This is a genomic window from Paenibacillus kobensis NBRC 15729 (assembly GCF_004000825.1).
GTDB lineage: Bacteria > Bacillota > Bacilli > Paenibacillales > Paenibacillaceae > Paenibacillus_T > Paenibacillus_T kobensis.
This window is the reverse complement of record NZ_BILZ01000019.1, coordinates 1-93,870: the sequence shown is the minus strand read 5'-3', so window position 1 is coordinate 93,870 and position 93,870 is coordinate 1. Positions and strand designations below refer to the sequence as shown.

Below are 93,870 nucleotides of genomic sequence, written 5' to 3'. Positions count from 1 at the left end.
CCGCTTCGGCTGCCGGCGGGATGCGATCCCGCCGCAGCTGAGCGGCCTGTTGTTCTACCGGGTCATTACTTGAACGGAATCGTCACAGCCGACTGCTGGCCGTTCGCACTGCTTGCATTGACGCGCAGTGTCGAGCTTCCGTTGCCGATCGCGCTCCATACTTTAATCGTAACCTTGCCGTTGTTCATATTGGCGAAGGAGCCGGCCGATGATTTCAAGCCGCTGCCTTGCGAATAATCTTCCCAGCCGGTAACGTCGTTCGTTGCAAAATAATTGTACGTTTCGGTTCTTGTCGCGCTGCCGTTGCCATTGAAATCATAAATAATTTGCATTTGCAAACCATTGCCGACGTTGGCGGCCGAGTCCAAGAACAGGTGGAATGCTGTGGATTTGGTCGCATCATAAGTGGCGGTAATGCCGCTTATTGTATAGGTCGCCTCGCTGTGCGGCGTACCGTCGTAGTTGGCGCCGCCTGCCGCGGCCACCGTATCGCCCGCAGCGGATGTTCCCGCTGTAAAGTTAAGCGCTCCGCCGGAGCGTACGTACAGGATATTGCTGCCGAGCGATGCTCCCGTTACGGTGAACGCTGCGCTTCCGCTTGTGCCTGCCGAAGTCGTCACAGTTACATTCACGCTGCCTGCCGGCAAGCTGCTTGGCACAACAGCCGTGATCGACGTGTTCGACCAGCTTGTGACGGTCGCTGTTGTGGAGCCGAACTTCACAGTAGACGTTCCTTGCGCAGCGCCGAAATTGCTGCCGGACACGGTTACGCTCGTGCCGACGGCGCCTGAAGCCGGGCTGAGGCTGGAAATCGATGGACCGGTTGGCGGCGTCACCGTTCCCAGTGTGGAAGCAACCGATTTCGCTGGAACGCTCAGCGTTGTGCCGTCCGAGAATACGGCTGTAATCGCTGTCGAGCCTGCGTTATAAGCGACGTAGTTGCGAGTGGAGCCTTTCTTGAATACGCCGTAAGTCGGTACGTTAGCCGTAACGGTCGTATCGACTTGCCCGAGTGCTTGCATATTGTACAGGAAGCTGTACGTGTGGGCTTTCGACTCGCCGTCCTCCGGTGTATAGTTCGGATTCGCGTTGAATAGGCTAATCGCGCCGCTCGCGTCGTAAAGCGCTTGATATTCCCAGAAGATGTCCGGCCACATCGACCAGGCATTGCTTCCCCGTTCGGCTGCTGCTTGGGAGATGAAGGACGCGGAGTAGGACGGCTTGTAGCCCAGGTAAGCAGATGCAGCGGTTACCGGCAGGATGTTAATGCCCCGGATGGCTTGCACGTCGGCAGAGAACCAGGTTGCATAAACCGATTTGCCCCCCCAAATCATCGAGGAATAGTTATGGTTGTAGCCCGGTTTGAAGTTCGCGCCGTCTGTGTTGAACCAATACTCGTTGATCGCATTGACCTCGGTCGTGTACATATAGATACCGGCATCGCGAATCGCCGTATTGCCGGTCGCCTGACCCCACAGAATCATCGCAGCCCAAGCATTAATGGATTCGGAAGACGATTCCTGGTTGTTCCCGTCGGCAAACTCGGAGTTGCCCGATGCCCACGAATGGCCGGCGTAAGGGTCGAAGTTGCGCAAATACGGGAATCTTGTGTCAGTCCGTTCCCAGTTCGCGAAATCTTTGATCAATAGGTTGACCATGTCTCCGTATTGGCCGTTCGATGCCCAGCTTGGATTGTTGAGGGCAACCTCTGCAGCCGCTCGAACCCAGTAGCCGTAATGAAAATGATGATCATTCAGTTGATCGTTCGAGCCGTAGCTCGCCGGATAACCGATCAGCGTACCCCAGTTGCCATCGTAATAAAATAAGTTGTTCGTCTTGCTGCCAGCCGTCAGGTTGTTGCTTAGCGTCGACTCCAAGTAGGACTGGAAGTTGGATACTGCGGCGGTGTTGCCGACCTGCTGGGCGATCGGAAGCAGATTGGCGATGCGGCCAAGGTATTTGCCCAGCCAGTACGTGTCGGTTGAGCCGACCGTATGGTTAGGCTCGGTGCGAACGGTTTCAACATAGCTGTTCAACGTTGAAGCGTTATAGCTGCCCACGGCGGGAAGATAAGGGAGGATGCCCTGATACGTCATATTCGTCGTGAAAGAGCTGCCGGACAGCGTTTTCATCGTTCCCCTAACGCTGTCGTATGTATACGGCAGCAGCGACTGGCTCGTATTCTTCCATTGATGCGGATAGAGCGCCATGATCGTACCGGATTGTGTACCTTCCATGGCTTGCGTCGTGACCGCGTAGGTCGTCGAGACTTGGCTCGACGCAGCCTGATAGGAGTAGCTCGTCGTCGTATTCGTCACGAACGAATAAGCATATTGCTTATAGGCGGCCAAGGTTGCTGCCGTATTGTCGGGAAGCACGGCAACAGAGAAGTACGATTTGCCGTTCAAGGAGTTCGTCAGTGTAGACGAACCGATACCCGTCCACGTGGACCCGGTCGGGCCGAATAAGCCGTAATGATGGCCATTCACCGTTACGCCGAGTACGCTGCTTGACGCATTGCCGGACCATACGGTCGGAACAGCGCTGAAAGACAGTTTCGGCAGACCGCCCGAATAGGTGCTATAGATGAAAGGGAGGCCGTGGCCGGTCGTTACGCGCATCGTACCGCCGTTGTTCCATAGCATGGATACGGTCCAATCGCTATAAGCGTCGACCCGTGTATCCGGGAAGCTCGATTGCGCTGAATGACCGAGCGTAAAGTCGTTCGCATAGGCGCCGAATATGGCGTCTGCACTAGCCGATTGAACGGGATAGCCGATGCCGAGTCCGTCGGTTTTCGCTTGAACCGCCAGCGGGTGCGGAAACATGACGTCAGAATAAGCCTTCCACGCGAGCGAGCTCCACCAGTCGTTCGTCGGCATGGCTCCTGTTATATTTGATGTTTTATAGATGGCACCTTGCGGTCCCGTCTGCCCTGCCGGCAGTGTTGTTGTATAGCTTCCTGCCCCGACCGCCACGGTTGCCGCCGATGCCTGGCCTGCGAGTGAGCCGAGTATGACTGATGTGAGCATTGCGGTTAGAGTCATGAATTTCGTCCACTTCCGTTTTTTAAACAACATGATTCTCCTCCTCTGAACTGTTCAAATCTAGTCCTGCATGCAGACGTGACTTGCGGATCGTAGCTGCTCGACCGCTTGCGCCCGGTCTCAATCGCCTCCTTTCACAGCAAAGTTGGTGTTTATTCAATTGGAATGGTCATTGGCGAAAATCATGCCGTAGCAAAATAGTGGTGGAAGTCGGGTCTGAAGTACGCTGTCATGAAGAAAAAGTTTGAGTTGAGGATGCTCTAGTTGAAGGTGCATGGGATGTGGGGAAATCGAAGTAAAATGAAAGTTTTACGAAAATTTCGTAAGTCATCGAGGAATCGCTTTCTGATTATCTCCGAAAATTTCCTAAATGTAAAGCGCGAAATAACGATTTCTGTTCAAAACCAACGATAAAAAAACCAGATGGGCGAAAATTGACGAAAGTTTTCGTAAAATAACAACGTTTCGATTTCGCTTTCTGACGAAGTTTAAGCGAAAATTTTCGCTGTGAGTACGAGGTTTTATATGGTAAAATAAAGAAAGTTATGGATGACGGAAGAGAGTGGAGAACGGCATGAAGATTACGATTAAGACGATAGCTGAGCTAGCCGGTGTGTCGGTATCGACTGTCTCTAAAATTTTGAACAACTACGAGGATGTCGGGGCGGAAACGAAGGACCGGGTTCTCAAAATTATCGAAGAGCACGGCTACTCGACGACTTATTCGAATAAGGCAGCAGCGCCGCGCAAGTCGATGCTGATCGGCGTCGTATATGCCGGCAAAATAAATGCCGAATTCAATCATCTCTTCTTTGTGGATGTAATCAGTGCGTTCAAGAAGCGGATCGGGCTGCTGGGGTACGATCTGATTTTCTTCTCGAACGAGCGGCTGAGCGACGACGAGGGCGATTACTATTCCAGATGCCGCCAGCATCAGGTTGACGGCTGCATCATTATTTCGGGGGACGAGATCGAGCCGGGCATTGCGGAGCTGGATCAGAGCGATATTCCGTGCATCGGAATCGATCTGGAGCTTACCGGTACGCGGTCGGGCTACGCGATGTCGGATAACGGCAGCATTTCGAACAACGCGGTTGAACATTTTTATCTGCAGGGGTACAAAGAGTTCGGCTTCATCGGCTGCTCGGACACGAGCCGGATATCTCAACTGCGGGAGAATTCGTATCGGGAGGCACTGCAACGTTATGGTCTGCCGGTCACGGAATCGTGGTTTGTGAACGGCAGTGATTTTTTCGAGCAGTCGGGATATCTGGCCATGCTGCGAATGATCGAGTCGGGGACGGTCCCCCGCGCGGTATTCGCTGTCTCCGACTTGCTGGCGCTAGGCGCCGTACGGGCGCTGAAGGAGAAAGGGTACCGGGTGCCGGAGGATGTCGCCGTCATCGGTTGCGATGATATTGAGGCATGCAAATATGTGACTCCGCCGCTGACGACCGTTCGTCAGGACAAGGAGAAGATCGGCTTGCTCGCGGCGCTAATGCTCTATGACCTAATCAATGGACAATTGCAATCAAGCTCGGTCATGGTTGCGCCGCAGCTTGTCATTCGTCAGAGCTGCGGCGCTCTGTCGCGGATATAAGAGGAGGAGATTAGGCATGAAAGTGAAATTAGAAGGCATTACGATACTTGCCAATGACGTGGCTGCGCTGGCCGGCTTCTATCGGGACGTCATCGGATTCAAGGCTGCAGTCGAAGAGGAGCATTACGTTGAACTCGTGAACCAAGGTGTTCGGCTTGCGATATGCTCCAGACCTTTGATGGCGGAGAATACGAGTGATCATCATACTTTTATCGAGCAGCGCAGCGGACAAGCCTTCGAGCTCAACTTCGAATGCGATTCCCCGGCGATGGTCTATGAACTGTTCGAGCAATTCGTATCGAAAGGCGCCGTTGCGATTACCGAGCCGACGATCAAAGAATGGGGACATACGACCGGGTTTTTCGCCGATCCAGAAGGCAATATTCATTCTTTGTTTGCTGTTAACCCGACAGAGTAGAGCTTGCCCCAGAACATACACTGCCGCGTGGCTGAATGCCCCGGCGGTTTTTTTTATACCCAAAATAGAGCACCGGAGATCAGACTCCGGTGCTCTGTGTCGTGTCCTAATATTACTTCAGTGAAATTTCAAACTTCGTTCCGGCTTCGCCTGCGAACATGACCGTTCCGTTCTTAGGAAGAACGGTTGTATGGTCTGGACTGACGACGCCAGAATCGACAATCGTTCCATTCTCATCATATACGGAATAGGAGCCCTTGGAAGAAGGCTTGACTTTCATCGTCTTGCCGGCGGTCTTGTCCGAGATCGAGAACCACTTTGCATAACCGCTTGCCGGAATGGTCACCGAGGAATGCTTACCAGAATAGATCGGCTTAACGGCATCCTCGCTGATGAGCAAGCTGCCTCCATAACGAAGATACTCCACACCGTCCTGCTGGTAGAAGTCAAGCGGAGTGAAATCCCGGCTGCCTGTAGCCGGAATCTGATGGTCAGCGGCTGCCGTGTTCGGATCGATGATCTTCTGATCGATTACATAGCCTGGGGCTTCCTTGAACAATTGAACCTGCATAGAGCCGACAAGCAATAATGTGACGGAATCGAATTTCTCATTCACGACATAATATCGTTTGCCGTCTCGCTTCGTCCAAGCATCCAGCGTTTCCTTCGAGACCTCATTCGGTGCCAGCTTCTCGGCGGCATACTCCGACAAGGCCAATTGCCCGAGCCCCGGGAGGGACATGTATTGCCGGATCCACAGGTAAGTGCGGCCGTTGGTCTCCTGGACAACATTAATCTTCACAGACCCGTCTGCATTCAAGAATGAGCCGTCTGCCGAGTACGTATACTTATCAGCAGGATAATCCGGGAACTTAGGCGATAGAATGGACAAGTCTCCGGCCTTGGAGATATCCACTTTGAACAATTGGCCGGTTGCGCCGTAGATCCCTGCACCCTCCAGCAATTCCTTCGGCATTTCGGCTTTCACCGGTTTGCCATAGGACTTCTCGGGCTTTATTTTATCAATTTCACCTTTCTCCTTCAGAGCGCTCAGCAGAATTTGGTTCGCCAGCAGCTCATTCGTCGAGCTGGAGCCTCCCGAAGACAGAACGGCTGCCGCCATATTTTTCTCAGGAAGGACGACCAGCGACGCGTGATATAGAATCGTATCCCCGCCTTTGGTCAGCGCTTGTATGCCGTAGTCGCCGAACGGAAACAGGTCAACGCTGTCCCAGCCTAAGCCAAAGCCGACGGCATTGTCCGCATCCTCCGGCCAGAGGCCGTTCTTATATTCCGCCTGCGCCGTAGCCTTCACCGAATCGGCGGATAGAATATTTGGAACTTGTCCCGTGAAAATCTGAGAGAACCGGACAAGATCCTCCGCTGTGGAGTAGACGCCTCCCGTTCCGATCGCATTGACCGATTCATTCGGAAGCTGATTCTGGAATGGAGGGAAGTAGAGTGCCGCGAATTGCGATTGGTTAAGATGGTCCAGAGGCGTTCTTGTATTCGTCATGCCCAGCGGCTGGGTAAAATATTGATGGATATAGGACGTGAAGTCAGTGCCGCTGACTCTCTCAACCAAAATCTCCGAGAGTGAGAAACAGTCGTTGCAATAGACCGAATAGGCGCCTGGATCGGCTTTAAGTTCCTGGTCCGCTAACTGCTCGAGAAGGGCGTCATGCGCGAAAGTATCGTTATCGGAAAATAGGAATGCATTAGTCAGCGAGGATCCTTCGAAGCCGGCGGAATGGTTCAACAGCATCCGTGGCGTAATTTGCTTGTAGCGTTCGTCCTTCATTGTAAAATCCGGAATGTAGTCCACTACGGGGCGGTCGAGATCGATCTTGCCGGCGTCTACCAGCCTCATGATGGCCGCCGTCGTGAACATTTTGCTGGTCGACCCGATGCCGTACATCGTATTCGCGGTCAACGGCAGCTTCCCGGCTTTATCGTTCAATCCGGATTGTCCGGATACGACGATTGTGCCTTGATCGATCAGCGCGTACTGAACGCTTGTCGTACCGTATTGTCCCGTCAGAAGCGCGGCTTTCTCGGATGCAGCCTTCGCCGTCTCCTTATAATCGAGAGGTTCCTTGCTAGAAGCCGCGGCCATAATGCCCGCCGGCATGAGCATCGACAACATGACGACCGTAATCCCCAACATTCGCAACAATCTACTGGTTTTCATAATTCCTCCTTGAGAACATAGAATAGAGTATGAAGTTTAATATACCAGATATTATAATAGTTTCAAATATGAGGAATGTTTAAGGTTTGTTTAAAAATGAAAGTAAGAAGCAAAGGATCACCGATGGCGATTTCGACGCGAAGCCGCCTGGCAAGGGGCATACATATTCATTTGCGGTGAATAGTGGAGGCGAGGAGTTAGGGATGCTATGAAGCAATGTCGTGGCGCAGGGGATATTGTCTATTACCCGGATTAGGATACATTCTAACTGCGGGAACACAAAAAGGCCGCGACGGCTTGCCGATAGGCGGGCCGTCACCGTCAGGCAATAAGCTGCAGGCTCATTGGTGATAGCGGCTGAAAAACGAGATCAATGCCCTACAGAAATGATGAAAAGCATCGCCGGGCTACGCGCCCGCGATGCTTTTCGCTATCCTTAACTTTAATAGGTGACCGTGAGTCTTTTTGGTATAATCACCAGCGTGGTTTCAACGATGGGAATTGTTCCAGTGCCATACTTCCTTGCTTGAAGTACTTAGACGCTCGCGGAATCGAGCAGCTTCTGGGAGATGCCGGAGATGTGGTCGAACGCCGAGTTGAGCTCCTGCATGCTCGCTGAGAAACCATGCGAAATACCCGAGATTTCGGATATCGTCTTGTTCACCTCATTGATGTTGGCTTCCATTAAGCGGAACTGATTGGTAATTTCCATAACGGCATTCTTGCTGTAGTCCGCCATCTTGCGGATCTCGGTCGCAACGACGTTGAAGCCAAGACCGTGCTCGCCTGCCCTAGCTGCCTCGATAGCGGCATTCAGACCGAGAAGCTGGCTCCGTTCGGCTAGCTCTTTCACCATGGTAAGGACGGAGGAGGCTTTGGCGAGTCGTTCAACCAGAGTGTTGGATTCACCCGCCTGATCGGCAAGCTGCTCAGAGATGAGCGTTGCGGAGGATGTCATTTGCTGCGTCGCTGCGGCCATTTGCTCGATGACGCTGGACAGATCCGTCGCGCCTTGACGGAGCAAGTCGATCCGGGTATTAGGCGTGATGATGGAAAGAACGCCGACAACTTCCCCGTTCTCAACGATGGGGGTAGCTACGGAAATATAAGAGACACCGAAGTGGGAGGCATCCCTCTCTTCGATGATTCGTTTACCGGTCTTTAAGACCTGTACGGTAACGGTATTGGCGAGGGCGGATATGGGCATTCCCTTAGAGAATGAATTCGGAAGAAACGGAGCAGGTTCGAAATAGACGACCTGTTCCCGGTCAATGATCAAAACCCCAGGCTGTTCGGCATAGCATTGTTTGTAAACGTGGATCGAAGCAAGGATATGATCGATAACAGAGGACATACTCACGGTTCCTTTCGAATCTTATGTGTTTATTAATTTAATCGACCGATGCAGCCTTAAAGTGAAGAGACGACCATCTTGAACCGAAGAAGTTCTCACCAGATCGGCGGAAGAGGAGTGCCTTGCTGAAATAGCGATACCAATGCAGAATTGGTTTATACATAAAATGGTTGAACTGTAATCGGGTATGGATTATGATGGTCGGTATTTTGGTGACAGCAAGAAGCTCCGCTCAAGGGCGGGGCTTTATTTTTTAGGGGGGTGATGTCCATGGAAGACGGCTGGTGGTGGCGTCCATATACTGGCGCTATAACGAGTAATGGCTATAGTCGACTAGACCCAATACATGGAGGTATTCAATATGCTTACCCTAAACGAGCTGCAAGCTTATTTGCAAGAGAACAATAGCGACTTTGAACTGATTGCGCATGAAACGCCGATTCAATCTACACAGGATGCCGCAAAGTATTTTGATATCGAGAAGGCGGCTCCAACCCTTGTGATCCAGACGGAAAATGGCTTGCTTGCTCTTATTGTGAGTTCCAACAGAGGGCGGGTCGATCTGAAGACGTTGGCAGAGCAGCTAGGCTTCGCCAAAGTGAAGATGGCAGACAGAACGAAAGTACAGGAATTAACCGGATACCAAGCGGGGGCGATTCCGTTCATCGGTCATCAATTGCCCTGCGTAGTGGACGAGCGGCTGCTTGGTTATGACTATATATTCGGAGGGTCTGGTGACGAATGCACGACGCTGAAGATCGCTCCGTCGGATGTCGTTCGGCTGAATCGCGTGGTTCATTATATCGGCGAGTAGCCGAGTAGAAGGCAGGATCGAGGGCTGTAACGGGCAGGAGCATATGCCCCGTTGCGGCCCTTTTTTGATAATTTTGAACATAGTGGGCGTTATTCCATTTGCTATAATGAGAATCAAGAATACAGCGAATGCGGGGTGACGGGAATGAGTTACATGGAGTCCGTACAGAGGGCGATCGACTATATTGAAGCGCATCTAGACGAGGAACTGGAGCTCTCCGCTCTCGCAGAGGAGTCGTATACGTCGGTGGCACAATTGTACCGGATGTTCTACGCCCTTACCGGGCATCCCGTCAAAGACTACATTCGCAAGCGGCGGATGAGCGTTGCGGCGCACCACTTAAGAAACTCGAAGCGTACGGTCGAGGATCTAGCGTGGGACAGCGGGTTCGAGTCGTATCATTCCTTCGCGAAAGTATTCAAGAAGATCGTCGGCGTAACGCCGGCGGCCTACCGCAAAGCCGATATTTATTTCAGCTTCGAGCCGATTCGGCTGCATGAGCATGTGAATTACATGGAGGACAGGGAACAGTCCGAACGGTTCCCTGATGTGAAAGTGATTCGGTTCATGCCCGAGAAGGCTAATATGTATATGCATGTCTCCGGGTCGGAGCAGGGGATCGAGGATGAGGCCATTCGTATCGTCACGGAGAGGCCTGCCGCCAACGGGGCTAATAATTCCGCCAAGGTGAGGGTTTTCGGCCACAATGTCGACCTTCCCGAGGAGAATGGCGTGTGCCGCTGCGGGTACAAGGTGCTTCTAGTGAATGAGCATGAACCGGCGGTGAACGATCCTTTTTTTACGGAAGAGGCATTCGACGGAGGTCTATATGCTTTAAGAAAAACAGCTGTGAAATCCCCGGATACCATTCAGCGCGGCTGGGATCAGCTTATGTCCGAGTGGCTGCCGAAGAGCACGTTCGACCTTGGCAAGCACCAGTATATTGAGGAGTTTATCCTGTACGACGGCAGAGTAACGAGAATGAATCTGTTCCTGCCTGTTCAGCGGAAGACGCATCATGAGCCAATCGAGGTCGTGCATCTAGCGGAATCGCAAGCATACTATTGCCGGGGATACGGGAACGGGGCTAAGCGGACGGCAGAGCAACGGTTAATCGACTGGTATGAAGACGGAACGGACACGGCACGAAGGGCAGAGCAAGGCCGATTCTACATGTCCTACTATTATGGAGCGGCGGATGCGGATGAATACTGGTGGGAAAATGGGTTGGTGCTGCATGCGACGGAGCCGCCATTAGAGGGACTGGACTCCAAGAGTCTCGGTGCTGGCAGTTACGCCTGCTGTACATCGAGGGCTTACGGGCAGCTTACCGGCGTTCTGGATAATGTGCACCGTTGGATTGCCGTGAACGGATGCTGGCATCTGAATGAGGAACGGCAGTGGTTCGCGGAATATGATGCAAGCCAGGGCATGAATGCCGAACAATACGCTGTGGTGAAAATCTATATCCCTATCCTGCCTATGGAGAGTGACAGGAATTGAACAACCCCGTGAAGAAGACGGAATCACCAGGAAGTTACCGGCCTTTTATGATACCGAAAGCATTAACGATAATAAGCGGAGGGAATGCGATGAGCAAACAGCAGCAAGGAGAAGCGGGTTCGGTGGCGGCCAGTCCGATTAAGAACAAGGTAGGGAGTATCTTCATTCCGGTGCGGGATATCGAACGTTCGCGCAGCTGGTATTGCCGGATACTCGGACTGAACGAGTCCGGCTGCGAGATTGTGGGCGGCCATCTCTGTTCGCTTCCGATGGAAGGCACGGGCCTCATTCTCGATACGATGCCGAAGTGGGGAGGCCAGGAGCCGGGAGGCGCGCCTGCGATCGAGACGCCGGCTTTCATGCTGATGACAGGTGATCTGCAGGGATCGCTGGACTATATGAAAGAGCTCGGCGCCGAGTTGGTGACGGAGATCGAGCATGACCACTGGTTCGTGGTGAAGGATCCGGACGGCAACAAGCTGATGATTTGCCGCGAATAGGCTCTTACGAGTGTAAAGCCTGCACATTGTGCAGGCTTTTTTGGTGCTGCCCGTACGGTTCCGCAGGGACTAAGCCCCGAGCTTAAGCAGCTCGGAGCTTTCGAGGAATGTCGCTGTGTTGAACAGGAACAGCACGTTGTGAATGTCATTCTCTTTCATATATTCGCTAATATTGCCGTTGTAATAGCGCATGTCAATAACGTGAAGCTCCCGCACGTGCGATGTCAGGAATGGAAGCATGCTGTGCGCATACGAATCCTTGATGACAAGCAGCTTGTCCGTCTGATTCGTGGAAAGCGGAAGCTCGGTCTTGATCGTCATGAGCGCGTGAACGCCTCCGAGGAAGTACGAGTACTTGTCCTTTTTGGATAGGAAGCTGTCGTTGTATAGCTCTTCATGCGTTGTACCATCGTCGGCGATGTACATAGTAGAATGCAAAGGCTTCTTAGGCAAGTAGACCTCGATCGAGTCTGGCTTCACTCCGCTGAATTGGCTTCGCGTGTGGTAGCTGCCGAGAAACGCGTCTGTCACCGTCTGAATGTTGAAATCGGATTCCGGCATCGGAGACCAGCCCATCTGCCGGGCATAGGCGGTGTAAGCCAAGTAAGCGCCATATGTCGTCCAGTGGTGATCGGTACGGTAATACACAGGCCGCTCGTTATGAGCCGCAGAGCCTAGAAAGTCGAACCCGTCAAGAAACGCCAGGCTCCCCTGCAATTGATCCTTAACGAACGCATTTACCTTACTCTGCGGATAGGCAGACGCTAGCCAAGGCAAGCGCTCCGGATAGATGCCGATCGACGTCGGCGCAAGCATGAACGTCATGTTTGCCTCGGCATGCATCTGCGCGAATTGCCGGACAGCCTCTGCATATGCCGCTGCCTTCGCATAGTCGGGCTGCTCGAACTTCTCGAACAAGTGGCCGTCCTTGCCTTTGTAAATACCGTTGTTCTCCCGCTGAAGCCGAAGCTGCTCCAGCTCCGACTTCAGCCGCACCCACCCCGCCCGCATTGGAAAGTGATCCGTTACGAACGCTTCGGACTCCTGTGAAAATTGCTTATTCCAAATATGGCTCCAGCTCAGCTCGGGCAAGCCTTGTAAAACACGGTTCTCCGCTTCGGAGAAGGTCGTCTTCGGCAGCGCGAGGAACAACACGGCCATGATGAGCAGGGAGGTGACGAAGCCGCCTGCGAGCAAGCGGTCCGATAGAGGGCTATTCTTCATGGATTTCAGCTGTCAGCACCTCCCCGGGATTAGAACCTAAAGTACAGAAACGGATTGAACGTGGCATCGACCAGATAAGCGACCGACAGCACGAAAAGAACAAAACAGCAGGCGAGTTGCGCCGCGCCGCGCTTCGGCAGCTTTATCAGAGACGTCGAGGCTGCGGCAAGCGCCGCAAGCAGGGCGGCGTTCGTGTAGAGCAAATACCCGGTATTCGAATCCCATATCGGGCCGCCGCTTGCGCCGAACATGGCGAGGAGGTAGCCCCCCAGATCGGTCAGCTGGTCGAAAGCGAACAGCACCCAGCCGATCAGTATAAGAAGCAGCGCATAGAAATGCCGAACCCAGCGCGGGCAGCGCTTAAGAAGCCGAAGCAGCCATAGTTTCTCGAGGATGAGTACGATCCCGAAGTATAGTCCCCACAGCATGAAGTTCCAGTTGGCGCCATGCCAGAAGCCCGTCAGCAGCCAGACGACAACAATATTACGAAGCTGAAGCCCCGTGCCTCTTCGATTGCCCCCTAGCGGGATATAGACGTAATCGCGGAACCAATTGCCGAGCGAGATATGCCATCTCCGCCAGAAGTCCGTGATGCTCTGCGCAGTATACGGCTTATCGAAGTTTTCGTTGAATCGGAAGCCGAACATGTGCCCCAGTCCGATCGCCATGTCCGAATACCCGCTGAAGTCGAAGTAGATCTGGAATGCGAATGCGATAATGCCGATCCACGCAGTCGCGGCGGGCATTCCGTCCGTACCCTGGCCGGACACCGAATTCCACAGCAATCCGATATTGTTCGCGAGCAGCACTTTCTTGGCGAGACCGACAGTGAACCGGCGAACACCTTCCGCGAACAGCTCTACGGTAATCGTACGCTGTTTGAGCTGCTCGGCGACGACGGAGTATTGAACGATCGGCCCGGCAACCAACTGCGGGAACAAAGCGACGAACGTCCCGAAGTCAATCCAGTTGCGCTGTGCCTGCACCTTTCCTCGATATACATCGATGATGTAGGACATCGATTGAAACGTATAGAACGAGATCCCGATCGGCAGCGCCAAGTCGGTTAACGGAATGCTTGTACCGAGCGCTGAGTTGACGTTCGAGATCAGGAAGTCCGCGTATTTGAAATAAGAGAGCAGGGCAAGGTTGACGGCGACGGAAGCGGCAACGATCCCCTTGCGCTGCTTCGGAGACAGCTTCGGCCTGCTGAGAAGCAGGCCGAAGCTGTAATCCGTCACGGTGGACAGCAGCATGATGACAATATAGACCGGCTCACCCCATGCGTAGAAGACGAGACTGGCCAGGAAGAGGATCAGGTTCTTAAGCCGCCGAGGAGAAGCAAAGTACAGCAAGAGAACGGCAGGCAGAAACAAGAACAAGAAGAGCAGGCTGCTGAACACCATAGGCGGTTACTCCGCTTTGAAGTAGGTGTCGAACTGCTTCGTCAGCTTATCGGCCGTATCGGCTTCCGAGATGGCGAACAGTACGTAGTTGCCCTTGGTTACGAGTTTATAATTTTTCGCATTCTCGTATTGATCAGGCAGGTACGTCTCGAACGTCTTCTGAACGTCGGCGGCACGCTGTTTAATCGCGCTCTCGACAGTCTTCACGTCCTTCGCGTCCTTGACCTTCACAACGGCGAGCTCGTTCGTCTTCACGTTCATAAGAGGGATCTTGATGGAGAACTCTTCGAGCAACGATGGATCGAAGTGATAGAGAGTCTTCACGTCGGATTCTGTCAGATCGACAAGCATCGGCTGTTCGGCCTGCTTGAGCAAGTCCTCCGACATTTGGGCGACAGTCAGTTGGCTCTCGACAGCGGGTGCATCCTTGCCTGCATCCGCATTGACGCCAGCTTCAGCGGAAGTGCCCGGGCTCGACGTATCGGTAGTGCTGGAATTGGAATTGGAATTGGACGAGCATGCGGACAGCATCAACCCGAGAAGGGCGACGCTAAGGATGGTGAGGCAGCGTTTTTTCATGATGTCGTATCTCCTTTGAATGTGTAGTCTAGAGTTGTGCGGTTGCAGCTGCTGTGTATAGAAACGCAGGGATGGACAAGAATGTTGCACCCAATATGTGTAAGGCCCAGTCGAGAACATGGCTGATCGGCTCATAAATTCCCCTTATTCTGGAAATATTACATCCAGCTATAATAAGCCGAATAGGGGGTGGCCGTCCTATGAAGTTCGTTCAGATAGCGGTTGAGCTTCTTGTTGGATTTGTCCTGCTGTTCGTTATCGTCAAGGTTGTCGGCAGAAAAATTATTACGCAGGTTACGCCTTTTACTTTTATTACGGCGGTCGTTATTGGAGAAATACTCGGCAATGCACTTTATGACCGGCATGTCGGCGTTCTCGATATCGTCTTTGCGATGAGCTTCTGGGGGTTATTGCTGCTTATCGTCGAATACTTGGCGCAGAAGCTGCTATGGTTTCGAGGGATCGTTGAAGGCAAGCCAGCCGCCCTTATTCGAGATGGCGTGGTCGACCGGCAAGAGTTGAAGAAGAACCGGATGAATCTGAATCAGCTCCAGAGTCTGCTGAGGCAGAGCGAGACTTTCTCCATTCGCGAGGTTGCCTATTGCTACTTGGAGTTTAACGGTTCAATCAGTATCCTGAAGAAGGCGCAATATCAGAAGACGACGCAGGAGGATTTGAAGCTTCCCGGCAAGCCCGTCCATGTGCCCGTTACGCTTATTCGCGACGGCAAAGTATTGTGGGATGAAGTGAAAGACTTAGGCTACGACGAGTCATGGCTTCTGAAACAGCTTCGGCCGCATAACGTGACGGATTACACTAGAGTATTTATTGCCGAGTGGTTAGAAGGGGACGGAATCTTCGTTCAAACGAGGTAGCGGAGCGGCAGCCGGCTGGGGTCCATTGCGACTCAAGCCGGCTAGGCTGCTGCGGTGCGAAGCAGGTGATCTTTGTCTTTGCAGGATCTTAAGCGGAGCGCAGAAGGCGCAGTTGGTTCTCGCGGAACCCTTTCACAATTAACCAGACGGCCAAGGTCATTTCGTTCGCTGCGACAGGCAGCGCCAGAATTGCGCCCCAGGTGGACATTTGATCGAACACGCCGAACATTTCGAATAGGGAGGCTGCGAATACAAGAACGGATCCGGTCATGCCTAAGATAGGAATGAACCGCGGGATGAGCCTCGTCCGGTAGAAAATGTAGCTGTACAGCATCGTATTAATGCCCAGCATGAAGTTAGGGCCGAGCATGAACGTCCATTTATGAATGGCTTTTAATACCGTTCCTGAAGCTTCATATGCGGCGGCATCTGTGGCTCCATCAGCAACAAACTGCTGGCTTAACGTCAACAGCGCCAGCACGCTTAGAATGCCGACGGTAATAATGACAGCCTCCAGAAACCGGAAGCACACGTGTCCCAGAGCGAGACTTTCGTTATACCGTCTTAATACCGGGAACATCGTTATCGAAGTGCCGACCGCAGACACGACGAGTATGAGCTCCATCAACGCCCCAAGTATGATCTGATTAGCGTGCTCGGAGCCTTGCGTCAAATAATCGGCACCATTCAGAATCGGATCGTATAAAGCAAGACCGACGATCGATGCGACCGCGGCGAGTATAAAGAAGATACCAACTACCTTTGCAGCCATTCGAGTTGAACTCATGGTTTGCCTCCCTTTTCTCCCACATATCATTTAATGAACTACTGGTCCATATCTTCCCCGTAAAAGAATACCTCTTCAAGCGGTAACCCAAAAGCGCGGGCAATACGAAAAGCGAGCTCCAGAGACGGAGAGTAATTGCCCTTCTCCAGCGCCACAATCGTCTGTCTTGTCACGCCCACCTTGTCTGCCAACTGCTGCTGTGTCATTTCGTTGTCATTGAACCTTAATTTGCGGATATGGTTGCCGACAAGATCTTTGCCCATCTTAAACTCCTTGGCGATAGTGATATAGTCTCGTAATGGAACCGGTGACGTCGGACAGGAAGCCAGCCGCGATCAGAATGATGAACATCGCTTGCGACGGCTGGTCGAAGGCCTGCGATCCCATGGCGAGCAGGAATCCAAGGATGAACACGCCGAACGAATTCCGGAACGCTTTCAAGTCGATGAGTTTATCCAATTCATCGGAGAATCCCGGCACCTTCTCTCCGGTCGAGACCTGGAAGTAAATTCTGAAAAAACTGCTGATGACGATATGCGCGCCAATGGAACCCAGAGTCAAACTGAGGACGAACGTGCCCCAATAATGAAAGGTCTCGGCTTGTGTCAACCCTTCCTCGGGATACTGCTGGTATTTGTACGCACAAAAAGCAGCAAAAATGAGCACGGTGCTAAGGATCGACAAGATGCTCTTCCGCTCTTGATAGGTCATTCCTACCTTACCTCCTGTTGGATACTTTATACAAAAAGTCAAGTTTTATGTACTTAATGTAATCTACAGCATACACAATGTCAAGTTTATTTTACATTGTCGATGCGCGGATTTTTAAGATGAACACAAAGAAGCCGGTAAATCGCTCTAATGAGCGGTTACCGGCCTTGTTGAAGTATGATTCCATAATCGCTGGCTTAGAAACGAATGCCAATCTTGCCGAAGTAAGAGCCCTTCGCGAGATGGGTGAGCGCCTTGATTGAATCCGAGAATGGATACTCCGCATCAACAACCGGACGAAGGCGGTGATGTTCAATCGCGGAGATCATGTTCTCGAACATGGACCGGCTGCCGACATTAATCGCTTGCAACCTTGCGCTTTTAAGGAGGGCAGGAACGAGCGCCAGCCCCTCGACGCTGACTCCGGACAATAAACCGACGACGCTGATTTGTCCGCCTACCTTAAGCGCAGAGATCGAATGGTTCAGCGTTGCGGCGCCCCCGAGATCGACAATGTGGTCGGCGCCTTTCCCTTGCGTACGGGCTAATACGGCTTGGTCCCATTCCGGATTGTCCTTGTAATTGATCCCGTAATCAGCACCGAGTTCATACGCGCGGGCAAGCTTGCTGTCGCTGCTGGAGGTGACGATGACTTGGGCGCCTTGCAGCTTAGCGAACTGAAGGGCGAACAAGGAGACGCCGCCTGTGCCTTGGACGACGACCGTGTCTCCAGCTTTCACTCGGCCTTCTTCCACAATGGCATGCCAAGCCGTTACTCCGGCGCAAGGAAGCGCCGCCGCTTCAGTATCGGTCAAGAAAGAGGGAACGCGAACCAACCCGTCCTCCGGCAATACAACGTACTCCGCAAGCAGTCCATGAAGCGGGTATCCTAGCGTAGATGCCCAGTGCTCCTTCGTCGGCTCGCCCGACTTCCAGCCTTGAGTAAATGTTGGGCTTACCCGTTCGCCTATCTTGAATTTGCCGGCCCCTTCGCCTAAGGCGACGATCTCGCCCACCCCGTCGGATACAGGGATGAGCGGCTCTTTCAGATTAGGGTCGTAGTACCCGTTAATGATCGTAATATCACGGGCATTCAGCGACACGGCTTTCATTCGGAGCAGTACTTCACCTCGGGCCGGAACCGGGATGGGGCGGTCGACTTCCTTAACATTTTCGATTCCGAAACCGTCTTGCAGCGCATATGCTTTCATGGTACATCTCTCCTTGTTTATGGGTATAGACACACAATAATCCAAGGGCTAAGATGTAGCTAGACGGCACTTTAAAGTCGGTTACGAACCTTGAAGTGCGTAAGGAGGCGGCAGATGTGAGAACGCCGGATATATCTATAGAGGAATGCACTTACAGCCATGTATTGGAGATCGTATCGAACAAGTGGACGGCTTTGGTCATCTACTCCTTAGAGAATGGCACCGTCCGGTATGGAGAAATGATGGGTCGCATCAAGGGCATATCGCAGAAAATGCTGACGCAAACGCTGAGACAGCTGGAGCGGGACGGCTTGGTTGGCCGGAAAGTAACGCCAGTGGTGCCGCCAATCGTGGAATATACGCTGACCCCCCTCGGGGAAACGCTCATTCCTTGTATGAGAATGCTTAATGTTTGGGCCACGGATCATTTTCCTCACGTGAAGAAGGCTAGAGAAGAGTATGATATTGGCGAGACTAGCGGGACTATTGCTTGATCATTGGCAGTGGAACCAGAATATAATTGCTCCGTTCGCGGAAGCGCTGGCCGAACGGTTCTTAGGCGCCGTGACCGTGCAATAGAGGTTGAAGCTGCTTCAACCTGCACTATTATATAGATAAAACCTATAATATAAATAACTATTATATATTTAAACAATATACCGTTCTTCTCTATAATGATTAAAAATGGCAGCAAGAGAGAAGGCGGTTTTCATGAGACAGTATGTTGAAATTTTCGGTTCGGTAACAATTCCTATTCTGCTCGCATGCTTTTTAGGATATCTCTATCAGAAATACAAATCCCCTGATTCCAAAGTATTGGCGGATGTCAGCTTGTTCGTGCTCGCCCCTTGCCTCATCATAGGCGCGCTTTCGGACAGCAGCTTGAGCGGTTCATCATTCGGGCATATCGCATTATTCACACTCGTGCAGACTGCTTTATGTTGGGCGGCTGCCTACGGCACGGGCAAGCTGTTCCGCTTTGACGGCCCCTCGCTAAGGGCGATGGAAATGACGACGATTTTCGCCAACTCCAACAACTATGGCTTGCCGCTGCTGCTGCTGGCATACGGTGCGGCGGGTTTTGCGATTGGCGTGACGAACGTTGTGCTGCATATTGTGCTCGTTAACTCCCTCGGGTTGTTCATTGCATCCAGAAGCTCATTCAGCCCGGCGCAAGCGGTTGGGAAAATGGTGCGAAGCCCGCTTATTTATGCCGCTGCGGCGGGCTTAATCCTGTATTTCTTCCGCATTCCGCTGCCTGCGAGCTTGAAGGACGGGTTTCAGTTAATAGGCGGCGCATACGCGGCAATCGTCCTGTTGATGTTAGGGATGCAATTGCGCAAATCGAGCTGGCGCAGCAGCATGAGACGGGAATTATGGATTGCTGTCCTGCTGCGAATCTTCGGCGTGCCTTTCTTGTCCTGGGTGACGATCTCTCTATTAGGGATACACGGTCTGGAAGCATCCGTTCTCTTCGTTCAGTCTTCGATGCCTTCGGCTATCAACTCGCTCGTCATGATGGAGAAGTACGGCGGCGACAAGGAGTTGGTCGCCATGAACGTGGCGTTAACGACCATCGCGAGCTTTCTCTATCTGCCGCTCCTCATTGCCTGGTCCCATGGCATGTAGCCCGTCCTCATCCGTCCATGCCGATATCCGGTTCTGGCGAAGCCGCGCGAAGTCGAATAATACGGTTCTTATTGACATGTAGTCACTCTCCGCGTTATAGGGTTTATAAGACATGCTTTTTATTACCGGCAGCTGCTAATGATGAAACAGAAACTGATGTCACTGTCTTTCGTACTTACTGTTAATTACTGACTTTGTGCAGACTCGATGACTTCCTCAACCTTGAAGATGGAGGATGCAACGATGGCCATTAAAGAGCAGACGATTATTCAAGCGACGGGGAATAAGATCGTAACGTCAGACCGTAAGATCTCTATTGTCGGGAAAATGGATGAACCGCTCATTCTCATTCTCGACAATGTTCTGAGCAGCGAAGAATGCGATACGTTAATTGCGTTAGCGAAGGACAGAATGCAGCGGTCTAAGATTGGCCAGTCACATGCCGTAAGCGAGATTCGAACGAGCAGCAGCATGTTCTTCGAGGAAGGCGAGAACGGGCTGGTCCGGACCATCGAGGCGAGGGCGGCGGAACTGATGAACGTGCCGCTGGAGCATGCGGAGCCGCTGCAAATTCTTCATTACCAGCCCGGCGAACAGTATCAGCCTCACTATGATTATTTTACGGCGGATAACGCGGGTGATAACCGAATTAGCACGCTTGTGATGTATTTGAACGACGTGGAAGAAGGCGGCGATACCTGCTTCCCTTCCCTTGGGTTGACCGTAACACCGCGCAAAGGCAGTGCCGTCTATTTCGAATATTTCTACAACGACCACCGTCTGAACGAACTGACGCTGCATGCAGGCAGTCCCGTTGCTGCCGGGGAGAAGTGGGTTGCGACCCAATGGATCAGAAGGCAGAAGCACCGTTATTAGTAGGACACCGCATAATAGTATTATCCCCTCGCCATTAGGTGCAGGGGATTTTGGCATAAAATCGAATGCGAACCATGGAGGCGAACGACCCCCATTCTAGGATAAGGGATGCATATAGGTAAGGCGCCAACAGATGAATCCAGCCTATTTTGATATGGGAAAATACTACAGCTAAACTTTATACATATTTACAATTATGGGCGAGGTTTAATCGAACGATAGATAAATCATGCGACTCGGGTCCCGTTCCGTTCATACCGGTTGCAAGAAGCAACCTGAACGGCGGCAAGCATTCATAGAAAATTCCCCCAGTGACTTTGGAATCTGGCTGTCTTTTCGACAGTCCGGTATGCTCGGAAAGCACTGCTATTTTCCAATACGTGAGGGGAATCAACATGATGATGACAGAGCAACCGCTCGGGGGCGGGCTGAAGGCGGGCCTTCGCCCGTTTAAGCCGGCCGTAATGTTTGGGTTCATTGTATTCGGCTTAGCCTGCTTGTTCGCTTTCTCGGGCGAAGCGTCGGCCCATGGCTACATCGACTCGCCAGCCAGCCGGACCGTGCTGTGCCAGCAAGGAATCAATAAAGATTGCGGAGCGATTCAATACGAACCGCAAAGCGTGGAAGGCAAAGGCGGTTTCCCGGCAACCGGACCGGCTGACGGACAGATCGCCGGCGCAGGCAAATATCCGGAACTGGATGTGCAGAAGTCTGACCGGTGGAAGAAGGTTGACATGAAGGGCGGCGAGAACAGCTTTACTTGGAAGTTCACGGCTAACCACGCAACGGAGAGCTGGAAGTATTATATGACGAAGATCGGTTGGGATCCGAATAAGCCGCTTAGCCGCGATCAGTTGGAGTCCAAGCCGTTCTGTACGGTGGACGGCGGCAACAAGCAGCCTGCAATGACGGTGACGCACAAGTGCAGCGTGCCGACGGACCGGACGGGTTACTATATTATTCTAAGCGTGTGGGAAATCGGCGACACCGACAATGCGTTCTATCAGGTTCTTGATGTGAATCTGACGCAAGGCGGCGGTACGACGACTCCACCGACGGAACCGGATCGGATCGTACTGCCGCCGTCTATTCCGGCAGGCGTCCTGTGCTCCGGCCATACGGAGAGCAGCATTACGCTGGCTTGGACGGCTTCAACCGCTTCGGCCGGCATTAAGAGCTATGAAGTGAGCCGGGACGGCAAAGTAATCGGCACGACGTCGCAAGCTTCGTATACGGATAGCGGCTTGCCGGCTGACACGGCCTATCTCTATACCGTGGCGGCAGTCGATAATGCGGGCAACCGCTCGGCATCGAGCATACCGTTATCGGCAAGCACACTGCCTAAAGCGGTGACTCCGCCGCCGTCGGGAACGGCTGCCGTTTGGGATGGCAGCAAGATCTACCTGGCTGGAGATAAGATAACTTATAACGGGATCGAATATACGGCAGGCTGGTGGACGAAGGGCGAACAGCCTGACGTATCGGACGTCTGGAAGGCGGCTTCCACCGGCACAGCTCAGACTTGGAACTCCATTAAGGCCTACAACGGTGGGGACAAAGTCGTCTATAACGGCCATACGTATCAAGCAAAATGGTGGACCCAGGGTGAAACGCCGGGTAAAGCCAGTGTATGGACGCTGCTTAACTAGAACGATGCCCGGAATACACGCAAGTTACGAAGAACTGCCTTTCTTAGGCGGTTCTTTGTCCATTTTATTACAGGCGAAGAGAGGTGGTATAATAGATTTGCTGCTGTGAGAGTGGATCCAGAGCTGATCATCGGGATACAGGGAATCAACGCGAGGTGTGATGGAATGAAGATTAAGAAGCTGAACGTGAGCGGAGAAGGGTTGAACCGGTTCTTCGGACCGCTGGAAGCAAAGATTATGGACTTGCTGTGGTCCTCCGAAGGCATGACCGTCAAGGAAGTGCAGACGATTCTGAATCAAGATAACCCGATCTCCGTGAATGCGGTGACGACCGTTATGAACCGGCTGTTCGACAAGGGCCACCTGACGAAAGCGCTCTTCGGCTCCGGCAGAACGCAAGCGGCACGGTTCAGCACCGTGCAGACGAAGGAGCAGTTTCTCTCGGAGCAGACGAAGGCCGTATCGCAGGGGTTGATCCAGGAATACGGGAGCTTGGTCGTAAGCCACATGATTGATGCGCTTGAAGAAGTGGACCATGAGCTGATTGCCAAGCTGGAAAGCAAATTGACCGAACTGAAGAAGAAGAGGGGTCAGCCATGAACGCCTCCGCCAAGCTGAGGTGGGTGTATGTGCTGATGGCCGGCTTCATTGTGTTGTTCGGCGTACAAGCATGGATGTTCGTAGCAAGCTCCGTCAGCAGTGACGGGGGGCAGTGCGTCATCGTGACCGGTATCGAGGCAGGGCTCATCTTCGGGTTTACGCTTGCAAGAGTGTTGTGGCGACTCGGCTCGCAAGCCTATTGGACGAAGAAATGGCGGAACCATTTTCGCTCTCGCGAGCATGTGAAATTAACGAAACGTCTCGCTTACAAGTACCGGGACCTTGGAGTCGGTATTAGGGTTGTACGGGACGATGCTTTCGTCGCGATGGCGCTTGGAATACGCAGACCAACGATTATCATCTCCGACACGGTGCTGAATATGTTCAGCGAAGACGAGGTCGAAGCCATCGTGTTGCATGAATGGCATCATTGCCGCAACCGTGATAATGCGAAGTTATTTATAATGAGGCTGGCGACAGAAGGGTTTTCTTATATGCCGATTATGCGGTCGCTGCTGCGTTACTATCAGACGTGGATGGAGCTGCTCGCCGACCGGTTCGCGATTCGCCGTATGGGAACGGAGCTGCCGCTGGCAAGCGTGCTGCTTAAGCTGGCGAAGCTGGGGAACCAACGGCAGCATGCGGCAGCGATACATTTCGCCGCGGCGACGCTGGATTACCGGATCGCACAAGTTCTCGAGCCGGAACAAGAAATTACGGTCAAGGTGCCTTTAGTCAGACCGTTGTTTTTTACGTTGTCGCTTCTGTTGCTATTGATGATCGGCGGGGATGCCTAAAAAGGGAGTGTACAGGATGAGAAAGAGCTCTTCAAGAGACGGAGCATGGCCGATTCTATAGCCCGGATGCGAATGAGGACCATAGAGCAACAGTTTAACCGCTCTTTATTCAAGTTGCTTTGGTTTCTTCCAGAGGAAGGTGCGCTTTCTCTCATCCAGCAACAATTATTGTTGATTTTGTCACGTCAATATTATGGGTATTTAATTTTGGTTATGGGGGAAAGAAATTGAGGAGAATTTTGTTGTCTCTAATGTTTCTGTTGACGATAATAGGTGTTATTTTCGGGTATTCATTCTTAAATTCAGACAATTCTAACACAGCAAAATTTATAAGTGAACTCAAAGGTCATGACCTAAAAGTAAAAGATATTACAAAGGAAGTAAGAAAAGAAATGCCACAACTAGATTTAAAAACCGCCGTTTTAATGGTTGAAGAAAATGAGCGAGTTTATATCGAAAACCCTGTATCAGCAGAAGAATCCATAAAAGAATTGATTCCTGTGCTTACAAATCCCTCAGTCGATTTCACTGGAATTCCGCACTTATATCAACAAGACGAACTTGTTATCAGTTATTTTGGACAAAATAAAAAATTGTTGAGCGCATTGGAAGAAATATTAGGCAAATCTCTTGTGGAATAAACGTAGTTCTTCAAAAAAGGATTCAAAAATTCAATAGAGCAATAATATTTTCAAAAACAGCGTTTATATAAAATAGTTGCAATAGCATCCTATTTGGCATACACTGTAATCACCAATTAGTTGCAATAGCATTCTATATAGAAGGTGATATGGTGCAGAATCTTGAGGAACATGGCGGAGCGGCGGCTTCGGAATCGCACGGCCAGTATATTTCGGCCATCTACCGGCACATGCAGGTCATGATATCCGCCGAGCTGGCGCCTTACCGGATCGGCAGCGGCCAGTACATTTTTCTTATGGCCATAGCAGGCAGAGAGGCAATCACGCAGAAGGGGCTGAGCGAGAAGCTGCTCATCGATAAAACGACGACTGCCAAAGCGATCGCCAAGCTGGAAGCAGAAGGGTATGTGAGAAGAGAAGCCGACCCTTCCGACAACCGGTACCAACTGCTCTATCTGACCGAAGAGGGCAGACAGGTGGTGCCGATGGTGCAGGAAGCGCTGAACCGTGTGAAGTCCCGGACTCGGAAGGGCATGACAGACGAGGAATATGGACTTATGCTGAAGCTGCTGAAGAAGGTGCTTCGCAATCTAAGCGACCGGGAACAGAATTAAGCGATTATTTACTCACGAGGGGGATGTAACGATGATTACGGCACTTCCGTTTATCGTAGTAGACAACTGCAAGGATGAGATCGGCTTCTATCAGAGCGTACTCGGCGGGGAAATCATCATCTTGCGCCAGCAAGGGGAGACGGTGATGAACGCGGACTTGAAGCTGGAAGGAGCGACGTTGAAATTCGCAGATGTTCAAGCTGCGAAGCCGCTCCTTCAGGGCGACTACGTCAGAGTGTTCTTAAAGCTTGAGACGGAGGAGCAATTCCGGAGCGTCTACGGGCAGTTCGCAGACGAGGGCCAAGTGGTTACGGAAGTTTATGAAGCTCCATTCAATGGGCTGCTGGCTGTTGTGAAAGACCGGAACGGCGTATGTTGGGTCATGTCTTATTACCGGGCTTGATTGACGGTTCGGCCTGGGAAATAGCGATGCCCCGGTATGCGACAAGCGCATGCCGGGGCATCTTCGAGCCTTAAGATTGATGAACAAGAGGGAAGCGGACCACGGCTTCGGTTCCTTGTCCCTTCTCGCTGCGGAATTCCAGCGTTCCTTGCATCACTTCGATGATCCGGAAGGTCACCATTAGACCGAGTCCGGTTCCTGTCTCCTTCGTCGAGTAATAAGGTTCTCCGAGTCTGGCGATTTGTTCCCCGCTCATCCCTTCTCCGTTATCCGTGATCCGAATGACGGCCATGCCGTTCTCCTCACATGCACATATGCTGACCAGCCCGTCTTCTTTCTTGTGAATCGATTCGATGCTGTTCTTCACCACATTCATGAAGGCTTGCTTAAATTTCGAAGGGTTGCCGAGAACGTAGAGCCCGCCTGATGACTGAACTTGCAACACTGTGCCATGCATGGCGGCCAGCGGACTCATAATGGTCTCGATGACAGCCATCTCTTGTTGGATATCGAGCTCCGTGATGCTCGTATCCAGCTCTGGTTTAGCGAAAGTGAGGAAGTCGGTAATAATCATGGATGCCCGGTCCAATTCATCGATTGCGATGGAGAAGTGCGACTGGGACCTTTCGTCCGACTTGCCGGAGATGAACTGCAGGAATCCTCTTGTTACCTGCAGCGGGTTCCGCACCTCGTGGGCAATCGAAGCGGCGATCTCGCTAATAAACTTCAGCTTCTCCGTGCGCTGCAGCTGGCGGTTGAACTGCTCTAATTCTTGCGCGTACGCGATGATCCGCCGGTGATCCGCCGAAATTCGCCGGGCGAGCGCGATGACGAACGCGACGAGGAGCAATACGATGCCGAATTTCCACAAGTACGGAAGCGGTTGAGATTCGTCGGTATAGATGATGCAGATGTCGGCCGCAAACATGATCGTGAAGCCGAGAAACCCCAGTGCCAGAATCAAGCTGTTCTTGTTGCCACGGATAGACTGGGCGACCGAATGCCCCAATACAAGAGCCAAGTGCACCAGCAACAAAGGAGCAAGAAGCGTGAATGTAAACAGCTTGTAGTACACGAAGAAGGATGCCCCGGCCAGATTGTATGTCAACAGGATAAAGAAGCAGAATACGCAATAAACGATAAACCAATGCCCGAATTTCCGGTATACGGTTAATTTGCCCTCGAATATGGTGGCCGCGTATGAGTGAAGCGCAGGAAATACAACTAGCATGGACAGGTCAAAAAGAAATTGCAGAAGCTTGCCGTACGCCTTGAAGTACATGAACGGGAATGTGGAGAACGTAACGATCATAATGCTCGCCGCAAGCGCCAGCAGACTAAGCGATATCCAAGCTTTGCGCTGTTGGATGTTCAAATAGCCGGAGATTAACAGCATGATGAGCGCCATGAAAGCAATCGAGCAGCCAAGCAGAAGACTGGGCAGCTCTTGGATGATGTTGGCGCGCGACAGCTCATCGAAATTGCCGATTCGTACGGAGCTGTTCAGCCCTGCGCGGTCCAAAGACGTAATTCGAATATACAGATCGGTTGGTTCGGATCGAAGCGTCAGCGGCAATAGCAGCATATAGCGGTCAAAGCTGAAATCGCGGTCCGACCGGTAAAGGAGATCGCCTTCATGATAGACCGAGATACCGGTTCCGTATAGACGGTTAATGAGCATACCAGGCGATTGCAAGCCTAGTATAGGCGGAATGGCGACATGGATCCATACCCCGTTGTAACCGTCCGGAATGCGGTTGGATGGCTTGCGAAGATTCGCTTTCAGCCAAGGTTCGGATAGGGACGGCGTTTCGAAGCGTTCCGGCTGCGTTTTATCATTAAACCATTGGATCTCCCACTCTTGGATGGCTATTTCAGCTGGCGCTGCTTTCTCTGCAACAGTGATGTGCGGAAAAGCCAGTAGAAACATAACGACTGCACATAGAAAAAGAATGGGCGACCTGATATGAGACAAGCTCATGAAGTCACCTCAGGGAGCAAACTCGTTTTGGATCCCTAATGATTCGACGCCGCCCCCCTTATTCCTGTGCTTGAAGAGAAGGATTTAATATAAAATTAGGTTGGCTTATGCACAAGAGGGTACCGGACTAACGCTTCGGTGCCTTGTCCTTGCTCGCTTCGGAACTCCAGTGTCCCCTTCATCATTTCGATAATCCGGAAGGTGACCATCAGACCGAGTCCGGTTCCTGCTGCTTTGGTCGAGTAGTAGGGCTCGCCTAGCCGGGCGATCTGTTCTTTGCTCATCCCTTCCCCGTTGTCGCGGATTCGAATGACAGCCATGCCGTTCTCCTCGTATGCGCTTATCGTCACCATTCCGTCTTCCTTCGTATGAATCGCCTCGATGCTGTTCTTAATCATGTTCATGAAAGCTTGTTTGAATTTCGAAGTGTTGCCGAGTACATAAAGCTTATCCGCAGCATGCAGCTGCAGCACCGTTCCATTCATGACGGCCAACGGGTTCATAATGGTCTTGATGGCGGCCATTTCCTGCTGAATATCCAGTTCCGCGATACTCGAATCCAATTCGGGCTTGGCAAAGGTAAGGAAGTCCGTGATGATCACGGATGCCCGGTCCAATTCTTCGATTGCGATGGAGAAATGGGATTTCGAAGCCTCATCCGATTTGCCCGAGATGAACTGGAGAAAGCCTCTCGTCACTTGCAGCGGATTCCGCACCTCATGGACGATCGAAGCGGCAATTTCGCTAATAAATTTCAGCTTCTCCGTGCGCTGCAGTTGACGGTTGAACTGCTCCAATTCCTGCGAGTATGTTACCAACTGCTTATGGTCCGCGGAAATTCGCCGGGCTAGTACAATGACGAGCGAGATCACGAGCAGGACGACGCCAATCTGCCATAAGAAGGGCATGGGTTGGGATTCGTCCGTATAGAACCTGTACAGATCTGCTGCGAACATGACGGTAAAAGCAAGAAATCCCGAGGCGAGAATGATGCTGTTCTTATGGCCCCGAACAGATTGGATAACCGAATGACTGAAGACCAAGCCCAGATGAATGAGCAGCAAGGGAAGCAGCAGCGTTAGCGTAAACAGCTTGTAATAGACAAAGAGCGGGTCTCCGGCCAGATTGTATGCGACAAGAACAAGGAGGCCGAACAGGCAATAAGCCGTGAACCATCGGCCGAACGTCCGGTAGAAGGTCAGCTTCCCCTCGAAAATAGTCGCTGCGTACATATGAAAGGCAGGAAATACCGTAAGCATAGACAGATCATATAGAAACAGCAGTAATCTGCCATAAGCTGTGGAGTAAACATACGGCAGCGTATAGTTGGTTAAGATCAGGAAGCTTGCAGATAGTGCGAACAGGCCGAGCAGTACCCACGGCTTGCGCTGCCGAACATTCAGATAGCCGGAAATAAGCAGCATGATCAGAGCCATGAAGGCGATCGAGCAGCCGAGCACAAGGTTAGGTATGGCCTGCGCAACCCTCGAGTGCGACAAATGCTCGTAGCCCCCAATGCGAACGGAGCTGTTCAGTCCAGCGCGTTCCATGGAATTGATACGAATATATAGATCCGAAGCCGTGGACTTCGGTTGGAGTTCCAAGAGCAGGGTACCCCGTTCAAAGCTGAACTCCCGGGTTGACCGGTACAACAGATTGCCATCGTTGTAAACGGTGATGTCGGCTCCATATAGACGGCCGATAAGCAAACCAGGTAACGGCCAGCCTGCGGTGGGCGGGACGGCAATGTGGATCCACGCTCCGGTATAGCCTTTCGGAATCTGGTTGGCGGGCGCATGAGTATTGGCCTCCAGCCAAGGCTCGGTGATGGAGGGCGAAGTAAGACGCTCCGGCTGCATTTGTTCATTAAACCATTGAATTTCCCATTCTTGAATTACGGTTTCGGGTGGTTGTATATCTTCTGCAGAGCCGGTTGCCGGACAGGCAGCAAGAAGAATAACAATTGCGCATAAGAGCAGAACGGGCGTCTTGATGCAAGACAAGCTCATGGAGTCACCTCAGAGTACGTACACATTTTTGTATGAATAAAATTCGACACTATTTATAAGATTCCTGTATGCGTACAAGCGGTAATAAGTTTCTATTATTCCGCAACAATTTACCAGTGGTTCCGTCTGTTCCTATAACGATATGAACAAAGGGGAGAATGGAAGAATGGCGAACAATCGGGTTGCTTCGAACCGAGTTTTTGCTCTGCTGCTTGCAGCTATGCTAACCGTTATTTTGGCAGCATGCAGCCAGGAGGATAAGCCTGCACCGGTGCCCGGAACCGCTATTGTATCGCCGGAACCAGAGCCGGAGCCGGAGCAGACACTAGATGATCCGCAGGAACAGGTCTTTCCCCCAGAGGAAGAAGCAGTATCATCGCCGGGAGAAACGACTGACGATGCGGCGCTGTCTCTTGAGCATATTTCCGCACAGGATGCCGGTAAATTTGTTGAGGCGCTGAAGAAGGAAGATGCCGAGAGGCTGTCTGTGCTGACAGCACATGCGGAGAATGAGAATACGCCGGAGACGATGCGTGTCGTCCTTGCGGGATTTCGGTTGCATTTTGACCAGTTGACCGAACTGTCGCTTTCCTTTGATTCGAACCAACAGGACGAACAATATTATATCGAGCATTACCGAATTACAGGCATGCAGGACGGGAAGGAACGCTTCGTTCCATTGCAGGTGAAGTATAATAAAGAACAGGGAATGGAAGCGATTCGGGACGATGCCCGCCGCGAGCCGCTATTCGACTCTCCTATGCTGAATCAATACCCGTACATGGCCGATGATGTGAAGCGGTATTTGCGGGCAATAACGGAAGAAGATAAGGAGAGTTTGATGCTGCATCTGGGTCTGCACGATGAGACAGAAGAGAATAAGGCGGCGGTTGACCGTTTGCTTGGGAAGTATCAGGAAGAGTTGGACTTGAACACGGCGAATGTGGTCCCTGTCGGATATGACGAGGACGAAGGGTTGTTCATATTTGACCTGCAGGATGACCGGGGACATTCCCACCGCGTTCAGGCGGGAGGCGGCACGTGGTTCATGCAAGACGAATGGACTCGGGCAGAGTAACGTGAGGATAAAGGATTGGGAGGGGCAGGCATGGTGGTTACACCCAAAAGTTTAAGAACTTGCAGTGAAGGACACCAGTATTACAAAAGCAGCGATTGTCCGACCTGCCCGGTCTGCGAGCAGGAGCGGAAGCCTGATAACGGATTCCTGGCTCTGCTCTCCGCGCCGGCACGGCGGGCTTTGGAGCAGCACGGCATTACTTCCTTGCAGCTGCTGTCTGAATATAGCGAACGGGAAATATTACAATTCCACGGGATGGGACCGGCCTCGATGCCGAAGCTGCGCAGCGCGCTGCAGGAGCAGGGGTTATCATTCAAGTCGTAGGCTACTGTCCGAGGCTTATTCACCTCAATTTGGATGATGTGGAATTGCAACCTAAGCGGTGCTTGCTCTCGTCTGTCCTGTTGAACACGATCAATCAATGGGAGTGAGCATCATGAATTTCAAGACCGTGATAACGGTTGCGATAAGCGCATTAGTGATAACAGCTTGTTCGAATACGAATACGAATACGAATATGGATGGGAATCCCCCGGTTTCGATCCCAAAAATTGTGAATGAACAGCAAGCGGCGCCAGCGGTGCAACCGGCAGAGGATGCCGGCTTTATCGGGTACGTTGTCCGTACCGACGGGAACCGCATGCTCGTTGTGTCTCCTGAACCGCGGGACTTCAGCGCGAATGGCGGCATGAACCATTTCTATGAAGCGATCTGGTTCGGGAACATGCCGGCCGACATTAAACTGGGGATGAAAGTGAAAGTGTGGTCGGATGGCATGATTAATGAATCGTATCCAGCACAAGGGAGAGCGGAACGGGCCGAAGTCATCGCCTCGGTGAAGCCGGAAGGAGCGGCATTGCCAGAGTCCGAGGCGATCCAGAAGGCGATCTCTTCCTATGCAGGTGAGGGCAGCTTTCCGGTTGTAACAGGAGCAAAGTATGATCCTAGCGACGCTGTCTGGACCGTATCCGTGGCGGTCACAGGCAGTGATGCGACAGCTTCCATCCGAGTATTCGACCGTGAGCACAATCCCGATATGGGGGGGCTATATAGTCTCGCCCTCGATGCATTTATGCCTATTGATGAGGGATTGAATTCTGGTATGGAGTACATTGCCGTAGATATGAGCAACTTTGAGCATATCGACGATACGGACAAGCAGCAGATTCTGAATACCTTGAGCAAGTATGAGGTTCCTGTGAGGGAAGCCACCTATGAGCAGCTGCGGGCAGAGGAGCAGAGCAGTTTGATGAAGTGGTTTGCACTGAAAGGCATCTTGTTGCGGGTCGACAAGGTGGAGCTGTCCGAGAAACAAATGGTGCTTGAAGGCTCCAAGTTCAAATCGGGTAAAGGCGCCATGGGAACGAAGGTCATCGTGGAGTTCGTCAACGGCAAGTGGCAAGTCGCACAAGCGAACGGAACGTGGATTAGCTAAGCCCAGTCTCCGCTGAGCATCGAAGTAGCTCTGGATGAATATTCCGATTGTTGGCTAGGCTGATACAGGGGTGATCATGCCATGAAATTTGAGCTGGGCCGATGCTTGCTGCAAGAACAGCTAACGGCACATGGAATGTCCGTCGAGGAGCTGGCCCGGGCCTTACGGTACAAACCGGAGCGAATCGCAGATTATATCGGGAGTATAAGGATTATGCCTTTAAAGGTCGCGATTTCGATTGCGGACACGATCGGATGCCAAGCCCAAGACCTATATGAATTAATCGCGGAACAATCGGGTTCTGAAGGTACGGACAGGGCGGAGTAAGGCTGTGCAGGCTTTCCCAACTTGAAGCGGCATGTTACAGTTACGAGAGATGTGATGAATCCGATACACTTCCGATGCAAAGGATGGGATAAAGCATGTGCCGCAATATTAAAACGTTATTCAATTTCGACCCTCCGGCCACTGACTATGAAATTACGGCAGCAGCCGTGCAATTCGTCCGCAAGCTGTCCGGTTTCAACTCGCCATCCAAAGCGAACGAAGAAGCGTTCCAACGGGCAGTAGAGGAAGTCGCCGCCGCAGCCGGCAAGCTGCTCGATTCCCTTGTGACGAATGCCGAGCCCCGCAACCGGGAAGTCGAGATCGAGCGCGCCCGTGAGAGAGCGAAGAAGCGGTTCGGAGTCAGCTAGCAGGTATATATCGAGTAGTCTGCCTAACCGGCAGGAGGGTCTTATACCATTGAAAGGGGCTGCCATACGGCAGCCCCTTTCGGTCACTATACGAGTGCTTTGGCCGCGATCTGCGACCACGACTCTAACCGGGAATAGACATCCTCTTGCAGCAGTCCTTGAGCGGAAATCCACTCGCCCTGAAGCTGGTCGGTCTCGCGAACCTCGACTGTGCCGCCGGCTTCGATATCGAGTATGACCAGCAGACCGATATGTACTTTGCCGACTTCATTGCCGTCATCGTTGATGAAGCCAACGGTTGTAAATTCGCGGGATTGGGAGTGAATGATCAATTCCTCTTCCAGCTCGCGCTCCAGATTGATCCGCAGCACTTCACGGAACGATTCGGCCCGGTCGTTATCGTTCATATGGCCGCCGGCGCCGATGGAGAGCTTATCGTGAAGACGCGCCTCTCCGCCGCCGCTCAGACGCCGGTACATATAGATTTCGCTGCCGCGGCGAATGACGCAGTACGGAATCGGCTGCTTATACGTCTCATTCTCTTCCGCATCTCCGCGTCGCAACGTGGTGTAGTTCTCCGCAATGATACGGTTAATGGTCTCTACAGCCGCAGTGTCCCGCTGTACGCCTTGAAAAGCAAGCTCCTCGTCCTGAAACAGCTGCTCTCTTGGCACTACGATAATGATTTCATCCATTTTGCCCATTCTCATTCTCCTTGCTTATGCGCTTCGCCCGTATAATGACGATTCGTGGCCGGTTTGTTTTTCATTCCCCATTATTATACAGCATTCTGCCTCATAATCGAATGAACCGCTGCTGCGCGGGTGATCCAAAAGTAATCTATCATGTATAATCAATTTGTTTTACAATAAATTAACAATAGAAGCAGCTTTTATCTGCTACACTAGCGACACGACCGCCTCCTGTACGGCTGGACCCTAGGCAGGCGGATATGAGGTGACAAGGATGAAAGAAATTACGTTCAAGGCATTCGCAATTACCAACGAAATCGATTTGAACAAAATTGCTATCCACTGCGGTATTCCGAAAAAATTTACATGGGAAGAGCCTTTGACGCTCAAAGGTGACATTCTGCAGTCGATCCTGCACAAGACGATGGATAAGTCGCAGCAGGTGCTCGTCTTCTCTTTCGGGAGCGTCGTATTCGTGAATCATTCGAGTGCGGATGAGATTCACCAGTTTTTCCGTTTTATCCAGACGTTCGAACCGGATATCGATATTCAGAGCGCGTATCATTATACCGATGATTACCGTCTTCAGAACGATAAGAAGGGGAGTCTTGAGCTAACCGACGAGTACGTCGTGGTGTCTGAGGTCGAGCCGTTCCACCCGGAGCTCATTTCGACTGTTCTGGCCAAGTCGGTGGCGCTGGAGAAGATCGAGGAGCAGCTTGGCAAAATCCATGATAAACTCGAGCATATGATCGACCGGCTGGAGAAAGGCAATTTGTCCATCGGCAACAAGGAGCTGGCCCGGACAACAGCGATCATTATGCGCCACGAATACAATACGATTTCATACATCATGATTCTCGATAAGCCCGACATAACATGGTCGAGCAGCAATGCGGGCGAATTTTACGACCGGATGCTCGAATTCTTCGAGTTGAGCGACCGGTTCACCATATTAAAGAGCAAGACGGAAGTGCTGTACCGCATTATGGAGGGCTTCTCCACGATCAGCCACTCGATTCGGGGGTTGTTCGTCGAATGGGTCATCGTCATTCTGATCGTCGTCGAGGTCATACTGACGGTGCTTCAGATTATCGGTTGGCTCCCGTGATACGGAAGACAACTGTCAGCGCCCGGTAACCAAGGGAGCCGCATCGGATCGAATCCGATGCGGCTTTTTTGGCATGCGATAAAGATAAAGCCGCATCATTCCGGTGCGGGCAGTAAATTAATGCGCGGATAACGAAACCATGCACCGCCCTTTACAGTTCCCTCTTACAATTAGTGGATTGCCCGATCTAAGGGGAAGGAACGAAGGAGTCGGGACGATGCTGCACAGATGGCGGCCGGCTGTTCTTAAGACGCTGCTAGCGGCAATTCGTTTATTTCGTTGCGCGCAGCTTGCCTTTCAAGGCTGCGGAGTTGCTCGACTATTTGGTGCGTGCGGATTATCGGTTCTACCTGTCGATGGCGTTGTTCGCCGTGTTCCTGATGCTGCAAGCAAGCATATGGGTACTCATCGTCAATGCGGTGGGAATGGGCAACGGCAAGGTGTTTGGGCGTATGCGCACCGGCTTAAGCGGGAGGCTCGGGCTGCTGCAGGGCTTGCGGATTTTTATCGATTCGCAATTCGCCAAGTACATCCCCGGCGGCTTCTGGAACTATGCGGGCCGCATCGTGCTGGCGATGAGAGAAGGCGTGCCGCTTGCCGCGCTGCTGTCTTCGATCGTCTACGAGAACGTGCTGCTAGTCGCCGCCGCGCTTTCTTTCGCGCTCGTGTTGGCCGTTAACCTGAACGTAGAGCCCATGCTTCTTCTTCTCTTCACGGCTTTTGTCGTCGTTATGGCTTATGTGTACTATGACCGGATTACGAGAGGGGTCGGCCGGATATTCGAAGGGGTATCCCGTTGGAAGCCGGTGAGGCGGCTGCTCGGCTGAAGAGCGGAGTCCGCAGCAGCAGCAGATCCGTTAACTTTCCTAGCGGCTGCTTGCTCTGGAATAATTCCGCATACGCAAGCAACCGTTCTTATCCCGTTCCGCTCCTGTGCTGTACTCCATCAGCCACTACTCCAGCCGCTTGAGCGCGGCCTTTATCCGGTCGTCCGTCGTGTCGCCCTTCTGGTGTCCTCCGGTGAATACGATGAATACGTTGTTGACCTCGTGCGTATGGTGAGCTTCGAAGTCGAGCGGCCGGTCATAAAAATGCTCGTAGCCTTGAATCCGCTTATCATTCGTCTCGAACAGATAGATATAGACGATGCCGTCCGCCAGACGATAGAAGCGGGGCTTCACGCCATCAATTCCTTGTTGAAAAATACTATCCGGATTAACCGGTGCGTCATCCTCCAACAGCAGCCCTTCCGCTTGCAGCGCATCGGTCACCTGCTGCAAGGTCAGCGGTTCCTTCGCGCTCGTACCGGCGCCGCAGCCCGTCAATAAAGCCAGCATGAATACAATAGCAATGATCATTCGCATGGAAATCCCTCCTCAATTCAGACGGGGTTATTTTACCAAAGGTTACGGTGCTTAATCCAATCCGAACAGCAAGGATGGTTCATTGATAAGGAAAAACCTGTGATACAATCGGCCTCATAGGAGGGGCAGAGAATGTATACGGGATCAAGAGTGATGCGTTCGGTGTTGAACGCGGAGTATTTGAAATTTTATTTCGGCTGTGTCTATGAGATTGGAGAATGGGAAGAATGCGTGTTCTGGCTGAGAGGGCTGAACGATACTTATCGGGTCCGTACGTCGGAAGGAATGTTTATTCTTCGTGTTTATAGAGTCGGAATCGGCGAGAACGGTGTCGTTTATGAAACGGCATTGCTGAACCAGCTGAAAGAGGAACTGCGCGGCGTTGCAACGAAAGTGGCGGAGCCTGTTCCAACGGTGAGAGGCACATACTTCACGACAGTAGACGCTCCGGAAGGGCGGCGGATGGCTGTGATGTTCCGTTACATAGAAGGCGAGGAGAGCGGGCTGCAGGACGAGCCGTCCTGCTATGCGTTCGGCCAGTCGGCCGCCGAACTCCATGCCGCGATGGACCGGATCAGCGTGGTTAGGCCCCGTTATAAGCTCGACACGGACTTTTTGATTAATGAGCCGCTTGAGTGCATTGTAGAATACATCGGCAGGAATCATGAGCAGGCATCCTTCCTGACGGCATTCGCGAATGGCCTGAAAGCGCGTATCGAAGCAGCATGCGGGCAAGGGTTGGATTATGGCATTTGCCACGGCGATATGCATGGGAACAATAACGCGATTGTCGAGAACGGCCGGTTCGTTCATTTCGACTTTGAGTGGGCGGCTGCAGGCTGGCGGGCTTACGACTTGGCGCAGGTGAAAGGCCGCAAGCGCCAGCAGCCGGACAATCGGGAGAAGCTGTGGGCAGCGCTGCTGGAAGGGTACCGGTCCGTACGTCCGTTCTCGGAGCGGGATGAACAGGCGATCGACTTGTTCTTTATGGCGCGACGGCTGTGGGTCATGAGCTTGGATGTCGCTTTCATCCCAGGAGACATGGGCGCGATCGATTATGGCGAGGACTGGCTGAACGGCTTTGTCGAAGAGTTTAAGGCAGCGGCATTATTATAGTCAGGATATAAGATTGAGAAGACAAGCCCCCTTATGATACAATTTGTATCATAAGGGGGCTTGTCTATGCTCGTTCGATTGAGGTTGAAGCTATTCATGGACAGCGTGCGATTAGGCACTATTATGCTTATGGGGCTGACGTTGTTATCGCTCTTCGATGCCATAGCAACCGATGCGGGCATTCGGATGCAAGCGGTAAGCGAGGCGAACCCGTTTGCTGCTGCGCTGTATGAGATGCATCCCGTTGTCTTCTATGGATATAAAACGGTTATGCCCCTTATGCTCCTCGTCCTGAACCGGTATATTCGCCGGCCCTCCTATATTACGAAATTAATTATGATCGTTACGCTCGTCTATGCACTGCTTGCCGTTTATCATATGGCTTGGCTGTACAAGTTTTTATAGTGGCAGCCTGCGTGTTGGTTTGAGCGTCGTTCCCCCTTGCAGGCGTACATAGAGCGCAGGAAATCGCAGGAAAGGGTATAATAAGCTCAAACTCTACACGGAAGCAGGAGATCCGATGACTGAACCAACTGCAAACCGAACGCCCGGCTGGCGTTTTGACAATAGCTACGCTCGGCTGCCGGAAACTTTCTATGCGAGACAAGAGCCGGTGCCTGCTGATGCGCCGCAGCCCGTTATTGTGAATGAAGCCTTGGCTGAATCGCTTGGTCTGGATGCCAAGGCGCTGAAGAGCGGGGAGGGAACGGCAGTCTTCGCCGGCAACCGGATTCCTGAAGGCGCGGCGCCGCTTGCGCAAGCTTATGCGGGCCATCAATTCGGCCATTTCAATATGCTGGGCGATGGACGCGCTATGTTGCTTGGCGAGCATATGACACCTCATGGCGAACGGGTCGATATTCAGTTGAAAGGCTCGGGCAGAACGCCGTACTCCCGCGGAGGCGACGGCCGTGCGGCGCTCGGACCTATGCTGCGCGAATATATCATTAGCGAAGCGATGCATGCGCTGGGCATCCCGACGACGCGCAGCTTGGCGGTCGTAACGACTGGCGAGCCGGTCTATCGGGAGACGGAACTGCCAGGCGCTGTGCTGACACGCGTAGCGGCCAGCCATATTCGCGTCGGCACGTTCCAATACGCCGCCCAGTGGCGGACGACGGAAGAACTCCGAGATTTGGCGGATTATACGCTGGAAAGGCATTATCCTGAGGCTGAGGCAGGAGCCGAAGCCGGAGAGAACCGTTATTTAACGCTGCTGATGGAAGTGATTAAGCGTCAAGCCGCGCTCATTGCGCAATGGCAGCTTGTCGGGTTCATTCATGGCGTCATGAATACCGATAACATGGCGATTAGCGGCGAAACGATCGACTACGGTCCATGCGCGTTCATGGATGCGTTCGATCCTGCGACCGTATTCAGCTCGATCGATACGCAGGGCCGTTATGCGTATGGCAACCAGCCGCAGATCGGCGCATGGAATCTGGCCAGATTCGCAGAGACGCTGCTGCCGCTGCTGCATGACGATATGGAGCAGGCGATCGAGCTGGCGCAGGATGCGATCTCGGGCTTCGCCGAGCAATATTACGCCCATTGGCTGGCTGGAATGAAAGCGAAGCTGGGGCTGTTCCAGCATGAAGAGGATGAAGCCGACGAAGAACTGGTCAAAGAGCTTCTGGGACTCATGCAGCGTCACCGTGCAGATTATACGAACACGTTCCGTGCTCTCACGCTCGGTGAACATGAGGCGGTACGGTCTGCGCTCGGAGAGTCGGAGGAGTATGCGCAGTGGCATGCGCGCTGGCAGGCCCGGCTCGGCAGGCAGCCGGAGTCGGTTGATGCCGCACGCGATCTGATGCGCCGCAGCAATCCGGCCGTCATTCCCCGCAATCATCGGGTGGAAGAGGCGCTGGATGCGGCGGTGGAACAGGGCGACTACAGCGTGATGGAGCGACTGTTGGCAGCTTTGTCGAAGCCATATGCATATTCGCCGGAACAGGATGTGTACTGTGAGCTTCCTTCATCCACGGGACTTCCCTATCGGACCTTCTGCGGAACATAAATTAAATCAGCCTTCTTATCGTAAAAAAGGGCCGTCCCAGCCGTCATTTCTTTTAATGACAGCAGGGGCGGCCCTTCTGCTACAGACAGACTTCCAACGATGAGCACAGCGTGTAAGAATCTATACTCGCGAGGCTCTATTTGTTTGAATCAAGCTGGCCAAAGCAACGGCGGGAGATCAGAGACCACAGACTGGCCGGCTGCGCTTCTGGTCTTAATGCCGGATTCTGCTAAACAGAATCCAATAATAAAACGGCACAATGGGACATAGTTCATAGGCCGCAGGCAATGGTATGATGGGGGCGCTGAGCAGGATTCACCGGGGAAGTTCGAGAGGAGCAATGACACAGATGACTCGGCTTATAATATTAGCATGTGTTGCCTTCGTTGTAGTCGGATTAGGGCAATTGGTCGTCGGTGCGGTAATGGAGCCGATGGTGCAAGCATATGGGATTCAATATGGAGATGGCGGACAGCTCGTCATGCACCAGTTCCTTGGCGGGATGTTGGGTGTCATGCTCGCGCCATGGTTGATTGGAAAGATCGGCAAGAAGAAGCTGCTGCTATCGGCGCTTGCGATTATGACGTTGGCAGAAGCAGTCTATGTGAGCCAGCCGTCTTGGGCGGTCATGCTGACGGCTGCGCCGTTCGCGGGGCTAGGCTTCGGTACGACGGAGGCGGTCGTCGCCTCGTTCATCATTAGCGCGGCTGGCCGCAATGCCAACGTGGCGATGAGCCGGGTAGAGGTATCGTTCGGCGTAGGCGCGCTGTTGATGCCGCTCGTCGGTGCCGCTTTTATTAATGCGGGTTATTGGGTGACGGCGTTCGGAGTCGTGAGCGTACTCTCGGCAATGACGCTGCTGTTGTGGATTATATGGTGGCCGTCCATTCTGGACCGCCCTGTGAGCCAAGGGGAAGCAGAGTCCGATGCCCAGAAGCGGAATAGGATGAGCCGTTCCCGTATGGCGATGGTATGGCTGGGATGCGGCTGCTTCTTCGCGGTGTATGTCGGGTTCGAGATCAGCTTCGTGAACTATTTCCCGTCGCTGCTCGTGCAGAATAACGGAATGGCCGATTCTGCGGCATCGCTATCGCTCGGCGTGTACTGGGGAGCGATGGTGCTTGGGCGGCTAGTATCGGGCCATGTGGCTGACCGCTGGGGCAGCGGAACGTATATGATGTTTACGTGTATATCCTCGGCTGTTATTTTCGTCATTATGGGCGGAGTAGACAGTGCGAACGGTTTGTTTGTTCTGACTTTCTTCGCGGGACTTGTCATGTCTGGGATGTATTCGATTGCGCTCGTATTCGTGAACCGGGCGGTGCCCGGACTGTCGGAGAAGACGACGAGTCTGATGATGGTGTTCGGCGGCATCGGCGGCGCGCTCATGCCGAAGCTGACGGGCTGGTTCCTGGATGAGCACGGAGCGGATGCGACGCGGTGGTTATTCGCCGTTATTGCGGCCGTGATGCTGGCCGTGATCATATGGGCGCTGCTCGTCGCAATGCCGGGCCGCCGCAAGCAGCGGGCACAGGCGCAGGCGCAGAATTCCGTCTAATTAGGTATAAAGCCTCTTATCACTAGAGCGAAGGCACTGTGACATATGTCACAGTGCCTTCTTCGTCTTGGCGTCATAATGGAACAAGAAGGACTTGTTCATTATGGACCCGCATTGGAGGAGGCAGACGAATGAGGTTTTCAACGAGCTTGGTTACGAAGATTGTGGTAGGGATTTCGGTAGTGGCTGCAACCACGTACGGTACGAGTGCGTTTTGTATTTTTGTGCTGAAAAATTATTTGGCTCCGAATATGGATTCATGGATATTCTCAAGCTTTACGTTCGGTCTCGGCGTATTCTGGACGGGGCTGTTAGGCTGGCTGACCGCGCGTTGGCTGGTGAAGCCGTTGAATGATCTGCACCGGGCGGCCGGGGCCGCGGCGGAAGGCGATCTGCAAGCTGTTGTCGCTATTCCGCGCACCCGGGACGAATTGATGCTGCTGGCTTCGTCGTTCAACCGGATGATTGCTAGTCTAAGAGGCATCGTAGCCGATATTGACCGGCATTCTACAGCTACCGGTTCCGAAGTGGAGCAACTGCGGCTTGCGATGGAGCAGGCGGCGGCACTGTTGACGGGCGTATCGGAACGGGTAGAGGAAATATCGCGCAACACGGATACGCAGGCTCAGCTATCGCGGCTGATGTATGACTCCATTGAAGAAATTGCGGATTTGTCCGCAGATGCCGCGGCTTGTACGGGAGATGCCCAGCAGGAGGCGAAGCAAATGACGTCGGCGATGGACCGCAGCAGCGATGCCATCGATTCCTTGTCGGGGGCGATGAAGCGTCTGGCAGCAGAGGGGCATGAAACGACCGGCTTGGTCAAAAAGCTGAATCAACACGCCGAGCAGATCGGCGAAATTATTCATGTGGTCGAAGAGATTTCGGCCCGTACGCATTTGCTCGCGTTGAATGCCTCGATCGAGGCGGCTCACGCCGGGGAGCATGGACAAGGCTTTCAGATCGTTGCTGTCGAAATAAGGAAGCTGGCCAACCATACGACGACCGAGGTCAAGCATATCGGCGGTCTGGTCGAGGCGATTCAGTCCGATCTGAACGTCGCGGTCAGCCGAATGGAGCTGCAGGCGCAGCATACCTACGAGGAATCGTCCAAAACGAACGAAACCATCGGACATTTGCAGCAAATATCGCAATCCGTCCATCGCACGGTGGATGCGATCAACCGGATCGCAGAGCTGATGGATGCCCAATCGGAGAGAATGAATGCGATGCGCACCGATGCAGAGCGGGTAGCCGATGCGGCTGGACATAATGCCGACAGCCTAAGTGCGATCGCATCGTCGGTGCAGGAGCAGAATGCGATGGTGCAGGAGGCGGCGGCCGCTTCGAACCAATTGCGGTCGATGACGGACGCGCTGCAAGGCGGCATCGGCAAATTCCGGTTTTAATTTCGTTTTTTTGTTCAAATTCATGCTGCGGCCGGCATCATACGTATTTGTTGGAACCTATTACGCTGCAAGAAGGGGAGCAAGGGATGAAGAAGACAATACGGCTCATGACCGAAATCAGCTACAATATGAGGGAGCTGCAAGCCGCGAAAGCGTCGTTCGAACAGGCCAATCCCGGCGTGCACATCGAGATCGAGCAGGCGAACGATTATTTTGAGATCATGCGCGCCTTGCAGTCTGATCAAGCGCCGGATCTCATCGAGACAGGCGGCCTTCAGGCAGGCAATCCGGACGGCGTATTCATCGATTTGAACCCGTATGTGAACGAATCGGCAGGGCTAAGGGACGATCTGTATGCCGGTCTGTTGCGGGTTGCAGGACATGGGGGTGTGCTGACTAGCCTGCCGACCGAGGTAAGCCCTCCGTTAATGATGTATGACAAAGAGAAGTTCGACCGGGCAGGGCTCGCTTATCCGACGGATGAATGGACATGGGAGGACATGATGGCGCTGGCCGAACGGCTGACGATTCGAGATGAGCAAGGAATCGCTTCCCAGTTCGGGTTGGGTCTTGGCATCGACATCGAGTGGTTCGAGTCTTTCGTTATGCGGGGCGGAGGCCGTTATATTTCGCCGGACGGCTCAACATCAAGGGGGTATATCGACAGCGCCCTTACGATTGAGGCGTTCGAGTTGATCGTCGATGTATTCCGCAAGCATCGCGTCGCACGGTTGCCGGACGAGCCTTGCACAGCTGGTTCATGGCGCGAAGAGAACGCGATGATGTTCTCTTTTATATGGAACGCTAATGACTTATTGAGGGATCAGCCGGAGGAGAGGTACGGCGTGGTCGGGCTGCCGAATATACCGGGCGGGCAGCAGGCGAATATGGTTTATATGGGCGGCGCTGGGATTACGTCAGCCTCGGCAGAGCCGGACTTGGCATGGCGTTTCCTTCGTCACTACATTCTGGAGTGCCATTCGTGGACGCCTCCGGTTAGCCGCTCGCAGGCAGAGCAGCGCGGCCTGATGAGCCATCCGATATATTCCCGGTATATGCAGGAGCTCGATCATGTGCAAATAAGCGGATTTTTCATGAATAAGAAGTGGAACGCTTCGCGCCAATTGATCAACGAGGATATTCGCCGCATGATCGTGGAGGGTGCCGATGTCGCCCGCACGCTGCAATCGTGGACGAGATACGCGTAGGATGTAATTGGCAGATGCAGCTTCGCAACATAATCCGGCAGCGCCCCGTCTAATTAGGCAGAAAGGAAAACGGAGGTGCAAAGATGTTGTTTGTGGCTGTATGTACATTTATTGTAATGGGATCGGTTTATGCGCTCAGAAGAGCCGGAGTCACCCATCCGTACTCGAAAGGTGTTGTTCTAGCCATCTTTCTGTCTACTGCCGCCCTCGTCTGCTTGGCCCAAAATTATACGCAGAACTTGATCTCCGTATCGAATGATGGAGTTGGCATCACGAACTGGGTTGCGAACTGGATCATCGGAGAAGACGGCAGGTCGATCGACAAGTTCCGCGGTGTCTTCGAGAAGTCCATCTTCTTCACCCTCGTTGTGATTCTGTTATATCCGCTCGTTCTTGCCGCCGAGTTGCGGTTCGCGAAGAAAGCACAGCCGCCGTTTCAGCCGGTTGAATAAAATAGATGATCGTTAGAAGCTGCCGGTACGTTGCGGGCAGCTTCTATTTTTTGTCTATCCGGGTGCAGGGGAATATAGTACGATACATTCATATCATCGATAGGCAGATGCTTGACTAGTAGTCTATGGTTATTCAGCGGGGAGGCGGGTGTCAGGATGAACGCGGATGCAAAGCTTGATCAACTCGTTCGGCATTATGTCGACGAAGACATTCCTTACTCGATTGAACCGGTTCCTTTTGGACTGACGAATGTAACCCGGATCGTCCGCATCCAAGAGAGCCGATACATTATACGGATTTATAATGAATATACGAAAGACGTGCCAGGCATCGAACTCGAATCGCAAGTGACGTCATATCTGAATCGTTGCGGGCTTTCTTTTCAAGTACCGGAACTGATACATACCCGAACAGGAGAGAACTATGTACAGTTTCCCGACGGAACATTAGGCGCGATGGTTTCTTTCCTGAACGGAAGTGCTCCGCAGCTTGCAGATGCGAGCCAGGTTCGCGGGTTCGGGCGCGTCGTTGGCGAGATTGCTGCGACACTTGGCCGATTCGATGCAGGAGAGCTGTCTTATTATGGCTGTTCTTTTACTCAGGTATATGGGCTTCATTCACTGGCCGGCAAGGATGCCGTTCAGGCTTTCATGCAGAAACCGCCGTTCCCCGTAGCGGAGGATGCGATCGCATTTTATTATGAAATGTTGAAAAATATTGAGCGGTCGTCGGAACGGATAACGTCCCTGCCGAAGCAGTTGGTGCATCATGATCTGCTCGTGTTCAATCTGCTCGCCGAAGATCATGGAATTAGCGGTGTGCTCGACTTCGACTTTATTTCGCTTGATGCCGGCATTATGGAGCTGGCGATAGCTTTGAATCATGTGCTGCAAATGTCCGATGGTTCGCTGGATATGGCCGAGGCTTTCCTGCAAGGGTATGCTGAGCACCGGAGCGCCACAGCAAGCGAAATCGATTGTTTGCAGTTGATGACGCAAATTTATCATGTGGCCGTGCTGCACATTTACATCGGACAGCATTACACAGGCAGCAAGGTTGAGCCTCAGTTCAGCTATATCATGCAGCAATTCCGAAGCCGGAACGATTGGTTGGAGCGGCATGACACGGCTTTGCGCAGCTTGCTGGAAGTACACCTACTATAGATCAAACTTACTTTAAACCGAACAACAAGGAGGATGTCGCCATGACGACGATTTTAGCGCTTCAGCCTTTCAACGAGGAACAGCGGGAGGCCATTCGAAGCGCCGCTGCGGATTGCAAAGTCATCTTCGGCCGGATGGCTGATCTGCAGGATGACGATTACCGCGAGGCGGATATTATTTTCGGCTGGGACGCTAAGGTGAAAGAGATCGCGCTGCAAAAGGGGACCAAGCTTCGTTGGCTGCAAACGTGGTCGTCAGGCATCGATACGCTTCCGCTTTCTCTGCTCGAAGAGCGGGGTGTCTTGTTGACCGACGCCAGCGGCGTACACGCAAGATCGGTATCCGAGACAGCTGTTGCGATGATGCTGGGGTTGTCGCGCGGCATCGCAACCGCCGTACGCAATCAGCAGACGGCAACGTGGGATAGTCCGGCCTCCTTGTCGGAAGTGAATGGAGGTACCGTCACCATTGTCGGAGCAGGCGAAATTGGCCGGGAAGTTGCCCGCATTGCACGGGCGTTCGATATGCGCGTCATCGCCGTCCGCCGTGCTGTTGTGCCCATGCCGGAGGCCGATGTTGTCTACGACACGTCCCGCCTGGATGATGCGCTGCGGGAAGCGGACTACGTCGTGAATATACTGCCGCTGACGATTGAGACGCAGCATCTGTTCAACGCGGAACGATTCGCCGTCATGAAGAACAGCGCCTGCTTCATCAACGTGGGGCGCGGTGCGACAGTACGGACGGAAGATTTGGTCGATGCACTGACGAGCGGCGTTATTGCGGGCGCTGGACTCGACGTGTTCGAGCAGGAACCGCTGCCGGCGGAGCATCCGCTCTGGTCGCTGCCGAACGTCATTCTAACCCCGCATAATGCCGGCGGCATGACCGTCCGTAATACGGAGCGGGTCGTCCGGCTGTTCGCCTCGAACCTCGCGATCTATCTAGCGGGCGGGACGGACAAGCTTCGCAACGTAGTCGATTACGGGAAGAGCTATTAAGCTGACCGTCGAATAGCTCGAACCATTCCAACTGAAGGAGTGAACGAGTTGAGTACTGTATTTGAGGTCTACCCTGGAACATCGGTCATCCCGAGCATGACGGAGCTGCTTCAGCTGGCTAACCGGAAGCTGCATCATTTTCTAGAGCCCCACGGGCTGCAAGTAATGCCAATGATCCATGTCCGGTTGGGCGAGCGGTTCGTGTCGCCAGACGACACGAGCGCGGAAACCGTTGCCTGGAGCGACGAGTATGCTTGGTTCTATGCAGAGCCGAGCGAAAAAGGCGGCGGGACCGATGCTTATTACGAGCAAGTCGATGAAACGACATTAGAGATATGGGACTCTTACAGCGAATACGGGGATACATATGTCGATGTGCGGCGTTCGCTGGTTAATGGCCACTACTGGACGTTCCGAAGATCGGCGGGGCAGCCTGCGATCATCAATTTGGCATACGGCTTGCTTGCCTCTGCTCTTGCCGAGTTGACGGAAGGGTATCTGTACTCGGACGATGGCGCCTGGTATGGTGCACCGATCAGACCGGTAGATTTTGATCCGCTATATTTTTATCCAGATAAGGCTTACTCAATGGGAAAAGCATCATGGTTTGAGGGTTGTTTGATTAGCATTTTGGAGGAATACGGGGGTACAGTGTATGAGCCTCGGTATGATCAACTTGAGTATAATGAGCTGACACCTGCAGAATGTCTTGTGTTTCATCCTTCCGGCCGGCTGCTTAGGGAAGGTCCGGCAACCGATGACCGTGTTTTTATCATGTTAAGTCCTTACGGCAGTGTGCCCTATCTATATATGGACCGTACGTTGTTGAAGGCATCCGAAGAGACGTTAACCCTCGAGATGAAGCTACTGCGGGTTAGATCAAGCTCAGATATTATCACGAGTCCCGTAGACAAGGTTCTCGATATGTTGCGGGAGATTGATTACGACCGCCCCGACCTTACCTTTTGGACCAACCCGTTGTGCATTAAAGATGGGGAAGACCTCAAGCCGAAGCTGATGGGTTGAGTTGAGTAGATGATCGTTTTAAATCGATTTTTCTTCAAAAAGAATGCGAACCACTAAATAAAAATAAAAGTGCCGAGAAGTCAATTAGACTTTCTCGACAGTCTAATAAGGGTCCTCTCAGGACCCTTATTTGCGTCTCTCAGCGGGATTGCAGCAATTAAGAGACGTCTAAGGTCGCTTATTCGCCCATTTGGTGGTGCAGGAGCGGCGTTGGGTGGATTTAAGTGTCTTTGGCGGACTCTTAATTAGTTAGAGGTGCGAATGCAAATAAAATAAGGGTCTTCTCAGGATCCTTACGCCTTATAGGGCGTCCTGTTTCGTGTTTCCTTCAACCGCTTTTTTAAGCCTTCTTTTGTTCAGCCTGTAGTATATGACGACCACCAAGACGACAACGGCAGTCAGCAGGACATAGAAATGATTATGGTCGGCTGCCGACAGCATACCGAAGGAAACGGAAGAAAGGGCCAGACCATAGATCAAGTTGCCGATCGTTGTCGCGATTATGAATTGCGTCGTTCGGATCGAGCTTAACCCTGACGTGATGTTGATCAAGTTAGTAGGCATAAGCGGAAGGATGCGTCCGAATAGAACGAAAGCAAAGCCGTTCTTCTCGATTCTCTCTTTGAACTGCTGTATTTTCGCCGAATTGGCGAATACATCATGGAATAAATAACGGATCGACAGGAAGACCAGTGTGCTGCCGATGACGCTGCAACAGCAGCCGTAAAGATAACCTTTCCAGAAACCAAATAACGTAATATTCGCCGTAATGACGAGGATAAGCGGAATGAACGTGAAAATGTTCTGCAGCGTCATAATGACGAGCATGATAAGCATGAGCAAAATAATGTCATCGTGAGCGATATCCCGGATAGTCTCCGGTGTTAAGTCCGCAACGGTTAAGCCGCTGCTGTGCAATAATAGAAACACACAAAGCAGAAAGGCGATATAGCCGGCCGCGCGAATGATTAGTTTGCGTTTATTCATGATGCACACTAACTCCTCCACAATGCTTAAGTTACTAAACTAACTATATTATATAGAAAATTGACGACAATTCTAGACCATCATGATCTCACGCCAATCATTTCCTTAGAGAGACCTCAGACTGTGCAGACATTGCTAATGCTAGGCAACCCTAAATCGAGCGGACTTGGTGCATACCAGGTCCGTTTTTGTTAGCAAAATGTTAGTTGTTTACAATTACTAAAGTTCAATTTACAATACAGTTGTTAGCTTGTTCATAACCCCAAAATTGTTGCTCCCTTTTCAGTTGATAAGCTAGCATCTCCCTAGAGTGAACAGGAAAACCAAAGGAGGTGAAAAGACGAACGTTAATTTGTAAGTGCTTACAACGATGGGGTGGATAAAGAGATCGGATTGTAATATTAGCCTAACAAACCTAACTTTGCGGAGGTGTACTGATGTATTTATCCAAACGTATGAACCGAATATTGGCGGTTATGCTGTCGCTTCTTCTATGCCTGAGCTTTGCGGCGCTGCCGGGCAGGGGGGACGGCGGAACTGCGCACGCGGCGGGAACCGGCTTCTATGTGAACGGTACGACCTTGTATGAGGCGAGCGGCAAGCCGTTCGTTATGAGAGGGGTCAACCATGCGCATACGTGGTACAAGAACGATCTGGCGTCGGCGATCCCGGCGATAGCGGCAACGGGCGCCAACACGGTAAGAATCGTTCTGTCGGACGGCGGGCAATGGACGAAGGACGATCAAGCCTCTGTTCAAAATATTCTGGCCCTGTGCGAGCAATACAAGCTCGTCGCGGTACTGGAGGTGCATGACGCCACGGGCTCGGACTCGACGTCCACGCTGCAAGCGGCCGTCGATTACTGGATCAGCATTAAGAACGCTCTCATCGGCAAGGAAGACCAGGTCATCATCAACATTGCGAACGAATGGTACGGCACATGGGACGGACCGGCATGGGCGAGCGGCTACCAAACGATGATTCCGAAGCTTCGCGCGGCAGGCCTCAACCATACGCTGATCGTAGACGCTGCGGGATGGGGTCAATACCCAGCGTCCATTCATAACTATGGAGCGGACGTTCTGGCATCGGACCCGCAGAAGAACGTCGTATTCTCTATTCATATGTACGAGTATGCCGGAGGCAATGCGGCGACGATTCAGTCGAATATCGACGGCGTGCTGAATAAAGGGCTGGCGTGCCTGATCGGAGAATTCGGACCGAAGCATACGAACGGAGACGTGGATGAAGCGGCGATTATGAATTATACGCAGCAGAAGGGTGTCGGCTGGCTGGCGTGGTCCTGGTACGGCAACAATTCGGATTTGAACTATCTGGATCTTGCGAGCGGTCCAGCGGGAAGTCTGACTTCGTGGGGAAGCACGGTCGTGAACGGGACGAATGGCATTAAGACGACCAGCGTGCCTGCTTCCGTATTCGGAGGAGGCGGCACCACGAACCCGCAACCGCCGGCTGCGCCAGCCGGATTGACGGCAACGGCAGGCAATGCACAGGCGGCGCTGAGTTGGTCGGCATCGAGCGGCGCGACGAGCTATACGGTGAAACGCGCGACGACGAGCGGCGGCCCTTACACGAATGTGGCCACAGGCATTACCTCGACGAGTTACACGAATACGGGGCTGACGAACGGTACGACGTATTATTATGTGGTTAGCGCGACGAACGCCGCCGGAACAAGCGCGAACTCATCGCAAGCAAGCGCATCGCCTAGCGCAGGCAGCACGGGCGGCGGAACGGGTACGGGCAATCTCGCCGTCCAATACCGGGCGATGAATACGAACGCGACTGATAATACGATTTCCCCTCATTTCAATATTAAAAATAACGGCACTTCCGCCGTCAGCCTCAGCACGCTGAAAATCCGCTACTACTTCACGAAGGATGGCGCGCAAGCGCTGAATGCGTTCATTGATTGGGCGCAGGTCGGCAACTCGAATATTACGACCGTCTTCGGAAGCACGACGGGCAGCGGCGCGGACACGTACTTGGAAATTTCGTTCACGGCGGGAGCCGGATCGATCGCAGCGGGCGGACAGTCGGGCGACATTCAAGCGCGCATCGCGAAAGCGGATTGGTCGAACTTCAACGAGACGGGCGATTACTCGTTCGATCCGACGAAGACGGCGTATGCGAACTGGAGCAAAGTGACGTTGTACCAGAACGGTACGCTCATCTGGGGAACGCAGCCGTAACGAGTAGAAGGGCTGGAACACCGCCGTATGCGGGTTCCGGTCCTTTTTTCCGCCTTGTAAGTATCTATGTGGGAGGAGGTGAATAAAGGGTTCTGATAGAGTTAATCTTACATGAGGAAAAAGAAGACAACTGGGGGTAGCGCATGGATAACGATCTGTCGGTCCTTCATGAAATTCCGGAGCCGGAGGAGTATGTTTCACTAAGGGCGGCAGCGGGCTTGAGTCCGAAGCCGGTCTCCGTCGCGCGTGATGCGCTTCGCCGATCCATCTTCGCGGTTGTATTGAGGCGTTCGGATCAGCAGTTGATCGGAATGGGGAGGCTGATCGGCGACGGCGGATGCTTCTTCCAGATTGTCGACATCGCGGTCGATCCTTCTTGTCAGGGGAAAGGATACGGCAAGTTGATCATGAGCGAGATTACGAACTATTTGGACGGGAATATGCCGCAAGGAGCGTTCGTCAGCCTTATTGCCGACGTTCCGGCCGACCAGCTGTACCAGCAATATGGGTTCGAATATACGCATCCGAAGTCAGTTGGTATGTACCGCAAGTTCTGATGAAGCGGCATCGCATCAAGAATTATTCCGCTGCGGTATAGTTCCTAAGGGGCTGGAACACACTACTGGGGTATATTTCCATGATTCCTGCAATGTACGTAGAAATGGAGGAAGCAGCACATGGCTGAAAAATCGATTTTCGCCTATTTCCATACGCCGAACGAGGCTGAACGGGCGGTCGAGCGGTTGAAGTCGCTTCGGCTGATCGATTATGGCATCGAGCGGATCGACGGCCAAGCCGGTCCCGGCTACGAGAGCTTGGACAAGCTTGGTTCTACGGTGACGGCCGATTTCGTCGGGCTCGGACGGCTGACGCTCGGCGGCGACTTCGACGATCCCGATGCGGGCATATTGAACGCTGCCAGCGTCAGTGCGAGCGGCTACAGCTCGGGAGGACCGGACAACCGGGTAACCGGCCGGGACATTATGCTGGTGGCCATCGTGGCGGAGGAAGATTACGAGCGAGGCGAGCAGATCGTCCGGGAGGAAGGTGCGTTGTAGAAGGAAGAAGGCCGTTGGCTGCCTGGTTGGCGGCTAACGGCCTCTTTTATGTAGAAACTCGACTCTATATGGGTTCGCGAAAGGAGACTATAACTAGTAGTTGAACAATTAAAGCAACATGAAGAATTTCTTCTGTACTTCCCTAAGTGAAGTAATGCAATTTATGCAATGAAACGGGCGTGTAGGGAGAGCTGTGGTGCCGTGATTGTATTTGGTACAACGGAAAAACACTGATAGGGACTCGATGAGCAGCTTTTCGGGTAAATGAGGCATTAGCGATTGTATGAAGTACAATGAAGTGCGCCGGACTGTGAAAATGTTCCCCGCTCATTGTACATAATGCAACGAAGGAGAATGGCAGCTGGATAAGCGGAACGTATTTTTCTAGACCCTTAAGGCATCGAACAACGGCTGCGTGTGTTGAACATGCAGCGGAAGCAGAAACAGAAGCAGAAGCAGAAGTGATGAAAACTGGGATTGATACGCGGTTTTTCCCAGTATTTATAGGCGTTGCGGACTATTTATTGACCAATTAGTCAATTGTGAGGAAATAGGTTTGACAGGTCATTTGTTTTTCACTAAATTGTCATTAGCACTCCATTAAATCGAGGGAGGATTACCTTTGAAACGAGGCAACAATAAGGCATTAATTATGACGGGATTGATCATCGGCATCGTCTTCGCGCAGCTTGACGAGACGATCGTCTCGACATCGATGCCGACCATTATCCGCGAGCTGAACGGCTTGTCGCTGTACGGCTGGGTACCGGGCTTGTACATGCTGACGATGACGTCATTCATGCCGATCCTGGGCAAGCTTGCCGATCTGTATGGACGCAAGAAGATTTATATTTTGAGCATGAGCTTGTTTATTATTGGCTCGATCATTTGCGGCTTCGCAACCTCCATGCCGATTCTGCTCGCAGGGCGCGGGATACAGGGGATCGGGGCCGGGGGCTTAATGCCGCTGGCGATGGTCATATTCGGCGATACGTTCACGGTCGAACAACGCGCCAAGATGCAGGGAGTATTCGGCGCGATTATGTTCGTTCCGCAGCTGCTCGGTCCGCTGGTCGGCGGTTATTTGACCGAGCATATTTCGTGGCATTGGATTTTCTGGGTGAACATCCCGGTCGGCGTTATAGCGGCAGTCGTCCTGTCAGCAGGATTGCAAGAGTCGAAGGGCAACCAGAATGCGAGCATCGACTGGGCGGGTGCTATCCTGCTCGTTGGCGCGATCGTGTCGTTGCTGCTCACGCCCGTATTGCATGAGACGGAGGGGTATGCTTGGAGCTCTCCGACGCTTATCAGCCTGTGGGTTCTAGGCGCGCTGCTGCTGACGGTGTTCGTCTTCGTCGAACGCAAGGCGAAGGAACCGATTCTGCCGATGCACCTGTTCCGCAATCGTACGTTCGTCGTTCTGTCGCTTATCGTGTTCACGCTCGTTATCGGCGTCATGGGCGCATTCGCTTCGTTCCCGTTCTTCTCGCAGAACGTGCTCGGATTGTCGCCGATCGCATCGGGTTACCTGACGCTGCCGCTTATGGTCGGCGCCGTTATCGTCAGCGTCTTCACTGGCCGTATGATGACGAAGGTGCCTTACCGGAACGTGTTCATCGTCGGGATGATCATGCCGGCATTGGCTTTCTTCCTGATGACGGGCATCGATATGAATACGCCAATCTTCGAGATCTGTATCTATTTCTTCGTTCTCGGTCTGGGCTTTGGCGTACTGTTCAACAATAACCTGATCGTTCAGGAATCGGTTGGGGATGCCGACAAAGGCGTCTCGCTGACTTCGATCGCGCTGTTCCAATCGTTCGGCTTAACGATTGGCGTCAGCATCTTCGGCAGCCTGCTGGCGTCCAACATTAAGTCCGGACTCGGCAAGCTCGTCTCTGGCGAATTGCCTGCGGGCAGCGAAGAAGCGATCGGACAAGCGGCGCAAGGCGGCATTCCGAAGGACTTGGATCCTGGTCTGGCTGACCAGATCAAAGCGGTCTTCTCCGACGCCTTCCAGCACTTGTATTGGGTGTCCTTCGTATTCGCGCTTCTGGTCATCGTGATCTGCTTCTTCTTGAAGAAAGAAGTGCTGACCACGATCAAGCCTGCAGAGCCCTCAGAGCCTGAGAAGGCGATTCAAGGGGTATAGAATCTCAATCCGAACAGAGCACGGCGAGTTTGGCGCCGCTGCTCTGTTTTTTTATGCAGAATCCCAATTTAGCCAGCGGGAGCTTGAAAAAAATGTTTATTTATCATACAATCGAAAATGAGATTCATTATCATTAACAAAAACCACCAGTAAACAGGGTGATTCCATATGGACAGTCGCGCATTAGAGATCGCATTTTCTCCTGAAGAACAGGACCTTCTCGTTAATCAATACCGGTTGACGTTCGAGCCGCTGGCTGACCGGACGCTGTCGATTTCGTCGGCCGAGCTGCTGGATGCGGACCGGTGCCGTGAATATTTGGGCCGGATGGCTGAGCTGTACGAGACATCGTCGGATATAGCCGCCGCATCGATGTTCGCGAAGCGGTACAGCTATCTTACGATTGCTTCAAGCTTGTATGCGATGACGATGCTGAACAAGGGGATGGACTATTCGGTCACGAACAGCCATGTCGAATCCTACAGGCAAGGCCAGGCTTGGCTTCCGAAGATACGCTTAACGGACTCGCGGATCACCCAGCCCGAGCACGGCGAGCGGAGCACATGGCGCAACCAGGTGATTCGGACGATTTTCGCAGGCAATCTAGCCCCTGTATGGCAGTCGATCTCGGCATCGGCTAAAGTGTCGAGGGCGGTGCTGTGGGAGAATACGGCCATCTATGTTTATCACTTATATGAGAACGTCTTCGGTGAAGGCGCCACCTGCGAGCAGCAGGCCCGGCTGGAGCAGGACTACCGTTATTTGTTGACGGAAGCGCCGGCTGCATTGTTCGGGGAGAATAACAACCCGATGACCCGGTTCAACAGTCCCAAGCAGGTGACAGCAGCCTCCGACAATCCGATCCGGATTCGCAAGACATGCTGCTATTATTATCTCGCGGCCGATGATCCGGAAGATTATTGCCCGACTTGTCCCAAGCTGAAGCATGAAGTAGCTGCCGCTGAGTAGAAACCGAGCATTTTATAGGCAAATGACGCTATCAAGCACTTCGTTTCCGTATGAAACAAGTGCTTATTTGCGCATGCCATTAAACAAAATTTTAAAGAAAAACATATTATTGACAACCGATGAAGGCGTCTCTTATGATTAGTTTAATTATTGATATTGAATATCATTATCAATATAATCAACGACGACTGCATGCCTGAAAATTGGTTAGGGGGAGGACCGGCGAAAGGCATTGCCGCGTTAAATACAACATTTGTTAAACAAAGGAGGATTCGTTCTGAAGCAGCACATCGTGCGAAATGTGCATAATCGGCTCATTATCGATAAAGCAAGTCAGCTTGGCATGGAATGCGGGCTGTTAATTCCGGGTTGCGAGGACTTTCTGGAACTGACGTATAAGGGCAAGACGATCATTATTAACAAGACAAGATCGCATCGGATGACCTTAATGGCGGGACTGCTCGCGAAGGACAAGCAGGCATCCAATCTGCTGCTGAGAAGAAGCGGACTGCCTGTGCCGGACGATATCGTCGTATCGGAACTGAGCGGTGAGGCGTTCTCGTTCCTGCATACGCACCGGCAGGTGACGGTGAAGCCGCTCGACTCGAGCCGCAGCGCCGGTGTAACGGTAGGCGTCTCGTCGGAGACGGAGCTTACTCAGGCGTTCCGGACCGCGGGCGAGCATAGCGACAGAGTCATGATACAGCGGAATGTGGAGGGGCTCGATTATCGGGTGCTCGTGATCGCGGGACAGGCAATCGGCGCATTAGAGTACCAGCCCGCGTATCTGACAGGCGACGGCCGGTCGACAGTCGAGCAGCTTATTCGCCGGTTGAATGAGGAACAGCGAAGACGCAATCCGATTACGGATTTTGATTCATTCAAGCCCGTTCGGACCGAGTCGGACGAGCTGTTGGCTTGTCTTAAGCAGCAGGGCAAGGCGTTAGAGGATGTACTGGACCGGGGAGAACAGGTTCAGCTGTTCGCAACGGCCAATGCTTTAGCGGGGGAAATCAGTGAAGTGGTGACGGACAAGACCGCACATATTCACCCTCTCAGCTTGCAAATGGCGGTTGAGGCGGCGGCGGCGTTGCAGATCGATGTCGCAGGCATCGACATTCGCTGCCGGAATATTAGCGAGCCGCTTGGCGGCGATAACGGGGGCATTCTGGAAGTGAACGCTCTGCCGGATATGATCGACCCCCATCTTTATTTGCAGAATGCGTCCGCGGATGCAATTGCTGCCTACTTGCATTATCTATTCGAAGATTAAGCGTTTATTCGCCAGCGATAACCGAATAAGGAGTGTTCGATCATGATGTCCGTAACGACGGCCCAGAACAAATATTTGAAGCTGCAAGGCGAGAAAGAGTCGAATGCGCAGTCTTACCCGCGGCATTTTCCGCTCGTGATTCAGAAGGCGAAAGGGATTTTTATTACGGATACAGAGGGCCAATCGTATTACGACTGCTTGGCTGGCGCGGGGACGCTGGCGCTGGGGCATAACCACGACGTCGTGGTCGAAGCAATAGGAGACGTGCTTGCGAAGCAAATACCGCTTCACACGCTTGACCTGGCGACACCGCTGAAGCTGGAGTTTATGCAGGAAATTTTCTCGATGCTGCCTGAGCCGCTCCGGAATACGACGAAGATTCAATTCTGCGGTCCGACCGGCGCGGACGGGGTAGAGGCTGCGATCAAGCTGGTCAAAAATGCGACGAAAGGCAAGTCGATATTGGCTTTCCAAGGCGGCTATCACGGTTCGACACAAGCGACGATGGCGATGAGCGGCAACCTGAGCAAGAAGCAGCATCTGCAAAGCTTGCTGCCGGACGTTCATTTTCTGCCGTTCCCGTATGAATACCGCTGTCCGTTCGGTGTCGGCGGCGGCATGACGGCGAAGCTGAGCGCACAGTATATCGAGAACTTGCTCGACGATTGCGAGAGCGGGATCGCTGCACCGTGCGGGCTTATTGTCGAGACCGTACAAGGAGAAGGAGGCGCCGTGCCAGCCGCGATCGAATGGCTGCAAGAAATTCGCCGCATAACGGCGGAACGGGGCATTCCGCTTATTATCGATGAGGTGCAGGCAGGAATTGGCCGGACGGGCATGATGTTCTCCTTCGAACACGCCGGCATTATCCCGGATGTAATCGTCTGCTCGAAGGCGATCGGCGGCAGCTTGCCGATGTCGGTCGTGATTTACAAGGAAGAGCTCGACCAATGGAAGCCGGGCGCGCACACGGGGACATTCCGCGGCAATCAGTTAGGAATGGCGACCGGACTGGCAACCTTGAAATATATCAAGCAGCATAACGTGCTGGACAATGTGAAGCTGCGCAGCGGGCAGTTCTTCGAGCGGCTTGGCCGGTTGAAAGAGAAGTTCGCGGAGGTAGGCGATGTGCGGGGCAGAGGGCTGATGATCGGCGTCGAGATGGTCAATCCGAACGGACGCAAGGACAAGCTGGGCCATTATGAGGCGAGCGGCGAACTGGCGGCATTCGTTCAGGAACGGTGCTTCAAGAACGGATTAATTATCGAGGTCGGAGGCAGGCGCTCGGCAGTAATGCGGTTTCTGCCGCCGCTTACGATCACGGAGCAGGAAACGGGAGAAGTATGCCGCATCTTCGAGCAGTCGGTAGCCGAAGCGGTCGAAATGATGCGAGGCAAATGAGGAACGGTGTGGAAGGGAAACAACACAGCGTGCTGCTTGCCATTCTCGTTGGCGCGTTCTCCCTTGTCCTGACGAACAGCGGACTCAATCTGCTGCTGCCGAGCTTCGTTGAGTTGTACGGCATTTCGACTTCGCTTGGCGGATGGATTATCAGTCTCTATATATTGGCGATGACGGTTACGATGCCGCTCACCTCGATCGTAGTCGACCGGCTCGGCCGGAAACGGACATACATGATTGGGCTTGCGCTATATGGACTGTTCTCGGTCGTTGGCGGCATCGGCTGGCAGTCCATCGAGGTCATTCTGCTCGTACGTTTAATGCACGGCATTGCCGCGGGCTTAATGATCCCGTTGTCGCTCGTGCTGCTGTTCGATTATTACGGGCAGGAGGTGCGGGGACGGGTCGTCGGCATCTGGGGAATGCTCCTTACGATTGCGCCGGCGATAGGGCCCACGTTAAGCGGATTCGTGATTCAATACGGCGAGCTTCAGCATCTGTTCTGGATTAATGTTCCGTTCGCGCTTCTCTCGCTGTTATTGTGCGGCAAGCACATTAAAGCGTATGAGCCCGCGAACCGCAAGACCATTGACGGGCAGGGCATCACGCTCATGCTCGTCAGCGTGGCTGCACTCAGTCTTGGCATTCAGCTGATTGCGAATCCGGCTGTTCCGGGTTGGCTGCCTGGGATTCTTCTGCCTGCCGGGGCGGCGGCTTTGATCCGGTTCATTCAGAAGGAGAACAAGAAGAAGGAGCCGCTTATCCGCTATGGGCTGCTGAGACGGAATCCGGTGTTCTCGATGTCGCTCGTCATCTCGACCGTACAGGATGCGGTGATGTTCGGCGTTATTTTCGTGCTGCCGCTCCTCTTCCAAGAGGTGCTTCACTTATCGCCTTCCGTGTCGGGCGCAATGTTTATTCCGACTGCTATTTTCACGAGCCTGTTCGTCTGGATCGGCGGCAGTCTCGTCGACGCGGGCCGCTCTTTGAAATTTATCGCATACGGCATTATCTGTATTGTCGTGTCGGTCGCGGCTTTCGCTTTCGTGCCGCAAGGCGTGTCTCTTTTCCTTATTATCGTGCTGATGGCGCTTCGCGGTATCGGCAACGGCTTGTCCGATATGACGATTACAGCGATTGGGCTGGGGGCGCTGCCGGAAGAAGATTTGCACGAGGGCTCGGCGTTGTCCAATACGATTCAGCGTCTGGCTTCTTCCTTCGCGGTCATGCTGCTGGCGACGTACTACGACGTCCGGTGGCAAATGATCGCGAATACGGGAGAGGCGGCCAAACATGCCAAGTGGCTTGCGCTACGAGAGGAGATGATCGCTCTGGGGGCCATGATGCTGCTGACCTTGCCGCTCGTTGCATTCATTAATAGAAAGAGGATGAACCATGTTGTTGGAAACCGGCAATATTCAGCAGATTCATAATCTGGAACAAGCCAATCGCCATGCCTGCAAGCTATTAATGAACAGTTATATCCGGGAATTCGGCGGCGATTGTGCGGGCAGCTTGTCCCTTCAAGCTGACGATAAGACCTATTCCGTAAGCTTCCCGGTCAGCGGGGTCATCGTATCTGGACGGCTCGCGTTCTACTCGGCGATCGGCGAGCATGAGTACGAGAGCTTTCAAGTCGGCGGCGACTGCGGCTGCGGCGGGAAGCTGGATTACGCCGATTTGGCGCGGTGGATTGTGAAGGAGCTGCGGCAAGCGTATCCGGATATTTCGGATGAAAGAGCGGATGACTTCTGCCGGAGAATCGAGAACAGCTGCCGGAATGTGGCGCTGTATATCGGGGAGTCCGATCGGGGCGCGGTCATGGCCGGCTATTTGTCCTCCGAGCAGTCTCTGCTGTACGGGCACCCGATGCATCCTTTTCCGAAGAATACGATCGGCTTCTCCGACCAAGAGGTGCGGATGTACGGACCGGAGCTTCGGGCTTCCTTCCGGCTCTGTTATTGGGCTGTAAGGAAGGATGTATTCGTGCAGGAGCGTGCAGTCCGGTCGAGCCGGTTAAAGCTGCATGAAAGCGTTCTGGCGCACGCAGAGCGGATGCTTGGGCAGGAACGGAACAAATACGAGCTGCTGCCGATGCATCCGTGGCAATACGGTCATGTTCAGATGTCCGCGGCTGTTCAAGCTTATATGGAGGAGCGCAAGCTCGTTCCGCTTGGGGCGTGCGGCCCGCTCGCCTATCCAACCTCGTCAGTGCGCACGGTTTATATCCCGGTGATGCAATGCAATTTGAAGCTGCCTCTAGATATTCAAATTACAAACCTGAAGCGGAATAACAGCGAGGAGCAAATGCGGAGGACGCTGGATGCGGCGAATTACCTCTTGCAGCATGGCGCATTTGCGGGGGAGATCAACGCTCGCATCGCCTACGAGGAAGGGATATGCTCCTGCCGGTTCGGCAGCGATGAGTGGACCAAGCTGTTCACGGTCGCCTATCGTCCGGTGGAGTTCGACGCCCAGTCCACTTATGTGTTGTCGAGCTTAGTGGAAGCACCCGCCGCCGGCGAGCGGTCGCGGTTATTTGCGCTGACCGGCAACTGCGAGATGGACCTCTGGTTCCAGCGTTATCTGGACATATCACTGCTGCCGGTCGTTAGGATTGCGGAGGAGAAGGGCATTCATTTTGAAGCTCATTTGCAAAATTGTCTGCTCACCCTTCAAGACGGCATGCCGCATGTGTTCATCATTCGGGATTTGGAGGGCGTCAGCGTGAACCGGGACAAGGCTGAGCCGGATGCGGCGGGGTCGCTGTTTTACCGCAAGGAAGAGGCTTGGGCGCGGACGGATTATTATTTTATGGTCAACCATCTCGGTTCGTTGATTCATGCACTCGCAAGGGATAACGGTAAAGCGGAGGAGCATTATTGGTCGATCGTGCGGGGGACGCTCGAACGGGAGCTGCACAGCAGCGGCGGCCAAGGCAATGAGTACGTCGAACATCTGTTAACGGCGGATGCGTTCTATGCGAAACGGAATTTAGTCAGCTGCCTGGCGGGCAATAGCGAGACGCCGTCTTATGCCGCTGTCGGAAATGTCATGAAGACTATGGGGAGTGAAAGGATCGGATGATGCGTATAGACATCGCGGAGACGGTGAGAACGATCGAGGGTCAGCGGCTGGAGGAAGTCAAAGAACGAATTATGCGCCAGACGGTGGAGGCGTTATGGTTCGAAGGCATTCTTGAAGTGGAGGCCGGTGAGCGCAGCGGGCAATGGCAGTTCACGGGCCGGACGGAAGAAGGAGAACCGGTTGCGTATGCGTGCGAGGCCGAAGTGAAATGGTCCTTCGGGCGCGTGAAGCTCGTCCGGGGCTCGATCGCCAGAGAAGGAGTGCCGTTCACCGACCTGCATACGTTTCTGGAGGAGGTTATTCAGAACCGGTTGGACGGGGCGCATAAGGCGCAGTTCATGCATGAATTACTCGAGACGATGGTGAAGGACTTTCAATGCCGGGTGCAGCTCGAGGACCGGATTCCGGAGCAGGATAAACATTATGAGGCGCTCGAAAGCCATATGACGGACGGTCACCCGTACCATCCGAGCTATAAGTCGAGAATCGGCTTCTCAGCGGCGGACAATTCGGTGTACGGGCCGGAGTTTAATCAGCAGGTTCCTTTATACTGGGTCGCGGTCAATGAGAAGCTGGTCGATTGCTCCGTGTCGGAGAAAGCAGCTGTTACGCTCGACGGGCTGTACAGGCAGCATTTGACGGAGGAGGACCTTCGCTGCTTCATCGAAACCGTGAAGGAGAAGGGGAGAGAGGACGTGTCCTACGTCTACGTTCCCGTTCATTCGTGGCAGATGGAGCACATCATTCCGTCCGCCTTCGCTCAGCAGTTGGCCGATAAGGACATTGTGCCGCTCGGCGCGTCAGAAGGCGCTTATCGCGCCCAGCAGTCGATCCGCTCGCTGTCGCACCGCTTCAATATGGAGGCGCCGTATATCAAGCTGGCGCTCAGCATTACGAATACGTCGACAAGCCGTATTCTTGCGAACCATACGACTCATAATGCAGCGAGAATCAGCGACTGGCTGCATCATATCGTACAGAACGATGCGCTGCTTCAGCGGGAGAGGTTCAACTTGCTTCGCGAAGTGGGAGGGATATCGTTCCGGTATGACGAGCTGCCGCAGGTTCAATATCGGGCAGCTTATGGCACGCTGGGAGCTATTTTCCGCGAAAATATTTCGGTCTGCCTCGCTCCGGGAGAGGAAGCATGGCCGCTCAATGCGCTGCTGCTGACGCAGCCGAATGGAGAGCCGTTCATTCAGGCGGCGATAGACCGGCATGGAATTGAACGTTGGGGCAGCCAGTTGATCCGGACCATGACGCTGCCGATTATTCATTTGCTGTACGCGCATGGGATCGCATTGGAGTCGCACGCGCAGAACATTATTCTGGTGCTGGAGGACGGGCTGCCGAAGCGGATTATCGTCAAAGATCTGCACGACGGCGTACGCTACGTGCCGGACAAGCTGCTGCATCCGGAATGGGCGCCGCAGCTTGCGCCGGAGCCGGAGACGCACCGGAAATTTAACCGGTATTCGTTCATCCATGCCGAATCCGTCAAGGATGTTCGCGATTATACGTACGATGCGTTCTTCTTTATTTGCATGACGGATATTTGCTTTGCTTTCGAGCGGTTCGGATTGAGCGAGCGGAGCTTCTGGCGTTATTGCGCGGAGACGATTGCGGATTACCAGCAGGAGCATCCGGAGTATGCGCAGCGTTTCGAGATGTTCGATTTGTTCGCAGCGGACGGCTTGATCGAGGAAATGACGAAACGGCGCATTTACGGCGACCGAGAGCTGTACTTCCGTGCGGCCATTCGCAATCCGCTGCTGGAAGCAAGAGAGAGCTTGGCGCCATGAGACCGAATAAGCTGAAGGAGAAGATCGGGCGGGGCGAGCCGGTATTCGGCTTGTTCGTCTCGATTCCGCACCCGGTCGTCGTGGAGATGATCGGTTATGCGGAGTACGATTTCGTCATTATCGACTGTGAGCATACGACCACGAATATGGAGTCGGTCGAGCACATGGTCCGCGCGGCGGAGCTGTTGGATATGACGCCGCTCGTGCGCATCTCCCGTGTCGACCGGAATGAGATTCTGAAGGTGCTCGATTGCGGGGCGCAGGGCATCGTCATTCCTCATGTCGAGCATAAGGAGCAGATTGAAGAGGCTGTCCGGCATGCTTACTATCATCCGATCGGGATGAGAAGCTTGAACAGCGGACGCCCGGGTGCTTTCGCCAAATATTCGCTGACCGGTTATATCGCTAAGGCGAACGAAGTCATCATGCTTGTGCCGATGATCGAAAGCGCAGAAGGCGTGAACAACTGCGAGTCGATCTTATCGGTTCCTCAGGTGAGCTTCGTGCTGGAAGGGGCGGCCGATCTGTCGCAATCGCTTGGAGTGCCGTGGGATACGGACCATCCGGAAGTACGGCGGCAACTGGAGCAGGTGCATGAGACGGCGCAGCGGTGCCAGGTTCCGTATGCGGTCGTGTCCCGCAGCACCGAGCATCATCAGAGGTGGGCGGAGCACGGTGCAGGTATATTCGTATTGGGCGACGACCGCAACACGGCATTCCGGGCTTATCAGAGCAAGCTTAACGATTATCGACGCGTAATGGAGCGGGGACAATGAATGAAATAAACGAAACGAAAGAAATGAATGAAAATGAAATTGGCCGTACGATCCAGCAGTGGATCGCGCAGCGGCACCGGGAGAGCAGCGACCCGGTATGCGCTTATATATACGATTTGCACGGAATCCGGCAGAATGTGCGAAGGATGCTCGGCACCATGCCGCAAGGAACGCATCTGTTCTATGCGATTAAAGCGAACCCCGACCGGCGGATTATCGAGGCGCTGCTGCCGCTGGTGAAGGGCTTCGAGGTCGCTTCCTTCGGTGAGCTCGCGAAGGTCAGAGAAGTATCTGCGGACGTTCCGGTTCTGTTCGGCGGACCGGGCAAGAAGGAATCGGAGCTGGCGGGGGCCATTCGGCTGAACGTCTCGTATATTCATGTCGAGAGCTTATTGGAGCTGCGCAAAATCGCGATGCTCGCGAAGCAGCTGGACAAGATGGTGTCCGTTCTGCTCCGCATCAATCTGCGAACAAGCACGCTGCCGAAGACGCATATTACGATGGGCGGCCGTCCGAGCCCGTTCGGCTTGGACGAGGAACTGATCGAAGAAGCGGTTTCGATTATTCGCGAGGAGGGAGAAAGTCGCGTCGATCTGTGCGGATTTCATTTTCACTCCTTATCGAACAATACGCAGGCTGAGCTGCATGCGGAGATGGTGCAGCTGTACCTTCGGAAGGCGGAGCAGTGGCAGCAGGCCTACGGGCTGAACGTGCGGATCGTGAATGCGGGCGGCGGCTTCGGCGTTACGTATGACGGCAGTCACGGCTTTGACTGGGAAAGGTTCACCTCGCTGTTGAGTCAGAGCGAAGCGGTACAGATGCTGGGCGACAAGCAGCTATGGTTCGAGCCGGGCCGCTACGTGGTGGCGGATTATGGCTATTATGCGGCCGAGGTTGTCGATATCAAACAGTCGCATCAGGAATGGTTCGCCGTTATTCGAGGCGGCACGCATCATAACCGGCTGCCGGCATCATGGGGTCATGACCATCCGTTCTATGTCGTGCATACGGAGCGTTGGCCTTACCCGTTCGCAAGGCCGGAGCTTCACGAGGCTTACGTAACGATCGCGGGCGAGCTGTGCACGCCTAAGGACCGGATGCATGCCAATGCCTCGGTAGACCGGCTTCGCGCAGGGGACGTGGTCGTGTTCGTAAAGTCGGGCGCGTATTGCTGGACGATATCGCATCACGATTTTCTCGGCCATCCTCATCCTCAATTTTATTACGTAACGGAAGGAGAACATGATGAACCAACTTATGACGCCGTCCATGTACAGCACAGCTGAACAGCAAATTATGAAAGACCTGATTGACGCTCTGATCGTGGAGCAATTGCTGCAGGTGGATGAGAGCACGACGGGCAAGCTGAGCACGGCACCGGTCCAAGTTCAAGATCTGTATCCGGAGGCGGACTTAACAGGTGAGGTTTACGTTGGAGCGGTATGCTTGCTCGTGGAACCAAGCCATCGGCAAGGGAAGCAGTGGGTCGCGGGAACGCGCGTGTACCGGCAAGTCGGCAACGGCTGGACGGCGGTCAGTTCCCCGGCAGAGGTTGGCCGTATCGTGCTTCGCCATGCCTTGACGGAGGAAGATTATGCGCATCCGGGCGTAGCCGAGTTTATCGATGGGCTGGATGTCGCCGTGCAGCAGTTCGGCTTAAGCTTTGAGCGGACCGGAGGCGCAACGCCGCGCTCCGCTTACGAATGGCATGTGCAGGGCGAGCGGGCAGCGTCGCTCCGCGATCGGCCGTTCCATCCGCTGTCGAAGGCGAAGATCGGCTTCACGCTGCGCGATTACGGGCGGTACATGGCAGAGTTCGGGCAGACGGTCATCCTGCGCTGGGTTGCCATCCGCAACGATTCCGTATCGGCGGGATGTCCAGACGGCGGAAGAATGACGGCGATTGACGTGCTGAATGCGGAGCAGCGGGCAATTGTAGAGCAGGAAATGATGCGGCGCGACATTTCGCTCAACCGCTATACGGTTATTCCTGTTCACCCGTGGCAGCTGGAGCATGTCATTCTGCCGGATTTCAAAACCGAGCTGACGGATGGAACGATTGTTATTCTGGACGCACAGGCGGGGGACTATTATGCGACGTCCTCGCTGCGCTCGATGGCTTCGGCGGAGCCGTCGACGCTCATGCTCAAGCTGCCGGTCAGCGTGAAATCGCTCGGAGCGGCCCGATATTTGCCTGTCGTGAAGCTGTTGAACGGACTGGCCGGGGAGTCGATGTTCCGGCAAGCGGTATCGTGCGACGAGACGTTGGCAGGCCGTGTGTACTTGTGCGAAGAGAAGCATTGGTGGGGCTATATGCCGTCTACGATGGGACTGTTCGACGATCATCCCCGTCACCTTGCTGCTCAGGTTCGAATTTATCCGCCAGAGCTGCTGGATGAACGGTATCGGATCGTGCCGATGGCTTCGCTCGGCGTCTTGACGGCGGGCGGGCATTTTCTGACGGACATCAGGGGCGGTAAGGTGTCGCAAGAGGAAGCGGTTCAGTTCTATACGGAGCTGGCCGAGACGTTCTACGATATTGTGATGAGACTGTTCAAGGTTGGCATCGTACCGGAAATCCATGGTCAGAACTGCTGTCTGGTCATAAAAGATCGCCGCGTCTTCGGTCTGCTGTTCCGCGACCATGACTCCGTTCGTCTGCACCAACCGTATCTCGACAAGCATGGCATCCAGGATCCGGGTTACCATATTCGGCCAGGCTACTCCAATAGCCTGTACAACGAAACGATTGAGAAGCTGATTTTCTATGTTCAATCGCTTGGCACGCAGGTTAATCTGGCTTCCATCATGGAAGCAATGGCAGAGGCTTACGGAATCGGACTGGGGCTGCTGTGGGAGATCACGGAGTCGAAGCTGGAGGCGGCAGTGCAACGCATTGACATTCCTGAAGCAGACCGCAGCGTGCTGCTCCGCGTACTGTTCGAGAGCGAGACTTGGCCAACGAAGTTGATCGTCCGTCCGCTGCTGGAGGCGGACGGTGTGCCGGGGGCGATGCCATCCGGGAAGGGAACGGGGCTGAATCCGTTCCGCAATCGGCGTCTGCTCGGTTAAATACAAACAACAAGGCCGGCACCTCCTGCCATGCAGGGCAGGGGCGCCGGCCTTGTGCTTCTATATGGACAGTTGAGCGAGATAGGCACGGTTGGCCTTCACCCGGTCATCGTTAGGCAAGTAGGATGATGCGATCTCGTTGTGCATATGTGCCAGTTCATACTGTCCGAGCTTGACGTAACTTTATTATTCACAATAAACGATAACGATAATTTGAGGGTTTCTACAGTTTTTCATTCATTAATATCAAAGTTTTAACTCAAGTAATAGTAAAACGTTATATAATTCGTTGCATTTACGGAATATTCATATCAAGTTTATTTCTGCTTAACGAGACTTCCCTATACTTGGGGACAAGCAATTACTAGGGAGGATTCTCGATATGTATAGAAAAGTTTCGGCCGCGGTTTTGTCCGCATCCATTCTGCTAGGAGCCGTTGCACCGATGACGGGCTTTGCAGCTTCTGCAGCGCAAACGGCTGTACAAGTGAAGAAGACAGGACAATTCACGGCGGCAAGCGTGGAGCGCAATGCCAAAGGGCAAATGGTCATCCGTTGGAAAGCGAACGCGGATCTTGGCGCAGCCAAAGTTTACTGGAGCACTTCGCCTGACAATATAGAGAAGAACGGTAAGCTGCTGGCTGCAACCTATACAAGCTTCAATGGCTATATAACGGCTGATCCGAAGCCGAATTCCCGTGTCTATTTCCTGATCAAAGGCGGTAATGGTGCAACGATAACGACAGCGGAACGCAAAGTTAATCTGCAAGGTGCATTCAACTTCCGTGATTTGGGAGGCTTTAAAACGACGGACGGCAAGTCCGTGAAGTGGGGCAAGCTGTTCCGCGGAGAGGAGCTTGGCCATCTGACGGCGAGCGACCAGAAGTATATTCAAGCGATGGGGATCCGTACGAACGTGGATTACCGCACGGATGCGGAAGTTAACGCGCTGCCCGATCTGGTGATTAAAGGCATCAACAATGTCCGTACCGATGAAGGAAACGCAGGATCGACGGCGGACCTGAAGACGATGATCGCTTCGGGCGTGCTGAAGGACGAGCAGTCTGCCGTTGCTATGATGGCGGGCTTCAACAAGCAAATGGTCGACCAGCCGAAATTCTATGTACAGCTGATGGAGCTGCTGAACGATCCGAACAACATCGGACTTGTGCAGCACTGCACAGCCGGCAAGGACCGTACCGGCCTTGGATCAGCAATCATTCTTCTTACGCTGGGCGTCGACGAGAAGACGGTAATGGAAGATTATTTGGCGTCGAACGTATACCGTGCCGAAGCGAATAAGAAAACGATCGAAGGCCTGAAGACGCAAATCAAGGATGAGAACACCATTGCGGCATTTACTGCGCTTATGGGCGTACAGAAGGAGTTTCTGCAAGCGGCGTTCGACGAAATGAAGGCCAAATACGGCTCGATCGATGCTTTCTTGGAGAAAGGTCTTGGCATTACGAAGCAAGAACGCGCGAAGCTGAAAGCGATGTATACGGAATAATAGATAAATAACGATTAGAGTATCAACGAATAGGGCTGTCCGATAAGTCGTCTTCTGACTTTAGGGACGGCCTTATTTTTTATGCCGCAAAGTGTAGGTGTTTCCTGGTCTACATTGCATATCGTGCAATGAAAAACACTAAGGAATGCGCGGAGGAGAGTCCCATTGTATTCCATGCAACGAAAAATCAGTATAACCGCCCAATGGCCTCTATTCAGCGGGATACACGTTTTTTCATTGTACGTTCTGCAATGGCATCGTGCTTTTCGTAAGAAACAGTTCGATTCCATTGCACAAATTGCAATGAGTGTAGTTAAACACTTCATAGAAGAGTGCCGCGTACAAACAGCCGGCTCCTGCTGACTATATTCGGGTAAGGGACGTTCTCGGTAAGTTTCGTTTTGTTCGACATTCAGCTGCCGCGCACATCATTACGCTGCTATCCGGCTGGGTCTGGCGCGATTCTGCAGAGTGTGACGACGTGCAGTGACCTCGCAGATCCCGGAGTTGTCGGTATTATTGCGGGAGCAGGCGTTGCAATCGCTGTAGTTTTCTTGTACGCCCCGATTGAGCCAGGTTCGTTTGTCTTAAAAGATGGATAATTTATACTAAAAAGTTTAATATAGTTGAGAGAGTTTACCTTGAAGGAGGGGGCTTGATATGAATAAGAGGTTATTCGCTATCGTTCTGGTCACACTAATGGCTACGACCCTTGGAATGTTTTTTTGTATAAATAATAACAACGATGTCGATGTTAAGGGCGAAGCGGCGAATGCAAAGATTGCAGGGACAGAAAGTAATGTGAGGGTTGTAGGGACAGTAAGTATGGAAGACCTAAAAAATACATTGGATCAGAGTGAAGTGAGTTTCGTTGATGGACTCTATGTTGACGGGGCTACGAACATTATGGATCTGAAGAAGAATGCCGAATTAATTATCCTAGGAACGGCTATTTCACAAGAATTACCGTCAAAAATTGCTGTTGCAACGAAGGTTAAAGTAACCAAAACATTAAAAGGTAAGCAGCAAGACGAAATCATTATCTATCAATTTAATGGCGAAGAAGTGCTTATACCTGGTGAAGAATACTATCTATTTCTAGGTAAGCAAACGGACGGCCAAGAAAATTCATTCTTTATTAAAGGAGGATTTCAAGGGTTGTTCGATAAGAGTGACCGAATTCAATCCAGAGACGGTGTGATTAACGAGAGTATGAAAGAACTATATAAAGAAAAAGCGGCAGGCGAGAGCGATACTGAGTTTTTTGAGAGATGGATTGCAGAATAGACTCACGCCCCGTAACGATTGCTTATGCAGACAAGTTGGCCAGGGTACATCCTTGGGCAGCTTGTTTAGTTTCATCAGGGACAACCATCACCCGATACTCAGAAGCGCGCCGATGGCTCCGCAGAACTCGCCTTGTTTTAAGAAAATAGGAGTTGCTCCCCTAAGATTGGTGTAATCATAAACAACATCTTGCAGCGGTTTATTTTTATTAAAAGTCGAACCAATATAAACGATGGATAGATCTTTATACTGCCCCGCAGCTAGTACGCTCGTAGTTGCTACGGTTTCTCCGACAATTCCAACGACAGAAGATAATAGATCCTCCACGGAATGAACCTCACGCACGTCCTCTGCAAATAATTTGCCAAAGTTGCTCGCAGTTAAATCCCCCGCAATTGGCGGAATCGAGCCTCTATAAATGTCGCTGACTTTCATGTCGATCCGACTTCGGGTTCCGCTCGACGCCTTCGTTACTATTTCATCAAAATCGGTTATTCCTGTAAGCAGCTTGGATAAACCCATTAACGTTCCTCCGCCAACGCCGGTGCCGCCTAGGCGCTCATGCTTGCCTTGGAGCACGGCATGAATGGAAGTGCCTGTTCCAACATTAGTTAGGATATAAGAATCTAACGACAGTCCCTCTTTGTGCAGAAGGTGCATGGATCCCTTTATAGTTGCCGCGAATTCTACAATATCCGTAACATTCTCTGTAATCCGTGATTTTAACTGGAAGGCCCGACCGCCGGTAATACATATTTCAGGTGAATCGAAACGATGCAGCCAAGCGATAAGTTGATCGAATTCCGCAAGGGAATACTTCTTCAGAGTAAGCGTCTCATTCTCCAAGCAGGCTGTTTTGATAAGAGATCCGCCTAAATCAATTCCTATTTTCATTTGTTTAATCTCCACAAGACCATCCTTGGGGGATGGCCTGATTTTTTGAGAGCTGTATCTTTATATTTATGTACCGTATGTATTGATTTCTATCTTCCGTCCGTCAGGATCATAAAAGGCGATTTCCTGGCCGCAGCCGCCGCGGTTCTTTATTCCTTCCGTGCCGAGTCTCACGCCGCGTTCCTGCATACGTGCATAAATGTTCTCAATTTCTGAATCATGGACCCTAAAGAGAAGTACGGCATGATTGTAGCCTTCGTTGTTATTGAAATCCATGACTAGCCTGTCTTCGGATTTGATAAAAAACAGCTCCAACCCTGTTGCAGTTAGAAGCACAACGGATCCCGCGCCCGGCTCAAGCGGAGAATGGGAGGCTTTTGGATCGAATCCGAAAATATCAACATACCATGCTGCAGTTAGATAAGGGTCTGCAGCTGGAAGATATAACGTCATGATGTCCATGATAGCAGGTGTTTTTTTCTCAACAAAATGGTTCATCTACATCGTACCCCCTCGATTAGGTTCTCTGTTACTTACATGCTGCTCACGTTCAAACGGTTGCCGTCCGGATCATAGAAGTGGAAACTGATGAGTCCGCGAGTAACGAAACCGCCTACCTCGGATGCTTCGATGCCGCTGTCGATGAGATGCGTGCGGTATTGGAACAAAGCTTCGCGGTCGGGGATCCAGCATACGGGCCATACCTGCCCGGACACTTTGCCCGTATAAGCGCCCTCCGGCAACTGTTCCAGCACCCACAGCGACTTCTGGTCCCGCTGATGATTGAGCCCAAGACTCATAATGACGAATCCGTATTCGCTGAAGTCGTTCTCGACCTCCATTCCCATATAGCGGCGGTACCACTCGGCGGATTGCGCCAGCTCACGTACCCCGATTCGAATCCATGAAGGGACGAATCCGTCCTCTTGGACACTTTGGTCTTCCTGCGCAGTGAACCGGATGCCCTCGTTCGTTGCCCAGAAATCAAAGTATTCCGTATTGCCGGGTCCTCGATAGAGATCGGAGAGACGAACGCCATCGGACTGAAAGCGGCGGTGGACAGCCTTAATATCGCGGGTTCGCCAGCATAAGCGGACATTCGATTCGACCGTACCGCGCTCCGCATAATGGTGGGGCAGTCTCTCGGATGTCAGGCTGGAGATCAGCCAAGTACCCCAATTAAGCCGCGTCATTCGGCCCTGCGTACATCTCGGATCGGGCTTCCAATTCTCCGTCTGCCCAATCTCCCAAGCCATATGCCGGCGGTACCACTCGATTGCCGCATCGTGGTTATCCCACAGCACATCGACGGTCGTTCCGTCAAAATATAAAGCAGGTACAGGGTTGCTGATCATTGTGTTCGGCAATCTCCTTCGTCGTCAAAGTTCGTTCTATGCAGAAGGCAAGTTCTTGATCTTCATTATAAAGAGGGATAACCGCCGCCGTTTTACAAATCTTGCGCTTATTAACGACAGCCCGTTATTTGCTGCGAAGCGGCAAGCACCATTGGCCGCGGTAATGCCGGTTCGGATCGTGGAGCGGGTTGTTGAAATGCTTCTCGATGAAGGGGCGGTCATCCAATTGATAGCCGCTTTGCGGAAGCCAATGCTGCGTCAGCAGCCCGCTGAGCAGCCACAGCAGCGGGATCGTGCCGGATATGTCGAGGACGGCGTATTTGCCTCCCGGAAACATTTTAATTTCAAGTTCTTCACGGGATTCTGTTTGTGGAAGAACAGTAACGCAGGCGTCATACCGGCACCGTTCAGGCGGCGTAATGTAAGGATCGTCATAGGAAACGCCGAAGACCTCGGGATTGTGCGGCAGCATCCCGTACTTGCCGGCGAGATCGTAAGCTTGGTCGAATGCATCAGAAGCTTTCTGCTCAAGCCCCAAATCAGATAATCCCCGGTGCCGTACGACAGCGGCCTTCACTGGCGGCATATGCGTAACACGTGCGGTATGGACATATTGGAGCGCCCATGTAATCGTTTCATTGATGGCGGTCTCGCTTGCCTGCTGCCGCTCTCGCATCCGGTGCCGGTAATACTCTTCGGCATGCGTCACTTCGCGCGGCTGAAAGTGATGGAAGCAGCTCCGATATTCGCTGGGAGACATGCGGTGGTAGAGCTTGAATGTTCGAGAAAATCCGGCAATGGAGGAGAAACCGCAATCGAGACCGATGTCGGTCAGCGATAAGTTCGGTCTGCTTACGAGCAGCCGGCACGCTTTCTCGATCCGCACCCGGTTGACATATTGATGAAGAGTCTCGCTCACAATCAGCTTGAACAAGCGATGGAAGTGATAGGGAGAAAATCCGGCGATCGCAGACAAACGTTCCAACGAAAGCGAATCGTCGAGATTGCGGTGAATATGATCAAGAACAAGATTGACTTGCTTGAGATAAACCGTCGATTCGTTCATCGCAGCATCCTCCGGTAAGGGACAGTGATATTCATGTGAGTGCATAACTGAACGGGCCTAGGGATTATTTTACACGGATGTATGGAAGCAGGACAACAGGCGAGAGATTGGGAGGCTTATATACATGCTCATGAACTGCGTTGGGGGCCGGGAGGGTGGTTCCCGCGTTGTACTGGGGTATACGGACAACCGCTGTGCTTGCTGTTCCGGTTTCCGGACAAACGCGGTATAGTTATAGTAATGTCTAGCAGAATATAACAACGAGGGGTGCCTCTGCATGCCGATGCCGAATTCGAATCTGGCGGGCGATGCCGCAACGATGTCGACGGACCGTTCGGAGCGATTCGAAACCGCTGTTAACAAAATTCATTATAAACTGAAGCAGTTCGCGGGCAAGGAAGGCGCATTCGTCGAGCTATTGCGCGAGCTGAGGCCGAGATATGCGGTCATTCGCAACTATTACGAGGATCTGAAGGCGTTCGCACGGCTGCGGAATGCGATTGTGCACGAGAAGTGGGCGCCGGGCCGTTATATTGCGGAGCCGCATGCGGATGTGGTCGAGCGAATCGAGCTGATTTGCAATAAAATGTACCATCCGCCAGGCGTGATGGATATTGCGACGCGTAAAGTCGTCGTGTTCGACGCAGCCGATCCGCTGGAGAACGTGATGGAGGAAATTAGCGTCAGCCGCTACTCGCAATTTCCAGTGTACCGAAGCGGCAAGTTCGCGTGCCTGCTGACGGCCGACGGCATCATTCAATGGATCTATGCGCAGAGCCGCAAGCCTGATTGGTCCATCTCGGAGGCGAGAGTTGAGCATATTATCGAATTTGAGACGGGGCGAAACTACTTGTTCGTGAGCCGGCAGATGAACGTGTTCGAGATCGAGGATTTGTTCGAGGAGCATTTGGCAAGAGGGAGCAAAATTGAAGCAGTAATAGTTACGGAGAACGGGGATGCGGCAGACAAGCCGATCGGCGTCGTGACCCCGTGGGATCTGATCAAAATTAATCCGCCGGATTCATTTTTATTCTAACGATTTGCATGTACATAAGCCGGATGGTACCCTGCGGGGCGCCTCCGGTCTATAACCATACTTGAAGCTTTTAAGCCGCGCTATATTAGCAGAACAAAGAGCCATCCGCTCTCACGGATGGCTCTTTGCGTCGGGGTTAGATAAGTTCCAGCGATTTCAGCATGCGATAGAGCAGTTCGGCGGTCTATGCGGGCAGGCATGCAACATGACGTGAAACCCTTTCGTATCAGTTGCCTGGGCCAGGCCAATGGGCCGGACGGACGAGCAAAGGGGGAATCTTCGTATGCGCATCGCCTTTGGCAGCATTAATCTGAAATTGGGTCAGAAACAGGCTGCCGGTTAGATCCGCTCCGCTCAGATCAGTGTCGCGCAGGTCGGCACCGATCAGATCCGCACCTCTTAAATCGGCGCCTGACAGATTAGCTGCGATTAAGTATGCTCCGCGCAAGTTCGCATAACGCAGATCAGCGCCCCGTAATTTCGCACCGATCAGATCGGCGCCGCGTCCGACTGATTTGGGATGCTTGACCTTGCCATTCAATGACTTCATACCTTCGCTGCGCATCATTTCGCTCGTCTGGAGCAGCAGCACGTTGACTTTTGCCCGGTATGCTGGCATCTCTAGTTCCATCAGCGCTTCCGGGGTAAGCTGTGTAAGCTGCATCGTCTCCTCAAGCGCCTCTTGCAGCTGTTCATGGATGAGCCGCGCTTCCGGAACGTTCAGTGCTTCCGTTAGATACCAGAGCAGCTCGTGAAGCTGCTGCATGACCGGGAAAACACCGAACATGGCTTGTGCCGTCTCAGGCGCTTGCCGCCAGTCGCGGCCGCCGAACGTATGACGGGATAGATGTTGTCCTGCACCGAAGCAGTCATACACTGTACAGCCGCGGAAACCTTGCTGCCGAAGCGAACGGTGAATGCCGCAGCGAAAATCGGCTTGCAGATTAGGGCAGGGCTGTCCGGCGTTCTTGTTCATGGCGAAATCGGACGAGGAGGCAAAGGGGAGTGCGGCACAACATAAGCCGAAGCAGCTCTCGCAATCGGCTCGCAGGCGGGACCGGTTGTCAGAATGAAAGACCTCCGCAAATTTCGGATCTGCCGTCATAAGAATAGAATCTCCTTGTGAACCGTTATGATAAAAGTATTATAGCAGAATCAGAAGCGTCAGGCCCGTGCGGGCGACGCATAATAAAACGCCCTTCCTGCAAGGTTCGCACCGGCAAGGAAAGGCGTTTGCTTGTTACATAGAAGGCTTTGTTAAATCATAGTTGAATGGCTCCAGCGGAGGAGGAGTTTGATTCCTTCCTTTGCCGAGCAGATCATCGTAGAAATGTACTGTAGTGATAGCCTCATAAGGGATCAGCCAGATATAACCGATGCCCAATGTCAGCATGCCAAGAATCCTCCAGCCGAGGAAGGTGAGCTGAAGCACGAACAAACGGAACTTGTTTCCGGCCATGAGCTGCTTGCTGCGGCGAATCGCTTCCATAGCGCCGATCTCGGGGTTGTCGCGCAGGATCATGAAAGACATAGAATAGCGATAACCGGCAATGATCCCCGGAATGTAAAACAGCAGCGTCCATAGAAGGGTGAACATCAGCACCAACAGATACAAGCGCATTGCTCTCCAGAAATCGCCGAACCCGCTAAACACTTCGGACACATATATAATTTCTCCACGTGCGATGCCCATATAGAAGCTGGAGAGGCCGAGCACGATCGCACCCGTGATTAGCGGCGATGCGATAGCGACGATGAGGCCAATAAACGGAATGAAGTAGACGGCCAGAATAACAGCAAAGAGCAGCAGCGTACCGCCAATTGCTTTGCCCCAATTGCCATTAAGGCTTAGCCTTGCACTTCTGCGTAATTCGGAGTAAGTTGCTTGATACATGAATGTTAATCCTCCCAGTAGTATTTAATTCAGGTGAAATGCTGTGTGCATCGGAAATATTCTCCAAATATACTGAAATTCCTTTTTAATCCTACATAAAAATTCAATAAATGTTCAAAAAAATGGTGTTTCATATCAAAATGGGTCGAAACCAATAACAAAGGCTAGCCTTCACCGTCAAAAAATGACAGTGGGCTAGCCTTTGTTGCGGTACTGAACGATTTTGGCGGATCTAAGGTCCCAGTTAGGTTATGAAGGTGTAGCTTACGGGAACAGGTGTCATGCGAACCGCGTCCACGATTTTATGGTCTGTGCGACATCGGCGCCCTCTAAGATCATCCGGTTGATGTCTTCATTGATGAGCTGACGGGAAGCGTTCCACTTCTCATTGATGTAGAAGCCGCTGATCTGCACATGATCGAGCTCTTGAATGTACCGCGACCATAGCGGATGCTCCGTCATGCCACTCTGCTCGGCGAGAGAACGTGTTATCGGCAGTGTGCGAGTGGAGCGGGAGCGGAACGAGTCCGGGCGCTGCAGGACGTAATGGTGCAGAAACTCCCATGCCAAATGCGGATTAGGCGATTTGGATGTAACGCCCGCGGCGCCCATATAAATCATGTTCCCCTGCTGGCCGCCCGGCATGTTCGGCAATCCGACGACCCCGAATCGGCCGCTTAGTCCGTGCTCAATACAGCCGCCTATAAACCAGGTAAAGCCGAAAATGATCGCAAAGCCCTCGTGCAGATCGCCGGCCTCGGATGGCTCATCCGGTTTGCGGATCACTTGATGAACACGGTAAGCGTCAATCAATTTCTTGAAAGCCTCGATAGCCGCTTGCTGATCCACATGGCCTCTTGCTGTACCGTCGAGCGAGATGAGCCGGCCTCCATTACGCATAATGAACGGCTCGAAAAACTCGATATCGACGCCATTGCCGTAACCGAACTGGCGGGCAACGCCTTGTTCGTTGCGTATCGTCAGCTTCTCGGCGAGTGCCATCATATCGTCCCAAGTCCAATCCTCTGTCGGATAGGGAAGACCGGCCTGGTCGAACTTCTCCTTATCGTATATCATCAGCGGCACCGAGACGTCCACCGGCAGACCCGGAAGGTTGCCGTCCTTGCAGGCTACGCGCATAATGCCCGGAATCAAATCTTCTTGCAGACCGGGCACTTCTTTTACATAAGGCAGCAGATCAACGAACATGCCGGGACGGTTGAACAGCGACCAGCCGCCCGATTCGATAATGTCCGGCGCTTCATCCGAGTTGAACGCCCGCAGAGATTCGTAGTGGTCAGCTGCCTGCTCTACAATGATTCGCACATGGGGATGATCGCGCTCGAACGACGCGATTGCGCTGCTGACATTATGCAATTGTTGAAACTCGGTCAAAAATCGAATCTCTGTTATTGCGCTCATAGGATTATTGCTCCTTCTCAAAGTGGTGAATGGCTTTCTCCAAATATTCGATCGCTGCCGCTTCGAACGTCTGCGCCTGCTCCAGTATCTGCGCATACGCTTCGCACTGCTCTGCTGACAATACCGCAGCGGCTCGGACGAACGGTACGGCGGCGCTTAATTCGGCGAGCGCTTCGGCTGCTTGCTCATAAGCCTCCGAGGCCAGCAGAGTGAGACGCATCGCCTCACCCTCGAACGGCACCGTGCGCAAGTATTGGGCTGCATGCCCCCTCGTGTTGGCATAGACCGCAGCAAGCTGGCCCAAGCCGTATCGGTTCGGCGGTTTATCCGGGCCGCCTCGCAGATGCTCCATCCATCGGTCGTATGCTGCCAGGCCGGTCGTATACGATAGATACGTCGTCATCGGACGATAACCCCATCGGTTCTTCGAATACGCGATTGCGAATCGAATGGCTTGAACCGCTTCATCGCTCCGGCGCTTGCGCATATGAACCGTGCCCGTTAAGCGCGGGGCGGCCGAAGCGGAAGAGGGCCCCTTGCCGTCGATGGCAACGAGAAACCGGACCGGATTGTTCGCGATGTCTTCGTACGTCAGAATCTTGCCGCTGGGCTTCAGTACATCGGTTAAGTGAACGGCCTTCTCTTCATCGTCATAGCCGTAAATGAGCGACCATTCGTGAACGTAAGGCCGCGAGGCGCTCGTATCGAAATAAAGCACCGGCTTGCCGAGATCAATATACTTGCGGATGAATGGAATGACGGCTTCTTCGATCGGCAGAACGACCGGGAACCGTTCGACGGCGCCAAGCAGCGGGACGGGGGTGTCCGACAATTGGCCGCACAGCATAGTCGAATCATAGCCGAGCTGCTGAAGCAATTGCTGCACGGAAGTTCGCCAATCGAACATGTAGACGCCGTCCGCGAACGTCGTTTTGTCCGATATTTGCATACGGAACGCGAAGCCGGACAGCCCCATCAACTCAGCTGTTTCACGCGGGTCGCCTATTGCGGCCAGCATATGGCCGATCCGGTCGATTAAGCTTATAGACGCCGAAGCGTGAAGCGGCCAGCCGGGCAACTCAAGCTGCTTCCTCTTGACCATAGCGATTCCTCCCTTCTCGGGCAGCAGACCAAGGGAGGCGCGAACCTGCTCATTGCGCAGTTTCTGGCGGGACCGGTGGATATACGTGTAGATGGAGCCTGTCGTCATCTGATACATGGATGCGATCTCATCAGGACTAAGCTGCCGGAAGAAATAAGCCTCGAATATGCCGCGTTCCTTCTTCGACAGGCAGTGCAGCAGCGCATGAATCGTCTCGTACATCTCCTTGCGCATGAGATGCTCTGCCGGATCGTCATCGCCGCTTGCCGCCTTCGAGGCCGACCGGGTCAGATGGAACAAAACGCTGTCCAAGTCGCTCCATTCGACATGGCTGCTATCCGACTCCGCAGGCCGGAATGCGGCGAACGGCCTTTCCTTCCTATATGGGCCCCCGCGCCGCATACGCATATTGGCCTGGTTCTGTACAATCCGGTGCAGCCACGACAGAAAACGGCTTGAATCCTGCAGCGTACCGATATGCAGAAAAGCGCGAATGAGCGCATCCTGCACAATGTCGTCAGCCATATGAGGATCTCCGGTTATCTGCTGCGCCCAGCCTTTGACACGATGCCGGTGCTGCTCGATCAGCTCGCCGAACGCTTCCGTATCGCCCTGCCGCGCCCGCTCGGCGAGCATTCGGCCGTGCTGTTCGTCAACGGATTCCCGCCGCCCGGTCTGCATTGCATCGCCATCTAATTCGTGAATTCCCATGTCCGCCTCCCGCGCCTTACATCGATCTCGCCCTACAGGAACACTGATGCCAATCGCCGAAACATTTTGAACAAGAAAGAAGAAACAAGATTAAAAAAAGATTGGAAAGTTTCATTTGAAAGAAAGGAAATATTAAACAAAATTATACGAATCAATTAAAACATTTGTCATGTGGAATTTTGGGAGAGTTCGAAACCTTTCGCTAGATTCCGGCGTCTGCATATAGGAACAGAGCCATTATTACATTTACCGATAAAATGTGCAGATAGGAGAGGATGGCCATTTCGTACGCCATAGCATTCGCAATATCCTTCTTGATCGTGTACGTCTTAATCCCGCCGCTCGGGAAGCTTGCGTTCCGTCTTGATTTTGTGGACAAGCCCCGCGCTGATGTCGAGCGCAAGATTCATCGGCAGCCGATTCCGCTTACAGCCAGCTACGCGATTTTCATCGGATTCATAGCGACTTATTTCATTTATGTGCATGGATTCACCTTGCAGACCGGCGCGATTATCGCGGGTTCGCTGCTGTTGTTAACGATCGGGACGGTCGACGATTGGTACAAAACGAAAGGAAAGGACTTTCCTTCGCTGCCGAAGTTTATTATCCAAATGTCGGCTGCCGTGCTGGTGTACGCCTCCGGCATCCGGTTTCACGGGTTTGACAATCCGCTGACCGGCCAATTCATGAATTTCCCGGAATGGCTGCAATTTCCGCTGACGGTGCTGTGGATATTCGGCGTAACGACGGTCATTAATTTCTCCGACGGCATGGACGGCTTAGCGGGCGGCTTGTCCGCGATATCGGCCGGGACGCTGTTCGTCGTGGCGCTGGCGATGGGCCAGAGCGAGTCGGCCATGATGGCGATTATTCTCGTCGGCGTGACGGTGGCATACTTGCGGTATAATAAGCCGCCGGCCAAAGTGTTCATGGGTGATGCCGGAGCGACATTCCTTGGCTTCATTCTGGCCGTTATCGCGCTTGATGGCGCGTTCAAGCAGGCGACGGTGCTGTCGATTTTTATTCCGATTCTGGCGCTCGGCGTTCCGATCTTCGACAATCTGTTCGTCGTGGCAAGGCGCCTCATTCAAGGCAAGCCGATCTATCAGGCAGATGCGAGCCAGGCGCACTACCGGTTGCTGCGCACGGGTCTGAACCCGAAGCAGGTTGTACTCTTTCTGTATTTGGTCAGCAGCTGCTTCAGCTTGTTCTCCATTATCCTTCTGCTGCTTCAGCAGCAGTGAAGGACTTTAACTCGAATAGGGCTGTCCCCTAAGTCATGTGATGACTTAAGGGACAGCCCTTTCTGTTTCTTGGGACTACAGCTCACATGGGTTGCACGCGTTAAGCGAGTCAGGCTTTGCCGGAGCGGCACGCTTCATCAGGAGCCGAAACCTCGGACTGGTGCGGCTTGTTCTTATAACTTATTCCCCACTCTTTCATCAACTGAATAATCGGGACGAGTGTTCTTCCGAACTCGGTCAACGAATATTCGACCTTCGGGGGCACCTGCTGATACACCTCGCGGTGAACGACGCCGTCTTCCTCCAGCTCCCGCAACTGAAGGGTAAGCATACGCTGTGTGATTGCGGGGCAGATTCGTCTAAGCTCATTAAACCTCTTAGGACCTTCGGTAAGATGATAGATCAGTTGGCCCTTCCACTTACCGCCGATGACGTCGAGCGTATGACCGACGGGGCAGGCTTCGCCGCGGGCGGAATCGTCGAAGTTATTTTTACGGTATCGCATGAGGCGGTATTCAACTCCTCTCCTCTACAGAGACGGTATTCTTATTGATACTACATTACATTATTGTGCGTACTTACCATTTTATTGCACAGGGGTTAAACTGACAATGGCAGTAATTTTAGATCCTCATATCAAAGGAGTTGGAGAACGATGACAGTTGCAGAGACGATGAAGGCGGTAGGCTTATATAAATATTTGAGCATAGACAATCCCGACAGCTTGTTGGACGTCACGATCGAGAAACCGGCAGCGGAAGGCCGCGATCTGCTCGTTCGCGTGAAGGCGATATCGGTCAATCCGGTCGATACGAAGGTACGGTCGCCGAAGGAGCACGAAGAGAGCGCGCCGCGTGTTCTCGGTTGGGACGTGGCGGGAGTAGTCGAGCAGACAGGTTCGGATTGCACGTTGTTTCAGCCGGGTGACGAAGTGTACTATGCAGGCAGCATCATCCGGCCGGGCGGCAACAGCGAGTTCCACCTTGTCGATGAACGCATCGTGGGCAAGAAACCTGCCTCGCTCGATTACGCGCAAGCGGCGGCGCTGCCGCTCACGGCGATCACCGCTTGGGAAGCGCTGTTCGACCGGTTGGGCGTATCTCGGGATGCTGCTGCTAATGCCGGAAGATCGATTCTAATTATCGGAGCGGCAGGCGGCGTAGGCTCAATCGCGGTCCAACTGGCTGACCATGTTGGATTGACCGTCGTCGGTACGGCGACCCGCCCGGAATCGCAGGAATGGGTCCGCCAGTTAGGTGCCCGCCATACGATTAGCCATGCCGAAGCATTCCAGCCGCAGCTCGCGGCGATTGGTCTGCCGCATGTCGATTATATTTTATGCTTGAACAGCGCGGAACAGCATTGGGCGAACATGAGCGAGGCGATCAAGCCGCAGGGCAAAGTAGGCTTGATTACGAATATCAAGGAACCTCTTCATTTGTCATTGTTCATGAATAAGAGCGTTACGATCGCATGGGAGCTCATGTACACACGGTCGACGCATCAGACCGACGACATGATCGAGCAGCATAAGCTGCTGAACGAGCTGGCAGAACTCGTCGACAGCGGCACCATCCGGACGACGCTGACCGAGAAGCTGTCGCCGATCAACGCAGCTAATTTGCGGAGAGCACATGCGATAATAGAGACCGGCCGGACACTCGGCAAGGTTGTGCTGGAGAATTGGGAATCATGATGATTCTATTATAAAGAAGACAGCCCCTTCGGTTGCGAACCGAAGGGGCTGTCTCGTTAAGGCGTGGTCTGCGGACGCTAGCTCGTAAAGCTCTTGGCAATCTTGTTCAAATACGAGCGACGGGCGGCAAAGAAGTAGAGGCTTTGCATGACGATATAGATGCCGACGACGACAAGCGAGTATTGCATGGCGCTCACGACGAGCAGATTGCCAAGCGACTTCATGGCGAACATCGTATGCACGATGCCGACGAGGCAAGGGACGAAGAATATAATCGCGATTTGCGTCGTCACCGTGCGGCGGATTTCGGCTGCCGTCATCCCGATTCGGTTGAGCGCCCGGAATTGGTCGCGGTCTTCTTCCAGCTCGGTGAACAGCTTGAAGTAGATCATGCTGCCAGAGGCGATGAAGAACAGGACGCTGATAAACAAACCGATGAATAAGGTGAGCGCCATCGATTGCTTCGTTTCCTCGTATCGCGCAACGCGGTTATCGAACTGGCCCTTCATGTCCTCTGGAACGAGCGCTTCAATCTTCGCCGCCGTGTCGCCTTGGGACGTCCAGTTCTTCAGCTCGAAGCCGTAGACAACGGTTTTCTTGTCGTCAGGCACGCCCTGCAACAGCTGGGTGTATTGCGCCGCGTCGACGACGAGCAGCTCGGTCGCCGCGCCTCTCGGGTAAGCGATCGATCCTCCGCTTACTTGGCGGTCTACCGTTAACGGCAATTCAGTCGCCCCGTCATTGATCTTCACTGGAAGCGGCTTGCCGGTCTCGACGAGCGAACCGCTCACTCCGGTATACGGAATGACATATACCGCATGTCCCGGATCGACGCTCAGAAGGGGACGATCGCGGTGCATTTTATGTCCGTATTCGTTATAGGACTCTTCCGATATGATCAACGCGGTAGAAGTCTCTAAGCTTCGTCCGATGGCCGGCAGTTGCGCCGATGCGCCGACGAGCTGCACTTCGTAACTGATCCCGACGCGGTCCTCCTTGAGGATTGTGCGCACCTTCTCCGGGTCGAGAACATCATGCGTATTCAGCCCTTTCTCATAGAAGCTTATCGTCTGCGGTACCGAGTCCATCAACTGTTCCTTCGAGCCGAGGAAGAAGACGTAGAACGTCCCGGAGGCGGTCAGGATGACAGCGCTCATGACCGATACGGTGAATAGAATACGAGCGTTGTCCTTCATTTTGAACACGAGCTGAGAGATGGTCATGAGATTCGTCTGTTTGTAGTAGACCGATTTTCTCCGCTGCAGCCAGCGGAATATGATCACGCTGGCCTGCGTGAACAAGAAGAACGTACCGGCGACAACCAAGGCGACGACAGGCAGCATGTAGACGATGGCATTACTCATATTCATCGTATACGCCAGATAGTAGCCTGCTCCCAGGCAGCACACCGACAGCAGCACGAGCCACTTGGATGCCAGAGGAGGCGATTTCGGCTTCTTGGAAGCTTTCAATAGATCAATGATCTGGCTTCTTCCCACCTGGAACAGAGTGATGAGTGTAATGAATAGGAATAGAACAAAGAATCCGGCTGCTGTCAGCAGCAGCGCCTTGCCTGCGATGAAGAACCGGATCGGGTGCTCCATCTCGAGAATGGTGGACAGCGCCATGAAGAACAGCTTGAGGAACAAGGTGCCGAAGGCGATGCCGGTTCCGATCGCGAGCAGCGATGTCGCAATATTTTCGTACAGGACCATCCGGCGCATCTGCCCCCTCGTCATGCCGAATAACGACAGCAGGCCGAATTCCTTCTTCCGCGATTTCAGAAACGCCGACATCGAGTAGAGAATGAAGAAGAACGAGAAAATAGCGATAATATATTCGCAGAACAACATGCCGGTCCTTACGCCTTTGGCTGCATGAATGTGGCCGTGTACGACGTCGGGATGGAAGATGAAGGCCGCGTAGATGAAGAAAATCATAACCGAGAATACGCTGCTTAAGAAATAGGCGACGTATTGATGCCAGTTGCCCCGGACATTCTTAATTGCGAACTGCCGAAAGTTCATCGAAATTCCCTCCCAACACGCTCAGCGAATCGAGAATTTGCTGGAAGAATGCCTGCCGGTTCGTGCCGCGCCGGATTTCCGAGAAGAACGATCCGTCTTTAATGAACACAATTCGTTTGCAATAGCTCGCGGCAAAAGGGTCGTGCGTCACCATCATAATCGTCGCGCCCATCTGCTCGTTCAAATCCTTCAGCGAGTCCATGACGTCCTTCGCCGATTTCGAATCGAGGTTGCCGGTCAGTTCGTCCGCCAGCAGAATGGCCGGCTGGTGGATCATCGCACGCGCGATGGCTGCCCGCTGCTTCTGGCCGCCGGACACCTCGTACGTCCGCTTGTCGAGAATCGCGCTGATGCCGAGCAGCTCGGCGCTTTGTTGAAGCCGTTTCTCGATTTCCTTGATGTTCGTATTATCGAGTACTAGAGGCAGAATGATATTTTCTTTAATCGACAGCGTGTCGAGCAGGTTGAAATCTTGAAAAATAAAACCGAGCTCCCGGCGGCGGAACAGCGCCAGCTTCTTGTCGTCCAGCACAGCCGGATTGACGCCGCCGATCTCGACTTTGCCGGACGTCGCTTTGTCGATCGTGGCGAGAATGTTGAGCAGCGTTGTTTTGCCGCTTCCCGAAGGGCCCATGACACCGACGAACTCGCCCTTCTGGATATCGAGATCGATATCGCTTAATGCCCGGTACAGCATTTTTCCTTTGGATCCATATACTTTGGTCAGCCCTTGGGCTTTCAGTACGCTCATTCGTGAATCCCTCCGCTTTGTTTCTATTATGGCTTGCCGTTACAGCAACTATGTTCACAGTATAAACGAGGGGGGAGGGCGGCCCCCATTGATTTACCTTTCAAAGCAGAGTGTGAAGCTTACAACTTTGTCACCTTTGTACGGCAGCTTACAGTTGGAGGCGATTAAGGGATAAGCCCGTGATGAATGGCTCCGCTGTCGTGGAAATAAATGATGACCGTCGTGCCGCTGCCAAGCTCCGATTCGACCGCTATGTCATGGCCGAGACGGCCGCATACTTCTCGTGCAAGGTACAGTCCCATGCCGGTCGACTCTTCAATGAGCCGGCCGTTCTCTCCCGTGAAGAACGGGTCGAACACGCGCGGCAGGTCATGCTCGGCAATGCCGATGCCTTGATCTGTCACCGACAAGACGAAGCCGCCGCCGGACAGCGGTTCTACAGTGAACTGGAGCGTCTTGCTGCCAGGCTTGTCCTTCGAATATTTGACCGCGTTCGTGATCAATTGATTTAGGATAAAAGCCAGCCACTTCCCATCGGTTTCGACCACTGCTTCCGCGCCTTCAACGCGAGGGAAGATCGACGCTCGAATGCATGCTTTCTTGTGGCCGTTAATCGTCTGCCGGATAAGCGGCAGCAGCGGAACGCGGTCGATCCGAACGTCCATGCGGAACTGGTCCATTCGCGCCGTATGCAGCATCATCTCAAGCCCCCGGGATATGCGCTCGAGTTCTTCCTGGATGCTGCTTCGCAGCATGGGATCGTCTCCGGCCGCTGGCTGTTCGGCTGCTTGCTGCAGAAGCAGGTCGATGACCGACACCGGCGTCTTCATATGATGAACCCACTGGTTCGTGAAATGCAGATGCTGTTCCCGCTGGCGCCTGTAATCCGCGATCTCGTCTGCGAACGCTTTGTGCTGATGCGCGAGAAGCTTCTGCACCGCTTGCTGCTCGCGGGTGACGCCATCTTGTACCCGCACGATAGAGACGGCGGACGGCTTGTCTTCTGCAAGCATGTCGGCGACTTGCCGGTAATAGGGGCGTTGGCGTGCGTAGTCCCAGATAAGCCAGCCGAGGGCGACGACGGAAGCGAGCACGAACATGTACACGATATTACTGATGCCCGGCACGTAACCGTCGCGGCTGCGCTCCAACGAGAAGACAAGAATGACGAAGATGAGCGCCAGATAGAAAGCGGCGATATAGGGCAGTCTGTCGAGCAGGAACGATTGAATCGTAAAGATTCGTTGCACGGATGACTCGTCAGGATGATGGTTTGATGGCGAATGCCGCTGAGGTTGGTAACGAGGCATCAGGGTTCACTCCTTGCATGTTGATGTCAGCGGTCCGCTCAACGATCCGCATCGGCCAGCGGAAGGTTGAGCCGGTAGCCTTGTCCGCGGACCGTCTCGATCGCTTTCGGCAGGCCAAGCTCTTCTAGCTTCTTGCGTACGCGCGTCACATTGACGTTGAGCGTGTTGTCGTCGACGAAGTGAACATTGTCCCATAGCGCTTCGAGCAGATCGTCCCGGCTTACGATTCGCCCGGCCTTCGCGAGCAGAGAGCCGAGCAGCAGGCATTCGTTGCGGGACAGATCGGCTTGGATGCCGTTCCACTCGACAATGTTTCGTGCGCGGTCAAGCGTCAGGCCGTTCGCCATGAGCTCGTCCGTGCTTGAAGTTGGAGCGGCATACTCGCCGTAGGCGCGACGGAGTGCGCTTTTGATTTTGGCCATCACAACATCGAGATGAAACGGCTTCGTCATATAGTCGTCGCCGCCGTTCTCGATTGCCATGACTTGATCCATATCGCCAACCCGCGCAGACAGGAAAATAATCGGCACATTGGACACGGTCCGAATCTGGCGGCACCAGTAGAACCCGTCGAAGTGCGGCAGGTTAATATCCAGCAGCACAAGGTCCGGCTTCGTGTCGGCGAACTCCTGCTTCAGCTCGCGGAACCTTGTTGCACGAACGACCTCGTAACCGTAGCGTTCGATATATTGCTGCAGAATCGAAGCGATTTTATCATCGTCCTCGATGATCATTATGCGGTACATAAGGCGCCTCCTTATTCATGTCAAAATATAGGGTAGCCTATTACGGTTCGAGTGGCAACTCGCAAAAAGCCGATGCCCTCCAGCGAACAGGGCATCGGCTTTCAACGAGATACTATGAGGTAACCGCTCTGAAGTAGCGGTATACTTTGTCCAGCTTGTTCTTCTGCTGTCCGTTCGGTTTCTCCATACCGCCGAATTCGAAGAACTTAACGCTCTTAATGCCGACGTAACGGAAGAGCGCCTTACGCATGAGCACCTTGTGCGCATTGTTCAGCCATAACAGCGGATAGAGCGCAGGACCTTTCATGGTGGAAATGCAGACGACCGACTTTCCTTTCAGAAGCCCTTCGGGCAGCAAGCCCTTCTTATCCCGGTATGCGAAGTTGGAGGCGAACAACTGGTCGATGTATCCGAGCAGCATCGCGGGCGGGCGTCCCCACCAGATAGGGTAGACGAGTACGATTTTGTCAGCCCATAAGAGCTGTTTCCGGTATTGCTCCAGCTCAGGGTCCTTATGCATATCCCGGCGGCGTTTATCTTCATTGAACACCAGCACCGGGTTGAACGATTCGGCATAAAGGTCCAGCACCTGTACTTCTTCTATTCGTTCATTCTCGCTGCTGCCCTGGATGACTTGCTGCAGAAAGGCATAGCTTAAGCTTGTGTGATTCGGATGGGTAAAAATAACGAGCATTTTCATCGGTCAAGCTCACCTCTTTTACTTATCATTTGACAACAAAATACTATCACACAGACAAAATAGTTGTCAAATGATAATTGTTAATTGATATGTATTTTGTTATCTTAACGGATGAGAGGGTGAGATTGATGGACCAGAAGAAGGCGCTGTTTTACGAGATGGTATCGTTCATCACTTCCGTTCATCAGACGATGTACGTGATGACGAAAGAATTGCCGCTCGGCGACGTTACGCCTGTCCAGTATGGGATTCTTGAATATATTGCCGTATCGCAGCCGGTGACGCTGAGCGAAATTAGTGACTGCAAACATATTTCGATGCCTAACACGAGCCGCGAGCTGAAGAAATTGACGGACAAAGGCATGTGCGAGAAGGCGGAGGCGGAGGATGACAAGCGCAAGCAGTACATCCGGCTTTCCTCGAAAGGACAGCAGTTCATGGATGCGGCGTTCGCTCATATGGAGCGGGAATTTCTAGGGCGGATCGGGTCCGCTGACGGGGAAGAGCTGGAGCAGATGAGGAGGGCGATGGTCCTGCTGCGGACGAAAGTATTTGATACGGATGGTGCTATATAAAAAAATGACGAACGGCGATGCCGTTCGTCATTTTTGTTAGCGGCCAGAAAGGAAGGCGGGTTCGGACTTGCCTTCCTTCTATGCCGCTTCCTTCCGAATGCGGTGCGCCAGCCAGACGGCGAAGCCGAGCAGCACTGCGCCGCCCCCGGCCATACAAACTCCGCTCCAGCCCCACTCATGCCAAGCATAGCTGCCAATGGTGGAGCCGATTGCTCCGCCAGCGAACGTCGTTACCATCTGCACGGTGTTCAGCCGGCTCCTTGCCTGCGGCTCCAGCGCATAGATGCGCGTCTGATTCGCGACCTGCGTTCCTTGCACGCCGAGATCCAGCAAGATGACGCCTGCGATGAGAGCCCACAGCGATCCGCCGAGCGTGCCGAACAGCACGTAGGCGAGCAGGTTCAGCACGATCAGCGCGCCGATCATCCATTTGGTGCTGATCCGGTCCGCGAGCCGGCCGACGATTGGCGCTCCGAGCGCTCCGGCTGCCCCGATAAGGCCGAATAGACCGGCGATTTGGCTGCTGTAATGGTACGGCTCTCCTTCGACGTAGAACGATAACGCGGTCCAGAAAATGCTGAACGCGGCAAAGTTCGCGCCGCCGATCAGCGCCGATTCCCGAAGGGTAGCGTACTTCGCGACCAGACTGCCCATGGACCGAAGCAGTTGGCCATAGCGCAGACCGGATGACTGGCGGCTGTGCGGCAGCTTCATGCGCAGCAGTACGAGCAATGCGAGCATGGCCGCGGCCGCGACGCCGTACATGAGGCGCCAGCCCCATGTTCCGCCGATGAGGCCGGATACGGTGCGCGTGAGCAGGATGCCGAGCAGCAGGCCGCTTGTGACGGTGCCGACGGCTTTGCCTTGTTCGCCCGGTGCTGCGAGCGTCGCGGCGAGCGGGATTAGGATTTGCGGCACGACCGTCGTCAGTCCGACCGCAAAGCTTGCGGCATAAATCCAAATCAGATTCTGCGCAGATGCTACGCCAATGAGCGAGAGGCAGACGAGCGAGAGCAGCACCGTCAGGAGTCCTCTGCGTTCCTTTATGTCTCCTAGCGGTACGAAGAGAAACATACCGAGCGCATAACCGATCTGCGTGCATGTCGAGATGAGACCGACTTCGTCCGGCTGAACGCCGAACGACCGGCCGATATCGGCCAGCAGCGGCTGGTTGTAATACAGATTGGCGACCGTCATTCCGGCGGCGAACGCCATAAGCAGCAGCAGACCGCGGGAAAGCTGCAGCTGGGATGCGGAGGGTGAAGCGGGTATGGATAATTGTGCAGACATAACGGATAAAAGTCCTTTCTTATATGGTCGTTCTCCTGGAATGGCTATTGTTATTGTTACTATATAGCAAGGGCGGCCAAGTCCGCTATGGATGAGGTTGACATCCTGTTTCGGCGGACTAACCGTTTAAGAAAAAAAGGATGGACGAATCGGAAGCGGAATGCAACAATTTCCATATTGCAACGTTTGTAAGTTGATCAGAGATATGGACGGACGGGAGAGGAACGGGGCAATGCGCAAGATGAGAGGGACGCCCATGCTGCTGTCTCTACTAGCAGTGCTGCTTATGAGCGCCTGCCAGAACGGAAGCCGGGAGCAGACAAGCGGCAGCGGCGAGTTGAAGCCGAATATGGCGGTAATCCACTCGGCTGAGGAACCAGCCGGTATGGAAGTGCCGGAGTCAACGCAGCCAACGCCTACGCAAGAGCAACAGGAGTCAGCGGGTTCCGTACTCATCCTTTCCCCGGTGCTCATTGGGGAAGGTACGACCGAGATCGGCGATAGCGGCGTGATGACGACGGTCCGGTTATGGCTCGAGTCGGGCAGGCAAGTGACGGATGACGAGCCGGGTCCATTCCAAGGCACGTACCTGTACGGGACATTCGAGCTGGAGGCAGTCTTGCCGGATGGCAAGACGCTGCCGAGAATGCCGCTGAAGGATGCGTTCGCAGGAACGGAATTAACGTTTCGGCAAGGGAAACCGTTCAAGCTGTTATTCGACGATTATAATGCGGACGGCAAGCCGGATTTCACCATCGGCCAATGGGCTGGAAGCAACGGGGGCGATTATGCGATGCTGACGGTGGATGAGAAGGGCATGCATATATTGGCGCATATGTACTCGGCCGATCACCGACAATCGATCCGGTACCCGAAAGTAAGCGATACGGCTTTCGTGAACCAATATTACGACATGGAGTCGGGGTATAAGGATGTTGTTTACCGCTGGCAGAATGGTGAATTTGTCGCTGACGCTCCTGTCGATGCGCAAGAAGTTCACCGGGCGGGAGTGGAAGAGGAGTAGGAGATTCGACGATAAGGAGGCTATTTATGACTATCCATTATTATAGACCGGATCAATCGACCATGTACGGAACGGTATCCGCCGAGTTTGAACCGGCAATAACCATTCGATCCGGTGATACGGTGCACTATTCGATGTTCGACGCCGGGTGGGGCACTCCATCCGCGGAAGGCAGACGGACCAAGCCATACGAGCGCAGGCCGGAGATCGATCTTGGACACGCGTTGTGCGGTCCGCTCTATATTCCCGAGGCGAAGAAAGGGATGACGCTGGAGGTTCGGATCGACGAACTCGTTCCGGGTCCATACGGCTTTACGGCAGCGGGCCAATACCCGAATTGGCAGAACCGGATGCTCGGACTGACCGAGTACGAGGAAATCATACTAGGGTGGGAGCTCGATGCCGTAACCCGGGTCGGCCGTACGACGATTAAGGACCGTACGTTTGCCGTGGGGCTTCAACCGTTCCTTGGCTTCCTGGGCATGCCGCCTGAAGAGAAGGGCATTCATACCACTTGGCCTCCCCGCTTTAGCGGAGGCAATATCGACTGCAAGGAATTGACCGAAGGGAGCCGGCTGTACTTGCCGATTCCGGTGGACGGAGCATACTTCTTCGCAGGGGACGGACATGCGGCGCAGGGCGACGGAGAGATAAGCTGCCAGGCGATCGAATGTCCGATGGAGTCGGCACGGCTGACGTTCCGCGTGCATGAGGATATGCCTCTTACATTGCCGTTCGCCGATACGGCGAACGGATGGGTTACGTTCGGATTCCACGAGGATTTGAATGAGGCGACCGTACAGGCAATGGACGGGATGCTGAATTTGATGGGCAAGCTGTACGGCCTGAACCGGGTAGAGGCGATAGCGCTCGGCAGCGCGGTCGTCGATCTGCGCATTACGCAGGTCGTCAACGGTGTCAAAGGCGTTCACGCTGTACTGCCTCGCCATTCTCTGCGGTAAACTCTTAGCGGGTTGAATGTTGCGCGCTTAAACTGCTGCTATAACGGAAAAACCGCTCCATATAGACTGCACCCCAAAGGTTAGAATATCTAACGCTTGGGGTGCGGTTCGAGAGGAGCGGTTTTTTATAGGCTGCCGAAATTTAAGCTTTCGGAGGGATCATGCCCGTCGAGACGGCGATCCGGTTCCAACCGTTGATCGTATTGATCGCCATGATGAGCGTGACGAATTCCTGCTCCGTGAAGTGCTCTCTTACGCGCTCGTACAGAGATTGAGGAACGCCGGCTTCCGAGATGCGGGTAACGGCCTCGGTCAGTTCGAGCGCTGCGCGCTCCTTCTCGGTGTAGAACGGCGCCTCGCGCCATACGCTGATCAGATGAACGCGCTGTTCGGATTCCCCCATACCGCGCAGTTCCTGCGTGTGCATATTCAAGCAGAAGGCGCAGCCGTTGATCTGGGACGCGCGGATTTTGATCAACTCATACAGCGTGCGGTCAAGGCCGGACTCCGAGATGTAGCCCTCCAACTTCAGCATCGCGTTATAGGCTTCCGGATTGGCTTGTTGCGGATTGATTCTTTGTTTCATGTTGTTTCCCTCCAAGGATTCGTATTTGGTTTATCTGCAATTAAGACAATCGAGACCTCGGATTTGTGACAGGGTCCATGAAAAATTATGCGAAGAAGTTGTGCGAACCGTGCCGGGTCTAGCGAAAAGTTCCATGAATATGCGTCAGTTTGTCTGGATTCGATACGATGTACATGCTGTGAATGCTTCCATCCTCTGCGTAGCCGAAGGTCAGCGCCTGCATCTTATCAGGCCGAATGAGCAGCAGCCCTGGTTGGCCGCTCATGCGGATCGGGTGGAACGTGCCGGCGTAGGAGCCTTTGGCGAACAGACCGGCCACGAAGGCTGCAATGCGCTCCCGTCCGAGTATCGGATTGATGGCGGTGCGGACTTTGCCGCCGCCGTCGGCGATGAGCACCGCATCGTCCGTCAGCAGCCGGAGGAACGGCTCGAACTGGCCGGTCCGCGCGCCTTCGGCGAATGCTTGCAGGTAGGGCTCCGCTGCATCAGGCTTGGCGGCGGGGCTGCTCTCTGCGCTCCCGAAGGCGCCGAGCTTCGATTTCGCCCGGCTGAATATTTTGCGGCAAGCGGCTTCGGTTTTATCGAGCATCAAGGCGATTTCGTCATAGGCGTAGCCAAGCGATTCCTTCAAGACATAGACGGCCCTCTCCCCGGGCGTCAGCTCTTGAAGAAGAACGAGCAGCGCGTATCCGAAACTTTCGCGAAGCATCAGCTGTTCTGACGGTTCTTCTGCCGCCGCCAGCGTAATGTCCGGCTCGGGCAGCCAATTGCCGGGATACACTTCTTTCTGCCGCCGGGCGGACTTCAACAGGTTGATGGAGCGGTTCGTCACCATTTTCATCAAATAAGCTTTCGGATGCTCAATCAAGGCTGAGTCGTGCCTGCGGACCGATACGAAGACGTCCTGAACGGCGTCTTCCGCATCTGTGACGGTTCCGAGGATCCGATAGGCGTAAGCGGTCAATTGCGGTTTGTACGTTCGGTACATTTCATCGAGATCCATGTCGTGCCTCCTGTAAGGTTGATCGGAGTCCGTTATCGCGGTTCGAGCGATCAATGGTGAGGGATATGATACTAGAGATTACCATGAACGGGCGGGAAAGTCATATGCTGGCGGGTAGACTAGCCGGTTAATCAAGCCTCATAGGAACGCGGATGCTGTCCGCTGCGCGGAATAGGTCAAAAGCCGGGAAGGAATGATGCAGAACCTTCTCGGCTTTTGTCGGTCCTTGGTCGGTTGCGGAGCAGATGGACGTAGTTCACGGCGGCTATGTACAAGGGAGAAGCCTAATTTATATAATGGGCTTGATTTCCACTTCAGTTAAGTTTAAGAAATGATTCAGGCGGTTAAAAATTAGGACAATCGTTACAGTCGAGGTGCAGATGCGCCGTGCGGTCAGGAGGATATAAAGATGCAACTCGCCAGATTCCTGCAGAACAAACGAATGGCCGCAGGCGCCCTCGTGGTGCTCGCTGCCGCGATTCTGTTGCTGTTCGACAGCTTCTCGAAGGCAGGGACAAGCAGTGTCCCGGCAAATACGGCTGAGCTGAAGAGGGCGGAGCTCAACGTATTGATCGATCAATGGCAGACGGAATCGGAAGGGCATGCTGTGTCGTCCAACCCGTATGATTATATGAACACGCCGGCGTTGGAGCGGATGACCCAGCTAAGCGCTGATTATCTCCCGTATATTGTCGAGCGTATGGAGCAGGATCAGTCGCTGACCTCCTTCGTGCTGACGAGTGTCGTCACGAAGGTGTCCCAAGCGAAGGAAGTGTCCGGGTTTAAGTTCGAGTCGCCTGGCGGATTCGTGAAGCAGTGGAAGAAGTTCGAGCAAAGCATTCCTTCGCGCTACACGGTTATTCGGGATAAAGCAGAGTCCCGCGACGGATCGGAAGAAGCGGTACAAGACGCGGTCGAGCTTGGCGTATTGGCCGTGCCGTATATTATGGAGGATATCCGGGCGGGGAGAGCCGACCTTGCACCCGCGATCGCGCAGCTGCTGCCCAGTGAGAAGACGCCGTCCGGCAGCAGCGTGAAGGCGTGGAAGAAGTGGGTAAACGGTGCAGGGGAGAAGTACGGGGTGTTGAAAGGGATTGCGGGAGATCGATAACTTATACGGGGTGAGCGGGACATGAACCAAGAAGCTGTACATTTGTTGGCGATTTCGGGAAGTCTGCGAGGCGCATCTTCGAATTCAAAGCTGCTGCACGCGATTGGCGCTTTGCTGCCGGACAACGTGAGCTGCGAGATCTATGCCGGCATCGGCGAGTTGCCGCATTTCAATCCTGATCTGGACAACGATGATCCGCCGGATTCGGTGCGGGCTTTCCGACAGACTGTGAAAACAGCGGACGGCGTTCTGTTATGTACGCCTGAGTATGCGAACGGCGTGCCGGGCGTACTGAAGAACGCGCTGGACTGGCTTGTATCGTCTGGCGAATTCGTCTACAAGCCGACCGCTGTCGTGACCGCTTCGCCGAATCCGAGGGGCGGCAATCATGCGAATGAATCGCTGGTGCTGACGCTCACTATGATGACGGCGGACATCGTGGAGGGAGGAGCCGTTACGCTTCCTTTCGTTGTTAGCGCCAAATTCGGCGAGAACGGAGAGATTACCGATCCGGATATGATTTCTCGGCTATCGCCGCTTCTTCAGAGCTTGGCTGATGCAATGGATCGCAAAAAGCAGGCAATCACGGAGTAAAAGGTGAGCTCATGCTCCTGCATCATTCATTCGCGGAGATAAAGTAAAGGCCGCTGCCGAGAGACAGTCGTCCGCGGCTTTTTTTTGCATATAGAGGGTGCAAAGCGAAGGCCATCATGAGGATTCCGAACGCCTGCTCAATGGCATTGCGCGAGCGCGCAAGCCCAATGGTGAAACGCAGGCCTTCATTGCAGTTTGTACAATGAGATCTGCGTCATGTACTCCTATTGCCGGTTCCGTTGTAGTTCATACAATGAGAAATCGGAATAATCGCCGTAATAGTAATGATTCCGCCTCTAGTGGCAGTTTCCCGTTGTACAGAATACAACGAGACCCTCCTATCCGATCAAATAGGCTTATTCCATTGCACGAAATACAATGAAGCCGATCGGATCCGATCCAACCCAACCCAACCCAACCCAACCCAACCCAACCC

General features: G+C 53.3%; 87 protein-coding genes and 1 pseudogene. 56 read left to right on the top strand and 32 right to left on the bottom strand.

The genetic code is table 11. The features are described 5' to 3' along the window. Positions 1 to 65: 65 nt before the first annotated feature. Complete coding sequence (locus PKO01S_RS13320) at positions 66 to 3,080, bottom strand: glycosyl hydrolase (RefSeq protein WP_127531831.1); 3,015 nt, start codon at positions 3,078 to 3,080, stop codon at positions 66 to 68. Between the two features lie 541 nt (positions 3,081 to 3,621). On the opposite strand from PKO01S_RS13320, the gene PKO01S_RS13315 reads away from it, so the two are divergent. Together PKO01S_RS13315 and PKO01S_RS13310 are read left to right on the top strand one after the other, a co-directional pair. Beyond that, the gene (locus tag PKO01S_RS13315) at positions 3,622 to 4,647 is read left to right on the top strand and encodes a LacI family DNA-binding transcriptional regulator (RefSeq protein WP_174818569.1); all 1,026 of its coding nucleotides are present in this window, start codon (positions 3,622 to 3,624) and stop codon (positions 4,645 to 4,647) included. Between the two features lie 16 nt (positions 4,648 to 4,663). After that, positions 4,664 to 5,065: a VOC family protein gene (locus PKO01S_RS13310; protein WP_127531830.1), complete on the top strand. Its 402-nt coding sequence runs from the start codon at positions 4,664 to 4,666 to the stop codon at positions 5,063 to 5,065. 112 nt (positions 5,066 to 5,177) lie between these two features. Here PKO01S_RS13310 and PKO01S_RS13305 read toward each other — a convergent pair whose 3' ends face one another. Together PKO01S_RS13305 and PKO01S_RS13300 are read right to left on the bottom strand one after the other, a co-directional pair. Continuing rightward, positions 5,178 to 7,256 carry a serine hydrolase domain-containing protein gene (locus PKO01S_RS13305; RefSeq protein ID WP_127531829.1) on the bottom strand — a complete coding sequence of 693 codons (2,079 nt, stop codon included), beginning with the start codon at positions 7,254 to 7,256 and terminating at the stop codon, positions 5,178 to 5,180. A gap of 535 nt (positions 7,257 to 7,791) precedes the next feature. Continuing rightward, a complete protein-coding gene (locus tag PKO01S_RS13300) occupies positions 7,792 to 8,610 on the bottom strand; it encodes a methyl-accepting chemotaxis protein (protein WP_127531828.1) in 819 nt (272 codons plus the stop codon). A 361-nt stretch (positions 8,611 to 8,971) separates the two neighbouring features. Here PKO01S_RS13300 and PKO01S_RS13295 point away from each other — a divergent pair, with 361 nt between their 5' ends. From PKO01S_RS13295 to PKO01S_RS13285, 3 genes are all read left to right on the top strand, one after another. After that, complete coding sequence (locus tag PKO01S_RS13295; protein ID WP_127531827.1) at positions 8,972 to 9,424, top strand: aminoacyl-tRNA deacylase; 453 nt, start codon at positions 8,972 to 8,974, stop codon at positions 9,422 to 9,424. Positions 9,425 to 9,568: 144 nt separating this feature from the next. After that, entirely contained in the window at positions 9,569 to 10,927 is a 1,359-nt protein-coding gene (locus PKO01S_RS13290; protein WP_127531826.1) for an AraC family transcriptional regulator, read from the top strand. Between the two features lie 89 nt (positions 10,928 to 11,016). Beyond that, complete coding sequence (locus tag PKO01S_RS13285) at positions 11,017 to 11,427, top strand: VOC family protein (RefSeq protein WP_127531825.1); 411 nt, start codon at positions 11,017 to 11,019, stop codon at positions 11,425 to 11,427. A gap of 69 nt (positions 11,428 to 11,496) precedes the next feature. On the opposite strand, the gene PKO01S_RS13280 is transcribed toward PKO01S_RS13285, so the two are convergent. The 3 genes from PKO01S_RS13280 to PKO01S_RS13270 are packed head-to-tail and all read right to left on the bottom strand — an operon-like array spanning position 11,497 to position 14,636. Beyond that, on the bottom strand, positions 11,497 to 12,651 hold the full coding sequence (locus PKO01S_RS13280; RefSeq protein WP_127531824.1) for a DHHW family protein: 1,155 nt from the start codon (positions 12,649 to 12,651) through the stop codon (positions 11,497 to 11,499). A gap of 29 nt (positions 12,652 to 12,680) precedes the next feature. Beyond that, positions 12,681 to 14,057: an MBOAT family O-acyltransferase gene (locus PKO01S_RS13275; RefSeq protein ID WP_127531823.1), complete on the bottom strand. Its 1,377-nt coding sequence runs from the start codon at positions 14,055 to 14,057 to the stop codon at positions 12,681 to 12,683. A gap of 6 nt (positions 14,058 to 14,063) precedes the next feature. After that, positions 14,064 to 14,636, bottom strand: coding sequence for a DUF4358 domain-containing protein (locus PKO01S_RS13270; protein ID WP_246070566.1), 573 nt, complete (start codon positions 14,634 to 14,636; stop codon positions 14,064 to 14,066). Positions 14,637 to 14,836: 200 nt separating this feature from the next. Here PKO01S_RS13270 and PKO01S_RS13265 point away from each other — a divergent pair, with 200 nt between their 5' ends. Beyond that, positions 14,837 to 15,511 carry a YetF domain-containing protein gene (locus tag PKO01S_RS13265; RefSeq protein WP_127531822.1) on the top strand — a complete coding sequence of 225 codons (675 nt, stop codon included), beginning with the start codon at positions 14,837 to 14,839 and terminating at the stop codon, positions 15,509 to 15,511. An 88-nt stretch (positions 15,512 to 15,599) separates the two neighbouring features. Here PKO01S_RS13265 and PKO01S_RS13260 read toward each other — a convergent pair whose 3' ends face one another. The 4 genes from PKO01S_RS13260 to PKO01S_RS13245 form a co-directional block, all read right to left on the bottom strand. Then, positions 15,600 to 16,298 carry a DUF4386 domain-containing protein gene (locus tag PKO01S_RS13260; protein ID WP_127531821.1) on the bottom strand — a complete coding sequence of 233 codons (699 nt, stop codon included), beginning with the start codon at positions 16,296 to 16,298 and terminating at the stop codon, positions 15,600 to 15,602. A gap of 38 nt (positions 16,299 to 16,336) precedes the next feature. Next, positions 16,337 to 16,561, bottom strand: a complete 225-nt coding sequence (locus tag PKO01S_RS13255; protein WP_127531820.1) for a helix-turn-helix transcriptional regulator — start codon at positions 16,559 to 16,561, stop codon at positions 16,337 to 16,339. A gap of 1 nt (position 16,562) precedes the next feature. Next, complete coding sequence (locus PKO01S_RS13250) at positions 16,563 to 17,009, bottom strand: hypothetical protein (RefSeq protein WP_127531819.1); 447 nt, start codon at positions 17,007 to 17,009, stop codon at positions 16,563 to 16,565. 197 nt (positions 17,010 to 17,206) lie between these two features. Continuing rightward, on the bottom strand, positions 17,207 to 18,220 hold the full coding sequence (locus PKO01S_RS13245) for a zinc-dependent alcohol dehydrogenase family protein (protein WP_127531818.1): 1,014 nt from the start codon (positions 18,218 to 18,220) through the stop codon (positions 17,207 to 17,209). A 116-nt stretch (positions 18,221 to 18,336) separates the two neighbouring features. Between PKO01S_RS13245 and PKO01S_RS13240 the strand changes: the two genes are divergently transcribed. From PKO01S_RS13240 to PKO01S_RS13200, 9 genes are all read left to right on the top strand, one after another. Next, entirely contained in the window at positions 18,337 to 18,714 is a 378-nt protein-coding gene (locus PKO01S_RS13240; protein ID WP_127531817.1) for a winged helix-turn-helix transcriptional regulator, read from the top strand. A gap of 217 nt (positions 18,715 to 18,931) precedes the next feature. Then, entirely contained in the window at positions 18,932 to 19,849 is a 918-nt protein-coding gene (locus PKO01S_RS13235) for an AEC family transporter (protein WP_164779596.1), read from the top strand. A 243-nt stretch (positions 19,850 to 20,092) separates the two neighbouring features. Then, positions 20,093 to 20,725, top strand: coding sequence for a 2OG-Fe(II) oxygenase (locus tag PKO01S_RS13230; RefSeq protein WP_174818568.1), 633 nt, complete (start codon positions 20,093 to 20,095; stop codon positions 20,723 to 20,725). A 395-nt stretch (positions 20,726 to 21,120) separates the two neighbouring features. Continuing rightward, entirely contained in the window at positions 21,121 to 22,374 is a 1,254-nt protein-coding gene (locus PKO01S_RS13225; protein WP_127531815.1) for a lytic polysaccharide monooxygenase, read from the top strand. A gap of 165 nt (positions 22,375 to 22,539) precedes the next feature. Then, positions 22,540 to 22,974 (top strand): BlaI/MecI/CopY family transcriptional regulator, encoded by a 435-nt coding sequence (locus tag PKO01S_RS13220; protein WP_127531814.1) that lies wholly within the window; start codon positions 22,540 to 22,542, stop codon positions 22,972 to 22,974. Then, positions 22,971 to 23,771, top strand: coding sequence for a M56 family metallopeptidase (locus PKO01S_RS13215; protein WP_127531813.1), 801 nt, complete (start codon positions 22,971 to 22,973; stop codon positions 23,769 to 23,771). The genes PKO01S_RS13220 and PKO01S_RS13215 overlap by 4 nt, the downstream gene beginning before the upstream one ends. Positions 23,772 to 24,013: 242 nt before the next feature. Beyond that, positions 24,014 to 24,412, top strand: a complete 399-nt coding sequence (locus tag PKO01S_RS13210; protein ID WP_127531812.1) for a hypothetical protein — start codon at positions 24,014 to 24,016, stop codon at positions 24,410 to 24,412. Between the two features lie 149 nt (positions 24,413 to 24,561). Next, complete coding sequence (locus tag PKO01S_RS13205) at positions 24,562 to 25,026, top strand: MarR family winged helix-turn-helix transcriptional regulator (RefSeq protein ID WP_246070565.1); 465 nt, start codon at positions 24,562 to 24,564, stop codon at positions 25,024 to 25,026. A 31-nt stretch (positions 25,027 to 25,057) separates the two neighbouring features. Continuing rightward, positions 25,058 to 25,429, top strand: a complete 372-nt coding sequence (locus tag PKO01S_RS13200) for a VOC family protein (RefSeq protein WP_246070564.1) — start codon at positions 25,058 to 25,060, stop codon at positions 25,427 to 25,429. Positions 25,430 to 25,499: 70 nt separating this feature from the next. On the opposite strand, the gene PKO01S_RS13195 is transcribed toward PKO01S_RS13200, so the two are convergent. Together PKO01S_RS13195 and PKO01S_RS13190 are read right to left on the bottom strand one after the other, a co-directional pair. Beyond that, positions 25,500 to 27,404, bottom strand: coding sequence for a sensor histidine kinase (locus tag PKO01S_RS13195; RefSeq protein ID WP_164779595.1), 1,905 nt, complete (start codon positions 27,402 to 27,404; stop codon positions 25,500 to 25,502). A gap of 101 nt (positions 27,405 to 27,505) precedes the next feature. Beyond that, on the bottom strand, positions 27,506 to 29,419 hold the full coding sequence (locus PKO01S_RS13190) for a sensor histidine kinase (RefSeq protein ID WP_127531810.1): 1,914 nt from the start codon (positions 29,417 to 29,419) through the stop codon (positions 27,506 to 27,508). Positions 29,420 to 29,585: 166 nt separating this feature from the next. Between PKO01S_RS13190 and PKO01S_RS13185 the strand changes: the two genes are divergently transcribed. The 5 genes from PKO01S_RS13185 (at position 29,586) to PKO01S_RS13165 (ending at position 32,627) form a co-directional block, all read left to right on the top strand. Then, entirely contained in the window at positions 29,586 to 30,497 is a 912-nt protein-coding gene (locus PKO01S_RS13185) for a hypothetical protein (protein WP_127531809.1), read from the top strand. A 33-nt stretch (positions 30,498 to 30,530) separates the two neighbouring features. Then, on the top strand, positions 30,531 to 30,821 hold the full coding sequence (locus PKO01S_RS13180) for an RNA polymerase alpha subunit C-terminal domain-containing protein (RefSeq protein ID WP_174818570.1): 291 nt from the start codon (positions 30,531 to 30,533) through the stop codon (positions 30,819 to 30,821). 112 nt (positions 30,822 to 30,933) lie between these two features. Then, positions 30,934 to 31,932: a YobA family protein gene (locus PKO01S_RS13175; protein ID WP_164779594.1), complete on the top strand. Its 999-nt coding sequence runs from the start codon at positions 30,934 to 30,936 to the stop codon at positions 31,930 to 31,932. Between the two features lie 81 nt (positions 31,933 to 32,013). Further along, on the top strand, positions 32,014 to 32,259 hold the full coding sequence (locus PKO01S_RS13170; RefSeq protein WP_127531806.1) for a helix-turn-helix domain-containing protein: 246 nt from the start codon (positions 32,014 to 32,016) through the stop codon (positions 32,257 to 32,259). Positions 32,260 to 32,354: 95 nt separating this feature from the next. Further along, entirely contained in the window at positions 32,355 to 32,627 is a 273-nt protein-coding gene (locus PKO01S_RS13165; RefSeq protein ID WP_127531805.1) for a DUF2277 domain-containing protein, read from the top strand. Positions 32,628 to 32,713: 86 nt separating this feature from the next. On the opposite strand, the gene PKO01S_RS13160 is transcribed toward PKO01S_RS13165, so the two are convergent. After that, positions 32,714 to 33,331, bottom strand: coding sequence for a hypothetical protein (locus tag PKO01S_RS13160; protein WP_127531804.1), 618 nt, complete (start codon positions 33,329 to 33,331; stop codon positions 32,714 to 32,716). Between the two features lie 262 nt (positions 33,332 to 33,593). Here PKO01S_RS13160 and PKO01S_RS13155 point away from each other — a divergent pair, with 262 nt between their 5' ends. Further along, complete coding sequence (locus tag PKO01S_RS13155; RefSeq protein WP_127531803.1) at positions 33,594 to 34,430, top strand: RMD1 family protein; 837 nt, start codon at positions 33,594 to 33,596, stop codon at positions 34,428 to 34,430. 290 nt (positions 34,431 to 34,720) lie between these two features. Next, positions 34,721 to 35,257, top strand: a complete 537-nt coding sequence (locus tag PKO01S_RS13150; RefSeq protein ID WP_164779593.1) for a hypothetical protein — start codon at positions 34,721 to 34,723, stop codon at positions 35,255 to 35,257. A gap of 126 nt (positions 35,258 to 35,383) precedes the next feature. On the opposite strand, the gene PKO01S_RS13145 is transcribed toward PKO01S_RS13150, so the two are convergent. Continuing rightward, complete coding sequence (locus tag PKO01S_RS13145; protein WP_127531801.1) at positions 35,384 to 35,794, bottom strand: hypothetical protein; 411 nt, start codon at positions 35,792 to 35,794, stop codon at positions 35,384 to 35,386. Positions 35,795 to 35,926: 132 nt separating this feature from the next. On the opposite strand from PKO01S_RS13145, the gene PKO01S_RS13140 reads away from it, so the two are divergent. The 10 genes from PKO01S_RS13140 to PKO01S_RS13095 all read left to right on the top strand — a co-directional run bounded on the left by PKO01S_RS13140 (position 35,927) and on the right by PKO01S_RS13095 (position 46,748). Next, the gene (locus PKO01S_RS13140; RefSeq protein WP_127531800.1) at positions 35,927 to 36,910 is read left to right on the top strand and encodes a phosphotransferase enzyme family protein; all 984 of its coding nucleotides are present in this window, start codon (positions 35,927 to 35,929) and stop codon (positions 36,908 to 36,910) included. Positions 36,911 to 36,976: 66 nt separating this feature from the next. Further along, complete coding sequence (locus tag PKO01S_RS13135) at positions 36,977 to 37,315, top strand: DUF5658 family protein (protein ID WP_127531799.1); 339 nt, start codon at positions 36,977 to 36,979, stop codon at positions 37,313 to 37,315. Positions 37,316 to 37,430: 115 nt separating this feature from the next. Continuing rightward, positions 37,431 to 38,930 carry a protein adenylyltransferase SelO gene (locus tag PKO01S_RS13130; protein ID WP_127531798.1) on the top strand — a complete coding sequence of 500 codons (1,500 nt, stop codon included), beginning with the start codon at positions 37,431 to 37,433 and terminating at the stop codon, positions 38,928 to 38,930. A 349-nt stretch (positions 38,931 to 39,279) separates the two neighbouring features. Further along, positions 39,280 to 40,488, top strand: coding sequence for an MFS transporter (locus PKO01S_RS13125; RefSeq protein WP_127531797.1), 1,209 nt, complete (start codon positions 39,280 to 39,282; stop codon positions 40,486 to 40,488). A 131-nt stretch (positions 40,489 to 40,619) separates the two neighbouring features. Then, positions 40,620 to 41,897, top strand: a complete 1,278-nt coding sequence (locus tag PKO01S_RS13120; RefSeq protein WP_127531796.1) for a methyl-accepting chemotaxis protein — start codon at positions 40,620 to 40,622, stop codon at positions 41,895 to 41,897. A gap of 86 nt (positions 41,898 to 41,983) precedes the next feature. Then, complete coding sequence (locus tag PKO01S_RS13115) at positions 41,984 to 43,105, top strand: ABC transporter substrate-binding protein (protein WP_127531795.1); 1,122 nt, start codon at positions 41,984 to 41,986, stop codon at positions 43,103 to 43,105. A gap of 83 nt (positions 43,106 to 43,188) precedes the next feature. Continuing rightward, positions 43,189 to 43,557, top strand: coding sequence for a hypothetical protein (locus PKO01S_RS13110; protein ID WP_127531794.1), 369 nt, complete (start codon positions 43,189 to 43,191; stop codon positions 43,555 to 43,557). Between the two features lie 156 nt (positions 43,558 to 43,713). Beyond that, the gene (locus PKO01S_RS13105; protein WP_127531793.1) at positions 43,714 to 44,721 is read left to right on the top strand and encodes a phosphotransferase; all 1,008 of its coding nucleotides are present in this window, start codon (positions 43,714 to 43,716) and stop codon (positions 44,719 to 44,721) included. A 41-nt stretch (positions 44,722 to 44,762) separates the two neighbouring features. Then, positions 44,763 to 45,722 (top strand): D-2-hydroxyacid dehydrogenase, encoded by a 960-nt coding sequence (locus PKO01S_RS13100; protein ID WP_127531792.1) that lies wholly within the window; start codon positions 44,763 to 44,765, stop codon positions 45,720 to 45,722. 48 nt (positions 45,723 to 45,770) lie between these two features. Then, complete coding sequence (locus PKO01S_RS13095; RefSeq protein WP_127531791.1) at positions 45,771 to 46,748, top strand: hypothetical protein; 978 nt, start codon at positions 45,771 to 45,773, stop codon at positions 46,746 to 46,748. 300 nt (positions 46,749 to 47,048) lie between these two features. Here PKO01S_RS13095 and PKO01S_RS13090 read toward each other — a convergent pair whose 3' ends face one another. Then, positions 47,049 to 47,735, bottom strand: coding sequence for a TVP38/TMEM64 family protein (locus PKO01S_RS13090; protein ID WP_127531790.1), 687 nt, complete (start codon positions 47,733 to 47,735; stop codon positions 47,049 to 47,051). Between the two features lie 437 nt (positions 47,736 to 48,172). Between PKO01S_RS13090 and PKO01S_RS13085 the strand changes: the two genes are divergently transcribed. From PKO01S_RS13085 to PKO01S_RS13010, 16 genes and pseudogenes are all read left to right on the top strand, one after another. Beyond that, positions 48,173 to 49,948, top strand: a complete 1,776-nt coding sequence (locus PKO01S_RS13085) for a cellulase family glycosylhydrolase (protein WP_246070563.1) — start codon at positions 48,173 to 48,175, stop codon at positions 49,946 to 49,948. A gap of 143 nt (positions 49,949 to 50,091) precedes the next feature. Further along, positions 50,092 to 50,505 (top strand): GNAT family N-acetyltransferase, encoded by a 414-nt coding sequence (locus tag PKO01S_RS13080; RefSeq protein WP_127531789.1) that lies wholly within the window; start codon positions 50,092 to 50,094, stop codon positions 50,503 to 50,505. A gap of 120 nt (positions 50,506 to 50,625) precedes the next feature. Next, positions 50,626 to 51,006, top strand: coding sequence for a hypothetical protein (locus PKO01S_RS13075; protein WP_127531788.1), 381 nt, complete (start codon positions 50,626 to 50,628; stop codon positions 51,004 to 51,006). 622 nt (positions 51,007 to 51,628) lie between these two features. Then, positions 51,629 to 53,158: an MDR family MFS transporter gene (locus PKO01S_RS13070; RefSeq protein WP_246070562.1), complete on the top strand. Its 1,530-nt coding sequence runs from the start codon at positions 51,629 to 51,631 to the stop codon at positions 53,156 to 53,158. 168 nt (positions 53,159 to 53,326) lie between these two features. Continuing rightward, entirely contained in the window at positions 53,327 to 54,127 is an 801-nt protein-coding gene (locus PKO01S_RS13065; protein WP_127531836.1) for an IucA/IucC family C-terminal-domain containing protein, read from the top strand. A gap of 292 nt (positions 54,128 to 54,419) precedes the next feature. Beyond that, positions 54,420 to 55,400: an ATP-grasp domain-containing protein gene (locus tag PKO01S_RS13060; RefSeq protein ID WP_246070561.1), complete on the top strand. Its 981-nt coding sequence runs from the start codon at positions 54,420 to 54,422 to the stop codon at positions 55,398 to 55,400. 45 nt (positions 55,401 to 55,445) lie between these two features. After that, positions 55,446 to 56,801: a diaminobutyrate--2-oxoglutarate transaminase gene (locus PKO01S_RS13055; protein WP_407669649.1), complete on the top strand. Its 1,356-nt coding sequence runs from the start codon at positions 55,446 to 55,448 to the stop codon at positions 56,799 to 56,801. A gap of 8 nt (positions 56,802 to 56,809) precedes the next feature. Further along, positions 56,810 to 58,234 carry an MFS transporter gene (locus PKO01S_RS13050; RefSeq protein ID WP_246070560.1) on the top strand — a complete coding sequence of 475 codons (1,425 nt, stop codon included), beginning with the start codon at positions 56,810 to 56,812 and terminating at the stop codon, positions 58,232 to 58,234. Further along, complete coding sequence (locus PKO01S_RS13045) at positions 58,197 to 59,888, top strand: IucA/IucC family protein (protein ID WP_127531785.1); 1,692 nt, start codon at positions 58,197 to 58,199, stop codon at positions 59,886 to 59,888. The genes PKO01S_RS13050 and PKO01S_RS13045 overlap by 38 nt, the downstream gene beginning before the upstream one ends. Further along, positions 59,885 to 61,690 carry an IucA/IucC family protein gene (locus PKO01S_RS13040; protein WP_246070559.1) on the top strand — a complete coding sequence of 602 codons (1,806 nt, stop codon included), beginning with the start codon at positions 59,885 to 59,887 and terminating at the stop codon, positions 61,688 to 61,690. Before PKO01S_RS13045 ends, PKO01S_RS13040 begins: the two co-directional genes overlap by 4 nt. Continuing rightward, positions 61,687 to 62,466: an HpcH/HpaI aldolase family protein gene (locus PKO01S_RS13035; protein WP_127531784.1), complete on the top strand. Its 780-nt coding sequence runs from the start codon at positions 61,687 to 61,689 to the stop codon at positions 62,464 to 62,466. Before PKO01S_RS13040 ends, PKO01S_RS13035 begins: the two co-directional genes overlap by 4 nt. Continuing rightward, positions 62,463 to 63,752, top strand: a complete 1,290-nt coding sequence (locus tag PKO01S_RS13030) for a type III PLP-dependent enzyme (protein ID WP_246070558.1) — start codon at positions 62,463 to 62,465, stop codon at positions 63,750 to 63,752. Before PKO01S_RS13035 ends, PKO01S_RS13030 begins: the two co-directional genes overlap by 4 nt. Then, entirely contained in the window at positions 63,709 to 65,538 is a 1,830-nt protein-coding gene (locus PKO01S_RS13025) for an IucA/IucC family protein (protein WP_246070557.1), read from the top strand. Before PKO01S_RS13030 ends, PKO01S_RS13025 begins: the two co-directional genes overlap by 44 nt. A gap of 382 nt (positions 65,539 to 65,920) precedes the next feature. Further along, positions 65,921 to 67,048: a tyrosine-protein phosphatase gene (locus PKO01S_RS13020; RefSeq protein WP_127531783.1), complete on the top strand. Its 1,128-nt coding sequence runs from the start codon at positions 65,921 to 65,923 to the stop codon at positions 67,046 to 67,048. Between the two features lie 377 nt (positions 67,049 to 67,425). Then, a pseudogene (locus PKO01S_RS29775) lies at positions 67,426 to 67,635 on the top strand (iron ABC transporter permease); the annotation flags it as partial. Between the two features lie 73 nt (positions 67,636 to 67,708). After that, positions 67,709 to 68,335, top strand: a complete 627-nt coding sequence (locus tag PKO01S_RS13010) for a hypothetical protein (protein WP_127531782.1) — start codon at positions 67,709 to 67,711, stop codon at positions 68,333 to 68,335. 87 nt (positions 68,336 to 68,422) lie between these two features. Here the strand turns inward: PKO01S_RS13010 and coaW are convergent, their stop codons facing one another. From coaW to PKO01S_RS12990, 4 genes are all read right to left on the bottom strand, one after another. Further along, a complete protein-coding gene (gene coaW, locus PKO01S_RS13005) occupies positions 68,423 to 69,229 on the bottom strand; it encodes a type II pantothenate kinase (RefSeq protein WP_127531781.1) in 807 nt (268 codons plus the stop codon). 66 nt (positions 69,230 to 69,295) lie between these two features. Next, the gene (locus PKO01S_RS13000; protein WP_127531780.1) at positions 69,296 to 69,727 is read right to left on the bottom strand and encodes a VOC family protein; all 432 of its coding nucleotides are present in this window, start codon (positions 69,725 to 69,727) and stop codon (positions 69,296 to 69,298) included. A 35-nt stretch (positions 69,728 to 69,762) separates the two neighbouring features. Further along, a complete protein-coding gene (locus tag PKO01S_RS12995) occupies positions 69,763 to 70,584 on the bottom strand; it encodes a VOC family protein (RefSeq protein WP_127531779.1) in 822 nt (273 codons plus the stop codon). A 124-nt stretch (positions 70,585 to 70,708) separates the two neighbouring features. Further along, on the bottom strand, positions 70,709 to 71,650 hold the full coding sequence (locus PKO01S_RS12990; protein ID WP_164779592.1) for an AraC family transcriptional regulator: 942 nt from the start codon (positions 71,648 to 71,650) through the stop codon (positions 70,709 to 70,711). 277 nt (positions 71,651 to 71,927) lie between these two features. Between PKO01S_RS12990 and PKO01S_RS12985 the strand changes: the two genes are divergently transcribed. Continuing rightward, positions 71,928 to 72,686: a CBS domain-containing protein gene (locus tag PKO01S_RS12985; protein WP_127531777.1), complete on the top strand. Its 759-nt coding sequence runs from the start codon at positions 71,928 to 71,930 to the stop codon at positions 72,684 to 72,686. Between the two features lie 226 nt (positions 72,687 to 72,912). Here the strand turns inward: PKO01S_RS12985 and PKO01S_RS12980 are convergent, their stop codons facing one another. The 4 genes from PKO01S_RS12980 to PKO01S_RS12965 all read right to left on the bottom strand — a co-directional run bounded on the left by PKO01S_RS12980 (position 72,913) and on the right by PKO01S_RS12965 (position 77,815). Next, complete coding sequence (locus tag PKO01S_RS12980) at positions 72,913 to 73,791, bottom strand: pentapeptide repeat-containing protein (RefSeq protein WP_127531776.1); 879 nt, start codon at positions 73,789 to 73,791, stop codon at positions 72,913 to 72,915. A 135-nt stretch (positions 73,792 to 73,926) separates the two neighbouring features. Beyond that, a complete protein-coding gene (locus PKO01S_RS12975; protein ID WP_127531775.1) occupies positions 73,927 to 74,580 on the bottom strand; it encodes a DUF975 family protein in 654 nt (217 codons plus the stop codon). Positions 74,581 to 74,859: 279 nt separating this feature from the next. Next, positions 74,860 to 76,002 carry an extracellular solute-binding protein gene (locus tag PKO01S_RS12970; protein WP_164779591.1) on the bottom strand — a complete coding sequence of 381 codons (1,143 nt, stop codon included), beginning with the start codon at positions 76,000 to 76,002 and terminating at the stop codon, positions 74,860 to 74,862. 4 nt (positions 76,003 to 76,006) lie between these two features. Further along, entirely contained in the window at positions 76,007 to 77,815 is a 1,809-nt protein-coding gene (locus PKO01S_RS12965; RefSeq protein WP_127531773.1) for an RNA polymerase sigma factor, read from the bottom strand. 275 nt (positions 77,816 to 78,090) lie between these two features. Here PKO01S_RS12965 and PKO01S_RS12960 point away from each other — a divergent pair, with 275 nt between their 5' ends. After that, a complete protein-coding gene (locus PKO01S_RS12960; protein WP_127531772.1) occupies positions 78,091 to 79,059 on the top strand; it encodes an MraY family glycosyltransferase in 969 nt (322 codons plus the stop codon). Between the two features lie 109 nt (positions 79,060 to 79,168). On the opposite strand, the gene PKO01S_RS12955 is transcribed toward PKO01S_RS12960, so the two are convergent. Next, on the bottom strand, positions 79,169 to 79,564 hold the full coding sequence (locus PKO01S_RS12955; protein WP_127531771.1) for a winged helix-turn-helix transcriptional regulator: 396 nt from the start codon (positions 79,562 to 79,564) through the stop codon (positions 79,169 to 79,171). Positions 79,565 to 79,714: 150 nt separating this feature from the next. Here PKO01S_RS12955 and PKO01S_RS12950 point away from each other — a divergent pair, with 150 nt between their 5' ends. After that, the gene (locus PKO01S_RS12950; protein WP_127531770.1) at positions 79,715 to 80,755 is read left to right on the top strand and encodes a zinc-binding alcohol dehydrogenase family protein; all 1,041 of its coding nucleotides are present in this window, start codon (positions 79,715 to 79,717) and stop codon (positions 80,753 to 80,755) included. A 77-nt stretch (positions 80,756 to 80,832) separates the two neighbouring features. Here the strand turns inward: PKO01S_RS12950 and PKO01S_RS12945 are convergent, their stop codons facing one another. From PKO01S_RS12945 to PKO01S_RS12925, 5 genes are all read right to left on the bottom strand, one after another. Further along, positions 80,833 to 82,782 carry an ABC transporter permease gene (locus PKO01S_RS12945; RefSeq protein ID WP_127531769.1) on the bottom strand — a complete coding sequence of 650 codons (1,950 nt, stop codon included), beginning with the start codon at positions 82,780 to 82,782 and terminating at the stop codon, positions 80,833 to 80,835. Continuing rightward, positions 82,757 to 83,533 carry an ABC transporter ATP-binding protein gene (locus PKO01S_RS12940; RefSeq protein ID WP_127531768.1) on the bottom strand — a complete coding sequence of 259 codons (777 nt, stop codon included), beginning with the start codon at positions 83,531 to 83,533 and terminating at the stop codon, positions 82,757 to 82,759. Before PKO01S_RS12940 ends, PKO01S_RS12945 begins: the two co-directional genes overlap by 26 nt. Before the next feature lie 164 nt (positions 83,534 to 83,697). After that, positions 83,698 to 84,843: a sensor histidine kinase gene (locus tag PKO01S_RS12935; protein ID WP_127531767.1), complete on the bottom strand. Its 1,146-nt coding sequence runs from the start codon at positions 84,841 to 84,843 to the stop codon at positions 83,698 to 83,700. A gap of 38 nt (positions 84,844 to 84,881) precedes the next feature. Further along, the gene (locus PKO01S_RS12930; protein WP_127531766.1) at positions 84,882 to 85,589 is read right to left on the bottom strand and encodes a response regulator transcription factor; all 708 of its coding nucleotides are present in this window, start codon (positions 85,587 to 85,589) and stop codon (positions 84,882 to 84,884) included. Positions 85,590 to 85,701: 112 nt separating this feature from the next. Beyond that, a complete protein-coding gene (locus tag PKO01S_RS12925) occupies positions 85,702 to 86,289 on the bottom strand; it encodes an NAD(P)H-dependent oxidoreductase (RefSeq protein ID WP_127531765.1) in 588 nt (195 codons plus the stop codon). Between the two features lie 128 nt (positions 86,290 to 86,417). Here PKO01S_RS12925 and PKO01S_RS12920 point away from each other — a divergent pair, with 128 nt between their 5' ends. Then, the gene (locus tag PKO01S_RS12920) at positions 86,418 to 86,864 is read left to right on the top strand and encodes a MarR family winged helix-turn-helix transcriptional regulator (RefSeq protein ID WP_127531764.1); all 447 of its coding nucleotides are present in this window, start codon (positions 86,418 to 86,420) and stop codon (positions 86,862 to 86,864) included. A gap of 78 nt (positions 86,865 to 86,942) precedes the next feature. On the opposite strand, the gene PKO01S_RS12915 is transcribed toward PKO01S_RS12920, so the two are convergent. Then, entirely contained in the window at positions 86,943 to 88,154 is a 1,212-nt protein-coding gene (locus tag PKO01S_RS12915) for an MFS transporter (RefSeq protein WP_127531763.1), read from the bottom strand. 232 nt (positions 88,155 to 88,386) lie between these two features. On the opposite strand from PKO01S_RS12915, the gene PKO01S_RS12910 reads away from it, so the two are divergent. Beyond that, a complete protein-coding gene (locus tag PKO01S_RS12910; RefSeq protein WP_127531762.1) occupies positions 88,387 to 89,178 on the top strand; it encodes a hypothetical protein in 792 nt (263 codons plus the stop codon). 26 nt (positions 89,179 to 89,204) lie between these two features. Continuing rightward, on the top strand, positions 89,205 to 90,140 hold the full coding sequence (locus PKO01S_RS12905; RefSeq protein ID WP_127531761.1) for an acetamidase/formamidase family protein: 936 nt from the start codon (positions 89,205 to 89,207) through the stop codon (positions 90,138 to 90,140). A gap of 142 nt (positions 90,141 to 90,282) precedes the next feature. Here the strand turns inward: PKO01S_RS12905 and PKO01S_RS12900 are convergent, their stop codons facing one another. Continuing rightward, on the bottom strand, positions 90,283 to 90,726 hold the full coding sequence (locus PKO01S_RS12900) for a carboxymuconolactone decarboxylase family protein (protein ID WP_127531760.1): 444 nt from the start codon (positions 90,724 to 90,726) through the stop codon (positions 90,283 to 90,285). Between the two features lie 118 nt (positions 90,727 to 90,844). Continuing rightward, the gene (locus PKO01S_RS12895) at positions 90,845 to 91,729 is read right to left on the bottom strand and encodes a sigma-70 family RNA polymerase sigma factor (RefSeq protein ID WP_127531759.1); all 885 of its coding nucleotides are present in this window, start codon (positions 91,727 to 91,729) and stop codon (positions 90,845 to 90,847) included. Between the two features lie 409 nt (positions 91,730 to 92,138). Here PKO01S_RS12895 and PKO01S_RS12890 point away from each other — a divergent pair, with 409 nt between their 5' ends. Continuing rightward, positions 92,139 to 92,840, top strand: coding sequence for a hypothetical protein (locus PKO01S_RS12890; RefSeq protein ID WP_127531758.1), 702 nt, complete (start codon positions 92,139 to 92,141; stop codon positions 92,838 to 92,840). 21 nt (positions 92,841 to 92,861) lie between these two features. Further along, a complete protein-coding gene (locus PKO01S_RS12885) occupies positions 92,862 to 93,434 on the top strand; it encodes an NADPH-dependent FMN reductase (protein WP_127531757.1) in 573 nt (190 codons plus the stop codon). The last annotated feature ends 436 nt before the right edge of the window (positions 93,435 to 93,870 follow it).

What these genes read in the sequence shown, in the direction of transcription:
- PKO01S_RS13155 (WP_127531803.1), top strand. Translation starts at nt 33,594, where the DNA reads ATGAAAGAAATTACGTTCAAGGCATTCGCAATTACCAACGAAATCGAT.
- PKO01S_RS13265 (WP_127531822.1), top strand. Translation starts at nt 14,837, where the DNA reads ATGAAGTTCGTTCAGATAGCGGTTGAGCTTCTTGTTGGATTTGTCCTG.
- PKO01S_RS12890 (WP_127531758.1), top strand. Translation starts at nt 92,139, where the DNA reads ATGCAACTCGCCAGATTCCTGCAGAACAAACGAATGGCCGCAGGCGCC.
- PKO01S_RS13145 (WP_127531801.1), bottom strand. Translation starts at nt 35,794, where the DNA reads ATGCGAATGATCATTGCTATTGTATTCATGCTGGCTTTATTGACGGGC.
- coaW (WP_127531781.1), bottom strand. Translation starts at nt 69,229, where the DNA reads ATGAAAATAGGAATTGATTTAGGCGGATCTCTTATCAAAACAGCCTGC.
- PKO01S_RS13080 (WP_127531789.1), top strand. Translation starts at nt 50,092, where the DNA reads ATGGATAACGATCTGTCGGTCCTTCATGAAATTCCGGAGCCGGAGGAG.
- PKO01S_RS12910 (WP_127531762.1), top strand. Translation starts at nt 88,387, where the DNA reads ATGCGCAAGATGAGAGGGACGCCCATGCTGCTGTCTCTACTAGCAGTG.
- PKO01S_RS13110 (WP_127531794.1), top strand. Translation starts at nt 43,189, where the DNA reads ATGTTGTTTGTGGCTGTATGTACATTTATTGTAATGGGATCGGTTTAT.
- PKO01S_RS12920 (WP_127531764.1), top strand. Translation starts at nt 86,418, where the DNA reads ATGGACCAGAAGAAGGCGCTGTTTTACGAGATGGTATCGTTCATCACT.
- PKO01S_RS13045 (WP_127531785.1), top strand. Translation starts at nt 58,197, where the DNA reads ATGTTGTTGGAAACCGGCAATATTCAGCAGATTCATAATCTGGAACAA.
- PKO01S_RS12980 (WP_127531776.1), bottom strand. Translation starts at nt 73,791, where the DNA reads ATGACGGCAGATCCGAAATTTGCGGAGGTCTTTCATTCTGACAACCGG.
- PKO01S_RS13285 (WP_127531825.1), top strand. Translation starts at nt 11,017, where the DNA reads ATGAGCAAACAGCAGCAAGGAGAAGCGGGTTCGGTGGCGGCCAGTCCG.
- PKO01S_RS13295 (WP_127531827.1), top strand. Translation starts at nt 8,972, where the DNA reads ATGCTTACCCTAAACGAGCTGCAAGCTTATTTGCAAGAGAACAATAGC.
- PKO01S_RS13170 (WP_127531806.1), top strand. Translation starts at nt 32,014, where the DNA reads ATGAAATTTGAGCTGGGCCGATGCTTGCTGCAAGAACAGCTAACGGCA.
- PKO01S_RS13235 (WP_164779596.1), top strand. Translation starts at nt 18,932, where the DNA reads ATGAGACAGTATGTTGAAATTTTCGGTTCGGTAACAATTCCTATTCTG.
- PKO01S_RS12895 (WP_127531759.1), bottom strand. Translation starts at nt 91,729, where the DNA reads ATGGATCTCGATGAAATGTACCGAACGTACAAACCGCAATTGACCGCT.
- PKO01S_RS13255 (WP_127531820.1), bottom strand. Translation starts at nt 16,561, where the DNA reads ATGGGCAAAGATCTTGTCGGCAACCATATCCGCAAATTAAGGTTCAAT.
- PKO01S_RS13135 (WP_127531799.1), top strand. Translation starts at nt 36,977, where the DNA reads ATGCTCGTTCGATTGAGGTTGAAGCTATTCATGGACAGCGTGCGATTA.
- PKO01S_RS12970 (WP_164779591.1), bottom strand. Translation starts at nt 76,002, where the DNA reads ATGAGCGCAATAACAGAGATTCGATTTTTGACCGAGTTTCAACAATTG.
- PKO01S_RS13040 (WP_246070559.1), top strand. Translation starts at nt 59,885, where the DNA reads ATGATGCGTATAGACATCGCGGAGACGGTGAGAACGATCGAGGGTCAG.
- PKO01S_RS12935 (WP_127531767.1), bottom strand. Translation starts at nt 84,843, where the DNA reads ATGCCTCGTTACCAACCTCAGCGGCATTCGCCATCAAACCATCATCCT.
- PKO01S_RS12900 (WP_127531760.1), bottom strand. Translation starts at nt 90,726, where the DNA reads ATGAAACAAAGAATCAATCCGCAACAAGCCAATCCGGAAGCCTATAAC.
- PKO01S_RS13100 (WP_127531792.1), top strand. Translation starts at nt 44,763, where the DNA reads ATGACGACGATTTTAGCGCTTCAGCCTTTCAACGAGGAACAGCGGGAG.
- PKO01S_RS12995 (WP_127531779.1), bottom strand. Translation starts at nt 70,584, where the DNA reads ATGATCAGCAACCCTGTACCTGCTTTATATTTTGACGGAACGACCGTC.
- PKO01S_RS13130 (WP_127531798.1), top strand. Translation starts at nt 37,431, where the DNA reads ATGACTGAACCAACTGCAAACCGAACGCCCGGCTGGCGTTTTGACAAT.
- PKO01S_RS13315 (WP_174818569.1), top strand. Translation starts at nt 3,622, where the DNA reads ATGAAGATTACGATTAAGACGATAGCTGAGCTAGCCGGTGTGTCGGTA.
- PKO01S_RS12955 (WP_127531771.1), bottom strand. Translation starts at nt 79,564, where the DNA reads ATGCGATACCGTAAAAATAACTTCGACGATTCCGCCCGCGGCGAAGCC.
- PKO01S_RS12965 (WP_127531773.1), bottom strand. Translation starts at nt 77,815, where the DNA reads ATGGGAATTCACGAATTAGATGGCGATGCAATGCAGACCGGGCGGCGG.
- PKO01S_RS13165 (WP_127531805.1), top strand. Translation starts at nt 32,355, where the DNA reads ATGTGCCGCAATATTAAAACGTTATTCAATTTCGACCCTCCGGCCACT.
- PKO01S_RS13290 (WP_127531826.1), top strand. Translation starts at nt 9,569, where the DNA reads ATGAGTTACATGGAGTCCGTACAGAGGGCGATCGACTATATTGAAGCG.
- PKO01S_RS13225 (WP_127531815.1), top strand. Translation starts at nt 21,121, where the DNA reads ATGATGATGACAGAGCAACCGCTCGGGGGCGGGCTGAAGGCGGGCCTT.
- PKO01S_RS13125 (WP_127531797.1), top strand. Translation starts at nt 39,280, where the DNA reads ATGACTCGGCTTATAATATTAGCATGTGTTGCCTTCGTTGTAGTCGGA.
- PKO01S_RS13200 (WP_246070564.1), top strand. Translation starts at nt 25,058, where the DNA reads ATGATTACGGCACTTCCGTTTATCGTAGTAGACAACTGCAAGGATGAG.
- PKO01S_RS13105 (WP_127531793.1), top strand. Translation starts at nt 43,714, where the DNA reads ATGAACGCGGATGCAAAGCTTGATCAACTCGTTCGGCATTATGTCGAC.
- PKO01S_RS13055 (WP_407669649.1), top strand. Translation starts at nt 55,446, where the DNA reads ATGTCCGTAACGACGGCCCAGAACAAATATTTGAAGCTGCAAGGCGAG.
- PKO01S_RS13205 (WP_246070565.1), top strand. Translation starts at nt 24,562, where the DNA reads ATGGTGCAGAATCTTGAGGAACATGGCGGAGCGGCGGCTTCGGAATCG.
- PKO01S_RS13065 (WP_127531836.1), top strand. Translation starts at nt 53,327, where the DNA reads ATGGACAGTCGCGCATTAGAGATCGCATTTTCTCCTGAAGAACAGGAC.
- PKO01S_RS13280 (WP_127531824.1), bottom strand. Translation starts at nt 12,651, where the DNA reads ATGAAGAATAGCCCTCTATCGGACCGCTTGCTCGCAGGCGGCTTCGTC.
- PKO01S_RS13185 (WP_127531809.1), top strand. Translation starts at nt 29,586, where the DNA reads ATGGCGAACAATCGGGTTGCTTCGAACCGAGTTTTTGCTCTGCTGCTT.
- PKO01S_RS13260 (WP_127531821.1), bottom strand. Translation starts at nt 16,298, where the DNA reads ATGAGTTCAACTCGAATGGCTGCAAAGGTAGTTGGTATCTTCTTTATA.
- PKO01S_RS12885 (WP_127531757.1), top strand. Translation starts at nt 92,862, where the DNA reads ATGAACCAAGAAGCTGTACATTTGTTGGCGATTTCGGGAAGTCTGCGA.
- PKO01S_RS13115 (WP_127531795.1), top strand. Translation starts at nt 41,984, where the DNA reads ATGAAGAAGACAATACGGCTCATGACCGAAATCAGCTACAATATGAGG.
- PKO01S_RS13230 (WP_174818568.1), top strand. Translation starts at nt 20,093, where the DNA reads ATGGCCATTAAAGAGCAGACGATTATTCAAGCGACGGGGAATAAGATC.
- PKO01S_RS13010 (WP_127531782.1), top strand. Translation starts at nt 67,709, where the DNA reads ATGAATAAGAGGTTATTCGCTATCGTTCTGGTCACACTAATGGCTACG.
- PKO01S_RS12960 (WP_127531772.1), top strand. Translation starts at nt 78,091, where the DNA reads ATGGCCATTTCGTACGCCATAGCATTCGCAATATCCTTCTTGATCGTG.
- PKO01S_RS12990 (WP_164779592.1), bottom strand. Translation starts at nt 71,650, where the DNA reads ATGAACGAATCGACGGTTTATCTCAAGCAAGTCAATCTTGTTCTTGAT.
- PKO01S_RS13085 (WP_246070563.1), top strand. Translation starts at nt 48,173, where the DNA reads ATGTATTTATCCAAACGTATGAACCGAATATTGGCGGTTATGCTGTCG.
- PKO01S_RS12930 (WP_127531766.1), bottom strand. Translation starts at nt 85,589, where the DNA reads ATGTACCGCATAATGATCATCGAGGACGATGATAAAATCGCTTCGATT.
- PKO01S_RS13275 (WP_127531823.1), bottom strand. Translation starts at nt 14,057, where the DNA reads ATGGTGTTCAGCAGCCTGCTCTTCTTGTTCTTGTTTCTGCCTGCCGTT.
- PKO01S_RS12940 (WP_127531768.1), bottom strand. Translation starts at nt 83,533, where the DNA reads ATGAGCGTACTGAAAGCCCAAGGGCTGACCAAAGTATATGGATCCAAA.
- PKO01S_RS12975 (WP_127531775.1), bottom strand. Translation starts at nt 74,580, where the DNA reads ATGTATCAAGCAACTTACTCCGAATTACGCAGAAGTGCAAGGCTAAGC.
- PKO01S_RS13000 (WP_127531780.1), bottom strand. Translation starts at nt 69,727, where the DNA reads ATGAACCATTTTGTTGAGAAAAAAACACCTGCTATCATGGACATCATG.
- PKO01S_RS13020 (WP_127531783.1), top strand. Translation starts at nt 65,921, where the DNA reads ATGTATAGAAAAGTTTCGGCCGCGGTTTTGTCCGCATCCATTCTGCTA.
- PKO01S_RS13090 (WP_127531790.1), bottom strand. Translation starts at nt 47,735, where the DNA reads ATGAATAAACGCAAACTAATCATTCGCGCGGCCGGCTATATCGCCTTT.
- PKO01S_RS13245 (WP_127531818.1), bottom strand. Translation starts at nt 18,220, where the DNA reads ATGAAAGCATATGCGCTGCAAGACGGTTTCGGAATCGAAAATGTTAAG.
- PKO01S_RS13220 (WP_127531814.1), top strand. Translation starts at nt 22,540, where the DNA reads ATGAAGATTAAGAAGCTGAACGTGAGCGGAGAAGGGTTGAACCGGTTC.
- PKO01S_RS13300 (WP_127531828.1), bottom strand. Translation starts at nt 8,610, where the DNA reads ATGTCCTCTGTTATCGATCATATCCTTGCTTCGATCCACGTTTACAAA.
- PKO01S_RS13160 (WP_127531804.1), bottom strand. Translation starts at nt 33,331, where the DNA reads ATGGGCAAAATGGATGAAATCATTATCGTAGTGCCAAGAGAGCAGCTG.
- PKO01S_RS13310 (WP_127531830.1), top strand. Translation starts at nt 4,664, where the DNA reads ATGAAAGTGAAATTAGAAGGCATTACGATACTTGCCAATGACGTGGCT.
- PKO01S_RS13250 (WP_127531819.1), bottom strand. Translation starts at nt 17,009, where the DNA reads ATGACCTATCAAGAGCGGAAGAGCATCTTGTCGATCCTTAGCACCGTG.
- PKO01S_RS13140 (WP_127531800.1), top strand. Translation starts at nt 35,927, where the DNA reads ATGTATACGGGATCAAGAGTGATGCGTTCGGTGTTGAACGCGGAGTAT.
- PKO01S_RS13215 (WP_127531813.1), top strand. Translation starts at nt 22,971, where the DNA reads ATGAACGCCTCCGCCAAGCTGAGGTGGGTGTATGTGCTGATGGCCGGC.
- PKO01S_RS13035 (WP_127531784.1), top strand. Translation starts at nt 61,687, where the DNA reads ATGAGACCGAATAAGCTGAAGGAGAAGATCGGGCGGGGCGAGCCGGTA.
- PKO01S_RS13030 (WP_246070558.1), top strand. Translation starts at nt 62,463, where the DNA reads ATGAATGAAATAAACGAAACGAAAGAAATGAATGAAAATGAAATTGGC.
- PKO01S_RS12915 (WP_127531763.1), bottom strand. Translation starts at nt 88,154, where the DNA reads ATGTCTGCACAATTATCCATACCCGCTTCACCCTCCGCATCCCAGCTG.
- PKO01S_RS12985 (WP_127531777.1), top strand. Translation starts at nt 71,928, where the DNA reads ATGCCGATGCCGAATTCGAATCTGGCGGGCGATGCCGCAACGATGTCG.
- PKO01S_RS13320 (WP_127531831.1), bottom strand. Translation starts at nt 3,080, where the DNA reads ATGTTGTTTAAAAAACGGAAGTGGACGAAATTCATGACTCTAACCGCA.
- PKO01S_RS13190 (WP_127531810.1), bottom strand. Translation starts at nt 29,419, where the DNA reads ATGAGCTTGTCTTGCATCAAGACGCCCGTTCTGCTCTTATGCGCAATT.
- PKO01S_RS13175 (WP_164779594.1), top strand. Translation starts at nt 30,934, where the DNA reads ATGAATTTCAAGACCGTGATAACGGTTGCGATAAGCGCATTAGTGATA.
- PKO01S_RS12950 (WP_127531770.1), top strand. Translation starts at nt 79,715, where the DNA reads ATGACAGTTGCAGAGACGATGAAGGCGGTAGGCTTATATAAATATTTG.
- PKO01S_RS13025 (WP_246070557.1), top strand. Translation starts at nt 63,709, where the DNA reads ATGATGAACCAACTTATGACGCCGTCCATGTACAGCACAGCTGAACAG.
- PKO01S_RS13270 (WP_246070566.1), bottom strand. Translation starts at nt 14,636, where the DNA reads ATGAAAAAACGCTGCCTCACCATCCTTAGCGTCGCCCTTCTCGGGTTG.
- PKO01S_RS13120 (WP_127531796.1), top strand. Translation starts at nt 40,620, where the DNA reads ATGAGGTTTTCAACGAGCTTGGTTACGAAGATTGTGGTAGGGATTTCG.
- PKO01S_RS12925 (WP_127531765.1), bottom strand. Translation starts at nt 86,289, where the DNA reads ATGAAAATGCTCGTTATTTTTACCCATCCGAATCACACAAGCTTAAGC.
- PKO01S_RS12945 (WP_127531769.1), bottom strand. Translation starts at nt 82,782, where the DNA reads ATGAACTTTCGGCAGTTCGCAATTAAGAATGTCCGGGGCAACTGGCAT.
- PKO01S_RS12905 (WP_127531761.1), top strand. Translation starts at nt 89,205, where the DNA reads ATGACTATCCATTATTATAGACCGGATCAATCGACCATGTACGGAACG.
- PKO01S_RS13305 (WP_127531829.1), bottom strand. Translation starts at nt 7,256, where the DNA reads ATGAAAACCAGTAGATTGTTGCGAATGTTGGGGATTACGGTCGTCATG.
- PKO01S_RS13075 (WP_127531788.1), top strand. Translation starts at nt 50,626, where the DNA reads ATGGCTGAAAAATCGATTTTCGCCTATTTCCATACGCCGAACGAGGCT.